At 58.0% G+C, this 114,844-nt stretch carries 107 protein-coding genes and 2 pseudogenes; 73 read left to right on the plus strand and 36 right to left on the minus strand.

Annotation, left to right across the window (positions count from 1 at the left end; translation table 11 throughout):
• The first annotated feature begins 242 nt into the window (after positions 1-242).
• Positions 243-563 (plus strand): 2Fe-2S iron-sulfur cluster-binding protein, encoded by a 321-nt coding sequence (locus Q8X51_RS25315; RefSeq protein WP_407694905.1) that lies wholly within the window; start codon positions 243-245, stop codon positions 561-563.
• 201 nt (positions 564-764) lie between these two features.
• Here the strand turns inward: Q8X51_RS25315 and Q8X51_RS25320 are convergent.
• The 7 genes and pseudogenes from Q8X51_RS25320 to Q8X51_RS25350 all read right to left on the minus strand — a co-directional run.
• Positions 765-1,087 (minus strand): annotated as a pseudogene (locus Q8X51_RS25320) (SDR family NAD(P)-dependent oxidoreductase); the annotation flags it as partial.
• Between the two features lie 67 nt (positions 1,088-1,154).
• Positions 1,155-1,607: a protein kinase gene (locus Q8X51_RS25325; protein ID WP_407694982.1), complete on the minus strand. Its 453-nt coding sequence runs from the start codon at positions 1,605-1,607 to the stop codon at positions 1,155-1,157.
• A gap of 497 nt (positions 1,608-2,104) precedes the next feature.
• Positions 2,105-2,956 carry a 3-hydroxybutyryl-CoA dehydrogenase gene (locus Q8X51_RS25330; RefSeq protein WP_407694323.1) on the minus strand — a complete coding sequence of 284 codons (852 nt, stop codon included), beginning with the start codon at positions 2,954-2,956 and terminating at the stop codon, positions 2,105-2,107.
• 10 nt (positions 2,957-2,966) lie between these two features.
• The gene (locus Q8X51_RS25335) at positions 2,967-4,148 is read right to left on the minus strand and encodes an acetyl-CoA C-acyltransferase family protein (RefSeq protein WP_407694322.1); all 1,182 of its coding nucleotides are present in this window, start codon (positions 4,146-4,148) and stop codon (positions 2,967-2,969) included.
• A 73-nt stretch (positions 4,149-4,221) separates the two neighbouring features.
• Positions 4,222-5,418: an acetyl-CoA C-acetyltransferase gene (locus tag Q8X51_RS25340; protein ID WP_407694321.1), complete on the minus strand. Its 1,197-nt coding sequence runs from the start codon at positions 5,416-5,418 to the stop codon at positions 4,222-4,224.
• Positions 5,419-5,446: 28 nt separating this feature from the next.
• Positions 5,447-6,697, minus strand: coding sequence for an acetyl-CoA hydrolase/transferase family protein (locus Q8X51_RS25345; protein ID WP_407694320.1), 1,251 nt, complete (start codon positions 6,695-6,697; stop codon positions 5,447-5,449).
• 125 nt (positions 6,698-6,822) lie between these two features.
• Positions 6,823-8,019, minus strand: a complete 1,197-nt coding sequence (locus Q8X51_RS25350) for an amidohydrolase family protein (protein ID WP_053136371.1) — start codon at positions 8,017-8,019, stop codon at positions 6,823-6,825.
• Positions 8,020-8,042: 23 nt separating this feature from the next.
• Here Q8X51_RS25350 and Q8X51_RS25355 point away from each other — a divergent pair, with 23 nt between their 5' ends.
• A complete protein-coding gene (locus Q8X51_RS25355) occupies positions 8,043-8,939 on the plus strand; it encodes a hypothetical protein (RefSeq protein WP_407694319.1) in 897 nt (298 codons plus the stop codon).
• A gap of 33 nt (positions 8,940-8,972) precedes the next feature.
• A complete protein-coding gene (locus Q8X51_RS25360; protein ID WP_407694318.1) occupies positions 8,973-9,911 on the plus strand; it encodes a LysR substrate-binding domain-containing protein in 939 nt (312 codons plus the stop codon).
• Positions 9,912-9,969: 58 nt separating this feature from the next.
• Here Q8X51_RS25360 and Q8X51_RS25365 read toward each other — a convergent pair whose 3' ends face one another.
• From Q8X51_RS25365 to Q8X51_RS25390, 6 genes are read right to left on the minus strand one after another with little or no spacing between them, the layout of a single operon-like run.
• A complete protein-coding gene (locus Q8X51_RS25365) occupies positions 9,970-10,704 on the minus strand; it encodes an enoyl-CoA hydratase-related protein (protein ID WP_407694317.1) in 735 nt (244 codons plus the stop codon).
• Positions 10,701-11,711 carry an NAD(P)H-dependent flavin oxidoreductase gene (locus Q8X51_RS25370; protein WP_407694316.1) on the minus strand — a complete coding sequence of 337 codons (1,011 nt, stop codon included), beginning with the start codon at positions 11,709-11,711 and terminating at the stop codon, positions 10,701-10,703. The genes Q8X51_RS25365 and Q8X51_RS25370 overlap by 4 nt, the downstream gene beginning before the upstream one ends.
• A gap of 26 nt (positions 11,712-11,737) precedes the next feature.
• A complete protein-coding gene (locus Q8X51_RS25375) occupies positions 11,738-12,181 on the minus strand; it encodes a PaaI family thioesterase (RefSeq protein WP_407694315.1) in 444 nt (147 codons plus the stop codon).
• 10 nt (positions 12,182-12,191) lie between these two features.
• Positions 12,192-12,983 carry an enoyl-CoA hydratase gene (locus Q8X51_RS25380; RefSeq protein WP_407694314.1) on the minus strand — a complete coding sequence of 264 codons (792 nt, stop codon included), beginning with the start codon at positions 12,981-12,983 and terminating at the stop codon, positions 12,192-12,194.
• Positions 12,984-13,029: 46 nt separating this feature from the next.
• Positions 13,030-14,679: an electron transfer flavoprotein-ubiquinone oxidoreductase gene (locus Q8X51_RS25385; protein WP_407694329.1), complete on the minus strand. Its 1,650-nt coding sequence runs from the start codon at positions 14,677-14,679 to the stop codon at positions 13,030-13,032.
• 10 nt (positions 14,680-14,689) lie between these two features.
• The gene (locus Q8X51_RS25390; protein ID WP_407694313.1) at positions 14,690-16,378 is read right to left on the minus strand and encodes an MFS transporter; all 1,689 of its coding nucleotides are present in this window, start codon (positions 16,376-16,378) and stop codon (positions 14,690-14,692) included.
• Positions 16,379-16,557: 179 nt separating this feature from the next.
• Between Q8X51_RS25390 and Q8X51_RS25395 the strand changes: the two genes are divergently transcribed.
• Positions 16,558-17,355: a crotonase/enoyl-CoA hydratase family protein gene (locus Q8X51_RS25395; protein WP_407694312.1), complete on the plus strand. Its 798-nt coding sequence runs from the start codon at positions 16,558-16,560 to the stop codon at positions 17,353-17,355.
• Between the two features lie 17 nt (positions 17,356-17,372).
• On the plus strand, positions 17,373-18,608 hold the full coding sequence (locus tag Q8X51_RS25400; protein ID WP_407694311.1) for a CaiB/BaiF CoA transferase family protein: 1,236 nt from the start codon (positions 17,373-17,375) through the stop codon (positions 18,606-18,608).
• A gap of 36 nt (positions 18,609-18,644) precedes the next feature.
• Here the strand turns inward: Q8X51_RS25400 and Q8X51_RS25405 are convergent, their stop codons facing one another.
• The 3 genes from Q8X51_RS25405 to Q8X51_RS25415 form a co-directional block, all read right to left on the minus strand.
• On the minus strand, positions 18,645-19,406 hold the full coding sequence (locus Q8X51_RS25405) for a DUF2889 domain-containing protein (protein ID WP_407694310.1): 762 nt from the start codon (positions 19,404-19,406) through the stop codon (positions 18,645-18,647).
• Between the two features lie 24 nt (positions 19,407-19,430).
• Positions 19,431-21,131, minus strand: a complete 1,701-nt coding sequence (locus Q8X51_RS25410; RefSeq protein WP_407694983.1) for a HAMP domain-containing methyl-accepting chemotaxis protein — start codon at positions 21,129-21,131, stop codon at positions 19,431-19,433.
• An 82-nt stretch (positions 21,132-21,213) separates the two neighbouring features.
• Positions 21,214-22,164 carry an SDR family NAD(P)-dependent oxidoreductase gene (locus Q8X51_RS25415; protein ID WP_407694309.1) on the minus strand — a complete coding sequence of 317 codons (951 nt, stop codon included), beginning with the start codon at positions 22,162-22,164 and terminating at the stop codon, positions 21,214-21,216.
• 391 nt (positions 22,165-22,555) lie between these two features.
• On the opposite strand from Q8X51_RS25415, the gene Q8X51_RS25420 reads away from it, so the two are divergent.
• The 6 genes from Q8X51_RS25420 (at position 22,556) to Q8X51_RS25445 (ending at position 30,607) form a co-directional block, all read left to right on the plus strand.
• Complete coding sequence (locus tag Q8X51_RS25420) at positions 22,556-24,349, plus strand: DUF1302 domain-containing protein (RefSeq protein ID WP_407694308.1); 1,794 nt, start codon at positions 22,556-22,558, stop codon at positions 24,347-24,349.
• A gap of 36 nt (positions 24,350-24,385) precedes the next feature.
• Positions 24,386-25,759, plus strand: coding sequence for a DUF1329 domain-containing protein (locus Q8X51_RS25425; RefSeq protein WP_407694307.1), 1,374 nt, complete (start codon positions 24,386-24,388; stop codon positions 25,757-25,759).
• Between the two features lie 90 nt (positions 25,760-25,849).
• Entirely contained in the window at positions 25,850-26,911 is a 1,062-nt protein-coding gene (locus Q8X51_RS25430; RefSeq protein WP_407694306.1) for a WD40/YVTN/BNR-like repeat-containing protein, read from the plus strand.
• Between the two features lie 74 nt (positions 26,912-26,985).
• A complete protein-coding gene (locus tag Q8X51_RS25435; RefSeq protein WP_407694305.1) occupies positions 26,986-29,469 on the plus strand; it encodes an efflux RND transporter permease subunit in 2,484 nt (827 codons plus the stop codon).
• 69 nt (positions 29,470-29,538) lie between these two features.
• Positions 29,539-30,195, plus strand: coding sequence for a hypothetical protein (locus Q8X51_RS25440; protein WP_407694304.1), 657 nt, complete (start codon positions 29,539-29,541; stop codon positions 30,193-30,195).
• Positions 30,176-30,607, plus strand: a complete 432-nt coding sequence (locus tag Q8X51_RS25445) for a hypothetical protein (protein ID WP_407694303.1) — start codon at positions 30,176-30,178, stop codon at positions 30,605-30,607. The genes Q8X51_RS25440 and Q8X51_RS25445 overlap by 20 nt, the downstream gene beginning before the upstream one ends.
• Positions 30,608-30,651: 44 nt before the next feature.
• On the opposite strand, the gene Q8X51_RS25450 is transcribed toward Q8X51_RS25445, so the two are convergent.
• The 7 genes from Q8X51_RS25450 to Q8X51_RS25480 form a co-directional block, all read right to left on the minus strand.
• On the minus strand, positions 30,652-31,497 hold the full coding sequence (locus Q8X51_RS25450) for an oxidoreductase (protein WP_407694302.1): 846 nt from the start codon (positions 31,495-31,497) through the stop codon (positions 30,652-30,654).
• 160 nt (positions 31,498-31,657) lie between these two features.
• The gene (locus Q8X51_RS25455) at positions 31,658-32,617 is read right to left on the minus strand and encodes a spirocyclase AveC family protein (protein WP_407694301.1); all 960 of its coding nucleotides are present in this window, start codon (positions 32,615-32,617) and stop codon (positions 31,658-31,660) included.
• Positions 32,618-32,682: 65 nt separating this feature from the next.
• The gene (locus Q8X51_RS25460; protein WP_407694300.1) at positions 32,683-33,459 is read right to left on the minus strand and encodes an enoyl-CoA hydratase-related protein; all 777 of its coding nucleotides are present in this window, start codon (positions 33,457-33,459) and stop codon (positions 32,683-32,685) included.
• Between the two features lie 28 nt (positions 33,460-33,487).
• Complete coding sequence (locus tag Q8X51_RS25465; protein WP_407694299.1) at positions 33,488-34,252, minus strand: glucose 1-dehydrogenase; 765 nt, start codon at positions 34,250-34,252, stop codon at positions 33,488-33,490.
• A gap of 50 nt (positions 34,253-34,302) precedes the next feature.
• Positions 34,303-35,583, minus strand: a complete 1,281-nt coding sequence (locus Q8X51_RS25470) for a CaiB/BaiF CoA transferase family protein (protein ID WP_407694298.1) — start codon at positions 35,581-35,583, stop codon at positions 34,303-34,305.
• A 2-nt stretch (positions 35,584-35,585) separates the two neighbouring features.
• Entirely contained in the window at positions 35,586-36,065 is a 480-nt protein-coding gene (locus Q8X51_RS25475; protein WP_053136292.1) for a MaoC family dehydratase, read from the minus strand.
• Positions 36,066-36,125: 60 nt separating this feature from the next.
• Entirely contained in the window at positions 36,126-37,298 is a 1,173-nt protein-coding gene (locus tag Q8X51_RS25480; RefSeq protein ID WP_407694297.1) for an acyl-CoA dehydrogenase family protein, read from the minus strand.
• A gap of 433 nt (positions 37,299-37,731) precedes the next feature.
• On the opposite strand from Q8X51_RS25480, the gene Q8X51_RS25485 reads away from it, so the two are divergent.
• From Q8X51_RS25485 to Q8X51_RS25690, 42 genes are all read left to right on the plus strand, one after another.
• Complete coding sequence (locus tag Q8X51_RS25485) at positions 37,732-38,100, plus strand: Zn-ribbon domain-containing OB-fold protein (RefSeq protein WP_407694296.1); 369 nt, start codon at positions 37,732-37,734, stop codon at positions 38,098-38,100.
• Positions 38,101-38,167: 67 nt separating this feature from the next.
• A complete protein-coding gene (locus tag Q8X51_RS25490) occupies positions 38,168-39,319 on the plus strand; it encodes a thiolase (protein ID WP_407694295.1) in 1,152 nt (383 codons plus the stop codon).
• Positions 39,316-40,113, plus strand: a complete 798-nt coding sequence (locus Q8X51_RS25495) for an enoyl-CoA hydratase/isomerase family protein (protein ID WP_407694294.1) — start codon at positions 39,316-39,318, stop codon at positions 40,111-40,113. The genes Q8X51_RS25490 and Q8X51_RS25495 overlap by 4 nt, the downstream gene beginning before the upstream one ends.
• Positions 40,114-40,125: 12 nt before the next feature.
• On the plus strand, positions 40,126-40,926 hold the full coding sequence (locus Q8X51_RS25500) for an enoyl-CoA hydratase/isomerase family protein (protein WP_407694293.1): 801 nt from the start codon (positions 40,126-40,128) through the stop codon (positions 40,924-40,926).
• A gap of 10 nt (positions 40,927-40,936) precedes the next feature.
• On the plus strand, positions 40,937-41,728 hold the full coding sequence (locus tag Q8X51_RS25505; RefSeq protein WP_407694292.1) for an enoyl-CoA hydratase/isomerase family protein: 792 nt from the start codon (positions 40,937-40,939) through the stop codon (positions 41,726-41,728).
• A 4-nt stretch (positions 41,729-41,732) separates the two neighbouring features.
• Positions 41,733-42,584 (plus strand): SDR family oxidoreductase, encoded by an 852-nt coding sequence (locus Q8X51_RS25510; RefSeq protein WP_407694291.1) that lies wholly within the window; start codon positions 41,733-41,735, stop codon positions 42,582-42,584.
• 2 nt (positions 42,585-42,586) lie between these two features.
• Complete coding sequence (locus Q8X51_RS25515; RefSeq protein ID WP_407694290.1) at positions 42,587-43,732, plus strand: CaiB/BaiF CoA transferase family protein; 1,146 nt, start codon at positions 42,587-42,589, stop codon at positions 43,730-43,732.
• Positions 43,733-43,746: 14 nt separating this feature from the next.
• Positions 43,747-44,943, plus strand: a complete 1,197-nt coding sequence (locus Q8X51_RS25520) for an acyl-CoA dehydrogenase family protein (protein WP_407694289.1) — start codon at positions 43,747-43,749, stop codon at positions 44,941-44,943.
• Positions 44,944-44,945: 2 nt separating this feature from the next.
• Positions 44,946-46,100 (plus strand): acyl-CoA dehydrogenase family protein, encoded by a 1,155-nt coding sequence (locus Q8X51_RS25525; RefSeq protein WP_407694288.1) that lies wholly within the window; start codon positions 44,946-44,948, stop codon positions 46,098-46,100.
• Positions 46,101-46,120: 20 nt separating this feature from the next.
• On the plus strand, positions 46,121-47,284 hold the full coding sequence (locus Q8X51_RS25530) for an acyl-CoA dehydrogenase family protein (RefSeq protein WP_145338573.1): 1,164 nt from the start codon (positions 46,121-46,123) through the stop codon (positions 47,282-47,284).
• Between the two features lie 11 nt (positions 47,285-47,295).
• Positions 47,296-48,120: an enoyl-CoA hydratase gene (locus Q8X51_RS25535; protein ID WP_407694287.1), complete on the plus strand. Its 825-nt coding sequence runs from the start codon at positions 47,296-47,298 to the stop codon at positions 48,118-48,120.
• Between the two features lie 92 nt (positions 48,121-48,212).
• Complete coding sequence (locus tag Q8X51_RS25540; RefSeq protein ID WP_407694286.1) at positions 48,213-49,130, plus strand: SDR family oxidoreductase; 918 nt, start codon at positions 48,213-48,215, stop codon at positions 49,128-49,130.
• 48 nt (positions 49,131-49,178) lie between these two features.
• Complete coding sequence (locus tag Q8X51_RS25545; RefSeq protein ID WP_407694285.1) at positions 49,179-50,048, plus strand: MaoC/PaaZ C-terminal domain-containing protein; 870 nt, start codon at positions 49,179-49,181, stop codon at positions 50,046-50,048.
• Positions 50,049-50,057: 9 nt separating this feature from the next.
• Positions 50,058-51,254: an acyl-CoA dehydrogenase family protein gene (locus tag Q8X51_RS25550; protein ID WP_407694284.1), complete on the plus strand. Its 1,197-nt coding sequence runs from the start codon at positions 50,058-50,060 to the stop codon at positions 51,252-51,254.
• A gap of 79 nt (positions 51,255-51,333) precedes the next feature.
• Positions 51,334-52,464, plus strand: coding sequence for an acyl-CoA dehydrogenase family protein (locus Q8X51_RS25555; protein ID WP_407694283.1), 1,131 nt, complete (start codon positions 51,334-51,336; stop codon positions 52,462-52,464).
• Position 52,465: 1 nt separating this feature from the next.
• Positions 52,466-53,332, plus strand: coding sequence for an alpha/beta fold hydrolase (locus Q8X51_RS25560; RefSeq protein ID WP_407694282.1), 867 nt, complete (start codon positions 52,466-52,468; stop codon positions 53,330-53,332).
• 500 nt (positions 53,333-53,832) lie between these two features.
• The gene (locus Q8X51_RS25565) at positions 53,833-54,843 is read left to right on the plus strand and encodes an alpha/beta hydrolase (protein ID WP_407694281.1); all 1,011 of its coding nucleotides are present in this window, start codon (positions 53,833-53,835) and stop codon (positions 54,841-54,843) included.
• A gap of 82 nt (positions 54,844-54,925) precedes the next feature.
• A complete protein-coding gene (locus tag Q8X51_RS25570) occupies positions 54,926-55,675 on the plus strand; it encodes an electron transfer flavoprotein subunit beta/FixA family protein (RefSeq protein WP_407694280.1) in 750 nt (249 codons plus the stop codon).
• 1 nt (position 55,676) lies between these two features.
• On the plus strand, positions 55,677-56,606 hold the full coding sequence (locus Q8X51_RS25575) for an electron transfer flavoprotein subunit alpha/FixB family protein (protein WP_407694279.1): 930 nt from the start codon (positions 55,677-55,679) through the stop codon (positions 56,604-56,606).
• Between the two features lie 120 nt (positions 56,607-56,726).
• The gene (locus tag Q8X51_RS25580) at positions 56,727-58,268 is read left to right on the plus strand and encodes a class I adenylate-forming enzyme family protein (RefSeq protein WP_407694278.1); all 1,542 of its coding nucleotides are present in this window, start codon (positions 56,727-56,729) and stop codon (positions 58,266-58,268) included.
• A gap of 189 nt (positions 58,269-58,457) precedes the next feature.
• Positions 58,458-59,819 (plus strand): aromatic ring-hydroxylating oxygenase subunit alpha, encoded by a 1,362-nt coding sequence (locus Q8X51_RS25585; protein WP_407694277.1) that lies wholly within the window; start codon positions 58,458-58,460, stop codon positions 59,817-59,819.
• Positions 59,816-61,522, plus strand: coding sequence for an FAD-binding protein (locus tag Q8X51_RS25590; protein WP_407694276.1), 1,707 nt, complete (start codon positions 59,816-59,818; stop codon positions 61,520-61,522). The genes Q8X51_RS25585 and Q8X51_RS25590 overlap by 4 nt, the downstream gene beginning before the upstream one ends.
• A 44-nt stretch (positions 61,523-61,566) precedes the next feature.
• Complete coding sequence (locus Q8X51_RS25595) at positions 61,567-62,550, plus strand: thiamine pyrophosphate-dependent dehydrogenase E1 component subunit alpha (protein ID WP_407694275.1); 984 nt, start codon at positions 61,567-61,569, stop codon at positions 62,548-62,550.
• The gene (locus tag Q8X51_RS25600) at positions 62,547-63,542 is read left to right on the plus strand and encodes an alpha-ketoacid dehydrogenase subunit beta (protein ID WP_183702066.1); all 996 of its coding nucleotides are present in this window, start codon (positions 62,547-62,549) and stop codon (positions 63,540-63,542) included. The genes Q8X51_RS25595 and Q8X51_RS25600 overlap by 4 nt, the downstream gene beginning before the upstream one ends.
• A 22-nt stretch (positions 63,543-63,564) precedes the next feature.
• Positions 63,565-63,795, plus strand: coding sequence for a biotin/lipoyl-containing protein (locus tag Q8X51_RS25605; protein ID WP_407694274.1), 231 nt, complete (start codon positions 63,565-63,567; stop codon positions 63,793-63,795).
• A 29-nt stretch (positions 63,796-63,824) separates the two neighbouring features.
• Positions 63,825-64,607 carry a 2-oxo acid dehydrogenase subunit E2 gene (locus Q8X51_RS25610; protein WP_407694273.1) on the plus strand — a complete coding sequence of 261 codons (783 nt, stop codon included), beginning with the start codon at positions 63,825-63,827 and terminating at the stop codon, positions 64,605-64,607.
• A 110-nt stretch (positions 64,608-64,717) separates the two neighbouring features.
• Positions 64,718-66,253 (plus strand): class I adenylate-forming enzyme family protein, encoded by a 1,536-nt coding sequence (locus tag Q8X51_RS25615; RefSeq protein ID WP_407694272.1) that lies wholly within the window; start codon positions 64,718-64,720, stop codon positions 66,251-66,253.
• A gap of 23 nt (positions 66,254-66,276) precedes the next feature.
• A complete protein-coding gene (locus Q8X51_RS25620; protein ID WP_407694271.1) occupies positions 66,277-67,167 on the plus strand; it encodes a crotonase/enoyl-CoA hydratase family protein in 891 nt (296 codons plus the stop codon).
• 16 nt (positions 67,168-67,183) lie between these two features.
• A complete protein-coding gene (locus tag Q8X51_RS25625) occupies positions 67,184-67,963 on the plus strand; it encodes an enoyl-CoA hydratase/isomerase family protein (RefSeq protein ID WP_407694270.1) in 780 nt (259 codons plus the stop codon).
• Between the two features lie 40 nt (positions 67,964-68,003).
• Positions 68,004-69,221 (plus strand): acyl-CoA dehydrogenase family protein, encoded by a 1,218-nt coding sequence (locus tag Q8X51_RS25630; protein WP_407694269.1) that lies wholly within the window; start codon positions 68,004-68,006, stop codon positions 69,219-69,221.
• A 9-nt stretch (positions 69,222-69,230) separates the two neighbouring features.
• Entirely contained in the window at positions 69,231-70,352 is a 1,122-nt protein-coding gene (locus Q8X51_RS25635) for an acyl-CoA dehydrogenase family protein (protein WP_407694268.1), read from the plus strand.
• A gap of 67 nt (positions 70,353-70,419) precedes the next feature.
• Positions 70,420-70,965 (plus strand): nuclear transport factor 2 family protein, encoded by a 546-nt coding sequence (locus tag Q8X51_RS25640; protein WP_407694267.1) that lies wholly within the window; start codon positions 70,420-70,422, stop codon positions 70,963-70,965.
• Positions 70,966-70,998: 33 nt separating this feature from the next.
• On the plus strand, positions 70,999-72,009 hold the full coding sequence (locus Q8X51_RS25645) for a zinc-dependent alcohol dehydrogenase family protein (RefSeq protein WP_407694266.1): 1,011 nt from the start codon (positions 70,999-71,001) through the stop codon (positions 72,007-72,009).
• A gap of 267 nt (positions 72,010-72,276) precedes the next feature.
• Positions 72,277-72,636 carry a hypothetical protein gene (locus tag Q8X51_RS25650; protein WP_407694265.1) on the plus strand — a complete coding sequence of 120 codons (360 nt, stop codon included), beginning with the start codon at positions 72,277-72,279 and terminating at the stop codon, positions 72,634-72,636.
• Positions 72,637-72,652: 16 nt separating this feature from the next.
• A complete protein-coding gene (locus Q8X51_RS25655) occupies positions 72,653-73,249 on the plus strand; it encodes an SDR family oxidoreductase (protein ID WP_407694263.1) in 597 nt (198 codons plus the stop codon).
• Positions 73,250-73,256: 7 nt separating this feature from the next.
• The gene (locus tag Q8X51_RS25660) at positions 73,257-73,835 is read left to right on the plus strand and encodes a nuclear transport factor 2 family protein (RefSeq protein ID WP_407694262.1); all 579 of its coding nucleotides are present in this window, start codon (positions 73,257-73,259) and stop codon (positions 73,833-73,835) included.
• Between the two features lie 20 nt (positions 73,836-73,855).
• Positions 73,856-75,028, plus strand: coding sequence for an NADH:flavin oxidoreductase (locus Q8X51_RS25665; protein ID WP_407694261.1), 1,173 nt, complete (start codon positions 73,856-73,858; stop codon positions 75,026-75,028).
• Positions 75,029-75,083: 55 nt separating this feature from the next.
• Positions 75,084-75,707, plus strand: a complete 624-nt coding sequence (gene folE, locus Q8X51_RS25670; RefSeq protein ID WP_053136170.1) for a GTP cyclohydrolase I FolE — start codon at positions 75,084-75,086, stop codon at positions 75,705-75,707.
• Positions 75,708-75,722: 15 nt separating this feature from the next.
• Complete coding sequence (locus Q8X51_RS25675; RefSeq protein ID WP_407694260.1) at positions 75,723-76,475, plus strand: pteridine reductase; 753 nt, start codon at positions 75,723-75,725, stop codon at positions 76,473-76,475.
• 126 nt (positions 76,476-76,601) lie between these two features.
• A complete protein-coding gene (locus Q8X51_RS25680) occupies positions 76,602-77,618 on the plus strand; it encodes a phytanoyl-CoA dioxygenase family protein (protein ID WP_407694259.1) in 1,017 nt (338 codons plus the stop codon).
• 10 nt (positions 77,619-77,628) lie between these two features.
• Positions 77,629-78,453: an SDR family NAD(P)-dependent oxidoreductase gene (locus Q8X51_RS25685; RefSeq protein ID WP_407694257.1), complete on the plus strand. Its 825-nt coding sequence runs from the start codon at positions 77,629-77,631 to the stop codon at positions 78,451-78,453.
• A 28-nt stretch (positions 78,454-78,481) separates the two neighbouring features.
• The gene (locus Q8X51_RS25690; RefSeq protein WP_407694256.1) at positions 78,482-78,901 is read left to right on the plus strand and encodes a carboxymuconolactone decarboxylase family protein; all 420 of its coding nucleotides are present in this window, start codon (positions 78,482-78,484) and stop codon (positions 78,899-78,901) included.
• Between the two features lie 60 nt (positions 78,902-78,961).
• On the opposite strand, the gene Q8X51_RS25695 is transcribed toward Q8X51_RS25690, so the two are convergent.
• From Q8X51_RS25695 to Q8X51_RS25705, 3 genes are all read right to left on the minus strand, one after another.
• Positions 78,962-79,282, minus strand: coding sequence for a 2Fe-2S iron-sulfur cluster-binding protein (locus Q8X51_RS25695; protein WP_407694255.1), 321 nt, complete (start codon positions 79,280-79,282; stop codon positions 78,962-78,964).
• 25 nt (positions 79,283-79,307) lie between these two features.
• On the minus strand, positions 79,308-80,564 hold the full coding sequence (locus tag Q8X51_RS25700; protein WP_407694254.1) for an NAD(P)/FAD-dependent oxidoreductase: 1,257 nt from the start codon (positions 80,562-80,564) through the stop codon (positions 79,308-79,310).
• 160 nt (positions 80,565-80,724) lie between these two features.
• Complete coding sequence (locus Q8X51_RS25705; RefSeq protein ID WP_407694253.1) at positions 80,725-81,648, minus strand: LysR family transcriptional regulator; 924 nt, start codon at positions 81,646-81,648, stop codon at positions 80,725-80,727.
• A gap of 641 nt (positions 81,649-82,289) precedes the next feature.
• Here Q8X51_RS25705 and Q8X51_RS25710 point away from each other — a divergent pair.
• The 6 genes from Q8X51_RS25710 to Q8X51_RS25735 all read left to right on the plus strand — a co-directional run bounded on the left by Q8X51_RS25710 (position 82,290) and on the right by Q8X51_RS25735 (position 88,837).
• Positions 82,290-83,537, plus strand: coding sequence for a cytochrome P450 (locus tag Q8X51_RS25710; protein WP_407694252.1), 1,248 nt, complete (start codon positions 82,290-82,292; stop codon positions 83,535-83,537).
• A gap of 73 nt (positions 83,538-83,610) precedes the next feature.
• Entirely contained in the window at positions 83,611-85,212 is a 1,602-nt protein-coding gene (locus Q8X51_RS25715; protein WP_407694251.1) for a GMC family oxidoreductase, read from the plus strand.
• Positions 85,209-85,970: an enoyl-CoA hydratase/isomerase family protein gene (locus Q8X51_RS25720; protein WP_407694250.1), complete on the plus strand. Its 762-nt coding sequence runs from the start codon at positions 85,209-85,211 to the stop codon at positions 85,968-85,970. Before Q8X51_RS25715 ends, Q8X51_RS25720 begins: the two co-directional genes overlap by 4 nt.
• A gap of 21 nt (positions 85,971-85,991) precedes the next feature.
• Complete coding sequence (locus Q8X51_RS25725; protein WP_407694249.1) at positions 85,992-87,149, plus strand: serine hydrolase domain-containing protein; 1,158 nt, start codon at positions 85,992-85,994, stop codon at positions 87,147-87,149.
• Entirely contained in the window at positions 87,150-88,004 is an 855-nt protein-coding gene (locus tag Q8X51_RS25730; protein WP_407694248.1) for an FAS1-like dehydratase domain-containing protein, read from the plus strand.
• A gap of 41 nt (positions 88,005-88,045) precedes the next feature.
• Positions 88,046-88,837, plus strand: coding sequence for an HpcH/HpaI aldolase/citrate lyase family protein (locus tag Q8X51_RS25735; protein ID WP_407694247.1), 792 nt, complete (start codon positions 88,046-88,048; stop codon positions 88,835-88,837).
• Between the two features lie 55 nt (positions 88,838-88,892).
• On the opposite strand, the gene Q8X51_RS25740 is transcribed toward Q8X51_RS25735, so the two are convergent.
• On the minus strand, positions 88,893-89,642 hold the full coding sequence (locus Q8X51_RS25740; protein WP_407694246.1) for an IclR family transcriptional regulator: 750 nt from the start codon (positions 89,640-89,642) through the stop codon (positions 88,893-88,895).
• Between the two features lie 391 nt (positions 89,643-90,033).
• Here Q8X51_RS25740 and Q8X51_RS25745 point away from each other — a divergent pair, with 391 nt between their 5' ends.
• The 5 genes from Q8X51_RS25745 to Q8X51_RS25765 all read left to right on the plus strand — a co-directional run bounded on the left by Q8X51_RS25745 (position 90,034) and on the right by Q8X51_RS25765 (position 94,011).
• Positions 90,034-90,948, plus strand: coding sequence for an SDR family NAD(P)-dependent oxidoreductase (locus tag Q8X51_RS25745; RefSeq protein ID WP_407694245.1), 915 nt, complete (start codon positions 90,034-90,036; stop codon positions 90,946-90,948).
• A gap of 105 nt (positions 90,949-91,053) precedes the next feature.
• Positions 91,054-92,253, plus strand: coding sequence for a cytochrome P450 (locus Q8X51_RS25750; RefSeq protein ID WP_407694244.1), 1,200 nt, complete (start codon positions 91,054-91,056; stop codon positions 92,251-92,253).
• A gap of 9 nt (positions 92,254-92,262) precedes the next feature.
• On the plus strand, positions 92,263-92,427 hold the full coding sequence (locus tag Q8X51_RS25755; RefSeq protein ID WP_053136117.1) for a rubredoxin: 165 nt from the start codon (positions 92,263-92,265) through the stop codon (positions 92,425-92,427).
• Positions 92,428-92,490: 63 nt separating this feature from the next.
• Positions 92,491-93,288, plus strand: a complete 798-nt coding sequence (locus Q8X51_RS25760; RefSeq protein ID WP_407694243.1) for an enoyl-CoA hydratase/isomerase family protein — start codon at positions 92,491-92,493, stop codon at positions 93,286-93,288.
• Between the two features lie 30 nt (positions 93,289-93,318).
• Positions 93,319-94,011, plus strand: coding sequence for an SDR family NAD(P)-dependent oxidoreductase (locus tag Q8X51_RS25765; RefSeq protein ID WP_053136112.1), 693 nt, complete (start codon positions 93,319-93,321; stop codon positions 94,009-94,011).
• 202 nt (positions 94,012-94,213) lie between these two features.
• Here the strand turns inward: Q8X51_RS25765 and Q8X51_RS25770 are convergent, their stop codons facing one another.
• The 7 genes and pseudogenes from Q8X51_RS25770 to Q8X51_RS25800 all read right to left on the minus strand — a co-directional run bounded on the left by Q8X51_RS25770 (position 94,214) and on the right by Q8X51_RS25800 (position 100,188).
• On the minus strand, positions 94,214-94,771 hold the full coding sequence (locus Q8X51_RS25770) for an NAD(P)H-dependent flavin oxidoreductase (protein ID WP_407694327.1): 558 nt from the start codon (positions 94,769-94,771) through the stop codon (positions 94,214-94,216).
• Positions 94,711-95,016 (minus strand): hypothetical protein, encoded by a 306-nt coding sequence (locus Q8X51_RS25775; protein ID WP_407694242.1) that lies wholly within the window; start codon positions 95,014-95,016, stop codon positions 94,711-94,713. The genes Q8X51_RS25770 and Q8X51_RS25775 overlap by 61 nt, the downstream gene beginning before the upstream one ends.
• A 12-nt stretch (positions 95,017-95,028) precedes the next feature.
• Positions 95,029-95,079 (minus strand): annotated as a pseudogene (locus Q8X51_RS25780) (hypothetical protein); the annotation flags it as partial.
• A gap of 272 nt (positions 95,080-95,351) precedes the next feature.
• On the minus strand, positions 95,352-96,146 hold the full coding sequence (locus Q8X51_RS25785; protein WP_407694241.1) for a hypothetical protein: 795 nt from the start codon (positions 96,144-96,146) through the stop codon (positions 95,352-95,354).
• A gap of 92 nt (positions 96,147-96,238) precedes the next feature.
• A complete protein-coding gene (locus tag Q8X51_RS25790) occupies positions 96,239-97,186 on the minus strand; it encodes a toll/interleukin-1 receptor domain-containing protein (protein WP_407694240.1) in 948 nt (315 codons plus the stop codon).
• Positions 97,187-97,851: 665 nt separating this feature from the next.
• The gene (locus Q8X51_RS25795; protein WP_407694239.1) at positions 97,852-99,120 is read right to left on the minus strand and encodes a tyrosine-type recombinase/integrase; all 1,269 of its coding nucleotides are present in this window, start codon (positions 99,118-99,120) and stop codon (positions 97,852-97,854) included.
• A gap of 153 nt (positions 99,121-99,273) precedes the next feature.
• A complete protein-coding gene (locus tag Q8X51_RS25800) occupies positions 99,274-100,188 on the minus strand; it encodes a LysR substrate-binding domain-containing protein (protein WP_137211909.1) in 915 nt (304 codons plus the stop codon).
• A 268-nt stretch (positions 100,189-100,456) separates the two neighbouring features.
• Here Q8X51_RS25800 and Q8X51_RS25805 point away from each other — a divergent pair, with 268 nt between their 5' ends.
• The 4 genes from Q8X51_RS25805 (at position 100,457) to pgm (ending at position 106,746) form a co-directional block, all read left to right on the plus strand.
• Entirely contained in the window at positions 100,457-101,479 is a 1,023-nt protein-coding gene (locus Q8X51_RS25805) for a zinc-dependent alcohol dehydrogenase family protein (protein WP_027605764.1), read from the plus strand.
• A gap of 704 nt (positions 101,480-102,183) precedes the next feature.
• Positions 102,184-103,602, plus strand: a complete 1,419-nt coding sequence (locus tag Q8X51_RS25810) for a hypothetical protein (RefSeq protein ID WP_407694238.1) — start codon at positions 102,184-102,186, stop codon at positions 103,600-103,602.
• Positions 103,599-105,005: an aminotransferase-like domain-containing protein gene (locus Q8X51_RS25815; protein WP_065927599.1), complete on the plus strand. Its 1,407-nt coding sequence runs from the start codon at positions 103,599-103,601 to the stop codon at positions 105,003-105,005. Before Q8X51_RS25810 ends, Q8X51_RS25815 begins: the two co-directional genes overlap by 4 nt.
• Positions 105,006-105,102: 97 nt before the next feature.
• Positions 105,103-106,746, plus strand: coding sequence for a phosphoglucomutase (alpha-D-glucose-1,6-bisphosphate-dependent) (pgm, locus tag Q8X51_RS25820; RefSeq protein ID WP_065927598.1), 1,644 nt, complete (start codon positions 105,103-105,105; stop codon positions 106,744-106,746).
• A gap of 230 nt (positions 106,747-106,976) precedes the next feature.
• Here the strand turns inward: pgm and Q8X51_RS25825 are convergent, their stop codons facing one another.
• Complete coding sequence (locus Q8X51_RS25825; protein ID WP_065946728.1) at positions 106,977-107,672, minus strand: pirin family protein; 696 nt, start codon at positions 107,670-107,672, stop codon at positions 106,977-106,979.
• A gap of 219 nt (positions 107,673-107,891) precedes the next feature.
• Here Q8X51_RS25825 and Q8X51_RS25830 point away from each other — a divergent pair, with 219 nt between their 5' ends.
• Positions 107,892-110,339, plus strand: coding sequence for a UvrD-helicase domain-containing protein (locus Q8X51_RS25830; protein ID WP_407694237.1), 2,448 nt, complete (start codon positions 107,892-107,894; stop codon positions 110,337-110,339).
• Between the two features lie 81 nt (positions 110,340-110,420).
• On the opposite strand, the gene Q8X51_RS25835 is transcribed toward Q8X51_RS25830, so the two are convergent.
• Positions 110,421-110,693, minus strand: a complete 273-nt coding sequence (locus Q8X51_RS25835; RefSeq protein ID WP_027605770.1) for a DUF1652 domain-containing protein — start codon at positions 110,691-110,693, stop codon at positions 110,421-110,423.
• A gap of 257 nt (positions 110,694-110,950) precedes the next feature.
• Between Q8X51_RS25835 and Q8X51_RS25840 the strand changes: the two genes are divergently transcribed.
• Genes Q8X51_RS25840 through Q8X51_RS25855 form a run of 4 tightly spaced genes read left to right on the plus strand, consistent with a single transcriptional unit; the run spans position 110,951 to position 114,724 of the window.
• Positions 110,951-111,760 carry a helix-turn-helix transcriptional regulator gene (locus Q8X51_RS25840; protein ID WP_065927595.1) on the plus strand — a complete coding sequence of 270 codons (810 nt, stop codon included), beginning with the start codon at positions 110,951-110,953 and terminating at the stop codon, positions 111,758-111,760.
• A 48-nt stretch (positions 111,761-111,808) separates the two neighbouring features.
• Complete coding sequence (locus tag Q8X51_RS25845) at positions 111,809-113,215, plus strand: NAD(P)/FAD-dependent oxidoreductase (protein WP_137211912.1); 1,407 nt, start codon at positions 111,809-111,811, stop codon at positions 113,213-113,215.
• A gap of 27 nt (positions 113,216-113,242) precedes the next feature.
• The gene (locus tag Q8X51_RS25850) at positions 113,243-113,584 is read left to right on the plus strand and encodes a cupin domain-containing protein (RefSeq protein ID WP_065927593.1); all 342 of its coding nucleotides are present in this window, start codon (positions 113,243-113,245) and stop codon (positions 113,582-113,584) included.
• Positions 113,585-113,644: 60 nt separating this feature from the next.
• On the plus strand, positions 113,645-114,724 hold the full coding sequence (locus Q8X51_RS25855; protein WP_065927592.1) for a polyamine ABC transporter substrate-binding protein: 1,080 nt from the start codon (positions 113,645-113,647) through the stop codon (positions 114,722-114,724).
• Positions 114,725-114,844 lie beyond the last annotated feature (120 nt).

The raw sequence follows: 114,844 nt of genomic DNA on the forward strand, positions 1-114,844 counted from the left end.
ACGACTTTGCCACCGGAGTCTACTATCACTCCTCCATTTCTGCCGGGGCCAAGGGGGTGAAGGTGTTCGACGAACTGAAACCGCTGACGTTCTTTACGCCTGAGTCTCTTGCGCGACAGTCTCAGCGCTGAAGGGCTGTAGGTGGTCAACTAGGCGCAACTGGTCGAAGGCAAGTATTGCCAGATAAGTCGAAATGGCAAGCCGCACATCTTTGATTTGAAATACAACGAGAGTACATCTCCATGCCCAAGATTAGCTTTATCGAACATAACGGCACAGTTCACACTGTCGATGCTCAAGTTGGGCAATCCTTAATGCAGGCTGCAATCGACAATCTGATACCGGGTATCCTGGGCGATTGCGGGGGATATGCAAACTGCGCGACCTGCCATTGCTACGTCGCGACACCCTGGGACGAACAATTATTAGGTCCGGACGCCACAGAAGAAGGGATGTTGGCGTGCGCAATTGACCCCAAGCCGAACAGCCGGCTGAGCTGTCAGATAATCATGACCGAAGAATTAGGGGGACTCACTGTCGAGTTGCCTGCTTCGCAGCTGTAAATTCTGCATGAAAGGCCAGTTGCATTTTGGAGGTAAGATTCAATCAGCCTTTCATTCTTTATAAGTTGCATGCAGAGATGCAAGCATTGTGCGCATGTTGGAAACTGCACGCTGGCGCTGTATCCCAACTGACGCTGCTGCGAAAGGCGTTGGTTGAGAATTCGTAACCAAGCGTTGTCCCGGAGCAATTCGAACACCTCAGCCCATATGCGCCTGATAACCGCGGATGGATGAGATGTTGATGATATGACTGCTACGCTGAGGACACATGTGCGGTGGCGCGGCTTGAATGACGTTCAGTAGGCTGAGCGCATTAATAGCAAAGAGGTACTCTGTTTCCCATGCGCTAGTTTCTTCTACCGCACCCAACAAGCCCCCCACACAACATTAATTCGACAGAAGCGCTTGATACCTTCCGCAACAGCTCGGTACGCCTCCTCTTCGCTGTTAACGTCCGACAGAACGGCCAGCAAGTTGGGGTGTTCACTCAGGCGAGCAATGATGTCTCGCGGTTTACGCGCGGATTGAGTCGCACAAGGCGGGAGGAGTCGTTACATTGTAATCAAGCCTATTACAATGCAATTGACCTGATCAGTTATTTTTTTTGAGACTTCGATTGGCCACGGCAAATTTTTCATCCAGCGTACGCTTGCTCAGGCCGGGCACATCTTTGTGACGGGCGACAATGGCGTCAACGATGGCTGCTTGATTCGTGAATACCGAAAGAGGTTTTCCGGCGGGCGAATGGTCCAAGAGAAAGCTGACCAATGCGCCAATGATGTTGTGATAGGTCACTTCGCTACCCTCGCTGGGTTGACCATTCGTTTTGGCCAAGGCTTTGAGATCATCTCTTTCAAGTCCAATCGACTGGAGCTCTCCCAAGATTTCTTGAAGGTGTTGCTGTTGCGCTTTCAACGCCCTCGATAGCTCGTCTCGATCTGCTTTCAATGAAAGAAAAGTTCCGAGACTGACCTTTGCAGGAGCTGCATCCTCACCGGACTCGAATAAAAAGCTGGGCTTATGGTCGGGGTAATGAATCTCCATCCAGCGGCGTAAGTCCGAATGGCGGATGGTTAGCTGAAAGGGCTCTACATAGCTTCCGAAAGGAACCGAAACCCCGAGGCAGCCATACGGCAGCTCACCATTGCGTATGGCGTCTAAAATCCTTTCGATAGCGATATGGAGATTGGGCTATTGGGGAAATAGAACTGCAAGGTTCTCGGGACGAGACCAATCCGCCTGGACTATTTGGGCTTCGTAACGAGTAAGATTGCACCAGCGTAATGCTGCATCTATAGAGCGATAGAAGGTTTTGCTATGCGGATTGAACACATAAACAGTCATAACGTGATGGACCTCCATTCCTAATGGATGGGCCTCTCACCGATTATCTGTAAATTTAAACTGGCTAATCACGCTAGTTGTTCCCCCGGTCGAAAAATTCTGTGAGGTCATTCCATTTCCAGTTAAACGAGTTTTTTATCCGATTTTAAAGTTCATCTTTCCGAAAATCCTGGCTCTTCATTGAAGGATATTTGTATTCATTGATAGATGTAGAAACCACGACCACTTTTACGACCTAAATAACCTGCGGCAACCATTTCCTTGAGTAACTGCGGCGGGCGATATTTAGGGTCGTCGAAGCCTTGGTGGAAACTTTCCATGATTGCCAGCATGGTATCCAGACCTATCAAATCAGCAAGAGCCAGTGGACCGATAGGATGGTTACAGCCCAATTGCATACCCGTATCTATGTCCTTGGCGCATGCCAACCCTTCCTGCAAGACGAAGATCGCTTCATTAATCATTGGGCACAGGACTCGGTTGACGACGAAGCCTGGACTGTTGCGCACCGTCACCGCACTCTTGCCAATTTGTTCAGCAAGTTTGATCGCCAGGGCATGGGTTACATCCGAGGTTTGTATACCGCGTATGACTTCAACCAATGCCATCAGGGGAACTGGATTAAAAAAGTGCAGGCCTATAAAGCGGCTCGGCTGGGTAATGACTGCCGCCAATTCGGTAATCGACAGCGAAGATGTGTTGGTTGCGATAATGCAGTGATCACTCACGACGCTATCAATCTGTTTGAGAATGCGCTTCTTCAGTTCTAGATTCTCGGTGGCGGCCTCAATCACCAGATCGGCAGCGCTTAATACAGCATAGTCTGTGCCTGGTGATATCCGGGCGAGGGCATCCTGTTTGTCTTTGGGACTAATGCTTTCCTTGCGAACCTGACGCTCCAGGTTTGCAGTGAGAGTCGCCACGCCTTTTTCCAGCGCCTCGTCGCTGACATCAAGCAGAGCGACATTGATGCCTGCCAGCGCACAGATTTGCGCGATTGCGTTACCCATCGTGCCTGCGCCAATCACTGCGATATGTTGAATGCTCACGAATATTTCCTCATACACGCTCAAAAATAGCAGCGATACCTTGGCCGCCGCCGATACACATGGTGACTAAGGCATAACGACCGCCAATACGATGCAGCTCATGAATGGCTTTGGTGGCAATGATCGCTCCGGTTGCCCCTACCGGATGGCCAAGGGAAATCCCTGAGCCATTCGGGTTGACCTTCGCCGGGTCCAATTGCAGTTCCTGATTAACCGCGCATGCTTGGGCGGCGAACGCGATGTTGGCTTCGATAACGTCTAGATCTGCAATCGTCAGGCCGGCACGTTTCAATGCCAGACGTGTAGCCGGAATGGGGCCTAATCCCATCAGCTCTGGTTCTACTCCCGCGTGGGCGTAGGTAACCAGACGGGCGAGAGGACGCAGATTATTAGCCCGTACCGCTGCGCCGGTGGCCATTACCAGTGCTGCGGCGCCATCGTTAAGTCCTGAGGCGTTACCAGCAGTGACCGAACCGTCCTTCTTGAACGCCGGCTTCATCTGCGCCAGTTGTTCTGTAGAGGTGAGCCTAGGGTATTCGTCGACGTCGAACACTTGAGTGCCTTTTCGAGTACGTATTTCAACGGCAGCGATTTGTTCGATGAACCTACCTTCCTCGATCGCGCGAAACGCACGCGTCTGATCTTCCATGGCCAACGCATCTTGCATTTCGCGACTGATGTTATTGCGCGCCGCGATGTTCTCGGCAGTGCTGCCCATGTGGATGCCATGAAAGGGGTCATGCAGGATGCCGAGCATGTAGTCGACAGCCTGGATGTTGCCCATTCGTGCGCCCCAGCGAGCGGCGGGCAAGATGTAGGGGCCTCGGCTCATGGACTCGACCCCGGCGCCGATGGCGATTTGGGCGTCACCCAGTAAGAGTGTGTGTGCCGCCGAGATGATGGCTTGCAGTCCTGAACCGCATAGACGGTTAACGTTAAACGCGGGTGTTTCTTTCGGGATGCCGGCCTTCATCGCGGCAACTCTGGAAATGTAAGCGTCCTGTGGTTCGGTGGGAATAACATTGCCCATCACCACATGTTCGACCTGCGCCGGATCGACGCCGCTTCGTTGCAAGGCTGCCTTAACGGCGGTGGTGGCTAAATCCGCCATCGGCACGTCTTTGAGTGATCCGCCAAAAGAACCAATGGCGGTCCGTGTAGCGCTGACGATAAATACTTCAGTGGAACTCATGCTTGATCCTTGTTCTTATGGCAACTGCTCATGGGGTCATGGCGCGGTGATGCAGTGGCATCACTCAGCAAAGTCAGGTGCGTTCAAAAATCGCCGCCAGTCCCTGACCTCCGCCGATGCACATGGTCTCCAGCCCATACCGACCTTTGCGACGCTCCAGTTCATGGAGCAGAGTGCTGAGCATGCGCACACCGGTTGCACCGATGGGATGGCCCAGTGAAATGCCCGAGCCGTTGACGTTAAGTCGATCCGGATCATTCCAACCCCACCCCTTGAGCACCGAGAGTGCCTGGCAGGCGAACGCTTCGTTGAGCTCAATCAGATCCATTTGGTCCAGGGTCAGTCCTGTCCTGGCCATCAGCTTTTGCACGGCAGGCACCGGACCGATGCCCATCATCGCAGGATGACAACCGCTGGCTGCCCAGCCCGCTAGAAAGCCCATCGGCTTGAGACCTAACTCTTCAAGCTTGTCTTCCGCCACGATCAAGCACGCCGCGGCCGCATCGTTTTGCTGGCTTGAATTGCCTGCGGTAACTGTTCCGTCCTTGATCAGCGGGCGTAATTTGCCCAGCGAAATCAGGCTCGAGTCAGCACGAAAACCTTCATCTCGGTCGAACAAAATCGGCTCGCCTTTGCGTTGCGGCACGCTGATAGGCACGACCTCGTCATTGAAACGACCATCGGCCCATGCCTGGGCTGCGCGCTGATGACTGCGCAAGGCAAAAGCATCTGATTCTTCCCGGCTGATATGGTATTCCCGAGCAAGGTTCTCGGCCGTTTCGATCATTCCCGAAATCTGGCCAAAGCGTTCCTCTGGTTGCGAGCGTTCACGTCCACGCTCAAGCCGATCATGCATCGTTACACTGCCAGCGCGTGAGCCCCAGCGCATATCGGTCGAGTAATATTCAATGTTGCTCATGCTTTCTACGCCGCCGGCCAGTACGACATCGGCGGCCCCCGTCTGAACCATCATGGCGGCAGTAATGACCGCTTGCAGGCCACCTCCGCAGCGACGATCAAGTTGCATGCCGGGAACTTCGATGGGCAGTCCGGCCTGCAACCCAATCCAACGTCCAATGCATGGCGTTTCACTGTTGGCGTAGGACTGAGCAAAAACGATGTCCTCGATACGGGCTGGATCCAGACCTGTCCGCTCCAGGATCGCCTTGACGACATGAGCGCCCAGTACTTCGACGGACACTGGCCGTAGAGTGCCGCCAAAGGTTCCAACAGGGGTGCGTAAGGGCGCAACGATCGCGGCACGTCTCATCACTTATTTCTCCAGGTAAGGCCGGCCTTCAGAGGCCGGCGGCTTGTTCCAGTTGTTCGCGGAAATCGGGGTGGGCAATGTCCAGCATCTTTAATCGACGCTGGCTGATACTCAGGCCGCGCAGATCAGCTACGCCGTATTCGGTGACGATCAGGCCCGCGTCGCTGCGCGGGGTGCTGACAGGACCGTTGATGCGCGAGACGATGCGGCTGTGGCTCCCGGAAACGGAGGGCAAGGCAATAATGGGTAAACCACCCCGGGACCGCCGTGCACCACGGAGGAAATCCAGTGCGCCGCCGACAGCGCCAATATAGGTACCACCGGCTGTTTCAGCGTTGATCTGGCCGCTCAGGTCGACCTCAATGGCCGAATTCAGCGCCACGAAACGCTCCAGGCTGCTCAGCACCTGCAGGTCGTGCGTGTAAGCCGTCGAGCGCATCTGGATGGCTGCATTGCAATGGGCGAAACGGTTCAGGCGGTGACTGCCCATGAGCACGCCAGCGATTGTGGCGCCACGATCGAGGGTTTTGTGTGCGTTGTTGATCACACCTTTTTCCATCAGGTCGACGACGCCATCACCGATTGCACCGGAATGCACCCCCAGATTGCGATGGTTTCCGAGTGCGCTAAGGATCGCTTCGGGAATGACTCCTAGACCGAACTGCAAAGTGGAACCGTCCTCGATCAAGCCAGCGACCCGATTGGCAATTGCCTGGTCGACCTGACCGGGCTTCGACGCAGAGCTTTCAAGCGGCGACCGCGAAGTCTCCACCATGCAATCAATGTCTTCTTCGTACAGATAGCGCTCACCGAAGGTCCAGGGCGCCTGCTGATTAACCTCAGCGATGATTACGCGAGCGTGCTCAAGTGCTGGCAGCAGGTATTCATGGGCCAGACTCAGGCTGTAACGGCCGTGCTGATCGGGAGGCGCAAGTTGAAGCAACAGCACATCAATCTTTAACGAACCGTCCCGGATCATTTCGGGAAACTGCGAGTAATGACAGGGCAGGATATCCAGCACACCGGCCTTGGCCAGTGCGCGATTCGCTCCTCCGCCACAGTAGGAAAGAAAGCTGACGTGATCGGCATGTTCCGGCCGACAGGTGTCGCTGTTGCTGATGCCGAGCATGACTCGGAACTGGCCTATTGCAGCCCGTTGCGCCATCAATGCTTGCGTCAGGGGAAGAGGCTCGGCATTCGCCTGACCCCAAAGGACGGTATCGCCGGGCAGGATCCAACGGGATAGGTCGATGCGTTCGACGGAGGTATGCAGAGTCATGACGTCATTCGTTATTATGAACTGCGTTCAGAATAGCATAGTGCTGAGGACAAGCCGCAAGTGCTTTTTCAACGCCAACAAAAAAGCCCTCACACAGTGAGGGCTTTTTTGCACGGCAGCGAATTTCAGCTCATGGCGATGAAGTTCTTGCCGTTTTCATACATGATTTTGCGTTGTTCTTCGACGCTGCAGTTGGTCAATGCCTCACCAATGAAGTCGGCCGGGGTCGGTACACCCTCGGCGTGGGGATAGTCGGAGCCGGTGATGATCCAATCGGCGCTGCCCGTTTGATCGATCAGGCTGCGAATGTTGTCTTCCGGGTAGGCGACTACACCCACGTGGCGTTTGAAGATTGCGCTTGGGCGCTCTTTCAACTGCCCTGCTGGCCATAGACCCATCTTCGCCATGCCGCGGACCTTGTCCATTTTCACCAGCATGTTTGGGACCCACTCGGCACCGTTCTCGGCCGAAAGCAGCTTGATGTTCGGGAAACGTTCGAAGAAGTTCCAGAAGATGAAGTTCGAGATGGTCTCGATCACCGGGCGTTCACTGTAGCCGTGCATCCAGACGAACGCCGACTGGCGCATCCGCGATTGCTGCATCAACTCGCCCCAGACCGCCATGTGGTGTTTGAGGTAGATGGCTTCCGAGACGTGATAGACAACACGTACATGCGCTTCATTGAGAATTGACCAGAAGCGGTCGTAGTAAGGATCGGCAGGAGAGCGACCGATTTCGTTCGGGCCCATTGGCATCAGCACCAGACGGGCGCCGTTCTTGACCACGAACTCGGCTTCTTTAATGGCCGAATCGATGTCGGCCAGGGAAATGAGCGGAGCTGAGTAGATCCGATCGGAGTGATTGAATTTCCACTCGTCGAGCATCCAGCGGTTATAGGCATGCAATACCCCGGCCGCAGGCTTGGGGTCGTCGAGGTAGCTGACCGCTGCGACCATGTTGCCGCAGTACATGAAGCAGCCTTCTACGCCAAACTCGTCCATTTTTTTCAGGCGGTCTGCGGCGTTGTACATATCTGGCGTCATGTCGACGCGCATTTCAACTTCACCATGACCGTCTTTCATTGCGCGCAACCATTCATGCAGCTTGCCAGGTGGCGGTACCTTGCCGTCGGCGGTGAAGTAACCGGCGCTGACCTCCACCTTCTTCTGACCTACATAAAGCGCGTACTCGCCGTCGGCGCCGACACGCCACTGAAAGCTCCAATCCTTTTCCAATTCCTTGGGCAGGTAACGACTCCAGGAGTCGGGTTGCTCGTAGATATGCGTATCGCCGTCGAAAATCGCGCCTGTGTACGTGGTCATCACTAATCTCCGGTTGCTTTTTTATGAACGGTGTTCACGCCTGTGTGCGTTGGGTCATTCTTATAGAAAGGTCCGGTATGTGCAAACGCAATATCGTATTTCGCACTATTGATATCATATCGATATTGATTCCACAGAAAATTTTCGCCTCAAGGGCCCATGCCTCACCCGATGTACACATAAACCAGACTGACGATATCTGGTTTCTGTTGGAGTGGCTGACACAATCTCAGGGATGCCCTGTAGCGCTGAAGACCGTGCGTGTGTTTATATTTGTGTACGGTGTTCATTTTATTGCCTTTTGGCCGCTTCCGTATCTGCTCACTGCATTCCATGAGGTTTACATGGCACATCTGCCCGCTTTTCCAACTGTCGCGAAGGTGATGGTCACGCTTTTCATTGAAGGAACTCCTGAGTTTATCGACGATTTTCTGGTGATCTGCGTCCCTTCGCCGACACTCCGTCCCCAGGAAGTGGCAACGGCCGAACTGTATTTCGACACCTTGCTCGCCAAGCCTGGTTCTTTGGCGTACGCCAGTCGTGACGTTTCAAACCACCGACAGGCATGGCAGAGCGGCGAAACCCGCTCCCAAAGTAGCCGCGTAAAAGCACTGATAAAGGACACGAGTGCTCCGACCAGCAAGCGCCGCCAGTTGGAAGTAGATTTCAGAATGGAAGCTGAACTGCAGCCTGCCACGGTAAAGGCGGCTGAGTTGTTCCTGATTCGCTTGCTCAAACATCATTTTCCCAATAGCAGCATTGCAGCCAGTTGGCGGGCCGACCTTAGCGATGGGGCGATCTGGTATGGGGACACGCAATTCGCCTATAACTTGCTCCAGCCGGGAGTTGCCGGTCTGCACCCTGATGTTCACGCCGGTCTGGTCGAGCACTTTTCAGCCCCGCGTTGGAGCGCAATCTGATTTCCACCCAGCCCCTATGAGCAGGTATCGATGATGGAACTGCGGCAGCTCAGACACTTCATCGTGGTGGCCGAAGAGCTGCATTTCGGTCGAGCGGCCACGCGGCTTGGAATGGCGCAACCCCCTCTTAGCCAATCCATTCAGCGGTTGGAGGAGTCACTGGACGCGCGCTTGCTGGACCGTACCAGCCGACAAGTCAGTCTGACGCCTGCTGGCAAAGTCCTGCAGCGAGAGGCCATGACTATCATTGCTCAGGTTGATTTTACCGAGCAGGCAGTGCGCCGCCAGGCGCGGGGAGAATTGAGCCGAATGCGAATCGCGTTCTCACCCATGAGCGCGATGCGGATCTTGCCGGCGGCGGTCAAGGTGTTCAACGAGCGCTGGCCCAATATCGAAGTCCACCTTGATGAACAGCTCAGCACCCAACAGATCGAGGGGTTGCGTAACGGTAGCCTGGACATCGGCATTCTCAACCGCAACGTGGTCAATACCGACGGCCTTGACGTCAGAGTCATTGAGTATTCCCGAGTCATTGCGGCGGTACCCGCCAGATGGAAGCTGGGTGACGAGAATGGAACCTTGCGGCTGGCAGAACTCGCCGGTCATTCGTTTGTGCTGTCGCCGCAGCATCTGACGCCTCACTTTCATACGGCACTCGAGTCCGCGTGTCGTAACGCCGGGTTTTCGCCCAAGCGCATTCAACAAGTTGCGCAGCCGTACAGCATGTTCAATCTGGTCGCCAATGAGCTGGGGATCGGTTTCGTGCAGGACACTGCGCGACACCTGCCGATAGAAGGTGTGCGATTCGTCACGGTGCGAGACCTGCCTGATTCGATGCATGGTGAAGCAGCGGTCGCCTGGGTGCCTCGTGCATTGACCCCGGCGCTGCGGGCGATGATCAGCCTGATCGAGCGAATTGCCGAGCGTGAGCGTGCAGTACCCGACGAAGGGTCAGCCGATCATTCAGTGTGAGTGGATGACCCCCGCGCGATGCAATGCGGATTGATCACCTCGGCGCCATGGTCGGCCATCATCCCTGTCGGGAGCTTTTCCATGTCATGCCACCCTTGAGCTTGCTGGTCGCCAGTGCCTTCTTTTCAAGCAGTTGGGCATTGGCCAGCGAGCTGCGCGCGCCATCATCCAGTACACGTTTGACCGTGCCCACCAGATGAGCGTCGTGGCTTGCGATGCATTCTGCAAGGTCCTGCACGTAAGCGAGCAAGGTCTCTGGTGCATGCAATTCGTTGACAAGCCCGATGCGCAGCGCCGTGTCGGCATCGATCGGCTGGCCGGTCAGGCTCAGCTGTTTGCCCCACCGCACGCCAACAGCGAAAGGCAGGCGTGATGTCGCACCGCTTCCCGACAACGCGCCGATTTTGGTATGGGTGTCGGCAAACCGAGCCAGTGTGGAGGCAATGATGAAATCGCAGCCCAAGGCCAGTTCCAGCCCACCGGTCATGGCCGCTCCGTTTACGGCGGCGATAATCGGCTTGCTCAGGTTGGGCACCAAGTCGAGCAGTGCCGCGACTTCATGGCGGGGTGCATCGGGTGCTGAAAAGTCCTTGAGGTCGAGCCCTGCGCAAAATGCCGGGTCACTCCCGGTCAAGGTGGCCACGCGCAACTCGGGATCATTCTCGAAAGCCGTCAGTGCCAGGGTCAGCGCCCGGGCCAGTTCCAGATTGAGCGCATTGCGTGCGGCCGGTCGGTTAAGGGTCAGTGCCAGCACACCTTTACTTCGGGATTGGATCAGAACGTCAGTCGTCATACTGAGTTCCTGCCGACCAGTGCCAATGCGTTGAGACGCTGCATGGCTTGCATTGCGTCGTCGAGCATTTCATCGAAGATGAGTTCGACCGGTTTGATGGCATCGGCAAAAATCACAGCGGGTCCATAGTCCAGCATGCCTTTACTGCTGTCCCCCGAAGCGTAGGCCTGGGTGGCAAGAGCGCCGATCACATGCGGACGGTATTGTTCGAAGTCGGTTACCTGGGCTTCATCCAGCTCGATCACGGCCCGAGCACTGTCGTTGTGCAATACCCGGTGGTGGTCGCGGATGGCTTTCTTGACCACTACGCTTTCGCTGCCATCCCCCCTCACTACCAGCTGTTTGTAGTGCTCATGAATGTTCAACTCTTCAGCCACCAACATGCGCGAGCCCATGATCACTGCATCGGCCCCCATGGCAAGGGTTGCCGCGACTTGCTTGCCGCTGCCGATACCGCCGCCGATGACCACCGGCAGATCAATGACGGCGGGGCCATGTGCGCCCTGGACCATGCTGCTGATGCCGAATATACCGGGGTGTCCCCCGCAGTCATTGCCGACAATGATCACGGCATCGACGCCAAAACGGGCGGCCGTATGAGCGTATTTCACGGCGGGCACTTTGTGCAAAACCTTGATCCCGGCTTCTTTAAGGCGCGCCACGATGGGCTCCGGGCTGGCCCCAGCCGTCTCCACGCACATCACTTCTTCGTCGATAAGAATCTGCAATTGACGGTCCAGGCGCTCGGCACCGCCGGCCTGGCGGGAAATATAGAGGTTTACGCCAAAAGGCATTCCACCGGTCAATGCTTTGCAGGTACGCAGTTGATCACAAAATTCGTCGGGGTCCGGAAAACCGGCGGCGACGATAAAGCCCATGCCGCCAGCCTTGACGACGGCGGCCACGTAGCGCGAGTCAGACACTTTGGGTCCCATGCCTCCGCACAGAATGGGGTGGCGGATGCCGAGCATTTCGGTAATCCGCGTTTTGAAAAGAGCTTCACGCATTGAGAGTCTCCGGGTTATCTCCAGGTTCAGATATCGCCGTTGAGCGGCTTGTTCGTGTACTTGAATATGCCGCTGGCGGTGGCAATCAGTTGGCCCTCACGGTCATATACATCACCTTCGCAAAATGCCAGAGAGCGAGTCCCGTGGCGCAAGCGGCCGCTGGCGCGCAAGGTTGCGCCAACCGCACCACCAGGGCGGATGAAGTTGCATTTCATCTCCACGGTGACACTGGAGCGATCGAGTTCATCGCCATGCCGGGCGGCGCTGGCCATCGCCATGTCGAGCAACGTCATGATCAAGCCCCCATGAGCCTGCATGCCGCCGTTCATGTGCTTTCTATCGAGATTAACCACCATGGTTGCGCCTTTATCCTGGCGTTCGACCATAACGTTCAAGTGATCGAGAAACGGTACTTCCATGCGGTATTCGGAATAGGGCATCAGCGTTGCGCTATTTTCTTTTATGGTCATGACCCCGCCCTCAGCGATGTTTGAACACGGCAGCGCGTTTTTCGCTGAAGGCTGCTATCCCTTCTTTCTGATCCTCAGTACCGAAAGTGACGTAGGACATGCGGCGTTCGTACATCACGCCTTCTGTCAGGGAGCCTTCGAATGCTCGGTTGACGCACTCCTTGGCAATCATCGAGACCGGCAGAGAGAAGCTGGCAATTTTCTTCGCCAGCAGCAGGGCTTGATCCAGCAGCTCGGCGACAGGTAGCACCTGACTGACCAATCCACAGTGTTCGGCCTCTTCAGCGAGCATGGGACGCCCGCTGAGGATCATTTCCATGGCCTTGGATTTGCCAATGGCACGGGTCAACCGCTGTGTACCGCCGGCACCGGGAATCGTGGCGAGGGTGATTTCCGGTAGGGCGAAGCGTGCGTTGTCGGCAGCGAGGATGATGTCGCACATCATCGCCAGCTCACAGCCGCCACCCAGTGCCAAACCGGCGACTGCCGCCACAACCGGTTTACGACAGCGCGTCGCGCGCTCCCAATTGGCCGTGATGAACTGGCGCTTGAACACGTCCATCATGTCCCACTCGCGCATCATCTTGATGTCTGCCCCGGCGGCGAACGCTTTGTCACTGCCGGTGATGACAATGGCGCCGATAGCGTCATCACCTTCGAAAGCATCGAGTGCCAGCGTCAGTTCATCCATCAACTGATCGTTGAGGGCGTTGTAGGCTTCGGGTCGGTTCAAGCGGATCAGGCCGACGCGGTGATGCACCTCAAGGATCAGCGTGTGCGGGGTCAAGTGTTGATAGCTCATGTCTGGCTCCAGGTTGCTGGACGTAGTAAGGACGGTCTTCGGCGGTTTACATATTGGGATAGTTGGGACCACCGGCCCCTTCAGGCACCCACCAGGTGATGTTCTGCGACGGGTCTTTGATGTCACAGGTCTTGCAGTGCACGCAGTTCTGGGCGTTAATCTGGAAGCGCTTCTCGCCGTCTTCCTTGGTGATCACTTCATACACGCCAGCCGGGCAGTAACGCTGCGCCGGTTCATCGTAGAGCGGCAGGTTGGTGCCGATCGGGATGCTTGGGTCCTTGAGCTTCAAGTGGCATGGTTGTTCTTCTTCATGGTTGGTACTGGAGAGGAACACCGAACTCAGCTTGTCGAAGCTCAGCTTGCCGTCGGGTTTGGGGTAGTTGATCTTTGTGCTGCCTTTTGCCAGCTTGAGGCAGGCGTAGTCCGGCTTGGTGTCGTGCAGGGTGAACGGCATCTTGCCGCCGAGGATGTTCTGGTCGAGCCAGTTGAAGCCGGCGCCGAGGATCGGGCCGAACTTGTGCATCGCCGGGCCGAAGTTGCGGCTGGCGAACAGTTCTTCGTACAGCCAGCTGGCTTTGAAGCTGTCGACGTAGTTGGTCAGCTCATCGCCGCCTTCGGACTCGGCAAACAGGCGCTCGGCCACGGCATCGGCAGCGAGCATGCCGGACTTCATGGCGGTGTGGCTGCCTTTGATCTTGGCCACGTTCATGGTGCCCAGGTCGCAGCCGATGAGCGCACCACCCTTGAACACCATTTTTGGCAGCGAGTTAATGCCGCCCTTGGCCAGGGCGCGTGCGCCGTAGCTGATGCGCTTGCCGCCTTCGAGGTACTGGGCCAGCACAGGATGGTGCTTGAGGCGCTGGAACTCATCGAACGGCGACAGGAAGGTGTTGCTGTAGGATAGGTCGACGATCAGGCCGACGACCACCTGGTTGTTTTCCAGGTGATAAAGGAACGAGCCACCGGTGTTCTCGTTGCGCATGATGTCCAGCGGCCAACCGGCGGTGTGCACCACCAGGCCTGGCTGATGCTTGGCTTGGTCGATTTCCCAGATTTCTTTCAAGCCGATGCCGTAGTGCTGGGCGTCGGCGTCGCTGTCCAGGTTGAAGCGCTGGATCAGTTGCTTGCCAATGTGGCCACGGCAACCTTCGGCGAACAGCGTGTACTTGCCACGCAGTTCCATGCCGGGGGTGTAGACGCCTTCTTTTGGCTGGCCTTCGCGGTCGACGCCGAGGTCGCCGGTGATGATCCCGCGGACCACACCGTTTTCATCGAACAGTGCTTCCTGGGCAGCGAAGCCTGGGTAGACTTCCACGCCCAGGTTCTCGGCCTGCTGGGCCAGCCAGCGGCACAGGTTGCCCAGGGAGATGATGTAGTTGCCTTCGTTGTGCATGGTCTTGGGCACAAAGAAGTCAGGCACCTTGGTGGAAGCGTCCGGGCTGCGCAGTACATAGATGTCATCGCGCACCACGGGGGTGTTGAGCGGGGCACCGAGTGCTTTCCAGTCCGGGAACAGTTCGTTCAGGGCGCGTGGTTCAAACACGGCACCGGAGAGGATGTGTGCGCCGACTTCGGAGCCTTTTTCAACCACGCAGACGCTGATTTCCTTACCTGCTTCGGCGGCCTTCTGCTTCAGTCGGCAGGCAGCAGACAGGCCCGCCGGGCCAGCGCCGACGATGACCACGTCGAATTCCATGTATTCACGATCAGACACAACTCTTTCCTCCAGGGGGCGGTGTACCGGCGGCTACGATGGCCTCGGTTGTTTTTCGGATGGCGGTATCTGCCGCGGCGTCGGGATAGGGCGCGACGATATACAGCGACATCACCGCGCTTGAACCGGGCTTGAAGAACTGACGCAGTGCTTGTTCCTGCTCTCGGTCGGCCAGCGTCGAGCGTCCCCGCTGGCGTTGATGTTCACCCCAGGAGGCAATGATGAAGCGCTCGCTGAAATGCTCCGGGTCGGCGATATCACGGTACAGCAGCCAATGGCTGGCCCCGTCACGACGGCGAACCTTGCCTAACTGATAAATGCTTTGGGTGAACACGAGACTGTTTTCGTCCGGGATGTGATAGTCGACCTGCACCGCTACCGGGCCATCATCGGGTCCTAGGTGGCCCACGATCGTTGGTTCTGCCCAGTGTTGCGACAACGTGACGTCGTCATCGCGGCCCATGCGAACGGGCAACCTACGGGTCAGCAGCAGGCTCAGGCCAATCAGACCAGCTGCCAGCGTCAAGGTCTGGGCGACGCTCAGATGACTGGCAATGCTGCCCCAAAACACCCCTCCCAGCGCCATGGAACCCTGAAAGGTCAGCATGAAAATGGCCAATGCCCGCGCCCTGACCCAGGCAGGAAGGCTGGTTTGATAGGCTGCGCTGATGGTTGAGTTGAAACTGATCCAACTCGCGCCACCCATGATCAGCGCAGGGCAGATCACCCAGAGCGAAGTCGCCCAAGCGGCCATTAATATGGCGCCGGCAAATGTAAGGTTCGACACCATCACCAACTGCTGCAGGTTGCTGACGCGATTGCGAAAGCGTTGTAGCAATAAACCGCCCGCCACCGCACCCGCGCCCAGGCTGCCTAGCAACAGCCCATAGACGCTGGAACCTCCCGTCTCGATATTTTTTGCCACCAGTGGCAGTAGCGCCCATAAACCACTAGCGCAGCCGATAAAGGCGAAGGTGCGAATGATGTGGCCATGCAAGGGTTTGGCGTGTCGGACGTAGCGCAGTCCTCCGCGCATCGCAGGAAACAGTCGCTCTGTTGTCAGCGGTGGGGCAACGTTGGGGTGGTACGCGAAGATGAAGAGCGACAGCACAATCAGGAACAAAACGATGTTGATGGTGAAGACCATTTTGGCACCCGCTGCTGCGATGACCAGCCCAGCGAGGGCCGGTCCGACAGCGCGAGCGGCGTTATAGGCAATGCCGTTGAGGTTGATGGCCGCCTGCAAGGCTACGCGAGGTACAGCGTCCGAGGTGGAGGCCTGCCAGGCGGGGATGCTTGCGGCACTGCCACTGCCCAGCAAAAAGGTCAGGAGCAAGAGGCTCCATGGGGTAATGGCATCGAGCTGCAATAGAAGGCATAACAGGCCCGTGGCGATCAACATCCACGTATGGGTCAACAGCAACAACTTGCGTTTTTCGACCAGGTCGGCCATGACCCCTGCAGGCAACCCGAACATAAAGGCAGGCAACGTAATTGCGGTCTGAATCAGCGCGACCATCAGCGGTGAGTCACTGATGGACGTCATCAACCAGGCCGCCGCGACGTTCTGCATCCATACACCGATATTGGCAGAGAGTGTGGCAATCCAAACTGCGCGAAACAGCGGATAGTGCAGTGGCGACAAGGAGACGGCAGAGGTTTCAGGTTCACGCTGCGGCATGTGTCCACCCGGTGTCAGAACGGTCGTTGAACAGGACTGATGCTATTGTCAATATTGTGAACAGTGTTTATCATTCTGAACACAGCATTGATAGCTGTCAATGCGCTTGCATGGGTTTATGGCGGGTTGAGCAGGGTACCGATGTCACGCTGCAAGGCAGTCAACTAGGGGGCAGGTGCATGACCGACACACGCGATCCAGACGGGCAAGTCACCGCCCGGCAACAGGGTAATATTCTGCTGATCGGCATCGATCGGCCAGAAAAGCGCAACGGCTTCACACCCAAAATGTTCGAAGAACTGGCAAGGGCGTTTACCCGACTGGAAGAGTCACCGGAATTGTTTTGCGGATTGTTGTACGCCGAAGGTGATCACTTCACCGCCGGTTTGGACATGCCAAAGATCGCGCCGCTGCGAAAGGAAGGCAAAGCGTTGTTCCCGGCCAGTGAGGCAGACCCTTTCAACCTGCGTGAACCGTTACGCAAAAAGCCGGTGGTGATCGCTCTCAAAGGTATTTGTTTTACGGTCGCGGTCGAGTTGATGCTGGCCAGCGATATTGCGGTCGCTGCGAGCAACTGCAGGTTCTCTCAGTTGGAGGTCAAGCGCGGGATCATGGCCGGCTGCGGCGCGACGATCAGGATGGTCGAGCGCACAGGCTGGGGCAATGCGATGAAGGTGCTCCTGACCGGCGACGAGTTCAGTGCCCAGGATGCCTATCGCATGAACTTCGTGCAGGATGTGGTTGAGCCCGGCGAAGAGTTTGCCAAGGCTCTCGAGTACGCGGAAAAAATCGCCGCTCAAGCGCCGCTGGCGGTTCAGGCAACACGTGAGAATGCGCGTGTTTCCCTCGGGCAAGGGTGGCTGACGGCGTACTCGAAGATTCAATCGACGCAGAAGTTTCTCTACAACACTGAAGACGCCAAAGAGGGCGTACAGTCGTTTGTCGAAAAACGGACTGCGCGTTTTATCGGACGTTAAGGAAAGGACATAACAAAATGGCTAAAGGCCCGCTTTCTCGTATCCGCGTGCTGGATATGAGCCGAATTCTCGCCGGCCCCTGGGCAGCACAGATGCTTGCCGACCTCGGTGCCGAAGTGATCAAGATCGAACGCCCAGGCAAGGGCGATGATTCACGCCAGTTTGGCCCACCCTTCCTCAAGGATGCCGAGGGTAACAACACGCGTGAGTCGTCGTTTTACATCAGCACCAACCGCAACAAGAAATCCCTCAGCTGTGACATCGCGAAGCCGGAGGGGCAGGCGTTGATCCGCGCACTGGTCGCCAAGTGCGACGTGTTGTTGGAAAACTATAAGGTCGGTGATCTGAAGCGCTACGGGCTTGATTATGAAAGCCTGAAACAGGTCAACCCGAACCTTATTTATTGTTCATTGACCGGCTTTGGCCAGACCGGACCCTACGCGCCTCGTCCGGGTTACGACTCGATCTTCCAGGCCATGGGGGGATTGATGAGCATCACCGGTCTACCGGACGATGTTCCGGGCGGTGGCCCGATGAAAACCGGGCCCAGCCTGGCCGACATACTGGCGGGTCAATACGCGGCTTATGCGATTCAGGCTGCCCTCTATGCTCGGGACCTGAACGGCGAGCCGGGGCAGCATATCGACGTCGCCTTGCTGGACTCGTTGATCGCCGCGACCTCGCATTACGCCAGTCAGTACCTGGTCTCCGGCGACGTACCGGTGCGGCGGGGGACCGAGGGCAATGGCGGCATGCCGTCGCGCATGTTCCATTGTGCAGACGGCGACATCATGGTGGTCGCCGGTAATAACGAGCAATACGCACGCCTGTGCGACGTGCTCGGTCATCCGGAGTTGACCACCGACGAACGTTTCTCGGAAATCGCCTTGCGCGTCGTCAATCGTCGCGCGTTGGGAGACGTGTTTGAACCTCTGGTGGCCACGTGGCAATTAAACGATTTGCTGAGCGCGCTGGATAAGGCTGGGGTGCCTGCGGGGCCCATCAATACCCTGGACAAGGTGTTCGCCGACCCTCATGTTCAGTCGCGCACTATGTGTGTCGAGGCCAAACATGCCTTGTCAGCCAGTGGCACGGTGAAGCTGGTGGCCAACCCGGTGAAGTTCTCCGGGACGCCGATCACCGAGTACACGGCGCCACCGATCCAGGGAGAACACACGGACGAAATTCTCAAGGGATTATTGGGGTTGGATGACTTTGCGGTCCAGGACTTGCGCAAAAAGCGCATTGTCTGAGCGGCAGTAGGAAGAAGAGGGCGCCAACGGGCGCCTTCACTCGAACATCAGCAGGTCCTGCGGGCGCTCACTGAAGTCGCGCACAGTGCCCAGTACGGGCAGGGCGCGGTCAATGACGTTGGCTTGAAACGCATGGCAAGCACCCAGCAGTGCTTTAATAGGTCGGGTCCGAGCAGCGCGCATCGCCTCCACATCCAGTTGGCGGGCGCGTGCGACCATCACTGCGATTTGCAGCACATAGGCCGCTTCCAGCCGGTCACCGCAATAGTCCTGCGCAGCCCAGTGTGAAAAGCCATTGCGCAAGGGTTTTCCCGCCTGTTCGGAAGGCCCCAGCAAGGCGTCGAGATCAGTCTCCCAGGCCAGGATTTCTCGGCCGTTGAGTTGCACATTGACCCGGGTCACCCCCTCGCGCACGTCCGGTACTTCAATATCGTAAAGGCGAGTGTCCTCGCACCGACCAGCGTGTGCCATCGCCAACCACAGCAAATCATGTAAATGCGTGCAATGCAGGCGAGGCGCCGTGTCTTTGCGAAACTGCATACGATCCGGAGTCAGAGGATGACCCACCAACGCTTGCAACAAGGTTGGTGCTTCCAGGCAAGCCGTGGTCGGAATGCGCAGACTCTGGGCTGTAATATGGGTCAAGTACTGCTCGTCATGCTCCAATGCCAGGCGAAAACCGTGATAGTCGTCTTCCAGTTCGGCGACTACGGTGTGGCCATTGCGTTGAAGCAATATCCGTCGTCGATAGCAGCCCTGACCGTAAAGGGCGTTCAGTGGAATCAAGTCATCTTGCATAACGTTTCCTGTGGTACATCCGATTCAGACCCGGAACTGGCCGGCTGTGGCCTGTAGCGAGCGAGCGAGGGTATTGAGTTGGCTGGAGATTTCCGACGTCTGACTCGCTGATTGGCTGTTTTCTTCGCTCATTCGCGCCACCAATTCGACCCGGCGTGCGATGTCTTGTGTGGCGGTGTTCTGTTGATCGATGGCGCTGGCTATCAAGTCGATGGCGTCGCCGACCTGGCTGGCGCTGACACGAATCGTTTGCATGCGATCGGCCACCTGGTCCGACAGCTGCCTGCCGGCAACCACGCGATCAGTGACGCTGAGCATTCGGGTCATGGCCTCGCGCGCGGACGCTTGGATCGTTGTCACCACCTGCGCGATTTCATCCGATGACACTGAGGTACGCCCAGCGAGCTTGCGAACTTCGTCTGCCACCACGGCGAAACCCCGTCCTTGCTCGCCGGCGCGTGCAGCTTCAATCGCGGCATTAAGAGCCAACAGATTCGTTTGTTCTGCGACGTCACGGATGACCTGCATGACCAGGGATATTTTGTCTGATTGCTGCTCCAGATCAGCAATGGTGACGCCGGTATCACTGACCGTCGAGGCGATTAAATCCATTTCCAGTGTATTGCGCGTGATGATGGCGCTGCCCTGGCTTGCTGTTTCGCCAGCTTGCTGCGCGCGCAGCAATGCGTCCTGGGTACTTTCACTGACCTGACCAATGCTGACCGACATCTGCTCGACCGCGGCAGCGATCAGGGTCGCAGCCTCACTCTGACTGGTGGAGGAGGCTGACACGTGGCGCGATGCGTTATACGCGCTGTCGGCCACTTGGGAGAGTTGGTCGGCGTTGTTCAATACTTCGCGTAACGACAGTTGGAGCTTATCGAGCAATTGGTTAAAGGCGCTGGCGGTCTGGCTGGTCTCATCGCGTCCGCGAACCTGAGCGCGCAAGGTGAAATCATTGCTTTGGGCGACTTCGACGATGGTGCTGCGCATAGTCGTGAGGGCGCCGACAATGTTGCGGGCGACCAGAGAGGTGATCAAGCCCAGTCCGAGCACGGCAGCGCCAGACATGGCCAGGATCCATTGCAGTGCGTGTTGTCGGGCATGTTCGCTGTCGAGTTTTGCCTGGTTGGCATAACCTTTATTGAGCTGGATCAGTTTATCCAGCGCCACGGCCAGGTTGTTGACGGCGCTTTGGGCTACCTGATCCAGACCAGTTACCTCGCTCATGTTCTGCCGTAATTCGCCCCAGGATATGGCTGTCCGTAACTGTTCGAGCAGCCGACGGATTGAGTCATTGCTGTCTTTGAAATTTGTCCATTCGCTCTGAACTGTTTTCCATGCCTCGATTTCTTCCGGGTTTTTAGGCAGTTTTGCGTAGCTGTCATAGGCTTGAGCGGCCATGAGTTCTGCCGACTCTTTGTCCTGTGCCACGCTGCTGTAGAAGGCGTGAGCCTCTTCAATGATCAAGGTTTTATCGTCGATGGTATCGAACTGGTCCAGATTCCAGCCAATCATTTCCCGGGTCGAGTTAACGGTGCCCAGTTGCCCTAGGCGCAGGGTCAGCAGATGACTCACCGCAGGATCTGTTTCGTTGCTGATGTGGTCTAGCGCGGCGCTTAACTGACGTATGCCATTCCAGCCGCTTAGACCGACCAGCACCAGCATCAACGTTGCAAACCCGGCCATGAAAGCCAGTTTCGATCTGATCGAGAAGTTGCCCATGGGCGCGTGCCTTTATTATTGTTAGGTGCGGGCTTTTCAGCGATGCGACCGCCTCCATGAGGCGGTTGCTGTCGGTAGCGCTTTACTTGCGGAAATTACGATTGATGATGTCGAATTCGTCGGACAACGAGCCAGGAATGCTATAGCTGCGGGTATCGGTAATTTGCTCGAAGTTGGCAGCCACCTCTTCGACGCTGGCCGGTTCAAGTCGAGGTCCGTTCCAGCCATCGGCGATACCGATGAAGGCGCGGGCGTAGCGGCCAACTGAAGCCGAATAAATGGCGTGAGTACTCTGGCAGGTTTCGCTCGCAAGGTAGGCGACCAGTGGGGTGACAAATGCCGGCTCATAGGATTGCCCCAAATGTTCAGCGAAGGCAGCGTACTGAGCGCCGAAGGCTTCGAGCTGTTTTGGGTCCATGGCCTCGGCCATGCGGCTGTTGGCGGTTGGCAACAAAGCGTTGCACAGCACACCATGCTCCTTGCCCTCAAGCGACAAAACGTTCATCAAGCCGATAAGCCCTGCTTTTGCGGTGCCATAGGCAGCTTGCTGTGCATTGCCGAAAACACCTGCCGCCGAGGAGGCAAATACCACCCTGCCATAGCCCTGTTTTTTCATGATTTTGTAGGCGGGTTGGGTGACGTAGATCGCGCCTTTGAGATGCACATCAAGGATCGAGTCCAGGTCCTCTTCATTCAGGTCCTCAAACCGCGCATTGCGCAGATGACCCGCGTTATTGATAACGATGTCGACTTTGCCAAAGGCATTCAACGCAGTCTGAACGATGGCCTCGCCTCCCGCGCGGGTCGCAACTGAATCATAGTTGGCTACCGCCTTGCCGCCGGCAGAGCGGATTTCCTCAACCACCTGATCGGCCATCCGATGAGAGCCACCTTTGCCATCAAAACTACCACCCAAATCATTGATCACCACTGAAGCGCCACGTGCCGCGAGTTCCAGTGCGTAGGTCCGGCCAAGGCCGCCTCCTGAACCCGTGACGATGGCGACGCGTCCGCTGAAATCGACCTTGCTCATAAAACGACCCTCTGATTGTTATTGGTGTTGAAGGTTGTTGTTGAACGTTATTCATATATACGTCCTCCGTCAATGCCGAATCCTGGATCTGAGGTCTCGATAGGGTGGCTGGAGTCGATTTCGGTTGCGTGACGCCCATAGAGCGTCTCTGTATGTGAGGGGCGGGTAGGGATGGCCAGGCGAGCGAATCGCTACTGAGTTGGGATTGACAACTGACTGCTCACGCACAACTATCTGAACATCGTTCATGAAATATAGAGCGATAGGCATTCTTTCGCGAAACCCGGCGAGGGAGTAGATAAAAATAAAAAAAAATGGGAGCGGTTGCCGGTATCCGGCGCCTCCTATGGGCACCTAGCGGGTGTGGTATCAGAGATGGAGAACAATAATAATGAATCTTCGCTTCGCACAACCTCAGCATAGGCTTTACCGGCGTAGTCTACTTAAGGTGTCAGTGTTGGCATTGGCAGTGGCCGGTGTGATCAACGACGCCAACGCAATCAGTCTTGATTTTGGCAATCCGGACATTCAGAGCCGTCTGGACACCACGGTTCGCTACAACCTGGGTATCCGCGGCGAAGGCACGGATTCACGGTTGAAGCTGGGGCCCAATGGTACGGCTGATGCCAACAACAACGCGGTTGCATTGGGTAACAATCGCTTCAAGAAAGGTGATGTGATTCTGAATCGCCTCGACGTGCTGTCCGAATTCGATTTGATCATCAAAGGGAGCTACGGCCTGCGTGTCAGCGCGGCGGGCTGGTACGACTCAACCTACGGTGGTGGTGTGGATGACCCCACAACGAATGACTTTCTTTCCAATCAGTTCTTCAAAAACGGCAAGTATTCGGACTACACCCGTAACTACACGAGCGGGCCATATGCTGAAGTGCTTGACGCTTTTGTGTTCAATACCTTTGACCTTGGTCAAACCACAACATCGGTAAAGTTTGGCAGACACAACATCTATTGGGGGAACTCGCTCTTCCCGCAATCGAAGCAGTCGTCGATTGCCTATAGCCAAGCGGCGATGGACCTACAGAAAGCGGCACTCAGTCCTGGCCTGGAAGCCAAGGAGTTATTTCTGCCGCAGAATCAATTTACCGGTACTACGCAGCTCACGCCTGAGTTCTCGCTTGCGTGGCAGTACTCACTGGAATGGCGTCGCGATCGCTATCCAGAAGGCGGTACTTATTTTGAAGCCGCATCGCCGGCTTTCTATGGGGCCGATGGCCCGCTGATCGGCTCCACTCACAATAAACCGGGTAGCGGAGATCACGACTGGGGGGTTATGGCCAAATGGCAGCCCGACTTCCTGGATGGCGGCAACATGAGCCTGGTTTACCGCGAGTTCTACGAGAAAACCCCGAATCCGTTTGCGACCGCGCCTGACGGTACGTTGGATAGCTTTTACAACCCGAAAAAGAACCAGCTCCTTGGTTTTGCGATGGAGCAAAACGTCAAAGGCGTTAACTTCGGGATGGAAGCAACCTATCGACGCAATGCGCAGTTATTTACGCCGGTAACGGGACGGCTTGCTCAAGTTGCCCCAGGAGTGATCGCTGGGTTCGACTCCCAAAATGCTCCCCGCGGAAATGTCTATGGCCTGGTACTGAACGCGGTAAAGCTATTGCCTGAAACCATGTTTTGGGACGCGGGTGAAGTGTCCGCCGAACTGGCGTTCCAGCATTTGGATAAGGTCACCTACAACCCGGAATTTGGTATCAGTGCAGGCGGCGTGTTCACGCCTCTGGGTGGCAATAATTACCCGCTGAAAGGGTCCGATTCGCCACTGTGTGCCAATCGTAGCGGCCGTCCGGGTTCAGGCGATGAAACCTACGGGTGTGTGACCCGCAACTCGACGGTATTCTCCACCAATTTCACGCCACGCTGGTTGCAGGTATTCCCGGGCGTCGATATCAGCTCGCCGGTGTTTGCCAGCTATGGCCTTCAAGGCAACGCAGCCACTGGCGGTATGACCGGCGCGGAAGGGCAGATCACTTATTCGTTTGGCGTACAAGCGGATATTTACCAGACGCACGTTGTAAAGCTGGCATGGAACGATTCCTGGTCGCCTAATCACACGACCCATCCAGCGACCGGAGGAGAAGGCATGACCGGGGCCGGGAGTTGGTCGCAGAACGATCATGGTTGGCTGTCGTTGAGCTTGAAAACTGCTTTCTGAGTTTTTTCAACAGTGCGGAACGGACGGGTGAAAAACATGAACTATAAGAAATACCTTCTTTCCATCGCAGTCTCCTATGCCATGGCGGCCCAAGGCTTCGGTGCTCCTAGTGCCGACGAGATCAAGCAGATCGGCACCACCTTGACTGAGTTTGGCGCAACCATCGCGGGTAACAGTGATGGCAGCATTCCTGCTTATGATCCTGCCAAGGCATTGACCACGCCACCGGCCGGGTACAAACCGATCAACGCTGCCGGTGGGTTCCCTTACATCGACCCTTATGCCAATGAAAAGCCGTTATTTTCCATCACCGGCAAAAACATGGCGCAGTATGCCGATAAAATCGATGATGGTAACAAGGCGCTGTTGTCTCGGTACCCTGATTATCGAATCGATGTTTACCCCACACATCGAAGTGCACCACCACTGCCCAAGTTTGCTCATGACAATACCATCAACAACATCGCCAAGCCTCACACTGAGGGCGATAACACTGGCCTGGCTGATGCTCATGCACAGATCGCCTTTCCAATTCCAAAAACGGGTTATGAGGCCATGTGGAACTTCTCCACCCGCTTTTTTCGGCCCTACGAAGTGGGCAATTTTGCGACGTACCTGATCGATAGCGCGGGTGAAAAAACCCTGGTTACTGACTCTAACGTGCATTATGAACACGAGTACTGGGATGGTTCCAAAACCAGTTCTGAGTACAGTAACCGCTTGGTCAATGCCAACAATGCGCCCGCGTCCAAATCGGGCTCCAAGGATATGCGCTACTCGCCGCTACGACTGGATATCAAGGCTGACAGCGCCTGGTCCTATTCTCCAGGCCAGCGCCGGGTGAGACTCGCACCGGAGTTCAAGTACGACACCGTTTCTGCGCAGTACGGCGGCCTGATTACCTTTGACGAGATTACCGGTTTTGACGGAAAGATGGATCGTTTCGACTTCAAGCTGCTTGGCAAGAAGGAGATGTACGTTCCTTACAACACGTACCGCACGGCTTCGGCAAAGTTGGATGAACTGGTCAAGAAAGGGTTTGCCAACCCCGACAAAGTCCGCTGGGAACTGCATCGGGTTTGGGTCGTGGAAGCAACGCTCAAAGCGGGTCAGCGTCACGTCAACTCCAAGAAGGTGTTTTACCTCGACGAAGACAGCTGGAACATGGCGATGTACAACGCCTATGACGCCGCAGGTAAGTTGTACCGCTCGCAGAACTTCCTGTTGTTTGCCGCTTATGAGGGCACACCGATGCTTCGTAGCGAAGGGGTGTTGATGTACGACCATACCAAAGGTGCCTATGGTTTGGCATCACTCCCCTTTGAGGCTCGCACAGGTTGGTACACATCGGAACCTTTCTCCCCCAACTTACTGTCACCTGCCGCGATGGCCGGGGCCGGTATTCGCTGAGGGTATTCTGGGCGATCGTCAGATCCAGCCATAAACACAGGGCGGGGTGGTCAATGCTGCCCCCCTGTTTTGAACGTTTTGGAGGTGCTCTTGACGGGTTACCGCAAACTGCTCTTCGGAGTGTTTTTGGTAGGGCTGCTGCCTTTTGCAGCGCTGCAGGCACAACCCTATGAAGATCCATTGAATGCGCCCGCGCAGATCAATCGGCTCGCGAGTACGTCGCAATTGACGGCGGTGACGCTGGCCGGCCAACGCCTTGTGGCAGTCGGCGCAAGAGGCTTGGTGGTGTTATCCGACGATCAAGGTAAAAGTTGGCAACAAGCCAAAGTGCCGGCGAGTTCTGATCTGGTATCCGTGCAATTTGTCACTGACCAGCAGGGCTGGGCGGTGGGCCACGATGGCATCGTCTTGCACAGTGGGGATGGTGCGAGCTCCTGGGAGAAACAGCTCGACGGCAAAAGCCTGGAGAAATTGCTGGTCGGTCATTTTGAAAGCCTCTCCAGTCAGGGCGATGAAAAGGCTGCCCAGTACCTGGACTTGATCAAGCTGAACTTTGCCAACGGACCTGAACAGCCGATGCTGGGCGTCTGGTTCAGTGATCCGTTAAACGGGTTCGCCGTTGGCGCATTCGGCACTATCGTTGGGACTCGTGACGGCGGTAAAACGTGGGAATCCTGGGTGGAGAAAGTCGATAACCCGCAGATGTTCCATTACAACTCGATTACCGGGATAAATGGGCGTCTTTATATCGCCAGCGAGCAAGGCACGGTCTTTGTGCTAGACGCTGACCAGCAACGCTTCATCAAGCTTTCCACAGGTTACCCCGGCAGCTTTTTCGGGGTGCTGGGTAACGAGCACTATCTGATTGCCTACGGATTGCGCGGCAACGCTTACAAGTCCAGCGACCAGGGCAGCACATGGGAACGCATGGAAACTGGCGGCAGCGCAGGGCTCGTCGACGGTGCTATCGATGATAAGGGGCGCATTCTGCTGGCCAGTCAAGCCGGCGCAATCCTTGTCAGCAGCGATCAGGGCAAGAGCTTTGCCCCATTGCCAGATGTTCACCCTGCATTATTTGCTGGACTGGCGCTGCTCAAAGGGCAGGTCGCCATCGTTGGCTTGTCAGGTGTGCAAGTGGTCAGTAACCGGTGAAAGCCGGGGATTGATCAGGGCGGCTATCGTGCTATGGCCAGTCTTACTGAACAATAATAATCGAGAAGACATTTATGGCTATTCCTGCCGGCAATCAGGGTGATATGCAAGTCATCCGGGATCCCAAGGATTTTGATCGAAACAGCGGCATCTGGTTCGAACGGTTTATCTTCAACCATCGTCTGCCGATCCTGCTGATTTGTCTGCTGGCGACTGTATTCTGGGGTTGGCAGGCTTCGAAACTGCCGGTCAATGCCAGTTTCGAAAAAATGATCCCTCAGTCTCATCCCTACATTCAGAACTACTTTCAGAACAAGGATGCGCTGCGCGGGATGGGTAACTCCGTACGCGTGGTGGTGGAGAATACCCAAGGCAACATCTTTGACAAAGACTTCCTTGATACCGTGCAAAAAGCCAGCGACACCTTGTTCCTGATGCCGGGTGTAGATCGGTCGGCGTTGCGCAGCCTGTGGACATCGAGCTTGCGCTGGACCGAGGTGACGGAGGAGGGCTATCGCGGTGGCCCGGTCATGCCGGATCCTTTCGACTGGTCCGCTGCGGCTATGGATGCCTTGCGTGGCAACATCCTGCAGTCGGGGATTGTCGGCAACTATGTCGCGTCCGATTTCCGGTCGAGCCTGATCATTGTGCCGTTGATGGACAAGAATCAGGACACTAACCTGCCCCTGGACTACAACGACTTTTCACATCAATTGGAAAGCAAAGTCCGGGTGCTGGAAACCGACAAGATAAAAATTCACATCATTGGTTTTGCCAAACTGGTGGGAGACCTTATCGATGGGTTATGGCAGGTCAGCGAATTTTTTGCCTTTGCCGCCGCTATCGCTGCGCTGTTTGTCTTCCTCTACACGCGCTGCATTCGCAGCACCATATTACTGGTCTTTTACGCCACGCTGGGCGTGTGTTGGCTGTTGGGTATTCTCAGTGTCATCGGCTATGTGCTGGATCCGTATCTTATTCTGGTGCCCTTTCTGATCTTCGCCATTGGCTTGTCCCATGGTGCGCAGAAAATGAACGGGATCATGCAGGATATCGGGCGTGGTACTCACAAATATGTCGCCGCACGTTATACCTTTCGCCGTTTGTTCCGCGCTGGGTTGACCGCATTGCTGGCGAATGTGGTGGGCTTTGCTGTGTTGATCATCATCGACATTCCGGTGATCAAGGAGCTGGCTATCAGTATGTCGATTGGTGTCGGTATTCTGATCTTCACCATCCTGGTTCTGGTGCCGGTGTCGCTGTCTTATGTCGGGGTGAGCAAAAGCGCCGCCGAGCGCAGCATTCGCCAGGAACGTGGAGAAGGAACCAGTAGATTTTGGGAGTTCTTCGCCAGTTTCACCCAGCGTGGCCGGGCGATAAAAGCCGTATCGGTTTCGGTTTTACTGGCTATCGGCGGTTTTGCGGTCGGTACTCAACTCAAGATCGGCAATCTGGACGCCGGCGCTCCGGAGCTGCGTCCTGACTCGCGCTACAACAAAGACGTGCGTTATTTGACCCAGCACTACGCGCTGTCCAGCGATATGTTCGTGATCATGATGAAAACCTCGGAAGGTGGCTGTCAGCAGTATTCATCACTGGTCGAGGCCGACCTTATGAGCAACATGCTGCGTCAGGTCCCGGGTGTGCAGATGACGATGTCAGCCTCTGATTCGGTAAGAATGGTGTTTTCCGGTCAGAATGAAGGCAGCCCCAAATGGCTGAGCATTCCGCGCAATCCCAGCAACCTCAATAGCGCGATTGAGCAGGTTCAGGTGGATAAGCCCGAGCTGGTAGACCGGCGGTGTTCGGTAACCCCTATCGTGGCTTATCTTCAAGACCATAAGGCCGAGACGTTGGAGCGTGTGGTCAAAGCGTCGGAAGCCTTCGCCAAGCAACATGACACCGAAGATCGCCAATTCCAGTTGGCTGCAGGCAGCGCCGGGATTGAAGCGGTGACCAACATTGTGGTGGAACGCGCCAATGTGAAGATGTTGCTCGCACTGTATGCGACGGTGTCCTTGCTGTGTCTGATCGCCTTTCGTAACTGGAAAGCCGCCGTTATTGCCGTGGTTCCGCTGTTCATCAGCACCCTCTTGTGCGAGGCGATGATGGTGGGGTTGGGAATTGGCATGAAAGTCGCGACCTTGCCCGCGATTACGCTGGGCGTGGGGATTGGCGTGGATTACGCGTTATATCTGCTCAGTGTCCAGTTGCAACAACAGCGCGCTGGCCAAAGTCTGATCGAAGCCTATCGCCATGCCTTGCAGTTTACCGGACGTGTCGTGGCCTTGGTGGGCCTGACCCTCGCTGCGGGCGTGGTGACCTGGGTTTGGTCGCCGATCAAATTCCAGGCCGACATGGGCATCCTGCTGACCTTCCTGTTCATCGGGAACATGGTCGGAGCATTGATTCTGATACCTGCGATGTCCTATTTCCTGCTGCGAGGCCCGGCGGACTTTCGGTCCGACGATGTCAGCGCATCAGGCGCGGACGAGTTGGCTGCCGGTGAGGGCGAGTCAAAACCCATTTCCAAGGTGCCCAACGTCAGCGTTTATTGAGTTGCGGCTTTCATACGCGAGCGCGCTGGTGTTTTTTGTTTCAGGCGTTGCAACGATTGAGGTAGCGGCATGCGGCTTCCACTGACGCTCGAAGGCATCACCGCACAATGGTTGAGTGAGGCATTAGCGTTGAGTTGGCCCGGGGTAGAGGTGCGAGAGGCCAGGGTCGTTGATGTCCTGTTCGGCACCTCGACCAAGATTCGGGTTGAATTGCGCTATAACGCGGTGGGCGAGTTGGCCGGGTTGCCGCGGCGCATGATTGTTAAAGGTGGGTTCGAAGCCCATAGCGCGTCCATGGGGTTCATGTATGCCAAGGAAACGCGGACTTACCGTGAGGTACTGCCTCGGGTCGCCATGAACACGCCCCGGTGTTTCTTCGCCCAAAGCGACGAGGACCCCGCGAGTCACCAGTCCATCATATTGATGGAGGACCTGAATCTGGCCGGCGTACGATTTTGCAATGCGCTACAGCCACAACGTCCCGACCAGGTCAAAAGACGTCTGCAGGCGATGGCTCGCTATCATGCTCAATGGTGGGCTCACTCGGATTTCCATGCGGGGGCGCCGATGGCGTGGGTCGAACCACGAATGACCGGTGATACGCTGATGTATGCCGACCGTTACCTGCAGCCCGAGGTCTGGCGTGGCTACATTGAATCGCCTCGTGGCGCAGCAGTGTCGACGCGCTTGCATGATCTGGGAGTGGATGCGCCATGCCTTTGGTGAGCTGGCACGACTGCACCAGGCTCATCCGCCGACCCTCAGTCACGGCGATACTCACCTGGGTAATCTGTACGAAGATCCCCTGGGTACGCCGGGTTTTCTCGACATGCAAATCAACAGGGCGCCGTGGTTTGCTGATGTGACTTACCACCTGATCTGCGCGTTGGACATCGTCGATCGCCGCGAGTGGGAGCAACCGTTGCTGGCGCACTACCTGAAATGCCTGACCGAGGAAGGGGTCGATGCACCGGGTTTTGAAGAGGCGCTGGAGTGCTATCGCCGAGAGATTGCGTGGGGGTTGTTTGTGTTCCTGATCAACGAAACCCGCTTTCAAACCGAGTCGGTCAATACCGCCTATGCAGCGCGTTTTGGCGATGCTGCACTGACTCATGGCACGTTGGCGTTGTTGCGCTGACGTGCCGCTTGAGCTCATGACATAGTGACCCTTGCGTCGGCTGGTCAGGCAAAGGCGGTGGCGACAGAGGTGCTTTCCCAGCTGTCGATGTCGGCGCTGACCTGGCCTAGCTTTCTGCGGATCGCTGCGACCGCATCGGCGCCCAACACCAGCCGTAGCGGCGCCTTGGGTGCGTCAAGCATGTCCAGAATCGCCTGCATGCCTTTGACGGGGTCACCTGGCTCATGGCCGGCGTAGCCGGTGATGTGTTTTCGTGTCTGCCCGGCCGGTGTCGCGTCATAGGCCGCAATGGGGTTCGCCACAATCGCCAGTGAGCTGCTGGCGAAGTTGGTACGAAAGCCTCCCGGCTCGATCAGCGTGACCTGGATACCGAACGGCGCAAGCTCTCCCGCCAGCGACTCGCTCATGCCTTCAAGCGCGAACTTCGCTGAGCAATAGAGGCCGACGCCAGGCATGCCAATCATCCCCGCAAGCGAAGAGAAATTGATGATGCGCCCCTGTTTACGGGCGCGCATATGGGGCAGGACGGCTTGAATCAGGCGCAGCGGGCCGGTGAAATTGGTGTCCATCACCTGTTGCAGCTCTTGAGCCGTGGCCTCTTCGATGGCGCCGAACAGACCATAGCCGGCGTTGTTGACCAGGATGTCGATATGCCCCAGTGTCGCGATGGATTCGGCAATCACTGGGCCGATGCGCTCAGCGTCGGTGACATCGAGTTGGACGCCATGGGCACGGCCTGGCGCCAGGGCTTCGAATTCGCTGATCTGCGAATTGCGCCGCAGGGTTCCGACCACGGAATCGCCACGCGCCAGCGCGGCTTGAGCGAGTATTCGGCCGAAGCCACTGGAAACGCCGGTGATCAGCCAGTGAGTCGTTTGACGTGAAGCCATTGTGCTCTCCTTGTTGTTATTTTTGAGGAATCAGACATAAACACTATTGGGCCCTGGCTAGCTGCAGTCGTATGAGCCTCTGCGCATGAGGATGAAAAAAGCCGCCAGTCGTGGAACAGGCGGCTGTCAATCATCCGATAAGGGACGAGGACCTATGCTCTTATTTTGGGTGCTCGTTGCTCAGCCAACTTGGCATGTCTGTGGGCCATGGGTCGGCATACAACGCGTGCACCCCCATGGCTGAGGTGTAGGTAAGGTTCAACACGTTGCAAAAGGCGATATAGGCCAGGATGCGTAATAGGGTGCGTGTTCCTCGGGAAATACCCAATGTGTCAACGCCGCGTTCGATGGCGGTCCTGCCGTTGCCGTCGGCATGCAGCAGCAGGAACGCGCAGGCAATGAAGGTCGAAGGAAACAGCAGGAATTCGTAGACAGGAAACTGGTAAAAACGGCCGCCCCAGAATGACAGGCCTTGAAATGCGATCGGCCAGGCATCGAAGTGCAAGTAACGGGTCGCGACCACATCCAGAAGCCCCATCGACACCCAGACCCCAACGAATCCCGCCAGCGTCAGGCCGGCGTTACCCACTCCAGGCCAGCGCGCCATGGCCTTTTTCATGAAGGACAAGCCAATCAGCGCGGTGCCGGTAAACGCATAAAAATAGGATGGGCCGTCAATCAGCAGCGGCTCGGCGATCCTCGATCCGTTGACCGATTGCCAGCCTGGAATGAATTCGCACCAGCAACCATAATTCAGCGCATAGGCGTTGTAAGTAAACATAGGGCGCAAGAAGTTCAGGAAAGGATCGAGCCAGTAGGCGGACAGCCAGCCAATCATCATCAAGCGGGTGCTGTCGATTTCCCGGTCTCGGCGCAGTCCACTGAAGAACCAGGGTAGAACGAAGGCCAGTGTCACCAGGTTAAGGATCTCGTACACCGTCATCGCCATTCGGGAGTACTCGGGTATCGGATCGTCGCCACGCAAGGTCGGGCGAAAGTCAGCCGATGTGATCCAGGCGCCATACACATAGAGCTGGGTGGCCAGAAACACCGCACCCAACGCCGCCCAAAACAGAACCACCCTGGAGCGCCTTGCCCCTTGGCTCGATAACGTTGCCATTCTTGTTATTCCTGATCGTACTCAAGGAGAAGCCAGCCCGCTAAAGCCATGACTGCCGCCCAGGTCTATTTCACGTACTTGCGAAACTCCGGTTTGCGCTTCTCGCGAAAAGCGTTGCCGCCTTCTTTGGACTCTTCTGTTTCGTAGTACATGGCCAAAGCCTGCATGGCGAATGCGCCAATCCCACGGATGTTTTCGTTGTCCATGTTGAACGAGCGCTTGGCCAAGGCGATCGCGGTCGGGCTCATCATCAGGATTTCGTCGCACCATTTCTTCACTTCCGCGTCGAGCTGGTCGATTGGCACCACGGCGTTGACCAGGCCCCAGTCCAGCGCCTGCTTGGCAGAATAACGGCGGCACAGGTACCAGATTTCTCGAGCACGCTTGTCACCTGCCAGTCGGGCGAGCAGGGCGGTACCAAAGCCGGGGTCGACCGAGCCGACTTTAGGTCCCACTTGACCCAGTTGCGCGCTATCGGCCGCGATAGCCAGGTCACAGAGCGTCACCAGTACGTTACCGCCGCCGATGGCATAACCGTTGACGCGGGCAATGACCGGTTTAGGGATGTCCCGAATAATGCTTTGCAGCTCTTCGATGGGCAGGCCGACCACACCGCGCCCCGCATGACGACCACCGGATTGATCACTGCCGGTACAGAACGCCTTGTCACCGGCGCCGGTCAACACGACCACGCCAATGTCTTTGCTGTATCCAGCCTTGCTGAACGCCTGGATCAACTCCTCACAGGTGTTGGCGGTAAAGGCGTTGTACACCTGCGGACGGTTGATCGTGATGGTCGCGATGCCGTTATCTTCGGTGTAGAGAATGTCTTTGAATTCCATGGGCAGTTCCTGAATGAAATGAGTGGGCTTAGCCGACCATCGTCAAGCCACCAGACACACTGATGACCTGGCCGGTGATAAACGCGGCATCGTCGCTGGACAGAAACAGGACCATGCCTGCCACGTCGTCCGGCTGACCCATGCGACCGAATGGAACGGCCCTGACCAGACCGGCTTTGATTTTTTCGCCTTTTTCTCCTTGGGCCAGGTTGTCCAGCAAGGCGGTTTCGGTCGGGCCAGGGCACACGACATTGACCGGAATCTGTTGCCGCGACATTTCTCTGGCCATGGTTTTGCTGAATGCAATCAGGCCGCCTTTGCAGAACGAGTAGACCGCCTCCATCGACGAGCCGACCCGGCCTGCGTCCGAGGAAATATTCACCACGCGCCCGGTACCACGTGCGCTCATACGCTTGAGCACGGCGTGGTGCATGTTCAGTGGACCGTAAAGGTTGATCGCAACGACTTTGTCCCAAAACGGTTTTTCGGTTTGCAGGAAAAACGCCCCAATGTCCCAGCCGGCGTTATTGACCAGGACGTCAATGGGCCCGAGCTCGTCCTCAACCCTGGCAACGGCCGCGTTCACGGCCTCGTGATCGGTGATATCGACCTTGTAGCCGCACGCGCGCGCACCCGTGGCGTCGAGGTCACTGGTCAGTTTTTGCATGGCTTCGCTATTGAGATCGAACACGGCGATGGTCGAACCGGCTTCGGCGAAGCGGCGGCAGATGGCGGCGCCGATCCCGCCGGCACCGCCCGTGATCAATACGACCTTGTCTTTCAATCCTTTCATGCTCAATACCTTTTTCTAACCATCGATTCGCGGACTGGCCGCAAGGGCATTTATTGTTTTGGCGACTCGGCCGCAGCCAAGGGCATGGGCTGGGCGCCCGGGCTGCTCGCTGTGGCGGCTTTTCGGGCGTGGACTTGAGAGAGTCGGGTTGCGGTTTCAGCGCTGTAGCCAACCTCGGCGAGAATTTCCAGGCTGTGCTCGCCCAGATTCGGGGGGAGATACCGGACGTTGCCGGGAGACGCCGAGAACTGAACCGGGATTGAGGTCATCACCAGCTCGCCCTCGGTGGGGTGCTCCACATGCTGGAAGAACCCGGTTTCCTTGAGGTATTCGTCCTTCATCAAATCGTTCAGCTCGCGCACCTGACCATGGGGAACGTCCGCCTCAGCGAAGATAGTTTCCCAGTCGGCCGAGCTTTTGCTGGCAATGGCTGCACCCAGAATTCCATACAGCTCGTTGATATTGAGCATGCGTTCGCTCATGCGGCAGAAACGCGGGTCTTCCAATAGCTCGGGCCTGCCGATGGCCTTGAGCACCCGTCGCCATTGCTCGTCGTTGACCGCCAGCAGACAGATGTGCCCGTCCAGGGTGGCGTAGGGCTTGCGATGGGTTGAAAACATCCGTGTGTAGCCCAGCCCTTCACCATTGGATGAGCCCAAGGCGCCTTCCCACAGATGCTCGAACAGATTGAACTGCAGCATGGTTTCGAGCATGGGCACCAGCACCTGCTGACCTTCTCCGGTGCGCTCGCGGTGCAGCAATGCCATGCTGATTGAGGAGGCCAGGACGTAACCGCAGAACTTGTCGACGATGACTGTCGGGAAGTAGCGAGGTTGCCCATCGAGCCCCCGGTTGATCGCGGCCAGGCCGCTTTCGCCCTGAATGACATCGTCGAATGCCGGCATATCTTTGTACGGACCGTCGCCTCGATAACCCGGAGCGAAGGCATAGATAATCTTCGGGTTTCGCTCGCGGATCTTTTCATAGCAAATACCTAAGCGCTTGGCAGCGCTGGGACGCATGCTGTGCACCACCACATCGGCGGTTTCTACCAGCTTTAGCAGTGCTTCCATGCACTCGGCCTGCTTGAGGTCGAGCACCACGCTGCGCTTGTTGCGGTTCATGATCAGGTAAAACACCGCCATGTCCGGGTTTTTGCCTGGCCCGTTCTGACGGTTCTGGTCTCCGGAGGGCGGTTCGATCTTGATAATGTCAGCGCCCATATCGCCGAGGATCTGGGTCGCCACCGGGCCGAGGACATTGATCGACAAATCAATGACCCGCAGACCGGCGAGGGGGCCGGTCGGTTTCTCCAATTCCTGCTGGGCCATGGTCAATTACCCTTATAGTCTTTGCCTTTGACCAGGCGCAGCGGGGTGTAGACCTGCACCAGCGTGCCATCTTGCTTGATGATGCGATTACGCGTGCGTACCAGACCGAGCCCGGGGCGATTGGCGCTTTCGCGGCACTCGATGACCTCACATTCGACATGAATGGTATCGCCGACGAACACCGGCGCCTTGATGTCCAGTTCCATGTTCAGGAAGGCAAAACCAACCCCCTGCATGGTGGCTTGAGTCAGCAGCCCCTCCGCAAAGGTAAAGACCAGTGCGCCGGGTGCAACGCGGCCTTTGATCGCAGATTGTTCCTTGAGAAATTCAATGTTGGTGAACAACACTTCGAGCATGCCCGTCACGGAAACGAAGTTGACGACATCGGTTTCGGTCACAGTGCGCCCGACGGTCTGGAATTTCCTCCCGACAGGCAGATCTTCCCAATGGATGCCCAGGCCTACGGTCTCAATCTGCTCCATGGTTTTGTCCTTTCTCGTTTTTGTTGGTGAGTGCGAGTGATAGGTCACCGCGCGCTGAAGTCATGAGGCGTCGCGCCGGGTCACTCGGCCCAATACGCTGTCGGCGATAATGTTTCGCTGGATCTGGTTAGTGCCCTCAATGATCTGGATCACCTTGGCGTCACGGAAATAGCGGTTGATTGGGTACTCATTGGAAATGCCGGCGGCACCGAACAACTGCACGGCATCGGTCGCGACTTTCATAGCGACGTCCGAGGCGAACATTTTTGCCATGGCCGCCATTGGCGCGAGAGTCCTCCCGCTGATACCGGCGTCGACCATTGAGGCGGTGCGGTACACCAGTTGGCGGGCGGCTTCGGTCTGGGTCACCATGTCGGCAACCATCCAGCGAATGCCCTGGAAATCGCTGATTTTCTGTTTGAACGCCACCCTGTTCTGGATGTAGTCGATGGCGTGATCGGTGGCGCCCTGGGCCAGGCCCACAGCCCTCGCGGCAATCAAGGGGCGGCTGGTATTCAGCGCTTCCATAGCGACTTTGAATCCTTCGCCGCCTTCGGGGCCGAGGCGGTTGTCATCGGTGATGAATGCATCGTCGAAAAACAGCGGGCAGGCCGGAATGCCGCGTGCACCCATCTTGTGTTCGGGGGCGCCAATGGTCAGGCCTGGTGTTGTACGGTCGACAATGAACAGGTTGATCCCCCGCGCGGTGCCGTCTTCGGCCACGGTTTTGGCCGCCACGAGGATGAAATCGGCGATGTGTGAGTTGGTGCACCAGATTTTTGCACCATTGAGCACATAACCGCCTTCGGTTCTGCGCGCGGTGGTCTTGATTCCGGAAACGTCAGAACCACTCTGCGGCTCGGTTAATGACAGCGCGCCGCGTAAATCACCCGACGCCAAGCCCGGCAACAATCGCTGCTTCTGTTCTTCAGTGCCGCCGCCCAGGATCGCGCCGAACGGCGTCCACTGAACCACCAACAGATAGCCGGTGTTATAGCAAACCCGACCCAGCTCTTCGACGGCGATACACGCAGACAACAAGCTGTTGGTGCCGCCGTATTGCTCAGGGAACGGCAGGGCAAACAAGCCAAGCTCTTTGAGAAGGGCGAACATATCGTGAGGATATTCACCGGTGCGATCGATAGCGTCGGCACGTGGGGCGACCTTGTCCCTCGCTACCCGGCGGACCAGATCCTGAATTTCACGCTGATCATCGGTCAGTTCGTACGTCACGGTTATGCTTACTCCCCAAACACACTGTTTACGGCGACGGCTCGAACCCATCAGGGGGTTCGGCCAATGCAACGCTGTCAGAAGCCAGCATCCATGTTTCTAAATGTCGTTCGCAAAAGTAAACGTCGTTCAGGTTTTGTGTCAAGCGCATTTGAGCTGAATGAAAGTAATGGACGCTCGCAAAGGGCCAGGAGCCCTGTCTATCCGTGATTTAGGGGGTGGCTGACGCGCTTTGGAGGATTTAAAAAATGTGCTGGGGAGATATTTGAGGGTTGATTAGGCAAAAAATATGAAAATACCGTTCGGTATTATGTATGTCTTGTGAGTGTGCAATAGATGCAGCATGCTTGACGTTGCAGAGTAACGGCGTTTACTATTCGGAATAGCGTTCATAAAAACAACTATTGTCTGCGAACATACTAAGGTAAAACCCATGGATGCCTTGCTCCCTGAGTCTGATTACCAGCGCCATCTCTCCGAGGGGCGATTCATGCTGCAACGCAGTCGGCAGAGCGGTGCTTTCGTCTTCTATCCGCGTGTTGCTGAACCGGGATCCGGGCGCACTGACCTTGAATGGGTCCCGGCCAGCGGCCGTGGCGTGGTGTATTCCACCACCGTCGTTCGTCAGCGCCCCCCGACCCCTCATTACAACGTCGCCCTGATCGACCTCGCTGAAGGCGTGCGCATGATGAGCCGCGTCGAAGGGATCGAGCCTGAGGCCGTGCAGATCGGGCAAAACGTTCAAGCCCGTATCGTGCGTGACGCCAGTGATGTGGCGGTGCTGATTTTCGAACCGGTTTGACGGGCATCGCTTCAAAGAGCCAGTGTCTTTCTATTTACCTGCAGCCATAACAACAAGGCAGGACCCTATGGATTACAACTTGCGTGGGCGTACGGCAATTGTTGCCGCTGCCACTTACGGTATCGGTGAAGCGCCCGGCCTTTCTTCCATGGACCTTGCCGCCAGTGCGAGCGTCAAGGCACTGGCCCAGGTGGGATTAACCCCGGCTGACGTCGATGGACTGTTTGTGTGTGTGCCGGATGACATGTTGTCTGGACTGACTTTTGCCGAATACCTGGGTATTCACCCGACGTTTACCGACAACAACCGTACCGGCGGTTCTGCGTTCCAGATTTATGCTCATACAGCGGCGATGGCCCTGGCGACCGGGCAGATTGACGTAGCGTTGATCGCCTATGGCAGTAACCAGAAAAGCGCCTCCGGAAAACTGATTCAGTCCTCGCGACCCTCGCCATGGGAAACGCCTTACCGTCCAATGAATCCCGTGTCGTCTTATGCCCTGGCAGCCGCTCGCCATATGCACCAGTACGGCACCACCCGCGAGCATTTAGCTGAGGTGGCGGTGGCGGCCCGCAAATGGGCGCAGCTCAACCCTGAGGCCTACATGCGTGATGACCTGAGCATTGATGATGTGCTCGGCGCCCGGATGGTGTCCGACCCACTGAGCGTGCGCGATTGCTGCCTGGTGACCGATGGTGCTGCCGCCGTGGTCATGGTGCGGGCCGATCGTGCACGGGATTTGGCCAGCAAACCGGCCTACCTGTTGGGCGCGGGTTCGGCCACCAGCCACCGCGAAATCGCTTCCATGGCCGACCTCACCGTGACGGCGGCGCGCGAGTCTGGACAGCGCGCCTACACCATGGCCGGCGTAGGGCCTGCTGATGTCGACGTGGTGATGTTGTACGACGCGTTCACCATCAACCCGATCCTGTTTCTCGAAGACCTGGGTTTTTGTCCGAAGGGCGAGGGCGGCAACTTTGTCGCCAATGGAGGCATTGCCCCCGGTGGCCATCTGGCAGTCAACACCAATGGCGGCGGTCTTTCCTGTGTGCACCCCGGGATGTACGGGCTGTTCACCATGGTCGAAGCCACGCAGCAACTGATGGGGCTGTGCGATGCGAGGCAAGTCCCGCAGGCGAAACTGGCGATTGCCCATGGTAACGGCGGCGTTCTGTCCAGCCAGGCGACCCTCATTCTTGGTACGGCGGACACACTATGAGCAGTTCTGAACACGTGGCTTCGGATGACATCGTTTACATCGAGCATCAAGGCGCGGTGGCTATCGTTACCCTCAACTACCCCAAGCGTCGCAACGCATTCTCGTTGAGGATGCGCCAAGCCCTGCTTAAACGTCTGAATCAGCTGATGCACCGCGATCCGTGCCGGGCCATTGTTCTAACAGGTGCCGCCGGTACTTTCTGCGCGGGTGGCGATATTTCCGAGATGCAGGCGCGCACCGTTCTGGAATACCGCGAACGTAACCAGTTGCCTCTGGACATTTTCAAGCTAATGGTCGAAGGCCCCAAAGCCATAGTCGCTGCCGTCGAAGGCGTTGCCATGGGTGCTGGGGTATCACTGGCAGCGGCCAGCGACTATGTGGTCTGCGCATCCAATGCCCGCTTCGCCTGCGCATTCCTCAAGGTGGGGCTGATGCCGGATACGGGTTTGTTCTGGTCACTGAGCCAGCGTGTGGGCGCCGGCAAGGCCCGGGAATTAATGCTGACCACCCAGGAGTTCAATGGAAAAGAGGCTGCCCGCATCGGCTTTGCCAATCAACAGGTCGAGCCGGGGACGGCGTTGGCCGCCGCGCTGAAGGTTGCCCATGAGTATGCGCTGATGCCGCCGCTGGCCATTGCGCACCTGAAGACTGCACTAGCCAACGGTATCGATTCACTGGATGAAGCGATCGAAACCGAAGTCAATCTGCAACCGCTTTTGCGTCGCAGCCAGGACCACGTCGAGGCGACCAAAGCCTTCATGGAAAAACGCCCTGCTGTTTTCGTCGGCAACTAAGGAGCAGCAGACATGAATGCTTTCAACCTGAAACATGCGGACGAGCGTATCCAGGTCACTCGCGAGGGTGAAATCGCGATCGTGACCATTGCTAACCCGCAGCGACGCAATGCGCTGGGCCGGCAGATGCGCTTGACCCTGCGCGACACCCTCCATCACCTGTTGGTGGCCGATCCGGATTCGCGGGCCATCGTACTGACGGGCGCCGACGGCCAGTTCAGTGCGGGTGCCGATATTTCCGAAATGGTCCAGCGCACGGTGTTGCAAAGCCGGGAAATACTCGATGAATCCTGTCAGGTCGTGCGCGACATGCTGGGTGGCCCGAAACCGGTGATTTGTGCAGTAGAGGGCATTGCGTTCGGCGCTGGCCTGTCGCTGGCCGTGGCAACCGACTACATCGTGGCGTCTTCTTCGGCACGTTTCTGCGCGGCATTCCTGCGCATCGGGTTGATTCCCGACACCGGCATTCTTTGGACGCTGCCGAAAAAAATCGGTATGAGCAAAGCACGTGAACTGCTGTCCCTGGCGCGCGAAATCGATGGCGTCGAAGCGGCGCGTATTGGCTTGGTCAATCAGCTGGTTGAGCCTGGGCAAGCCTTGGCGGCAGCCGTTGCGTATGCCAAGGAGCTGGCCAAACAACCGCCTTTGGGCATGGCGTTGCTCAAGGCCGCACTGACCTTCGGTGCCGATGATATGGATGCCGCATTGCGTGCCGAAATCGACTTTCAGCCATTGCTGCGCCAATCCCAAGACCATCTGGAGGCCGCCAACGCCTTTATCGAGAAACGCGCGCCTGTCTTCACCGGCCAGTAGGGAGATACCGATGAGCGAACACAACGACATCGTCCAGGTGCACCGCGAAGGCGCGGTGGCTGTGGTCACGATGAACTGCCCGGAACGCAGGAATGCGTTCTCGATGAAGATGCGTCTGGCGCTACTGGAAACCTTCCATACTCTGTTTAACGAAGACAGCGAGAGTCGGGCCATCGTGCTGACCGGCGCTGGTGGTCATTTCTGTACCGGGGGGGACCTGTCGGAGATGACCTCTGTAGAACCGTCGCTGCTCGCCATGCGTGAACGGATCGCCATCGGCACGCGCCTGTTTCGCATGATCTTCACGGGAAGCAAACCTGTGGTTGCCGCCGTCGAAGGCAATTGCATGGGCGCCGGGGTCTCGCTGGCGGCAGCCTGCGATTTGGCCATCGGCAGCTCTGCTTCGAAGCTTTCCTGCGCCTTCGTCAAGGTCGGCTTGCTTCCTGATACCGGTTTGCTGTGGACCCTGCCGCAAAAAGTGGGCGGTGGTAAGGCGCGGGAATTGATGCTCAGTGGCGCCGCCTTTGATGGCGTTGAGGCTGGGCGTATCGACCTGTTCAATCAAGTCGCCGAGCCCGGTGAGGCCTTGGCCCTGGCGTTGTCGCGCGCCTCGCAGCTGGCACAACTTCCGCCCGTGAGCCTCGCGTTGCTCAAGGCCAGCCTGGTCAATGGCAGTAACACCATCAGCGCCGCCTGGCGTCGGGAAGTCGATCTTAACCCCTTGACCCGCCAGACCCAGGATCACCTGGAGGCCGTTGCGGCCTTTATGGAAAAACGCCCACCGACCTTTAGCGGGAACTGATGCTATGTATGCAAGTGATTTGTTGGCCGGAAAGAAAATCCTGATCACCGGTGGCGGCACAGGGTTGGGTAAAAGCATCGGTAGACGTTACCTGGAACTGGGTGCCGAACTGGTGATCGCCGGGCGTCGCCTGGAGGTCCTGAACGCGACACTGGCCGAGTTCCGCGAGGCCATGCCGGGAGTTCGCGTCAGCGCAGTGCAGGTCGATGTACGCGACGCCGAATCGGTCGAAACGATGATGGAAACTATCTGGCGGGACGGCCCTCTGGACGTGTTGTTGTGCAACGCAGCGGCTAATTTCATCGCGCGCACCGAAACCCTTTCGTCTCGGGCGGTCGATGCAGTGCTGGATATCGTGCTGCATGGCAGCTTCTATTGCGCTATCGCCGCAGGTAAACGCTGGATCGCTGAAGGCCGCCGGGGCAATGTCATCAGTACGGTGTCAACGCCGACCATGACTGGTTCGGCATTCACAGCCCCCAGCGCGGCGGCCAAGGCCGGAGTGCTGGCGATGACCCGCAGTCTGGCGGTGGAGTGGGGCCCTAAAGGCATTCGCTTGAACTGCGTGGCGCCTGGGTTGTTTCCGACGCCGGGCGCCTGGGAACAGCTCTATCCGCAAGGCTCTCAAGTGGAACCGCAAGACCTGAGTGTGCCGCTGCGGCGTTTTGGTGAGCATCAGGAATTGGCTGATCTGTACAGCTACCTTGCCTGTGATGGCTCTGGGTACATTACCGGTGAAATGATCGTGATTGATGGCGGACGCTGGATGCAGGGCGTTGGCGGCCCGACTGCCCGTGCCATGCAGGACTGGTCCGAAGATCAGTGGGACGCCATGCGCAACAAGGGGCGCAAATAACCATGGCCGGCCCGCTAACCGGCTTCAAGGTGGTCGAACTGGCCGGCATCGGTCCTGGGCCAATGTGCGCGATGCTATTGGCCGACCTGGGCGCGACCGTGATTCGGGTCGATCGCAAGGAACCGGTCAAGCTGGGGATCGAGCGCCCATTGCAATACAACACGTTATTGCGCAACCGCTATGCGATTGCCCTGGATCTCAAGGATCCAATGGGCGTAGAGACCGTGCTTAAGCTGGTCGAACAAGCCGATGCGCTGATCGAAGGTTTCCGCCCCGGTGTCACCGAGCGTCTGGGGCTGGGGCCCGATGACTGCCTGGCGCGTAATCCTCAACTGATTTACGGGCGTATGACGGGCTGGGGCCAGACAGGCCCGATGGCAACGTATGCCGGTCATGACCTCAACTACCTGGCACTGACAGGGGTGCTCGATGCCATTGGTCGTGAGGGTCAACCCCCCACCATTCCCCTTAATCTATTGGGGGATTATGCGGGCGGTTCGCTGTACCTGGCCCTGGGTATTTTGGCGGGTGTCCTGGAAGCTCGGCAGTCCGGCAAAGGCCAGGTGGTCGATGCGGCCATCGTCGATGGTGCGGCGCACTTGGCAACCACCTTTTTCGGCATGCTCGCCGCCGGTATATGGAAAGAAGGGCGGGGCACCAACATCACCGACAGCGGTTCACCGTTCTATGACTGCTATGCCTGCAAGGACGGAAAATTCATCAGCGTCGGACCGATCGAAAGCAAGTTTTACGATCAGCTGCTGAGCCTGATGGATATTGATCCCGTCAGCTTGGGGGCACAGATGGACCGTAGCGCCTGGCCTAAAGCCAAACAGATTATCGCCGAGCGCTTCCTCAGCCGCAGCCGTGACGAGTGGGTCAGCCTGCTGGAGGCCAGCGACGCCTGTGCGGCCGGCGTACTGAGCTTTACCGAAGCGACCGAGCATCCACATCTTAAAGCGCGCGGAACGTTCGTGAAGGTCGATGGCGTAGTGCAGCCAGCCCCTGCACCGCGTTTTTCTCGCAGCGAGCCTTCGACCCCGACGGCGCCAAAACCGGTTACCCCTGAGAACACCAATGCCGCGCTCGCCGCGTGGTTCAGTGCTGGCGAAATTGCCGCATTGCGTGGCGAAGGCATCATCGACTGAGAAGGAATGTCTCCATGGATCTACGCTTTACGGCTGAGGAAGTCGCCTTTCGCGATGAAGTGCGAGCGTTCCTTAAAAGTGCGCTGCCGGTGGCAGTTCGGTGCAAGGTGGAGTCTGGCCAGCGCATCTCCAAAGAGGAGATGGTCGACTGGGTGCGGATTCTGAACGCCAAGGGTTGGGCAGCCCCTGCCTGGTCCCCGCAATGGGGGGGGCAGGGCTGGACCGCAACCCAGCAATACATCTTCAAGGAAGAGTTGCACATGGCACCGGCGCCAGAACCGATCTCGTTCAATATGAACATGATCGGTCCGGTGTTGATTGCCTTTGGTACCGAGGCGCAGAAACGCGAATTCTTGCCGCGTGTCGCCAACATGGACTACTGGTTCTGCCAGGGCTTTTCGGAGCCGGGCGCAGGGTCGGACCTTGCCTCCTTGCGCACCAGCGCGGTACGTGACGGTGACGAGTACGTGATCAACGGCCAGAAAATGTGGACTTCGACCGCGCACCATGCCGACTGGTGTTTCATGCTGGTACGTACCGATGCCACGGCGAAAAAACAACAGGGCATCACGTTTTTGCTGATGGACATGCGCACGCCGGGTATCACGGTCCGTCCGATCATCACCCTGGACGGGCATCACGAAACCAACGAAATGTTCCTCGACAACGTGCGCGTGCCGGTCGCCAATGTCATTGGAGAAGTGAACAAGGGGTGGGATGTCGCCAAATTCCTGCTGGGCAGTGAGCGCGGAGGGATTGCTCGGGTGGGCCTGTCGAAGTTTCGCGTAAGGCGCGCCAAGCAACTGGCCCGCAGCGTGAGCATCGGTGATGGTTGCCTGGCGGACGAGCCGCGCTTTCGCGAGCGCGTAGCGTCCATTGAAGTGGAACTCAAAGCGCTTGAAATGACCCAGATGCGCGTTATCGCGGACAGCGAAAAATATGGTCACGTCCCGGATCCGCGCAGCTCGATCCTCAAAATGAAAGGCTCCGAACTGCAACAGGCGGCCACTGAGTTGTTGATGGAGGTCGCCGGCTACAACGCACTGGAGTTCGATCTGTCGTTTGTCACTGGCGAAAATACGGCGTCCGGCGAGCATGACTGGGCCCTGACCATCGCGCCGAATTACTACTGGGTTCGCCACGTCTCCATTGTTGGTGGCTCCAATGAAGTTCAGCACAACATTCTCGCCAAGACGTTGCTGGGGCTTTAAGCATGAATTTCGATCTTAACGAAGAACAACGCATGCTCAAGGACGCCGTCGAGCGTCTGGTAGCCGATCAATACGGCTTTGATCAGAGGGGGCGCTACCTGGTGCAGCCAGACGGCTGGAGCCGGCGGTTGTGGGCGCAGTTTGCCGAACTGGGGCTGCTCGGGTTGCCGTTTTCGGAAGAGGACGGCGGCTTCGACGGTGGATCGGTGGAGACCATGATTGTGATGGAGGCCATGGGGCGCTCCCTGCTGCTTGAGCCTTACCTGGCGACGGTGGTGCTGGCGGGTGGGTTGCTACGCGCATCGGCCAGCCCCGCACAACGTGCAGATTTGCTGCCGGGGTTGATCGCTGGAGAACTGCTGCTGGCCTTTGCCCACAGTGAAGACCAGTCCCGCTATGACCTGGCTGACGTGGCGACCACCGCCCGGCAAGACGGTGATGACTGGATTCTTGACGGCGCCAAACGCTTCGTGCTGCATGGCGACTGCGCCGACAAGCTGCTGGTCTCGGCCCGTGTCAGCGGTGGCCGACGTGAGCGCGACGGCATCGCTTTATTTGTGGTCGATGCGCAGGCCGAAGGCGTTTCACGTCGTGGCTACCGGATGCAGGACCAACTGCGCGCCGCCGACATCCGTTTGTCCCAGGTCAGGGTCGGCCCGGCGGCCCTGTTGGGTGAAGCCGGCAAGGCCCTTAAATCAATCGAGCAGGCGGTCGATGCCGCCATTGCGGCCCTGTGCGCTGAAGCCGTGGGTGCTATGGAACAAGCGCAGACGATGACTGTGGAGTACCTCAAAGTGCGCAAACAGTTCGGGGTGGCCATCGGTTCCTTCCAGAGTCTGCAGCACAAGGCGGTAGACATGCTGGTGATGACCGAGCAGGCACGCAGCATGACGCTTTACGCCAGCATGATGAGCAATGACCCGGACCCTCTGGAACGCCGCCGGGCGATCTGCGCCGCTAAAGTGCAAATCGGTCGTTCGGCACGTTTCGTCTCGCAAACAGCAGTGCAGTTGCATGGCGGCATCGGTGTCACCGAAGAGTGTCAGGTCGGCCACTACATGCGTCGCCTGTCGATGCTCGAATTCATGTTCGGTGATACAGACCATCACTTGGCGCAGTTGGCCCGCGATGGCGGCCTGATCGCAGAGAACGCCTGATTTTTCCGGAGAAGAACACGATGAAACACGCCAACAACGATCCGTACCGTGACCTGCGCGACTCCTTGCGCGACCTGTGTGCCGAATACCCGAACGAGTACTGGCGCAAGATCGACCATGAACGGTCTTATCCGGAAGCCTTTGTCGATGCGCTGACCCATGCCGGCTGGATGGCCGCGCTGATCCCCGAGCAGTACGGTGGCTCGGGTCTGGGACTCACCGAAGCGTCGGTGATCATGGAAGAGATCAATCGTAATGGCGGCAACTCCGGCTTCTGTCACGGCCAGATGTACAACATGAATACCCTGCTGCGTAACGGCTCTGAAGCACAAAAGCAGCTGTACTTGCCGAAAATCGCCAGTGGTGAATTGCGCTTGCAGTCCATGGCGGTCACCGAGCCGTCAACGGGTACCGACACCACCAAAATGAAAACCATGGCCGTCAAAAAAGACGGTCGCTACGTGGTCAACGGGCAGAAGGTCTGGATCTCCCGGGTACAGCATTCGGACCTGATGATTCTGCTGGCGCGTACCACGCCGCTGGCTGATGTGAAGAAAAAGTCCGAGGGCTTGTCGTGCTTTCTGGTCGACCTGCACAGCGCCATCGGCAACGGACTGACCGTGCAGCCGATTCCGAACATGGTCAACCACGAGACCAACGAGCTGTTTTTCGACAACCTGGAGATTCCGGAAGAAAACCTGATTGGCGAAGAAGGCATGGGGTTCAAGTACATCCTCGATGGCCTGAATGCGGAGCGCGCATTGATTGCTGCCGAGTGCATCGGTGACGGCTACTGGTTTGTTGACCGCGCCACTCAGTATGCCAATGACCGCATCGTGTTCGACCGACCGATCGGCAAGAACCAGGGCATCCAGTTCCCCATCGCCGAAGCCTACATGGACATTCGCGCCGCCGACCTGATGCGCTACCAGGCCTGCTCATTGTTTGATAGTCATCAACCGTGCGGCGCCGAAGCGAACATGGCCAAGCACCTGGCGGCGACCTCGTCCTGGAAAGCCGCCAATGCCTGTCTGCAAACCCATGGCGGCTTTGGTTTCGCGTGTGAATATGACGTCGAGCGCAAATTCAGAGAGACGCGTCTGTATCAGGTTGCGCCCATCTCCACCAACTTGATCCTTTCCTACGTGGCCGAGCACATCCTCGGTCTGCCACGTTCTTTCTGACGGAGTCACCCATGAGCGTTGAAGCCCCTCGCTATGAAACGATTCTGTATGAGGTCAAGGATCGCATTGCGACCATTACTCTCAACCGACCCGATCAGATCAACACCTGGAATGACGCGGTCGCTACCGACGTCTATGAGGCGATGCAAAAGGCCGGTGCGGATAAAGGCGTGCGGGTCATCGTGTTCACCGGCGCTGGCAAGGCCTTCTGTGCCGGCGGTGACATCAACAGCTTTGGCGGCGACCCGAACCGCTTGATGACCAAGCTCCCGCGCCCGTTCGACATGCGCCAGCGTCCGGATTGGCAAACGCGCTGTTCCTACTACCCGGCGATTCCGAAGCCGGTGATCGCCATGCTCAATGGCGCTACGGTCGGGATCGGGCTGATTCACGCGCTGTTCTGCGACATCCGGTTTGTGGCCGAAGACGCCACCATCACCACCGCCTTCGCGCGTCGCGGGCTGACGGCGGAATATGGCATGGCGTGGATTCTTGAGCGCCACGTCGGCCATGCCCATGCCCTCGACCTGTTGTTGTCGGGCCGCAAGATCAAAGGGCGTGAGGCCGAGCGCATGGGGCTGGTAAACCGGGCGATCCCGGCAGATCGGTTGGTCGAAGAGACCTACGCCTATGCCCGGGACCTGGCTGAGAACTGTTCTCCTCGTTCAATGCGAGTGATGAAGCAGCAACTCTGGGAGGTGCCATTCCAGACCTGTCATGAAGCGGTGATGAGCGCCGGGTTGGACATGCCGATTGCCAATCAGGGCCCCGACTACAAAGAAGGCATCGCCAGTTTCATGGAAAAACGCAAACCCGAATTCCCGGATGACCTGTAAGCACCACCCGTGGGCTACAGGCCAGACGAAAGCTATCGATAGCGTGGCGGGAACTGCTCCCGGCGCTCAAATAATGACAAGAGGACGCAGATATGAGTGCAATGCTGGAAGGTAAGGTTGTAGTCGTCAGTGGCGCCGGCAACGGCATCGGTCGTGCCATCGCCCTGGAAATGGCGGCTGAAGGTGCCCGTGTGGTGGTGAATGACCTCGGTTCTTCCGTACACGGCGAGGGTGAGGATGCAGGCCCTGCGCAGCGAGTGGTCAACGAGATCAAGGCGCTGGGGGGCGATGCCGTGGCCAGTACCGATAGCGTTGCGGGATGGGATTCCGCGCACCGTATCGTGCAGACCGCCATGGACACCTTTGGGCGCATTGATGTGGTGGTTAACAACGCGGGCATTCTGCGTGACCGTATGTTCCACAAGATGGACGAACAAGAATGGCTGGCGGTGCTTAACGTTCACCTCAACGGTTCGTTTTTCCTGGCGCGTGCTGCTGCGCCGCACTTTCGCCAGCAAAACGGCGGCTCTTACATTCACATGACCTCCAACACCGGCCTGGTGGGTAACGTCGGGCAGGTCAATTATGCCGCCGCCAAGCTGGGTATCGTGGGTATGTCCAAGGCGATAGCGCTGGACATGGCGGCTTTTGGCGTACGTTCCAACTGCATCTCGCCGGCCGCCTGGAGCCGCATGATCGGCGCGGTCCCCACCGACACCCCGGAGAAAAAGCTGCAAGCCGAACGCATGGAAAAAATGATGCACCCCTCCAAGCAGGCGCCCTTGGCGGTGTTCCTGGCGAGTGATGCGGCCAAGGATGTTTCGGGCCAGATTTTCTATGTGCGCTCCAACGAAATCATGCTGGTCAGCCAGCCACGGGTGGTTCGTTCAGTACACCGCGACGCCGGCTGGACCGCGCAATCGGTCGCCGAACACGCTATTCCGGCGTTGCGCGCGAGTTTCCTGCCGTTGCAACAGACGCATGAAGTCTACAGCTGGGACCCGATCTGAACCGTCGGTCAACCCATCACCGCGCCTGGAAATCCTGAGGACCCGAACATGTTGAACTACGACAAAGTCAAACACTGGCCCATAGAAGACGTCACCCAGACCTGGACTGAGCGCGACAGCATCCTCTACGCACTGGGTCTGGGAGTGGGGGGCGACCCTATGGATGCCAACCAGTTGAGGTTCACCTACGAAAAAGACCTGCAAGCTGTGCCGACCCTGGCGGCAGCGATTGCCTGGCCAAAATCGTGGATGCGCAATCCCGAGACCGGTATCGACTACCTCAAACTGGTTCACGGTGAGCAAGACACCCGCTTGTTCAAACCCATGCCAACCAGTGGCACGGTGACCAGCCGTACCCGGGTCAGCCGGATCTGCGACAAGGGCGTTGGCAAGGGCGCGATTGTAGAGCTGTTGCGCGACATCATCGACACCGCCAGCGGCGAGCGGATTGCCGAAACCCGACAGATCTCGTTTTTACGTGGCGACGGTGGCTTCAGTGAAGTTTCAGGCGTGACCGACACCCCTCCTGCGGGGTTGCCGGCAGTGCCTGAACGGGCACCCGACGCAGAGTTCGAATTGACCTCTCCGGCCCAGGCGGCCCTGATTTATCGTTTGTCGGGGGATTCCAATCCGCTGCACGCGGACCCGGAGATAGCGGCCAAAGCCGGTTTCAGCAAGCCGATCCTGCACGGTCTGGCAACTTACGGCATGGCGGCGTTCGCAGCGATCAGTTGTCTCGCGGGTGGCGATGCCAGTCGACTCAAGCGTGTCGCCGCGCGGTTTACCGCACCGGTCTATCCCGGCGAGACCCTGCGCTTTCAGTTCTGGAAAGGTGATAACGGTCAATGGCACTTGCTCGCGCGGATCGATGCGCGCGATGTAATCGTGCTGAATAACGGCCTGATCATACTGAGTTGAGATAAGCCTATGAACCTAAGTGAAAGCGCGGAAGACAAAGCCTTCCGCCAGCAGGTGCGTGAATTCGTTGCCACCCAACTTCCGACTGACATTCGCGACCGGGTGCTCAACTTCAAGCACCTGGTGCGTGAAGACTACGTTCGTTGGCAGCGCATTCTCGCCGCCCAAGGCTGGGGCGCGCCAGCGTGGCCGCAGTCCTTCGGTGGTGCCGGCTGGAACTCAGCCCAGCGCAATATATTCGACGAAGAATGTTTCTATGCCGGCGCACCCAGACAAATGCCGTTCGGGCTATCGATGGTCGCGCCGGTGCTGCAGAAGTTTGGCACCACGGCTCAGCAGGATCGCTTTCTGCCGCGCATTCTCAGCATGGAGGACTGGTGGTGTCAGGGCTATTCGGAACCCGGAGCGGGTTCTGACCTGTCGTCACTGAGCTGCCGGGCCGAACGCGAGGGGGACTTTTATCACGTCACCGGTCAAAAAATCTGGACCTCGTTTGCCCAATGGGCCAATTGGATTTTTTGTCTGGTGCGTACCGATGCGTCGGGACGCCAGCAGGAAGGTATCTCGTTTCTATTGATCGAAATGAACACTCCCGGCATCCAGGTGCGCCCGATCAAGACCCTGGACGGTGGCCACGACGTTAACGAAGTGTTCTTCGATAACGTCAAGGTCCCGGTCGAGAATCTGGTGGGCGAAGAACACCGCGGCTGGAACATCGCCAAGTATTTGCTGGGTCATGAACGCACCAACATTGCCGGACTGGGTAACTGCAAGCGCTTCATGCGGCGCTTGAAGGAAATTGCCGCCAGCGTCAGCAAACACGGAAAACCACTGATCGAAGATGTGCGCTTTCGCGACAAGGTCGTGCGTATCGAAATGGAGTTGCTGGCCCATGAGTGGTCTCTACTGCGCCTGATCGACCAGGAGCAGAAGCAGCAAAGCAAGGGCATCGAAGCGTCACTGCTGAAGGTGCGTGGGTCGGAAATCCAGCAGACCCTGACCGAGCTCATCATGGAATGTGCCGGCCCTTACGCCGTGCCATTCACCAGCGAGGCGGTGGAGGCCGATGCGCAGGTCGACACGGCCAATGGCGAGTTGCTCAACGCCTTGGCGGCGCACTACCTCGATTGGCGCAAGATTTCGATCTATGGCGGCTCCAACGAGGTGCAGAAGAATATTATCGCCAAGTTGACGCTTGGTCTCTGACTGTCGACGGACCGGCCCATTCACTTGAACGACGCTGGGGCGACAAGCCTGCAGATGGGTTGGCCATGAGGGTACTGCCATGGATTTTTCGCTGAACGAAGAACAAAGAATGCTGACCGACCTGGTCAACCGCTTCATTGAGCGGGAGTACGCATTTGAAAACCGCCGCAATCTGGCGCAGACCGCACAAGGTTGGTCGACGGAACACTGGGCCGCCCTGGCCGACACCGGGTTGTTGGCGTTGAACGTTGCCGAGGTTTATGGCGGGCTGGGGGCCGGGCCGGCAGAAACCATGATGGTCATGGAGGCGTTTGGCCGGGGTCTGTTGCTTGAGCCGTATCTGCCCACCGCTGTGGTCGGTGCAGCGCTGATCGGTAAATCGGCCACTGACGCACTCAAGAACGATTTGCTCGGCGAATTGGCGGCCGGCTCGTTGCGCGTAGCGCTTGCGGCACTGGAGCCACAGGCTCGTTTCGATTTGAGTGATGTCTTGACCGACGCCAAGCGTTCGAATAATGGATATGTGCTCAACGGGCAAAAAGCCGTGGTGGCACATGGTGATTCGGCCGATTGGCTCATCGTTTCTGCGCGCACCTCTGGCCAGCAGCGCGACCGGCAGGGTGTCAGTCTGTTCCTGGTCCCCGCCACAGCGGCTGGTGTTGAAATCAGGGGCTTTTCCGGGCTCGATGGTCAACGTGTCGCCGAGATCAGACTCAGCGATGTCCACGTCAATGCTGAAGCCGTGCTCGGCCGGGTTGATCTGGGGTTCGACGACCTGGATTGGGCGGTTGATCGTGGTCTCTTTGCCCTGTGTGCCGAGGCCGTGGGCTGCATGGCCCGACTCACCGAACTGACCGTCGACTACCTGCAGACCCGCAAGCAGTTTGGCAAGGCGATTGGCAGCTTTCAGTCACTTCAGCACCGACTTGCCGACATGCTGGGCTATGTCGAACAGTCCCGCTCAATCACCCTGTATGCGGCATCCTGTCTCGACGGGCCGGCCTTGGAACGGCGCAAGGCGGTGTCGGCCGCCAAAGCGTTGATCGGGCGGGCAGGGCGCCTCATCGGACAACAGGCGGTGCAATTGCACGGCGGGATGGGCATGACTGATGAACTGGCGGTGGGTTGGTATTTCAAGCGTCTGACCTGCATCGACATGACCTGGGGAGACGCCGATCACCATGTCGAACGCTACAGTGAACTGCTGTGATATGACGACCTTCAATGAGCAAGCACCGGCCTGGTTCGACCAGGCTATCGGGTGTCCCGCACGCTCTCATTTCGCTACAAGCGATGGCGTCGCGGTGCATTACCTGGCCTGGAACGAAGAGGAACGGCACAAACCGGCGTTGCTGTTTGCCCATGGCTACCGTGGACATGCGCACTGGTGGGACTTTATCGCGCCGTTTTTTCGTGAAAACTATCGGGTGTTTGCCCTGGACTTCAGCGGCATGGGCGACAGCGCCTGGCGGACACACTACAGCGCTGAAGTGTTCCTCGAAGACTTGCGAGCGGTGATCGAACACGCCGACATGGGCACCGCTACCCTGGTGGGCCACAGCTACGGCGGTACCCGCGTACTTCGGGCGTGTTCGGTCTGCCCTGAGCTGATTCATCGCGCCGTGGTGGTCGACAGCTATGTCGCGTTTATCGACACCGACACGCCACCTGTGCAGCGTCAATACGGCGGCAATGTCTATCCGGATGCCTCCACCGCGATGCAGCGTTTTCGTCTGATGCCTGAGCAGCCGGCCCATCAATGGGCGCGTGAATACATCGCACGGTATTCGTTGCGTGAGACCGAACAGGGGTGGGCCTGGAAGTTCGATCCCGACCTGCCGTTCGCACTATTTGAACGCGACGGTGAGTCTGTCTTGCAACAGATCAAGGTGCCGCTGGATTTCGTCTGTGGTGAGCTCAGCCAGGTGGTCGGCAGCGCCCGTGCGGAACGTATTGGCGCAGTCCTGGCGACACTGCCCAATGCCAGAGGACCGGTAGTCATGCCGCAGGGGCATCACCATTTGATGATGGATCAGCCATTGGGCTTGATCAGTACTTTACGGGCGTTGTTGTCCTGAGGTGAGTCCCGGGGGCTGGATACCGCTGGGCAGTCGAATACTCGCGCGCAGCAACGGTTGCGCGCGAGCGCTGATGAGCTCAGATGACAGCCGACGCCTCAACGCAGTGAGGCAAAGCTCACGGGTGGTGTGACGCACTGAAGGGGATTCATCTTGCAATTATTGATTGCCGCCTGAGGATTCGCGATGCGAATTTCATTGGTCGCGGCTGCAAACACTATGATCGAAAGAAACAAAAAAGACGTGCTTATTATTGTTTTCATGTCTTTACCTGCCTGTTAGCAGTGTATTGGAAAGTCCAGCACCTGTTCCAACCGCAACCTGCGCTGGTGTCGATAAGGCCTCGAACGCAATCATCCTCCCACACTATTCAGTTATTGTGAACGGTGTTTACAAATATAAATCACATGCCGTAAGTTCCTCATAGGGGAGTGCCGACGTATGGCGCGAATCTACATGCTCCCCATCCTTGATACTCACAACAAAAACGAGAGTGATCTATGAGTGCTTCTACTATCAGCGCACGCCTGGATATGCACGTCGATGTCAGTGCAGTGATTCCCCTGCCAGGCCCGCATCGGGTGGCGATGACGGTGTATTTACCGGATGTCGACCGCTTGACCCAGCCGCCGGTCGCTATCTTCGCCTCGCCGGGTGGCGGCTACACGCGTCACTATTACGACATGTCATTTGCCGGCCACGCAGGCTACAGCGAAGCCGAATATCACTGCGGGCAGGGGGTGATTTTCATTGCCTACGATCATCTGGGCGTTGGCGACAGCTCCACGGAGCACCTCGGTGCCTATACCGTGGAGCACCTGGCTGCGGCGAATGACAGCGCGGTGCGTCAAGTGATCGAGCTATTGCGCAACGGCACGTTGACCCAGGGCTACGCAGCGTTGCCAATGCTGCGTAAGGTGGGAATCGGTCAATCGATGGGCGGTTGCATCACGCTGGTCATGCAAGGGCGGCACGCGACCTTTGATGCGGTGGCGGCGTTGGGCTACAGCGCAGTGCATACGGTATTGCCACAGCGTAATCCCGAGGACATGAAGCGTGTTATCACTACCCATAATCACGGGCGAGAGGCCACTCCAGCCGATCTGTCTGTACAGCAAGCAAGCATGCAAAGCGTGGATTTTGTTTACCCCTTCCACTGGGAAGACGTTCCTAAGGACATCCTCGATGCCGATATGGGCAGTGGCTTCCCCAACCGACTCAACGTCCCTCTGTTTGGCAGTCGGACCATTCCGCCCTGCGCCTTGGCGATGATGTCTGAAGGATTTATTCGTGAAGAGGCGAAACTGATCACGGTCCCTGTGCTGATGGCCATGGGTAAGCGGGATGTCAGCCAGCATCCGCAACTGGAACCCAGTGCGTTCGCCAAGGCCTGCGACGTTTCGGTCTTTGTCGTGCCCTCGATGGCTCATATGCATAACTTCGCCTCGACCCGACTCACCCTGTGGGCCAGGATCCAGCGCTGGGCCATGATGGTCACCGCTGACGTTTGAGCTGAACGTTTTCAGGATTGACAGATAACCTGAACGGAGTTCAGTATGCTGAACATCATTCAGGTTGTCAGGCAGGTCCGATATGAAAGTGCTGGTCGCCGTCAAGAGGGTTATCGATTACAACGCCAAGCCGCGGGTCAAGCCTGATGGTTCGGGTATTGATCTGAGTAACGTAAAAATGTCGATGAACCCTTTCGATGAAATCGCCGTGGAAGAAGCGGTAGCGCTCAAGGAGGCCGGTATCGTCAGCGAAGTGGTGCTGGTCTCCATCGGCACCCAGGCTTGTCAGGATGTGCTGCGGACCGGGCTGGCCCTCGGGGCGGACCGGGCGATTCTGGTGCAAACCGACCTTCAGGTGCAACCGCTGGGCGTAGCCAAGGCGCTGAAGGCGATATGTGAACGTGAGCAGCCAAGCTTGTTGATTCTTGGCAAGCAGGCCATCGACGATGACGCCTGCCAGACCGGTCAAGCGGTCGCCGCGCTGTTGGGCTGGCCACAAGCGACATTTGCTTCAAACGTCGAACTGTCGGCAGACACCGTCGTGGTTACCCGCGAGGTGGATGGCGGTTTGGAGACCCGGGCGTTGTCCCTGCCTGCGGTCATCACCACAGACCTTCGCCTCAACACCCCGCGTTATGCCTCACTGCCCAACATCATGAAAGCCAAGAAAAAAAACCTCGAAATGCTGAGTGCGACAGAGCTTTCAGTGGATCTTGAGCCCCGTCTCAAAACACTCAGCGTGCGTGAGCCGATGGCGCGTGAAGGCGGGGTGCTGGTCGCTGACGTGAAGGCGTTGATTGATAAACTTCGTTTGGAAGCAAAGGTGATTTGATATGGCTGTCCTGGTAATTGCGGAACACGACAACCGTTCGCTCAAGAGCGCGACGTTCAATACAGTGACAGCGGCCTTGCAGATGGGCAGCGACGTGCACGTGCTGGTCGCCGGGCACGAATGTTCAGGCGCCGCCCAAGAAGCTGCGAGCATCACCGGTGTGAGTCGCGTGTTGCAGGCCGATGGTATCGAACACGCTTATGCACAGGCGGAAAACCTGGCGGCTCAGGTGCTTGAGCGGGCGCGTGAATACAGCCACATCGTCACGTCGGCCAGTGCGGTAGGCAAGAGCTTTATGCCGCGTGTCGCAGCTCTGCTCGACAGCTCCCAGGTGTCGGATGTGATCGCGGTCGTGGCGAGCGATACCTTCGTTCAACCGATTTATGCCGGCAACGCCCTGGCGACTGTCCAGACCTGCGATCCCATCACCGTGGTGACCATTCGCACCACGGGTTTTGATCCCGCCGTGACGGGTGGGCAGGCCGTTATCGAAGCGATTCCGGTGGTGGCGGACTTTGCGTTGTCGCGCTTTATCAGCCAGCAGCTAACCCGCTCGGATCGCCCGGAACTGACGGCTGCTTCCATTGTGGTCTCCGGTGGTCGCGGCATGGGTAGCGCGGACAACTTCAAACTCCTGGAAAACCTGGCCGACACCTTGGGGGGCGCGGTCGGTGCCTCGCGCGCGGCTGTGGACGCCGGCTTCATGCCCAACGACTATCAGGTTGGACAGACCGGGAAGATTGTCGCGCCTGAACTCTATATTGCTGTGGGTATTTCAGGCGCCATTCAGCATCTGGCGGGCATGAAGGATTCCAATTTTATCGTTGCGATCAACAAAGACCCTGACGCCCCTATTTTTCAGGTCGCGGATTACGGGCTCGTGGCGGACTTGTTCGAGGCGGTACCCGAAATGGCCGAAGCACTCGGCTAGTTTCAACCGCCTGCGTCGGGAAAGCTGCTGCGGTGTGTTGCCAAACTCCGATGGTATAGCGGACTCTTGACTCATAACTATAAAAGGCAGGAAACGGATGTTCAGGTTGGGGGAGCTATTTTGAAAACGCTTGCAGAGCTGCTGGAGCGCAACGCTCTTCTGTTTCCAGAGCAGGAAGCCGTGGTCTATCAGGATCGTCGCATCACCTATAGCCAGTTGCTGGAGCGCGGTTTGCGTCTGGCTTCAAGCCTGCATCGCATGGGCATGCGGCATCAGGATCGCGTGGCGGTCCTGGCGATGAACTGTAACGAGTATTTTGATGTGTTTGCCGCGTGCCAAATGACCGGGTTTATCTGTGCCACGGTCAACTTTCGACTGGCTGCCCCGGAGTTGCAGTACATCCTGAGCGACAGCGCACCGTCGGTGTTGATCTTTGAAGCGCAGTACGCTGAATTGGTTAATGCGTTGCGCCCCGACTTGCCTGCCATCGAGCACTACCTTTGCATCGGCGAATGCCCGACCTGGGCACAACCTTATGAGCAGAGTCTGGCAGCGGGGGATCCGGCGGGGCCAGGGCTTCGCGCGCTGCCCGAGGATATCGTCCATCTGATATACACCAGCGGAACCACGGGGCGGCCCAAAGGTGCGGCACGCTCACAACGGGGCGATCTTGCGCTGGCTCAGAACCAGTCCGCAACCATGGATATTCGCACCAACGGCCGTATGTTGGTGATGATGCCAATGTTTCACGCCGGTGGTATTTCGATGATGCTGTCGGAGTTCTGGCACGCCGGCTGCGTGGTCTTGCATCGCAAGTTCGAGCCGGAAGAAGTGTTGCGTACTATCGAGCGCGAGCGGATCGAAACCGTCCATATGGCGCCCACCATCGTTCAGCAAGTTCTCGATTTGCCGAACATCGGTGATTTCGATCTGTCGAGTCTGGAAACCATCCTCTACGCCGCAGCCCCCATGCCGGTGGCTGTTCTCAAGCGTGGCGTCGAGCTGCTCGGGCAAATATTCGTCAACTCCTGGGGCATGACCGAAACCAGTGGGACCGTGTTGCCGCGCCACCTGCACAAGCTCGAAGGCAGTGCCGAAGAGGTGCGTCGCCTGGGCTCGATCGGTCAGGCCATGACCTATTGCGACATCCGCGTGGTGGATGAGCAGGACCAGGACTGCCCCTGCGGTACGCCGGGTGAAATTTGGATCCGTTCGCCTTCCAACATGGCGTATTACTGGAACAACAGCGTAGCCACCATCGAGACGTTACGTGATGGTTGGCTGCGCACCGGCGATATGGCCTGGATGGATGAAGCTGGCTTTCTGTTCCTGGTCGATCGCAAGAAAGACATGATTATTTCCGGTGGCGAGAACATCTACTGCCAGGAGGTTGAGCAGGCCCTCATGCATCATGCGGGCGTGGTCGATGTTGCGGTCATTGGCGTCCCTCATGAGAAATGGGGAGAGGCGGTGAAGGCGGTGGCTGTACGTAACCCTGGCATATCAGTTACCGAAGCCGAACTGATCGAGTTCTGTACCACGCTTATCGCCCGTTACAAGAAACCTGCGAGTGTCGACTGGGTCGACGAGCTGCCTAGGCTGCCGAGTGGAAAGGTAAACAAGATAGCGCTGCGTGAGCGCTATCGCACGGCTTCCAGCTAAACGTACGCAGCCAGGCGATTGCGCAAATGATTAGCTGGAGAAGTACATTGACACCTATTTGCTTGCCGTTTATATTTTTGAACATTGTTCACAAAACGCTCTTCTGCGCCATTCGATGTGCTTCAAATAGATAGTCCTGTACCGAAAACAATAAAAGGCAGTGCGCTGCCAGATACCGGAGGATTTCTGATGACTGTTCATGAAGAGGCTCCTCAGCCGATTCGAGAAGACTTCGTCCCGCGTGACGGGTACATCTCTCCCCAGTTCCTGCAACTTGAAAACGAGCGCATGTGGCCGAAAGTCTGGCAAGTCGCCTGCCGGCTTGAGGAAATCCCGAACGTCGGCGATTACGTGACCTTTGATGTGGTCGGTGACTCAATCATCATCACTCGCTTGACCGGCGACAAAATCAAGGCCTACTACAACGTGTGCCAGCACCGGGGTCGGCGTTTGACCACGGGCTGCGGCCATGTCACCAAGTTCCACTGCAACTACCACGGCTGGCAATGGAACCTGGACGGCAGCGTGCTGCGCATTCTTGACGAGAGCGATTGGGCCGGCTGCCCCAGCATGAGCAAGGAAGACCTTGCGCTCAAGGAGGTGCTGGTCGACACCTGGGGCGGCTTCGTGTTCATCAATATGGACCCGCAAGCCGAGCCGTTGGCCCAGTACCTGGCGCCGGTGCCGGAAATTACCGATTGCTACGAATTCGAGAAAATGCGCTACCGCTGGTACAAGTCGGTGAAGCTGCCGTGCAACTGGAAAGTTGCCCAGGAAGCGTTCAGCGAGGGCTACCACGTGGCGGCCACTCACCCGCAGATCCTTGATACCCAAGGTGACGACGTGACCCGCAGCTTCGCCTTCGGCAAGCACGGCATGTTCGGCTATTCGACTGCAGTGCGCATGCCGGGTACACCTTCCTCGCGTACGGGCAAGCCGATTCCAGAAGACATTCGCCCGGGCATGGTCAAGTTCTACCAACTGATGGAAGATCAGTTGAAGGCCATCTTCACTGACCGTGACAACGAAGCCACCAAGCGCCTGATGACGGAGCTTGAGCCGACTCAGGATCAGTTCCTGGTGCTTTCCAAAGCCATGGAGTTTCAGCGGGAAGCGGCCATTGCCGATGGCGCCGGTTGGCCGGACATTTCCTTCGAGCAAATGGGGCGCGCCGGCACGGACTGGCACGTATTTCCGAACCTGGTGTTCCTGCTGTACCCGGATGGAGCATTGTTCTACCGCTCCCGCCCGGACGGCGATAACCCGGACTCGTGCATCTTTGATATCTGGTCGCTCAAACGTTATGCGCCGGGCAAGGAGCCAAAACTCAACCGTGAGTTTTATCACGGTGTGGATGACTGGAAAGTCGATACGGCGGAAAACTTTGGCGTGATCCTCAGCCAGGATTTCATGAACATGGGGCAAGTGCAGCAAGGCATGAAGTCCCGTGGTTTTGTCGGTTCTCGAACCAACCCGCTGCAGGAAACAGCGATCTCCAACTTCCATCGTGAGCTGTCCGAGTACATCAATGGCAAGGGGACCACTCGATGAGCGATTGGCAGGAGAGTTATGACCTGGTGATCATCGGCAGTGGCGGCGGTTCGATGTGCGCTGCACTCATGGCGCAGCAACTGGGCAAAAAAGCCCTGATCATCGAGAAGCAAGACAAGGTCGGCGGTTCGACCGGGTATTCCGGGGGCGTGTGGTGGGTGCCCAACAATGCCGTGATGAAACGGCATGGCGTACAGGACTCCTATGAACGCGCTCGGCAATACATGGACAGCACTGTCACCTATGACGGTCCGTCGACATCGCCGATCCGTCGTGAGGCGTTCCTCAAGACCGGTCCGATCATGGTCGATTTTCTTGAGCGCAAAGGCATGGCGTTCGAGTACGCCGATGGATGGTCAGACTATTACGACGAGCGTCCAGGTGGCGAACCTCGCGGTCGCTCGTTGATCGCCAAGCTATTCAATATCAATGAACTGGGAGCATGGACCCAGAAGCTTTCGCGCTACCGCGGAGCCGGTATTCCAGCCACTACCAACGAATACCCGACGTTGTTTCTGATGAAGCGCACCTGGGCCGGTAAGCGCATGGCGATGAAACTGGGCCTGCGTATCCTCAAGCAGAAGTTGCTGAAACAGGAGTTGCTCGGCGGCGGGGCTGCGATTCAAGGGCGCATGTTACAAATCGCCTTGCGGAACAAATTGCCGATCTGGACCGAAACCCCGGTCACTGATCTTGTCGTCGAAGACGGTCGTGTGGCCGGGGTGCTGGCGCAGCGCGAGGGCAAACCCGTTCGCATTCAAGCGCGTGAGGGTGTGCTGATCAATGTTGGTGGCTTCTCGCGTAATGAAGCCATGCGCAAGCAGTATCAGCCACAGCCGTCGTCGGCCGATTGGACCAACGCCAACCTGGGCGATACCGGCGAGATTATTCAGGCCGCGATGAAACTGGGGGCCGCCGTGGATTGCATGGACGAATCCTGGTGGGTCGTGACGTCCCTGGGCCCGAACGAAAGTTTCCCGGAAGGCGCGCTGACGCCGGAAGGCAAGCCATTGCCCTTCATGCATCACCTGGATTTGTCGCTGCCGTACTCGATCATGGTCGATCAGGACGGCCAGCGTTTCTGTGACGAAGCGGGTGCCTATATGGAAATCGGCCAGCGCATGTACAAACGTCAGGCCGAGACCGGCAAGGCTGTGCCAGCGTGGGTCGTCATGGATAGTCGTCAGCGCAAGTTCTACCCCTGGGGCACCGCGATGCCTGGGCAGATTCCCCAGCAGTGGCTGGACAGCGGCTACATGATCAAGGCCGACAGCCTCGACGAACTGGCGCGCAAATGCAGTATTGATCGCAAGGGTTTGGCTGCGACGGTGACGCGCTTCAACGGTTTCTGCCAAAGCGGAGTCGATGAGGATTTCGGCCGAGGTTCCCGCGCCTTCGACCGCTGCCACGGCGACCCAACGGTCAAGCCGAATCCAAACATGGGCAGCATTGAAGAAGGGCCGTTTTACGCGGTGCGTATGTACCCGGGCGATGTGGGCACTGCCGGTGGTTTGGTCACTGATGAATATGCCCGTGTCCTCAAAGAGGACGGCAGCCCCCTCGAAGGACTCTATGCCACCGGTAACTCGACGGCAGGTGTCACCGGGCGGTGCTATCCAGGTGCGGGCACCAGCATTGCGGCCTCGTTCATTTTCGCCTACATCGCCGCGCAGCACTCGGCCGGTGTGGAAAAGATCTGGTAACCCCCTCGAATCCATTCGTGACGGTTTTAACGGAGATTCACCTCATGGCAGGCACACTTCCAGACAGCGGTACGCTGGTCGACATCTACCAACGCATGACCCGTATCAAACAGAACGATGAGCGTTTTCGTGCCGTGATCAAGTCCGGCAAGTTAGTCATGCCGTACTACTCGCCCCGGGGACAGGAAGTCATTCCGTCAGCGGTGTCGGCGAACCTGACTGATGACGATTACATCTGCACGATCTACCGTGGCGTACATGACATGATCGCCAAGGGCATCCCGCTCAAAGACCTGTGGGCGGAGTTCGGTGGCCGTGCCACCGGTACCTGCAAAGGCAAGGGCGGCCCGATGCACGTGACACACCCGGCCACAGGCGTGATGGTCACCACGGGTATCGTCGGCAGTTCCATGCCGATTGCCAACGGGCTGGCCCTGGCGGCGCAGATTCGCGGTGAGAAACGCGTGGCGATTGCCTACTTCGGTGATGGCGCCAGCAACATCGGCGCGTTCCACGAATCGTTGAACCTGGCGTCGGTCTGGAAGTTGCCGGTGGTGTTCGTGTGCCAAAACAACGGTTATGGCGAGCACACCAAATATGCCTACAGCACCTCGGTGGCGAACATTTCGATGCGGGCTGCCGGTTATGGCATGCCCGGTATCACGGTCGACGGCAATGACCCGATTGCCATGTACAACACCGCCAGAGACGCCATTGAGCGCGCTCGCAACGGTGGCGGGCCAACGCTGATCGAAGCCAAGACCTTCCGTTTTCATGGTCACGTGTTCGGCGATGTCGATGCGTACATGGACAAGGGTGAAAAGGACGCCTGGATCGCCAAAGACCCGGTGCCGCTGTTTCGCACATGGTTGATCGCGACCGGCAACGCCAGCGAAGACCAACTGGCCGCCCTTGAAGCCAGCATCGAGCGCGATATCGATGAGGCCGTCGAATTCACACTTTCCAGCCCATATCCGGATCTCGCCGAACTTGATCGCGATATCTACAAGGATCAGGTGAGCGCATGAACCAGAAAGTAGAGACCAAGCTCAATACGATCCAGGCCGTCAACCTGGCCCTGGATGACGCCATGGCCGCGGACGAGAATGTGATTATTCTCGGCGAAGACGTCGGCGATAAAGAGGAGGGCGGCATCGTGGGTGTCACCCGTGGTTTGTCGACCAAATATGGCGACTCTCGGGTTCGCTCTACGCCTATTTCCGAGCAGGCGATCATTGGTGCGGCGATTGGCGCGGCGATTGTCGGCATGCGGCCGGTGGCTGAAATCATGCTGATGAACTTCACCACCGTGGCCATGGACATGATCGTCAACCATGCGGCCAAACTGCGCTTCATGTCCGGTGGCCAGACCCATGTCCCGATGGTTATTCGAACCATGACCGGTGCCGGCTTTGGTACGGGCGGCCAACACGCTGATTATCTGGAAGCCTGGTTCGCTCATACCGCCGGGATCAAGGTAGTGGCTCCTTCCAGCCCTGCGGATGCGTACGGGCTGATGCTCTCGGCCATCGAGGACGATGATCCCGTGCTGTTCATTGAAAACATGCCGACGTACTGGACGCCCGGCGATGCCCCTGAACGCGGCAAAAAAATCCCGCTGGGCAAGGCCAATATTCTGCGCGAAGGCAAGGACGTGACGCTGATCACCTACAGCCGTCGCGTACTCGAAGCCAGCGCCGTGGTTCAAAAACTGGCCGAGGAAGGCATTTCGGTCGAGCTGATTGATTTGCGCACCATCGCGCCGATGGACACCGACACCATTCTGGCCTCGGTGGCCAAGACTGGCCGCGCGGTGATCGTACATGAGGCGGTAAAACCCTTCGGGGTCGGTGCCGAGATTGCCTCGCGCATCTACGAATCACTGTTTGCTCAACTCAAGGCGCCCGTGCAACGGGTGGGCTCGCATTTCTCGCCCGTGCCGTTCTCCAAACCGCTCGAAGACGCCTATGTCCCGGGTCTGGACCAAATCGAGGCGGCGATTCGCGCCACGCTGAAGTGATCAACTGAAGGAATACATTGCGATGACGACACAAGTACTTATGCCCAAGCTGGGTTTCTCGATGAACGAAGGGACCATCAGTGAGTGGCTGATTAACGACGGTGCAACGGTCACTGAAGGGCAAGCGCTGTATGCGCTTGAAAGCGACAAGTCAGTTCAGGAAATTGAGGCGCCGGCCAGCGGCACGCTGAAGATCCTGGCCCAAGAAGGCGAAGTCTACGAAGTCGGCGCCGTGCTGGCAGAGATCGTTTAAGCCGTTATAGGCACGCAAGGGGGAGTCTGATGAGCGCTGAAACCGTGGTAGATGTCCCGAAGCCCGCTGCCTTTGGCAGTGATTTACCGCTTTGGCCCCAGGTTGACTTCAGCGAGTTTGGTGAAGTCGAGAGCAAGCCGCTGTCGCGGGTGCAAAAGCTGACCGCGCAATACATGTCGCGTAACTGGGTCATGATTCCGCATGTGACCCACAACGACGAGGCGGACATCACGGGTCTGGAGTTGCAACGCAAGGCGCGTAATGCGGCCGGCGAAGCGACCAAACTGACCTTGCTACCCTACCTGATCAAGGCCGTTGTCGGCGCACTCAAGGCGTTTCCACAGTTCAATGCATCACTGGACGGCAGCGGTAAAAACCTGGTGCTGAAGAAGTATTTTCACATCGGCGTGGCGGTCGATACGCGCTTCGGATTATTGGTCCCGGTGCTGCGTGATTGCGACAAAAAAAGCCTCGCCCAGATTGCGGCCGAGCTGCAGAGCATCTCCACCCAGGCACGGGACAAGGGCCTGAGCATGGCGCAAATGTCGGGTGGCTGTTTCACCATCAGTTCACTGGGAAGCTTCGGGGGCACCTCATTCACCCCGATTGTCAACGCACCGGAAGTCGCCATCCTGGGCGTGACTCGCGCCGAGGATAAGCCTCGACGCGGCGCCAATGACGCCATCGATTGGCGGCTGACGTTGCCGCTTTCGTTGAGCTATGACCATCGAGTCATTAACGGTGCCGATGCTGCTCGCTTTACGGCAAAACTGGCTGAATTACTTGCTGACGTCGCTGCACTGGAGTCCTGAACACGGCGCGTTATCAATACCTGTACCGACCGGAAACCCTCGCCTAAAAGAGACCGTTTTCAGTTGCGGCCTTTCGAACCGTTCAACAACATAATAACGACGGGATTTCGATGAAAACACTGGGTGAGATGATCGAGCGGAATGCTCGGTATTTTCCTGATAAGGAAGCCTTCATTTCGGCTTCCCGCAGTATCACTAACCACCAGCTCGCGGAACGTGCCAAGCGCCTGTCCAGTCATCTGTATAACCAGGGACTGCGGCGACAGGACCGGGTGGCCATTCTGTCGATGAACAATGTTGAGTACTTTGAAACGTATCGTGCTTGCGAATGGGCGGGCTTCATTGCAGCGACGGTGAACTTTCGCCTGGCGCCACGGGAAATTCTCTACATTCTGCAGGATGCGTCACCCAAGGCGCTGGTGTTTGAAGCCCAATACGTCGAGGTGGTGGGAGAACTGAGGCGGGACTTGCCTGGTATCGAGCATTTCATTTGTATTGGGGATGGGCCTGACTGGGCGGAGTCCTTTGAAAGTGCGATGGATCAAGGTTTGGTGCAAGGCCCGCCCATCCGCGCCAACCCCGACGATTACGCCTATTTGATGTACACCAGCGGAACGACAGGTCGACCCAAAGGTGTGGTCCGCACCCATCATGCGATGTGCGTCACGGCAGTCAGCTGTGCCCTGATGACCGAATTCAAAGGTTCCACGCGGGTGCTGCAAACCACGCCGGCGTTCCATATCGGCGGTGTCGGATTCGTCAATGCGGCTGCATGGCTAGGTGGGACGACCATCGTCCACCAAGGGTTTGATCCGCGCGCCGTGGTGCTGGCCGTCCAGGAGGAGGGTGTGACCTTCACCTTCATGGTCGCGGCGATGTTGCAAGCGTTGCTGGATCTACCGGGTGTGGCAGATTACAACCTGCGTTCGCTTGAACATGTGGTCACGGCCGCTGCGCCGATTCCTGTACCGCTGCTCAAACGGGCTATGGAACTTCTCGGGCCAATCTTCTCTATCCAGTACGGCATGACTGAAAGCAATGCCTGTGTCATGCAACGCCATGAAGTGGTCGCCGAGGGCACACCTGAACAACTTCACCGACTGGAGTCGGTTGGCCATGCGTGTCCAGGTATCGAGCTGAGAATCGTCGACGAGCAGAATCAGGATTGCCCTGTGGGCACGCCTGGCGAAGTGCTGCTGCGCTCCGACACACAACTGAGCAGCTACTGGAACAATTCGGTCGCGACTGTCGAGGCCTTGCGCAACGGCTGGTATCACACCGGCGACATGGGTTACCAGGACGCGCAAGGCTATGTGTTCCTGGTTGATCGCAAGAAAGACATGATCATTTCGGGTGGGGAAAATATTTACAGCCGCGAAGTTGAAGTCGCGCTGGAACTGCACCCGCTGGTGGTCGAGTCCGCCGTCATTGGCGTGGCCGATCCGCGCTGGGGTGAGTCGGTAAAAGCCATCGTGGTCTTGAGTCCCGGCGCAGGCCTCGGCGAACAAGAGTTGATTGCACATTGCAAGGCGGTGCTCGCCAGTTACAAGTGCCCAAAAACCGTGGAGTTCATTGATGAGCTGCCGCGCATGGCCACGGGCAAGATCAATAAAGTCGTCCTGCGTGAGCGTCAACGCAGCGTCTAAACGCATTGAGCGGAGAACTACACATGGCTAAGTGGCTGCAATCGAGTGAATGCGTGACCTTTGAAGTGGCTGATCGCGTTGCCCGGATCACGCTCAACCGCCCGGAAAAACGCAACGCCATTAACAACGTGCTGTTACGTGAATTGAAACAGGCGCTGCTTGAAGCGGATGACCTCAAATCGGTCAACGTCATTGTGCTCCAGGGCGCGGGCAAGGACTTCTGCGCGGGTTATGACCTGGTCACCACCTATGGCGACCTTGCTGACGTCAACCCGACGGACTATCGCGGCACGCAGAAAAACTTCGATGACGATTGCTGGTCGATGGAGCGGCAGAACGAAACCATCAACCTGTTCGCCGATATCCACAAACCGATCATCGCTCGCGTGCATGGCAATTGTCTGGCCGGTGGGACTGACCTGGCGCTTGCCTGTGACATGGTGTTGGCTGCCGACACTGCCAGGATTGGTTTTCCGGCTACCCGGGCCAATGGGTCGCCACCGGCGCATATGTGGTTCTACCACCTGGGGCCGCAATGGGCCAAACGCATGCTGCTGACGGGGGACTCACTGTGGGGGCGTGATGCCGCCAAGCTGGGCCTGGTGCTGGATGCTGTGCCGCCCGAGCAGCTTGACGAGGTGGTCGATGAGTTGGCACGGCGTTTATCGTTCGTCGACGCCGATCTTCTGTCGGCCAACAAACGCATCGTCAACCTGGCGCTTGAGTTGTCAGGCTCGAAAACCTTGCAACGGCTGGCCGTGGAGAACGACTCCCGGGCCCATCAATGTCAAGGCCCCCGCCGCACCCAGTTCAAGGAAGACATGCAGAACCTGGGCTTGAAAGATGCCCTTAAACGCCGCGACGAACCGTTCGGTGACGGAATGATCAAGCTCTACGCCCGTGGCGAAGAGTGAATTGGAGAGCGCATTAATGGATGTTGAACTGACAGTCAACGGTTCGGTGGCAACCCTTATCCTGAATCGTCCGGACAGCCTGAACGCACTGACGCCACAGATGCTGGAGTTGATTATCGAGCACCTGGACCGCGTGGAAAGCGACCCGCAAATCCGCGCCTTGATTTTGACCGGGGCCGGTCGCGCATTCTGCGCGGGGGCTGACGTCAAGGGGTCGGGCTCGGCCCCGGTGCGCATGAGCGTCAGCCATGCTCGGCGCTCGTTGGTGCCTTATCAGCAAGTGGCACTGAAACTCTACAACCTGAATAAACCCGTGGTCTCGGCGGTTCGTGGCGCGACGGTGGGCATCGCCTGGTCGTTCGCGATGTGCGCCGATCAACTGGTTGCCTCCGAAACCACCAAGTTCATTCCGGCGTTTCTGGCCCGGGCCACTGTCCCCGAGGGTGGCATGCTGCATCTGTTGGCACGTCATTGCGGTGAGTTTCGGGCCAAGGAAATCATGTATCTGAACCGCACACTCAGCGGACGTGAGGCCTTTGAGATCGGTCTGGCGAGCAAGGTTGTGACGGACGATCAATTGATGGTGACCGCACAAGCACTTGCCCAGGAACTGGCCGAGGCGCCGACCTTTTCCATCGGATTGACCAAGCAACTGTTTCGCGCGACGTTCGGCAATTTCGAAGCGTACCTGGCGCTTGAATTGAATGCCGTGGCGTTGGCGGTCAATTCCGCCGACGCCTCAGAAGGCCGTCAGGCCTTTCGCGACAAACGCAAACCCGAATTCCAAGGGCAGTAGGCCCGACGTCCTCGACGTTTCACCTGACAGAGGTCAGACCATGCATTTCGAATTCAGCCCCGAAGATGAAGCATTTCGCCAGGAAGTCCGGCAGTTCTTCAAGGAAAACGTGAGTCCCGAAGTCGCGCGCTACGGTTTTGAAGGCTGCCACCCGCCGCCCCGTGAGGTGTTGCGTCAGTGGCAAAAAATCCTGCATGCCCGTGGTTGGGGGGCTCCGCACTGGCCTGAGGCGTTTGGCGGTACCGATTGGTCGCCGCTGCGCAAGCACATCTTTCTTGAAGAACTGGTGAATGCCGACGGCCTGGACTACGGCTGGCAAGGCACGCACATGATGGCGCCGGTGGTGATCGCTTTTGGTAATACCTGGCAGCAAGAGACATTTCTGCCGCCCATGTTGGCGGGTGAGACGTTCTGGTGTCAGGGCTTCTCCGAACCCAACGCCGGTTCCGACCTGGCCAGCCTACGCACACGTGCCGAGCTGGACGAGGCGGGCATGCATTACATTGTCAATGGCCAGAAGATCTGGACCAGTGACGCGAAGATGGCGGATTGGGGCTTTTTCCTGGTGCGCACCGACGCGACGGTCAAGCCCCAGCGTGGTATTTCGTTTCTGCTGATCGATATGAAAAGCCCAGGTATCACCGTGCGGCCAATCATCTCCATCGATGGTGGCGACGGGCTCGCCGAAGTGTTTCTGGAGAATGTGCGGGTACCCAAGGAGCACTTGGTCGGCGAGCCTGGGATGGGCTGGACCTATGCCAAATACCTGCTGGAAAAAGAACGCACATCCAGTGCCTTCATCTACTTCAACAAGCGTGAATTGGAGAAGGCCAAAGCCATCGCCCGTCTCGAAAAAATTGACGGTGTTGCGTTGATTGATACACCGGCCTTCAGTCGCCGGCTCGCGGCGATCGAGGTGGATATGCTCGGGTTGGAGTGGTCTGTGTTGCGTATTCTGACCAAGGAGACCTTGCGCGACAACATCGATGCGGTTGTTTCGACCCTGAAGGTCCGGGGCTCGGAATTGCAGCAGCAGGTCACCGAGCTGCAGGTCGACGCACTGGGGCCTCGGGCACTGCGATTCTACGACCATGGACCCAATCGCAAAGCCCATGAACCGAGCGCCGCCGACGAGCTCTGGCCAGCCTATGTACCAGGACGCAGCAATATGTACTTTTTCCAGCGCGCCTCGACCATTTATGGCGGAGCCCGCGAAGTACAGAAAAACATTATCGCCAAGCTGGCCTTCGGCCTCTGAGGACGTACCATGGATTTCAATCTATCTGAAGAGCAGACGATGCTGCGCGATGGCGTAGAGCGTTATATCAAAGACGCTTACGGGTTTGAGGAGCGCCGTCACCATGCTGTGAGCGCCGAAGGTTTCAGCCGCGAACATTGGCAGCAATTTGCCGACCTTGGCTGGCTCGCCTTGAACCTGCCAGAGGACGTGGGCGGCCTGGACTGTTCATTCGCTGAAACCGCTATCGTTCTGGAGGCCTTTGGACGTGGCATGGTGCTTGAGCCTTATATCAACAGCGCGGTGTTGTGCGCACGAATAATCGACCAATCCGGTAACGACCACCATCGACATGACTTGCTCCCGGCGCTGATCGAAGGGCGTCTGTTGTTGAGCCTGGCCGACAGTGAAAACGGCTCTCGGTTTGCGGTCGGTTGCTGCGCCGAGACGTTTGCGGTGAAAACCGCCCAGGGTTATACCCTCAGCGGTCTCAAAACCCTGGTTATGGCTGCGGCTTCGGCGGACAAACTGCTGGTGACCGCCAGCCTGGACGACTTCAGCGATCCGGCGGTGTTTGTGGTTGACCGCAATGCGCCGGGCGTCAGCCTCGATAGTTACACGTTGATCGATGGTACTCGGGCAGCCGACGTGCGGTTTGACGCTGTTCAGTTACCGGCGTCTGCCTTATTGCTGGAGCCATCGGCCAGTCAGAAGGTGCTGGAGGAGGCTCATGATCGAGGGGCACTGGCGGTGGTCGCACAGATCCTTGGGGTGATGCACGGTGTCATGGACTTGACGGCTGAATACATCAAGACCCGAGTGCAGTTCGGCCAGCCCATTGGCAAGTTTCAGGCTCTGCAACACCGGATGTCCGAAATGTTTGTCGAGTCCACGCACACCCGTTCGATACTGTTCCGGGGTATGGCGTACCTGGAAAAATCGCCGCAAGAGCGCCGCAAGGCTATCTCCGCCGCCAAAGCCGCCGCGAGCAAATCCGGTCGGTTCGTCTGTGCCCAGGGCGTGCAGTTGCACGGTGGTATAGGCCTGACCGAGGAGTATCAGGTGGGCCATTACTTCCGCTTGATGACCCTGCTGGAAAAGCACTTCGGCGATATCGACTACCACCTGGCCCGCTTTGCCGCCAAAAGTTGACCGTTGTCACTCGGGTCTGTCCGTAGACCCGAGAGCCTCCCAATAATAAAAAAAGGTAGTCTTGCTCATGAACGTCACCGAAGAACTGCTGGCCAGTGTTCGGCTGTTGCTCGATCGCCAAGCCATTTCAGATTGCGTCACCCGCTATTGCCGGGCAGTAGACCGATTTGACCGCGACCTGCTGCGCACGGTTTATCACGAGGACGCCACTGACGATCATGGTGCATTTTGCGGGGGGCGCGAAGCCTTCATCGACTGGGCTTTCGCCTACCACAACGAATACCAGATTTCACACCATCACATCATCACTAACCATACGGCCGAGATCCAGGGTGATACCGCACACGCCGAAACCTACTGGCTGTTCTTCGGTGAAAATCGCACCAAGCCCGACACGGTCGCGGTGGGGCGCTACGTTGATCGTTTCGAAAAGCGTGACGGTCATTGGGCCATTGCGGCACGGGTGTGCGTCACGGAAAGCATCAACGGACTGACGCCCGCCGAGATACCAGAGGTGTTTCGACAGCTGCAGATGGGTAACGCCACCAGTGCCCGGTCGAAAGACGACGTGTCCTGGATGCGCCCGCTGAACGTACGCCGCCAACCCGTCTGATTCTGTTCGTCCATCAAGCTTCTGGAGGCAACCATGCGTTCCTATGTCATTTCGCACTATGGCGGAGTCGATGGCTTACGCCTTCGTGAAACCGACGCGGCGCCAGCGCCGGCAACGGGTCAGGTGCTGGTGCGGCTGCGGGCCGCTTCGCTGAATTTTCGTGACCTGATAATCCTCGCCGGGGGATACCAACAGCTGTGCAAACCCGATCTCGTGCCTTGCTCTGATGGCGCGGGAGAAGTGGTCGCGGTAGGTGAGGGGGTGCAGCGGGTGTGTGTCGGTGATCATGTTGCCCTGACGTTTCATCCACACTGGATTGCCGGTGAGAGGCCTCTGGGTCGGGCTATTCTAGGGCGTGGGGGCTCTGTGGACGGCACCTTGTCTGAATATGCCTGTGTGTCCGAAGAGGAGCTGGTCAAGGTGCCTGCGCATCTATCCTTTGAGGAAGCCGCGACCTTGCCGTGTGCCGCACTCACCGCCTGGTCGGCGCTCTGCGCGCAAGGTGTGCTGCTCCCCGGACAGCGCGTGTTGGTACAGGGCAGTGGCGGCGTTTCGGTGTTCGCGCTGCAACTGGCCATGCTATTTGGGGCTGAGGTCGTCGCGTTGTCATCCAGCGCCGAGAGGCTTGAACATTTACGGTTATTGGGCGCCGATCACCTGATCGATTATCGCGTCCATGAGGATTGGCATCGGCAGGTCCTGGACTGCACCGAAGGGGAGGGAGTGGACGTTACGGTGGAAGTCGGTGGTGGCGAAACCATCGAGCGCTCGGTGCAATCGACGCGTATTGGCGGGCGTATCAGTGTGGTCGGGTTGTTATCCGGGAGCCCCGTACTCAGTGAGGGATTCTTCTACCGAGGATTGGGCGTCAATACCATCGGCGTCGGAAGTCGCGAGCAGTTCGAGCAGATGAATCGCGCCATTGCCTTACACCGACTCAAGCCGGTTATCGACCGGGTGTTCAGTTTTGAACAAGTCCCTGAAGCGTTTACCCATCTGAAACAACGCAAGCACGTTGGAAAGGTGGTGGTTCGTATCGATTGATTGTCAAGAGCAGCGTCGCAAACATTGCGACGCCCGCTCTTCCTCTCCGTGCGGCAGGAACATGTCCCCCCGTGGTTATTGTTATGCGCCGACACTGTCTGTTCTCACCAGAGCCCCAACGCACGTTCATGCTTGACAGGACAATCGTCCATCGGCTTGACATGAAATGTGAACACTGTTTACATAAGTGAATGAATGGCGTTTTCAGCAACAGCCGCAATTCTTACAACTCGGCTCCGAAAAATATACAAAACCGGGAGTGTGTGCATGACTGTCAACGCAATATCCGTGACGTTGCAATGCGCCAAGGATAAAAAAATTATTGTCATCGCCATGGGTTTCGGTGCCGCAGACAGCCTGGTGCAGGGGCTTATCACGCAAGGCGCCAGCGTTAGCCTGGTCACCGATGCGGTGCACGCGAGCACCGTGAATGCGTTGTGCGAGAGCGAGTTCAGCTCCCAATCGGGGCTGGCTTTGGCGCTTCGGCAGGCCGTTCAGCAATTGGGTGAGGTTGATGCCGTTGTTGTGGCCTTGACTCCGTCGGCCTCGCTGGTTCTCCGTCCCATCACTTCGATGTCTTCCGACGATTGGCAAAGCGGTTGCCGTCACAGTGGACTTGGGCGATGAAACGTCGATCCGCGCCATGATCGATTTTACCCTCAAGACCTTTGGCGCTTTGGACGTGTTGTTCAACAACGCGGCTGCAACCCATTTGTCCCAGTTCAAGGACTCACCCGTCGAGCAGATGGATACTCAGGTCTGGGATGACACCCTGCGCATCAACCTGCGCGGGTGCATGCTCGCCAGCCGCATGGCGATCGCGCCGATGCGTCAGGGGGGTGGTGGTTCGATCATTAACACCAGTTCCGGCTCCGCCCAGGCCGGCGCACTCGGGTACAGCGCCTACGCAGTGTTCAAGGCCGGGATCGAAACCTTGACTCGGTACATCGCGACCCAGCACGCCAAAGAAGGCATTCGTTGCAATGCCATCTCACCCGGTTTGATCGTGACGCCCGCCACCGAGCAGGGCTACGCCGGCCCTGCCGGCCAAATGATGCTTGAACATCACCTCACGCCACGCCTGGGTTCGGTGGAGGACATCGCCAGCGCAGCCCTGTATCTGGCCTCGAACGAAGCGGCATTCGTGACCGGCCAAGTGATCAACGTGGACGGCGGGCTTCTGGCGCATCAGCCCTATTACGCCGATGAGCGCCGCGCCATGGCCATTGCTCAGGAGTAACCATTCGATGAGTCAAGTTCAAACCCTTGAACAGCGCCTTGAAAGGGTTGAAGCGCAACTGGCTATTCAGCAACTTCCATCGCGTTATGCCCTGAGTGTCGACGGTCGTGACCTAGATGCACTGGTCGCGCTGTTTACCGACGATGTGGACTGTGGCCGCCGAGGCAGAGGGCGTGCGGCGCTCAAGGACTTTTACGCTTCGGAATCGATTCTCCAGGCGTTCTACCGCAGCGTGCACCAGATCTGCGGTCACACCATCGACTTGCAGGATGCCGACCATGCGACCGGCACCGTGTACTGCCGCGCCGAACATGAAGACGGTGAACACTGGGTGGTCATGGCCATCTGTTACTTCGACAGCTATGTGCGGCGTGACGGGGAATGGTTCTTTGAACGCCGTGACGAACGTCATTGGTACTCCACCGACTGGCAGCAACGTCCAGGGGTTCCGCAATGGCAGCACTGGCCGGGTAAATACTCCGAGCCGCGATTTGAACCGCGCTTGCCGAGCAGCTTCCCCCATTGGGACACCTTTTGGTCGCGCAGTTCCAGTGAACTGCGCCAACGCCTGACGAAGCAACCATGACTGCCTGCGAGGAGCACTCCATGTCCAACCTTGTCGCACCTTTATTTGAACCCTTGCAGCTCGGATCTCTGCGCTTGAACAACCGTATCGTGATGGCGCCCATGACCCGCAACTTCTCCCCTGGTGGCGTGCCAGGTGAAGACGTCGCGGGCTACTACAGTCGCAGGGCACTAGGCGAAACCGGTCTGATCATCACCGAAGGTGTCGGCGTTGATCATCCCTCGGCCTTGGGCGAGGCGGGCATCGGCGAAAGCGACCTGCCGCATCTTTACGGCGAAGCGGCGTTAGCCGGTTGGCGTCGGGTGGTCGAGCAGGTGCATGCCGTGGGTGGGCGTATTTTTCCGCAACTGTGGCACCAAGGGGTGATGCGTTTGCAGGGGACCGGCCCTAACCCGTCTATACCGTCCTCGCGTCCTTCCGGGATATGGGGACCACCTGCGGGGCTCACTTCATCGCCCGCCGACTACGTGGCGGCACAGTTGGTGCCGACCACGGCGATGAGCGAAGAAGACATCGCCGATGTCATTGCGGGCTATGCGCGCAGTGCCGCTCATGCCAAGGCGCTCGGTTTCGATGGGATCGCGATCCACGGCGCTCACGGTTATTTGATCGATACCTTTTTGTGGAGCGTGACCAACGCGCGCACCGATGCCTGGGGCGGTGACCGCAAAGCGCGCAGCCGCTTTGCCGTCGAGGTAGTGAAGGCCATTCGTATGGCGGTCGGTCCGGAGCTGCCGATCCTGTTCCGTTTTTCCCAATGGAAGCAGCAGGACTTCAAGGCTCGGCTGGCGGCGACACCCGAAGAGTTGCAGGACGTTCTGCTACCGATTGCCGAGGCCGGCGTCGACGTTTTCGATGCCAGCGTGCGCTATTTCAATCGCGCCGAGTTTCCGGACGTCACAGGCAGCGACGGTGAGTTGAATCTGGCGGGTTGGGCCAAAAAAGTCACCGGCTGCATGAGCATGACAGTCGGCGGTGTTGGGCTGGAAAACGGTATGTACGACAGCAACAAACAGGGTGGGGCTCACTCCACGAACAACCTGCAACTGCTTATGGCGCGTTATGAGCGGGGCGAGTTCGACCTGGTCGGTGTCGGTCGGTCCCTGTTGCAGGACCCCAATTGGGCAAGCAAGGCCCGCCAGGGCCAGGTGTTCGAACCCTTTAGCAATGAATCCCTGAGCGTATTGACCTGATCAAGCATTGGGTTTCCCCGAGATGCCTCCGTAAAGCATGAAGAAGAGTGGTGTGATGACGGTCAAAGAACAGTTTCAAATCCAGGCACGGCCCACCCGTGACGAAGCCGAAGAGGCAGTGCGTACCCTGATTCGTTGGGCCGGCGATGATCCCGATCGTGAGGGCCTGCTCGATACGCCACGACGGGTGGTCAAATCGTATGACGAATTCTTCGCAGGTTATCTTGAGGACCCACGAGAAATTCTGTCGCGCACCTTCGAAGAAGTCGAAGGCTACGACGAGATGATCGTGCTGACCGATATCCGTTTCGAAAGTCACTGCGAACACCACATGGTGCCGATCATTGGCAAGGTCCACGTGGCCTATCTGCCAGACAAGCGCGTGGTGGGGATTTCCAAGCTTGCGCGTTTGGTCGAGGTCTACGCCAAGCGTCTGCAGATTCAGGAAAAAATGACCGTGCAGATCGCCGATACACTCAGTGACGTGCTTCAACCGCTCGGCGTGGCCGTGGTCATCGAGGCCTCTCACCAGTGCATGACCACCCGTGGCGTGCACAAGGCGGGCGTCTCGATGGTCACCAGCCGGATGGTCGGCGCGTTCCGCGATCATGGCGAAACCCGCCGCGAACTGCTGGCGATCATCGGTCTTGCCGCTCACCCACGGTTTGCCAACAGCTGAGTAAGGAGATACGCAATGTCCAATTCGTCCCTCCACGGCAAGGCGATTCTGGTCACGGGCGGCGCGAAGCGCGTCGGTGCAGCCATTGTCAGAGCCCTGCACGATGCCGGCGCCTCGATCATTCTGCATTACCGCCGTAGCGCCGGGGACGCCCACGAGCTGGCCGAACGGCTGAACTGGGAGCGCCCGGGCTCTGTCACCTTATCGCAAGCCGACCTGCTGGACACACAGGCGCTCGCAGGATTGGTCCAGCGTGCGGTTGAAAGCTATGGCCGTCTTGACGGGCTGATCAACAACGCCTCCAGTTTCTACCCGACTCCTTTGGGCAGTATTGACGAACAGGCCTGGACCGACCTGATCGGCAGTAACTTCAAGGCACCGCTGTTTCTGTCCCAAGCGGCATGGCCACACCTGAAGGAAACCGGTGGCGCCATCATCAATATCGTCGACATCAATGCGGAGAGACCAATCGAAGGCTTTTCGACCTACTGCGCAGCCAAGGCCGGGCTACTGGGGCTGACCAAAGCGCTGGCCATCGAAATGGGGCCACACGTACGGGTCAATGGCGTTTCACCGGGCGCCATCGCATGGCCTTCGGATGGGTTATTCGACGCGGCAACGCGGCAGATGATGATCGATTCCACATTGCTCAAACGCACGGGTGAACCCCATGACATCGCTCGCACCGTGTTGTTTCTGCTGGCGGACGCACCTTATATCAGCGGCCAAATTCTTGCGGTGGATGGTGGTCGGTCAGCCCACCTTTGACATTATCCGTTGATCTGGCTGTGGTATCTCGAGTGATTAATCAATAAAACTGAAAGGTGTTTTGGTAGTAAGGCGGATTATCCGGCGTCGCCTTCTCGTTAGTATCAGTCCAGTGCTGGGGTGCTGATGCGGGTACCCATGCTCGACAACGACAACAAGAAAGGGCAGCAGTTGATGAATATTTCTTCGCCTATATCAAACCAACCGCCGATGCGAGAGTTGAATGTTTCCAACGACTTGCTCGATGACCGCCAGGCACTGAACGCAGCCTGGGAACGCGATGGCTATTGGTTCTTCCGTGATGTCCTTGACCAGGCATCGGTATCCCGTTTACGCGGCGTCTACATGGATTTACTGGATCAGTTAGGGGTTACTCAAAAGGACGATGCCGAGGCGCTCTACAGCGGCAAAAGTCTCGACGGATTCCCGTTCCGCATGGAGCCTTTGGTCGAACGTGAAATCTGGCGCCCTTTTGTCCAGGAACCGCCGATCCACGCGTTCTTCCAGCGCTTGCTGGACGACCAACCGTTCTGGATTCCAACCGTGGAGTACCGTGCCACGCCGCCCACCGCAGAGCGCAAACCCAGCCGTCTGGATTACTTGCATCAGGATGGTTTCTACAACATCGGTATTCCGTTCCTGATTTGCTGGATTCCGTTGTCAGTGATCAGCGATGAGGTGGGTGGCCTGATCCTGGCCGAGGGCATGCACAAAGGGCCGTATTTGCACGATGTGAACACGCCTCCGTTGTTTCCTATCCCCAATGGCTCTGTCCCTGATCACGCCTGGCGGCGAACCACCTACCGACCCGGCGATGTGCTGCTGATGCATATCAACACCCCGCACAGCGGGCTGGCCAACTACTCGGACCGTTTTCGTTTGTCGATGGACATTCGCATCATGGGCGCCTCGGGGCACACCCCGATCATCGGCACCTTGACCGCGTTATCCAGCAGTTCGGTCAGCCTGGTCGGCGACGATGGGCGCACGGGGACATTCGTCGTCGATACGCAAACCTATTGCCGGGGTATCGACGGCAAGAAGGTCCCGCTGGATGAAATTCCCCAGCGCATGAAGGCCGGTGATTCTGCGATTGTTGCCTTCAGCGACGGCCGCGCCACCCTTATTCGTCCGCCGCACTGAGAAGTCTTCGATGCCATTACCCACTGTTTTTAATACACGGCTGGCCGGCAAAGTCGCCATCGTTACCGGCGCGGGCTCCCAGGGCAAAGGCGTGGGCACCGGAAAGGCCATCGCTTACCAGTTTGCACGGGAAGGGGCCAGGGTCTGCCTGGTAGATCAACACCCCGAGCGCGCGCAAGAAACTCTGGCGATGATTGTCGAGGCGGGCGGCGATGCGTTTGTTTGCGCCGGTGATGTTAAGTCCGATGAGGACTGCCAGCGCTTCGTCAGCGACACGGTCGCGCGGTACGGGGCGCTGCACATTTTGGTCAATAATGTGGGCATCGCCACCGGCCCGCAGCGTTTTGAACAGCATCCCCTTGAACTGTGGCAGCGGGTGTTGGAGGTTAACCTCAAAAGTGCTTTTTTGATGAGTCGGCACGCCTTGCCTCACCTCTTGGCAAAGCCCGGTTCGGCTGTGCTCAACATCGCCTCGACTGCCGGTTTGCAAGGCCACGGCTCGGTCGCCTATGGACCATCCAAAGCGGCGATGGTGCAAATGACCCGTGAGCTGGCGGTGATGTATGGCCGCCAGGGGCTACGCGCCAACACCGTCGCGCCCGGGCACATCTTTACGCCGTTGGTGGACGGTCTGCTTAACGACAGCATGCGTACGCTGCGCCGTGGCATCGCGCCCCTGAACATGGAGGGTGACGCCTGGGATGTAGCCGCTGCGTGCCTGTTTTTGGCCTGCGACGAAGCACGGTTCATCACTGGGATCTGCCTGCCTGTGGATGGCGGTGTGACGCAGGTTGCACCGCTGACTGCCTATGGTCAGGTTCAATCTGAAATCTGACCCCTTCTTCACGACGAGAACAATAACAATGAACGAGAACTGGCAAGCAGGGCATGAGTTGATGGTCGGGATGATGGGGCCTGAGTTCGCCAAAGCGATAGAGGCGGGGGCCACCTCGGGTGGTTTTGCCGCCGATGTTGCGCGCATGGCCATCGAGCATGCGTTTGGCAGCGTGTGGTCACGTCCAGGGTTGGAACTCAAATACCGAAGCGCTGTGGTCATTGGCGCGCTGATTGCTCAACACCAACCGGCCGAATTGAAAAACCACCTGCGCTTCGGCCTGAACAATGGTCTGACGGTGTTGGAGCTGCAGGAAATCATCATTCAGACACTGCCGTATGTGGGCTTTCCGGCTATTTCCAGTGCGTTGACGGTGGCGATTGAAGTGTTGCGCGAGCGCGGGTTGGACGGTGGGGTGAAAAAGGCCGACGAAAGCGGCTTGTTGTAGCTCCACAATCGCCCGTCGCACTGTGCGGTGCGACGGGCTGCTGGGGCGCGCCAGAAGCACTCAGGTCTGCGAAGCGGGCAGGCGGATAATCAAGCCATCGAGTTCGGGAGTCATGTTGATCTGGCAAGTCAGTCGGCTTCTGTCGTCCACGTCCATAGCGCAACTGAGCATGTCGACTTCATAAGAGGCGGCTTCTGGCATGTGCGCGGCCCATTCAGGTTCGACATAGCCATGGCAGGTTGCGCAACTGCAACTCCCGCCACAGTCTCCGAGAATCCCTGAAATCTGAGTATTTACGGCAATCTGCATCACCGACTGACCCACTTCGGCCTGCACGGTTTGTTCCGTGCCATCGTGCTGGATAAACGTAAGTTTCGGCATCGTTGTTATTCTCAGGCCAGGGAAATCACTGGGTCGGTAACAGGCTTTTCAGCGGGATGCTGTCATCTGCCAGCTGTTCAGGGTCCAATCGCAGGCGGTCGGCGATGATACGTTTGGCGAGCATGAATTCAGGCGGACGATTGACCGTATCGGCCGCCAGCACCAGCCCGTCCCTGAGGTAAAAGGCGCTGAACGAATCGCTGTCCAGCGAACCGCGCACCACCAACTGATCGTAGCCTTGGGACAAACCGACCATTTTCAGCTTCAGGTCGTATTGATCAGACCAGAACCAGGGGATGACGTTATAGGGCTTTTGCTTGCCGCAGATCGCCGCCGCTGCGGTACGGGCCTGCTCCAGAGCGTTGGGGACCGACTCCAGGCGCAAGCGCCGCCCCAGCGATGCATTGGGATGATTGGTGCAGTCGCCGGCTGCGTAGATATCTGGATCACTGGTTTGTGCATGCTCATTGACCAGAATGCCATTGTCGACGGCGAGGCCTGCCTCCTGCGCCAGCTCGGTATTGGGGATCAGGCCGATACCGACCACCACCAGGTCCGCCGGTACTCGAGTGCCATCGGCGCAGAGCACTGCTGATACCGCGTCGCCCGAACTGTCCATCTCTACGTCACTGACCTGCACGCCCGTGCGAATCTCCACGCCGGCTTCGCGGTGTTTGCGCTCATAGAAGGCTGAAAGTTCCGGCGCGGTGACCCTGGCCAGTACACGAGGAAAGGCTTCCAGCACGGTGACGTGGAGGCCCACCTTGACCGCCACGGCTGCCACTTCCAGACCGACGTAGCCACCCCCCACGATGACCAGGCGCATGTTGGGTTCAAACTGACGACGCATGGCATCGACGTCACCCATGGTGCGTAAGTAATGAAAATTGCCCGACTGCTCGGCGAGGCTCGATTTCGGTACCGACAGCGGGCGAGGGCGGCCACCGGTGGTCAGTACGAGCTTGTCGTAGCCAATCAAATCACCATTCGCCAATTCGACGGTTTTATGCTGTCGATTGATGCACAAGACCCGCATGTTATTGATGATCTCGACGTTGGCTTTGATGTAGGTCGCAGCGGATTTGATCAAGAGGCTTTCTGCCGTGGCCGCACCGGACAAGTAGGTCTTGGAAAGAGGCGGGCGGTGATAGGGCAAATGGGGTTCGTCACCGATCAAGACTATCCGGCCACTCCAACCATTGTCACGCAAGCTGGTGGCTAACTCCCCGGCGGCGTGCCCGGCACCAACGATCACTGCGGTGCGATGGGTGTTTTCAGTCATTGTTCACCTGACCTGTTATGAGGGCCTTGAGCACAGCCGTCATGATTGTCGTTATTGGATTTATTATGAACATTGTTTCATATAGTGAACGATTTGTGTGATGGCTGTCAAACCGCCTCATGCTAAAGATGGCCGGCTTAACCGGGTCTGGGCACCATTCTCAATGGTTACGGGCGGGCGCTATGATTTCCCGCCCCGGGGGATAATGCTCAATAAGAAAATCGACAAATGCATGGACCTTGCGCGATTCCCTGCGGCCTCGCGGATAGAGAACTTCCAGCGTGGGCGCCATCGAAACCCAGTCTGGCAACACCTGTTGCAAGTGCCCCGACGCCAATAGACTTTTCAAATGAAAAGCCATTCCCTGAACAATGCCGAGGCCATTCAAGGCGGCTTCGATTCGCGTGTTGCCCTGGCTGATCGACAACCCTCCCTGGGCTTGTATCTCGATCGGCTGTCCCCCCTGCTGGAAGGACCATGGAAGTAGACGGCCGGTACGCTCTATCAGATAGTTGATGCACTCATGTCCATGCAGGTCGTCAGGCGTCAGCGGAACTCCCCGTTGGGCCAGGTAATTCGGTGAGGCAACAGTCAGCAGGGCTGAATGGCCGAGCGGTCTGGCGATCATTCCGGAGTCCCGGAGCAGGCCCAGCCGTATCATCACGTCGTACTGGTTTTCCACGGTTTCGAGGATCTGCTCCGAGTCGGAAAAATCCAGGTGTATAGCTGGATAACACCGTCGAAACGCCGGGAGCAGGGGCATGATCAGGTGCTGGGCGATGGTACTGGGGATGTCCAGTCGCAGCCGCCCACGTGCCGTGCCGCCTTTGCCCGCCAGCTCGGCTTCGACACCGCTGATTTGATCGAGAATTTGTTGGCAGTGCACATGATAGGTCACGCCTTCACCGGTCAGGCTCAGGCTCCTTGTGGTTCGATTCAGCAGCCTGACGCCGAGGTCTGATTCCAGGTTGCTCAGGTGAGTCGACACCATCGACGGAGACAGCCCCAGGCTCGCCGCAGCTGCACTCAGGGTGCCGCGGTCGACCACGGCAAGAAAGACTTCCATACAGCGCAACTTGTCCATGGGCCTGCCGGTTCTTCAAGATAATTGAAAGATTAATACGGTTTATGCAGGTTTATCTAGCGGATAAAGACTCCATAGATTAATTCGGTTGAACAGCGTTCAGCTGAGTTCCTTTTGGGTCAGCGAACGCGAGGGCGAAGCCATCCGTGCTAGCCCTGCAGCCGCTGTGCCGTAGGGCGCGCGAGTCAATAACAATAATTCAGCCAAGGATGCCCCTCTTGAGTAACGACACAAACTGTGTTTCGCCTGGGCGACAAGACCGCCGTTGTGACCGACGCGGATTCAAGCATTGGCCAAAGCATTGCCGAGTTTTTTGCCCGCGTGGGGGCGCAGGTCATTGTTGCCGACTTTAACCTTGAGGCCGCGTGCGCTGTCGCCCAACGTATCGAAGCTGATGGGGGAGGGCGGCTGTGTTGAAAGTGGATGTTTGTGTGATGAAGTGCGCCACTTTGGCGCGGATCAACTTTATTCGAGGAGCTGCTTGCCGCCTTGGAACTCCGTGATTATAGTGAACGAGGTTCGCATATATGAACAATGTTCGTGTATGTTGGAGATGCGCCTTCTGAAGCGGCTTCAGGTCGCCTTCGATGATGTTGTGGCCAGCGCATACCGATACCCGACGCGATGCGGAGATAATAATAATGGGTGCAAAACTGAATATTGAAGACTTCGACGATCCTTCCTTTGACCCGTTCCTGGAAGACGCGTTGATGTTTGGCGATCACCTTGATCCCTACGCCAAAATTGCCGAAATGCGTCGCCAGGGTTCGTTGCACAAAGGCGAATATCGGACGTTGATGGGCTTGTACGCAGACATCACCAAGCCAGCGGATGCGCAGTATTACAGCGTCTTCGGCTATGACGAGGTGGCTCAGGTATTGGGCGACCCGGCCACCTACGGCAATCATGCCTACGACTACAACATCGGCATCAGCTTCGGCCAGAGCATCTCGACCATGGATGCTCCGGAGCATCCACGGTTTCGCCGGATTTTCCAGAAAGCCTTTTTGCCGCAAACAGTCGCCGCCTGGGGTGAAACGCTAGTCGACCCGGTGTTAAGGGACTTGATGAGCACGTTCGAAGGCCGAGGCGAAGCGGACCTGGTGCAGGAGTTCACCCTGCACTATCCCTTCCACATCATCTATCGCCAATTGGCGTTGCCGCCTGAAGACGCGAAGATTTTCCATAAGCTGGCGATTGCCCAGACCGTGGTGTCGGTGGACATCGAACACGGCACGGAAGCGTCGCGCAAGCTGGGCGACTACTTTATCAAGCTGGTGGCCGAACGCCGCGCCAATCCGGGCGATGACTTGGTCAGTTCTCTGGCATTGGCAGAAGTCGATGGCGAATATCTTCCGGAAAATGTGCTGATTTCGTTCTTGCGCCAACTGGTCAATGCTGCGGGCGATACCACCTATCGCGGCACCAGTGTGTTGCTGACGGGGCTGTTGACCAATCCAGAGCAACTGGAGGCTATTCGCAATGATCGCTCGCTGATTCCTCAGGCAATCGAAGAGGCATTGCGTTGGGATGGGCCGGTATTGATGCAGAGCCGTTACGCGCGTGCTGATGCGGTCTTGGGAGGGGTCAATATCCCGGCGGGTACCTTTATCGATGTGGTGGCGGGATCGGCCAACCGTGATGAGAGTAAATTCCCCGACCCGGATGCCTTCAATATTTTCCGCAAGCCTCAGCACCGGCATTTTGCGTTTTCCTTTGGTCCTCATGTCTGTATCGGTCAACACCTGGCCCGAGTTGAAATGACTCGTGCCTTGACGGCGATTCTCGAGGGCTTGCCAAACCTGCGCCTTGATCCGGACAAGCCGGCTCCCCAAGTGCGTGGAACGATGATGCGGGTGCCGCATTCGATTCACGTGAAGTTTGGTTGACAGCCTCCACGCACAGGCTCCAGCTCCGCCATGGTCAATGCGGCCATGACGGGCTTTTGATGAGTTAAGCCCAATGAAAGATTTCGATTACATCATCGTCGGTGCGGGTTCGGCCGGCTGCGTATTGGCTAACCGCCTCTCTGAGCATGCGCGCAATAACGTCCTGCTGATCGAAGCAGGGCCTGAAGACCGTAACCCGCTGATCCACATGCCCAAAGGGTTCGGCAAGTTACTGTCGGACCCGAAACACGCCTGGTTTCTTCCGGTGACGACAGACCCAGGTACTGGTCGCACCACCGAGATTTGGGCTCGCGGCAAGATGCTGGGCGGCTCCAGCGCCATCAACGGCATGGTCTACATGCGCGGCCACCCACAGGATTACGATGACTGGGAAGCCAACGGCGCCACCGGCTGGGGTTGGAATACCATGGCCAAGGCGTTCCGCAGTATCGAGAACCACGCGCTGGGGGAAAGTGAGCTGCGCGGCGGTAAAGGCCCCTTGAAGCTGTCCACCTACAGCGACCGTAATGCGCTGGGAAATGCCGTGGTCAATGCCTGCAAGGGCCTGGGGTTGAAGCTGCGCGACGATATCAACGGACTCGATCACGAAGGCGTGGCCTACCTGACCTACACCATCAGCGGCGGTGTCCGGCAGAGTGCGGCAAAAGCGTTTCTTGGCCCGGTCCGTCAGCGAACGAACCTCACCGTCGTCACTGATACCCAAGTGCGGCGGGTGCTATTCGAAGGCACGCGCGCTATAGGTGTCGAGTGCATAAAGGGCGACACGTTGGTGTCTTATACTGCGCGTTGTGAGGTCATACTCAGTGCGGGAGCTCTGGAAACTCCACGTCTCTTGCAACTGTCCGGCGTCGGCGACAGGGCACACCTGACAACGCTCGGAATCCCCGTGGTTGCGCATAATCCTAACGTTGGCCGCAACATGCGTGAACACCTGCTGTATTTCCTGCAGGTGCGGCTGCGCCATTGGCGTGACAGCCAAAACCGCGAGTTCAGCGGTGTAAGGTTGATCAAAAATGCCTTGCGTTACTTTCTGACGAAAGCCGGCCTCATGGCACTGGGCTCTTATCAAATCGGTGGCTTCTTCAAAAGCCGTCCCGGGCTTGATCGCCCCGACGCGCAATTGATGATGGCCCCTTATTCGCTGGACTTTTCGTCGCCATCCTATGGGTTTGAAACCTTTCCGGGTATGCAGTTATTTACCTATCCGTTGCGTCCGCGCAGTCTGGGGAGCGTACAGATCACCTCGGCGGACCCGGCTCAGCCTGCACAGATCATCACCAATTACCTGAGCGATCCTTACGACCGTGAGGTATCGGTGGCCGCGTTTCGGTTCATGCGCAAAGTCGTCAACAGTGCGTCGATGAATCATATGGTCCTGGAAGAAACGCATCCGGGACCGAAAGTGCAGACCGACGAGGAAATTCTTGCTGAGTTTCGACAGCGTGGGCAGTCGGGGTTTCATGCCTGTTCGACCTGCGCCATGGGCTCGCATGACGATGCCGTCCTGGATCCGCGACTGCGGGTCAGAGGCGTTGAGGGATTGCGCGTGATGGATTTGTCGGTAATCCCCACGATGGTTTCAGGCAACACCAACGGGCCAGTGATGGCTATAGCATGGCATGCAGCCGATTTGGTTCTGGAGGACGCGTCATGAGTCGATTCGAGGATTACGCACAGCGCTTCGCAAACATTCACTTGGCGCGCAGGGACGGCATTGTGCAGTTGTCGGTGCATAGCGACGGCGGCTCGCTGAAATGGGGGGCGTTGGAGGGCAGCATCCACACCCAATTGGGTGATTGCTTTCGTGAGATTGCCCGCGACCCTGAAGTCCGCGTGTTGATTATTACCGGTACCGGTGAAGCGTTTTGCGCAGCGATGAACATGGCCGAAATGCCCAGTGAACCCATGTCGCAAGGTTGGCACCGCTTGCAGCGTGAAGGAAAGGATTTGCTGATGAACCTGCTGGACATTGAAGTCCCGGTCATTGGTGCCATCAATGGTCCGGCGCACATCCATGCCGAAATCCCGGTGCTGTCGGACATCGTACTGGCCAGCGAAACCACGGAGCTGGCCGATCTGGCGCACTTCGTCCACGGCGTCGTCCCCGGCGATGGCGTACAGGTGGTCTGGCCGATGCTGCTGGGGGCCAATCGAGGGCGTTACTTCCTTCTGACCGGTCAGCGCCTGGGTGCCGCTCAAGCGCTGGCATTGGGCGTCGTCGCCGAAGTCTTGCCCGCGGACAAGCTGCTGGCGCGGGCCTGGGAACTGGCTGGGCAACTGGCGAGCAAGCCCCTGCATACCCTGCGCTATACCCGTGTCGCCTTCACTCAACCGATCAAGCGTCGGCTTTTGGAGGAGTTGGGCTACGGCCTGGCAATGGAAGGTCTGGCCACGATCGCCATGACTCAATAACGGTCACAAGAGGGTTTTTCAATGACTCACGTTTTAGATGCCCACGCTCAAGCTATCGTGCAAAAAGCGCTGGACCTGGCCACCACCCAAGGCGGTGAAGTCGGTGTTCAGGTGGCTGCTTACCTCAATGGCAAGCTGGTGATCGACGCCTGGAGTGGTTACACGGACGAAGCGCGAACACAAGCGGTCGATGGCGATACGCTGTTTAATGTCTACTCGGTGACCAAGGCCGTTGCGGCCACCGCCCTGCATATTCTCGCCGACCGAGGCCAGATCGATTACGACTCGCCGGTCAGCCGGTACTGGCCCGAATACGCTGCCAATGGCAAAGCATTGACCACCGTTCGTGATGTGCTGACGCATCGCGCTTGTGTCCCGCAAATGCCCGAGGGTGTGACCCCGGAGCTGATGTGCGACTGGGACTGGATGACGCAGGCCATCGCAGACCTGGAGCCGTTGGCGACGCCTGGCACCAAGACCCTGTACCTGTCGATGACCTTCGGCTGGATCATCGGCGAACTGGTCCGCAGGGTTGATAGCAAACAGCGCTCCTTTGGCCGTTTTGTGCGCGAGGAAATCGCTGAGCCGCTGGGCATTACCGACCTGTGGATCGGCATCACCGATGAGGTTGAGCCGCGTGTCGCCAGGCAAACCAATGCCATGGTGTCGGTGCCTGCGGAGTACCTGCCACCGCTGTTCAGCGCCTCGATGCCCGACGCCGTTGCGCTGGTTCCCGAAGTCTTCGAGCGGGCCGACGTGCGGCGGGCAGAGGTCGCGGGGGTAGGGGGCATATTCAACGCCCGCTCCGAGGCGCGGTTCTGGGCGTTTCTCGCCAACGGTGGCGAACTCGACGGGGTACGCCTGCTTTCCAGGACGCTGGTCGCGACCCTGAACACGCCGCGAGCCAACAGTGAAGAGCCTGACCCGGTGATGTTCGGCTTTCCGATTCCGATCACCATCGGTGGTTTCTGGTTCGGCGGCAACTACCCTCCCGTGACCTGCGTGCAGAACCCCCGCGCGATCTGCCATCCGGGCCAAGGCAACTCGATTGGCTGGGCAGACCCGGATGTCAATCTGGCGGTTGCGATCTGCCATAACAAGCTGTTCAACCCGACCAGTCCGGAAGAAGACCCGTTGCTGCCCATTGCCCAGGCAGTACGTGAGGCATTGGGTATTTGAATGAGCATTGACATCGAACATTTGAAATCCTGGATCGGTCGGCAAGAACATCAGAGCGACCAGCTCACGCGGGTGCCCATGACGGCGTTGGCCGCGACGCTGGAGCATGAGCCGGTCTGTGTTGGGCTGGAGCATGCGCTGCCGGAGCTATGGCACTGGTTGTACTTTTTGCCGCTTGCACAACAGTCGGCTATAGGCGATGACGGTCATCCGCGACGTGGCGGATTTCTGCCGCCCATCGAACTGCCTCGCAGAATGTGGGCCGGTGGGCGGCTGGAGTTTCTGCGCAGTCCATTGGTGGGCAGTTCGGTCGAGCGGACTTCGACGATTCTTAATGTCACCCACAAGAGCGGTCGTAGCGGTGAGCTGGTATTCGTCACGTTGGAGCACCAACTCGCAGATTCAGGCGGCGTGCTGATCCGCGAAGAGCAAGATCTGGTTTACCGTGATCATCCGCAGCCAGGGGCGCCCTTACAGGCTATCGAACCGACGCTGCGCAAGCCGTTGTGGACCCGGGAGATCACCCCGGACCCCGTGCTGCTGTTTCGGTATTCGGCACTGACGTTCAACGGCCACCGTATTCATTACGACCGACCTTACGCACAAGCCGTAGAGGGTTATCCGGGGTTGGTGGTACACGGCCCGCTGATTGCAACCTTGCTGATGGATTTATTCCATCGGCAGATGCCGGGTGTCAGGCTCAAACACTTCAGTTTCCGCGCCATGCGGCCGTTGTTCGATACTGCACCGATCACCCTGTGTGCCTTACCCGCTGACAACGGGGCAAGGCTGCTGCTGTGGGCTCAAGGGCCCGATGGGGAAATTGGCATGGAAGCGACTGCCACGCTGGCTTGACCCCGCGCCGTAATTCAGTGACTTAGCGTCAAGGAGAACCCATGCGTTCCTATTTGTTTGTTCCCGGTAATCGACCCGAGCGTTTTGCCAAAGCACAGGCATCGGGCGCCGACGTCGTGATCATTGATCTGGAGGACGCGGTGGCCGATGCCGATAAACCTCAGGCACGTGAGCATGTGCGCACAGCCGTGGAGCGGGGCGCTCGTGTCTGCCTGCGGATTAACGCCTACGGTTCGCCCTGGTTCACTGAAGATCTGGCACTGTTGGCTTCAATGAACGTCGAGAGTGTGATGCTGCCGAAGGCCGAGACCCTGGAGCCATTCCTGGCCCTGCGCAGGGTGACTCAGGCGCCGATTATTGCGTTGGTGGAAACCGCACTGGGTATCCATCAAGTGCTGGTTGTGGCGCAAGCCCCTGGGGTCCAGCGCATCGCTTTTGGTTCAGTGGATTATCAATTGGACGTGGGCTGTGATGGCAGTGATGACGCCTTGTTGTACGCGCGCTCGCAAATTGTCGTCGCCTCGCGGGTGGCACGTATTGAAGGGCCGATCGATGGAGTCTGTGTCAGCATTGATAATCAGGACGCCATAAGGCATGAGGCCGCACACGGCAAGGCGCTCGGCTTCGCCGGCAAGATGTGTATCCATCCGCGCCAGGTGCCTCTGGTCAATCAGGTGTTCAGCCCGTCCGAGCGCGAGATGGCCTGGGCCAGGGAGGTCGTCCAGGCCTTCGCGCGCTCGAATGACGGCGCGGTGCAAGTGCGGGGGGAAATGATCGACCTACCGGTACTGCTCAAAGCGCGAAAAATCATCGCTCAAGGCGAGTTCGTCTAGGTTGTAGTGCAGCACCCAATTCGGATGGAATCGAATCAGGTGTTTCAGTGCGTGCTCATGGGTGACCGAGCAGACCGGATGCGGCTGTGCCTACCGAGATCAGCAGCTCACGCAGCTCATTGAGTTTGTGCTGCATGCGTTCGGCCGGTGCCGCGATCACCAACGCTGCAGCGACTGTACCGTCGGTGTTGTGGACCGGTACTGCAATCCCGGCGGCGCCTTCGCTGAGCTCGCTGATGCTGATGGAGACACCGGTTTCACGAATCTCTTTCAGCTGCTTTTTCAACGTGCTGCGATCTGTGATGGTGCGCCAAGTCATGGCCTTCAGCTTGGCGGACTTGAGGTAGGTCTCCTGGCTACGCTCATCCTGATAAGCCAACAACAGACGACCAGGGGCTGTGCAGTGGAGGGGACGTGGAGCACCCAGCGGCGAAACGTAACGCACCGGGTTCTGTGAGTCGATACCGTCGATGTGGGTAACCATCTGTGACTCCATATCGATCACGGACAGGTACACGCTTTCGCCAGACTTGACGGCCAACTCTTCGAGATAGGGGCGCATCAGCTTGGGGAAGTTGCGGGTGGCCAGGATGTCTCCCGCTAGCCGGTATATAAACGGACCAAGCCGGTAACGATTGCTGCCATGGCTGAGATAGCCTTCAGCGACCAGCGGACGCAGCAGCGTTAACAGACTGCTTTTCGGGGATTCCAGAGTCACGCTCAATTCGGCCAGAGAAAGGCCGTCGACGGCCTTGGCCAGGGTTTCGAACAGGCCCAGGATCCGCGTTACAGAGCGTGGGCCCATGGATACTTGAGATTCAGCACTATCCACGTGTATTACCTTTTCCATGATTGATCAAAATCGTTGTACTGATGTCTAGGCCATCGCATGCAACGGTACTGCTTGAAGTAGTTGTGCATCATACCAAATACCGTTTAACAATTCCCTTTGATCTTGAACGCCCTGTAAATGCTGCGCTGTAGCCAAAATTTTATGAGCCTATGGCTTATTTATAGAAGGAATTTGCTCAGGGCGCAGTTTTTTTGGCGCTTTCTGAACGGCTTATTTGTTTGCATATATGAATGGCGTTCAGTATTCTGCTGCGAGTGATCACCTCAAATTGCGGCTATCTGCTCGCTGCTGTGAGCCTGTCCGGGATTATAGGTGATGCGTATTCACGATCGAGGGATCAGGCATGACGGATATGGTTAAGGGCAAGGTGGTGGTCGTCACGGGCTCCGGTGGCGGGATTGGGCGAGACATTGCGCTGCTCATGGCGAAATACGGTGCCAAGGTGGTGGTCAACGATGTGGGGGCCTCTGTCAGTGGTGAGGGGCTGGATGTCGGGCCCGCGCAGAAAGTTGTGGATGAGATCAGGGCCGCCGGCGGCGATGCCGTGGCCAATACCGACAGTGTCTCCGACCCGGCGGCGGCGGCCAGGCTGATCGAGCAGGCGGTACAAACCTATGGGCGGATTGACGTCGTGGTCAACAACGCCGGCATCCTGCGTGACCGTTTTTTTCACAAAATGACAGCCGAAGAGTTTGACGCGGTACTCAAGGTCCATCTCTACGGCACCTTCTACGTCAGCCGCGCTGCCGCCAACTATTTCAAGGAACAGGAGTCGGGGTGCTTCGTGCACATGACTTCCACCTCTGGCCTGATCGGTAACCTGGGTCAGGCCAACTACAACGCGGCGAAGCTGGGCATCATGGCGTTGTCCAAGTCCATCGCCCTGGACATGCAAAAATTCAATGTCCGGTCGAACTGTGTCGCGCCTTTCGCGTTCAGTCGCATGATTGGCGCCATACCCACCGATACGCCTGAGCAGCAGGCCCGCGTCGAAAAAATCAAACAAATGACGCCGGCAAAAATCGCCCCCATTTGCGTGTACCTGGCCAGTGACCAGGCAGCTGAGGTCAACGCCCAGGTGTTTGCGGTGCGTAATAACGAGATATTTTTGATGAGCCAGCCGCGACCGATCCGATCGGTACAGCGCTCGGAAGGCTGGACACCTGAAACCCTGGCTGAGCACGGTATGCCTGCGCTGAAAGGCTCCTTCATTCCCATGGATCGCTCCGGCGACGTCTTTACCTGGGATCCTGTTTAAAGCTTGCAGTAGCAGTAATTGGAATCGAGTTCGTAGCTTGCGACGTTAATAAAAACAACAATAACAGCCGCTTTGTGACCCGAGGCGGCAGAGGAGGGAAGTAACGTGACTTACCCTGATAACTGGACAGTACCTGCACATGTCCCGCCCAATCTGGTGATTGATTTCGACTGCCTTCACCCGTCAGGCGCCGAGACGGATGTGCACCTCGCCTGGAAGGTGCTGCATGACGGCCCTGACATTGTCTGGTCGCCTTATAACGGCGGGCACTGGATTGCCACCCGCGCCGAGGACATTGAAGTCATCCAGAAAGATGGTGCTCGTTTCTCTCATCGCCTCATCAACATCCCGCCTACGCCGCAAATCACTCTGGTTCCGCTGGAATTGGACGTGCCGGAACATACGGCATATCGAGCGTTGATCACACTGTCTTTCCTGCCGCAGGCCATTGCGTCGATGGAAGACGATATCAGGGCACTGACCATCGAGTTGATCGAAGGTTTTCAGGCGAGCGGTCAGTGTGAGTTCGTCAACGACTTCGCCAAAATGTTGCCGATCCTGATTTTTTTGCGCCTGGTGGACCTGCCCAGCAGCGATCGCCTTGAGTTGCTGACGATGGCGGAGATGGCCGTGCGCGGCACGTTGGAAGAGCGCATCGAGTCGCAGGTTTTACTGCAACGTTACCTTGGAAAGTGGATTCAGGAGCGCATGCTCAACCCAGGCAAGGATGTCATCAGCCTGATTGTCAATGCGCAGATCGACGGTGCCCCTATCCGGCCCGAACGGATGTTTGGCATGCTGATTGTGGTGCTGTTCGGTGGCTTGGATACCGTTGCCTCAATGATGAGTTTTATCTGCCGCTTCCTGGCCGAACACCCAACCAAACGGCAACAACTGGTCGACGATCCCCAATTGATTAATACCGCGGTCGACGAATTGATTCGTCGTCACGGGGTCACCAATACCGCGCGGGTCGTGACCGGCGATTTCGACTTCAAAGGTGTGCCGCTCAAAGACGGCGATCAGATTCAGGTTCCGAATGCGCTCTTCGGTCTGGATGAACGCCGCTTTGCCGATCCCATGGATGTTGACTTGACCCGCAAGCCAGTGATCCACGCAGCCTTCGGCAATGGTCCGCACCGCTGCCCCGGGTCGTTTCTGGCCCGCACCGAAATCAAGGTATTCCTGCAGGAATGGCTCAAGCGCATTCCAGACTTTCGCGTGAAACCGGGTGAGCAACCGCGTACGGCATCAGGCGCGGTGAATGGAGTGCTTCATTTGCCGCTGGTCTGGGACGTTCACTAAGGAGTCGACATGAAACAGTGGCAATGCATTTTCTGCGGTTTTTTTTATGACGAAGCCTTAGGTCTGCCCGAAGAGGGCATTGCGCCCGGGACACGCTGGGCAGATATTCCCGAAGACTGGATGTGCCCTGAATGTGGTGCCGCCAAAGTTGATTTCACCATGGTCGAAGTCTGATTGTCCTGCACCTTACAGCGATAGACGTCCAGGGCGTCAACCTACTGCCAAAAGGATACCTGAATGGATTTTTCAAGTTATAAAGCGCTCAAGCTGGAACGCGATGAAAACGGTATTTTGACCATCACTTTCAACCGCCCCGACTCACTCAATGCCGTTGATGCGGGTATGGATGAGGAATTGGGCAGAGTGTTCACCGAAGCCGGCTACGACGACCAGACCCGCGTGGTGATCCTGACCGGTGCCGGACGTGCTTTCAGCGCGGGCGGCGACCTTGAAGAAATGCAACTGGTCATTGATGAGCCTCAGCGATTCATCGACGGCATGCGCCGTGGCAAGCAAGTGCTCTTTTCGATGCTTGATTGCCCTAAACCGATCATTGCCAAAATCAACGGTCATGCCATCGGCCTGGGCGCCACCCTGGCACTCTTCTGTGACCTGACCTACGCCACGTTAACCGCCAAAATCGGCGATCCTCATGTCAGCGTGGGTTTTGTCGCCGGTGATGGCGGCGCGGCCATCTGGCCGCAACTGATCGGTTATGCGAAGGCCAAGGAGTATCTGCTGACGGGCGAGGCATTGACCGGCGAAGAGGCTGCCCGTATCGGCTTGATTAACCATGCTGTCGCGGCCGAAGAGCTTGACGAAACCGTCCAGGCGATGGCGCTCAAGCTGGCCCAGGGCGCCTCGAAAGCCATTCAGTGGACCAAGCTTGCGGTCAACATCAGCCTCAAGCAGATCGTCAGCTCGGTGATCGATGCCTCATTCGCCTACGAGGCCTTGTCCAACCAGACCGAAGACCATCAGGAAGCAGTCAATGCGTTCCGGGAAAAACGTAAGCCGGTATTCAAGGGCCGCTGACACTCACTGTATTGAAAAAGGGCATCTGATATGAGTAAGACCGCGGTGATTACGGGCGGCTTCGGCAGCCTGGGTGTTGCAGTAGGCCGATCATTTGCACAGGCAGGCTGGCAGGTGGCGCTGGTAGATCGGGCGGCGCAGGCTCTGCCAGCGATCAACGCCGAGTTCAGTGGGCAGTTGTTGCTGGGCGATGTGGACCTGACGGATCTGGCCGCGGCAAACAGTGCCTTGGCCAAGGTCCAGGCGCATTTTGGAAGTGTGGATGCGCTGATTAACGTCGCGGGCGGGTTTCGCTGGGAAACCCTGGAGGACGGCGATCTGGCGACCTGGGATCTGCTGTACCAGATGAACCTGCGTACTGCCGCGACGGCCTGCAAAGCCTCACTCGCCCATCTGAAGGCAAGCGGGGCAGGGCGCATCGTCAACATTGCAGCCGGTGCTGCCAGCAAGGCAGCCTTGGGCATGGGGGCATATGCCGCGTCCAAGGCCGGGGTGGTGCGACTGACCGAGGCGGTGGCTGAAGAGCTGAAGGATCACGGGGTCACCGTCAACGCGATCTTGCCGTCGATTATCGATACGCCGCAGAACAGAACAGACATGGCAGATGCTGACTTCACACGATGGGTCCAGCCTTCACAGATCGCCCAGGTGATTCTGTTTTTGGCGTCTGACGCAGCGTCGGCAATCACTGGCGCGTCGATCGCGGTCAACGGCAGAGTCTGATTCTCCCCATCCAGAACGGGACAGCGCGGCATGCCAATGGTATGCCCGCGTTGCTGCGTACGACTGGTTTCCCCGCAGGACTCGGCACAATTGACCAGGATGTCGAGGCGACCAAAGCGCTTATCGATAGAATCGAAAAGCGCTACTACTGAGGTTGCCGATTCAATGTCAACAGCAGCGGGAATGGCCAACGCTGGGGGGCTCAATCCATCGCCAGCAATGACGGCAATCGATAGCCGATAATCTCGCGGGCTTGCTGGACGATACGTTCTATCAACTGCGCGCACGTGGGCAGGTCATCAATCAATCCGATGACCATGCCGATGGGCAGTGCCCCACCGTTAATGTCGTCGTTTTCCATGGCCGTCATCCAGCGCTTGGCGCCGGTTAGAACTTGCAGCTCGGCGAAAGTAGGGTAGCCCTGCTTCTCCAATGCCACGGATTGTTCACTGATGCTGTTACGCCAGACACGAATGCTGTCGCCCTGGCTGCGACCGACTAACAGGGTGTCGCGTTCGCTGGCCTCAAGAAAGCTCTGCTTGATGCCCGCTGGCACGGGGGATTCCTGGGTCATGAGCAAGCGGTTGCCCATCTTGATCCCTTCGGCGCCCAGTGCCAGTGCGGTGACCAGGCCTCGACCATCGTGGAAGCCACCGGCGGCCAACACCGGAATCTTCAACCGACGTACGGCAGTCGGTATCAGCACCAGGGCCGGTACATCCTCTTCGCCAGGATGAACTGCGCACTCGAAACCATCGATGCAGACCGCGTCCGCCCAAGACTTTCAGCTTTAAGCGCATGCCGAACGGTGACGCACTTGTGAATGACGGCCACGCCGGCCGACTTCAATTGATCGATGTAGCGGGCGGGATTATTGCCGTAGGTCTCGACGAACTTGACCTGGCTGTCGACGATTGCGCGCACATAACCGTCGTAGTCCAGATCAACCGCATGGGGTAAAAGGGTGAGGTTTATGCCAAATGGCTTGTCGGTCAGCGTACGCACCTTGTCGATCTGCTGACGCAGGGCATCGCCTGTAGGCGAGGTGTACGCGGACAGAAAACCAATGCCCCCCGCATTGCCGACGGCGCCACCAGTTCAGGCCGGGCTACCCAGCGCATGCCACCTTGAACGATGGGGTGTTTGATGCCGAACAGTTTTGTAATCCGATTTTGCAGCATAGGACGGTCGATGGAACACTTTTAGGGCATGGGCGAATACCAGAACATGCTGCATCCGACGCCAGAGTTAGTCAAAGTGTATATATGAACATCGTTGAGTAATATTCCGTATCACGTGAGAGAGCAACCTGGGCCGAAACACCCTGGTTGCTGTGTCAGTCAGTACTTCTTGAAATCAACGCCGATGCGATCACCCAAGTCAGGGAAGCGATTGACCGGTCGGTTGCCGTGGTCCGGTGCCGCTTCGCCCCACGCAAACCAGACGTCGGGCTCGCGGGTGTCCCCGACTCGGCGCCAGCGGCCGTCCACCTGCGGATTCTTCAGCGTGCCCAAGCCCACCAGGCGGCCTTTGGGGTCAGGGATAAACTCCCATTGCTCACCAAACGCGCTGTAGCGGATACCTTCTTGCCAGTAGCCGTTGGAACCGAAATCCACCTCACCGGTCACGTCGTAAGTAAAGCGGACCTCACCGCGTTCGTTGGTCAGGATTGCAAAGCCGAACTGGTCATTGCCCAGCGTGAAGTGCCCGGCATCGATACTGCCGTCCTTGTAGCGCGTGGCCCAGGTGTACCAGACAAGTTCAAGTTTTTCCTGAACCAAGGCGTCCTTGCTCTTGTAGATTTCGCCGCCTTCGTACATGTAAATCGGATCAAAACCGATCATGCCACGCACTTTCTTGCCCAGAATGGTGCCTTCCATTTCGAAGATATTGGCGACGTAATACATGCCTGCATCGGCGCCAGGGAGGTACCAGTGCATACCGGGCTTCACCAGCGTGCCACGGATCTCCATCACGCCTTCCTCTTGCCAGCTGCAGTCCTCAGGGCTCCAGGTGACATGAAAAGGGTTGCCGGCCAGTTCCGGATCGCTGCGCCAATGGACGTGGTCGGTTTCGAGGGTGCGTCGGCAGTTGTCGTTGGGTACCGAATCACGACCGGCAGCATGCATGTGCATGCCGTCGTCATGACCCGCAGTGGTGAGCAGGTAAAAGGCCTACTGAGCGTGAGTGTTTTGATGCAGTGCATACACTCCAATTTGTGTGCGAGTTACCGCTGCAGCGGTCCGATGAGTATTGACCAAAACAGTTCTGCACCGCCTTCCTGAGTCAGTTTTTGTGAGCGTGATACATGCATAGCCATACCCAGTGACTTAAGAAATAGTGATTGATCATCATGATCCACCGAAAGCATCTCGTTAAAGCCACCACGAGCAGATGCACTGCTGGAGAATTCAATACTTCGTCCGCTCATGCCGCCAAGTGCGACGGAACATTCGCTGGCTTTGTTGCCCTGGCGATAGATCGCGCCGGTGAAGGTATTGCCGTCGATGCGGCGAAACTGACAGCTGATCCCGTCATTGCGAGCTTCCAGCTCCTGCAGCGAACCTTCGAAAAAGCGTGAGATGAAGTCAAACGATTCCTGCAAGTACCTATCAGCATCCAATTCACTGAACGTCTTTTTAAGGGCGAGGTTGCTGGAGCGAGAGGGGGCAACTACCGACGCTGAGAAAGAGGGCGCAGTTGGAACGGCAAGCAGGACAGGCGAGGTCACTGACGGTGAAATGCGTGTCACCACAGCTCGGATCTGCCTGGCGACATCGGTGTAGGCCTCGTCGTAATTCGGCCACGTCGTGATGGCTTTGCCATCCTTGGGTGCAGCGAGCAGATTGCCCAGCGGGGTTGAATGCCAATCGCAGGGCCGGACGATCACCGGGATGATCTGTGCTTCTCCTGCGGCATTTCGCTCCAAGGCTCGTGCCATTTCGATGGAATAGCAGTAGCGAGAATCGAGAAAGCTTGAGCTGACGAGCAACAGGATGACGTCGGCCGCATTGATTTGTTGATCTATTTCATTTCCAAGATGCTGTCCAGCCAGAATTCGCCTGTCGTGCCATGATTCGATGAGCCTTTCATGGCGTAACGATGCCAGGTGTTTTTCTAACTGATCACGGTATTGCTCGTCATCGTGAGAATACGAAAAAAAGACCTTTGCCATTGTCACTCCTAACCTGCCCGTTGATGAATATGCGCTTCCGAATTGTCGTGTCGAAATAGATCATGTGACTTGTGACGACTCAAGGCATATTCGCACAAGGCTGCGCCGGGCGCTCATACGCTTAACGCATCAAGGTGGTGACTGGAAGGCTGAACAACGGCGGCGTATGCCAGTAGCTGTCTTGACGCCCGAAATTTCGGTTATGCCACTTGAGCTGAGCACTCTGCCGGCTTTCGACCCAAGCAGGAGCTGCTGTGCTGTACCCTGTGCGGGAAGCCCTGTCGGGGAGGTGGATGGAAGTAAGCGTCAGGTTGGTTTATATGTTCATGGCTTCTGACAGAGTTTGACGCGCCCAGCCTTGGTCATTGAGTATCCGGTCAGGCAGTTCATCCAAGACCTCAGAGCCTTGCGGGGGCGCCTGCCCCACCAATAAATCATCTGCCCATCGACGTTACCTGGTTCATCTCTGGTGATTGGCAGAAGGCGCGAATCCCTCAGCTTGGAATAAATTCCCTCTTGACCCTTGAAACACTTCAAAAACAAGTCCACGATTAAGTCCTTTCCTGCATCGGAAAGAAAATAAAACCTTTATATTTCAATGGGTAGGACGCTAGATGCGAGTCTCGTTTCCCGCTCCAATCTCCTGATTTGTATTCGCTGTATCGTCAATCTGTGGTTATTCGCGCCGCGTTTTGACGCAACTGATCTAGGTAGTTTGCCCATTGTTGGGCTGCCTCTCGGCGTTGCGCCAGCAATTGAGCCCTTGCATACACTGCCCCGAGCGCACCCGGCATTCGGTGAGATAAAGACAGTTCAAGCACGATAGGATCTATACCCAAATGCTCGTGGGCTATGGTCCGGTAGGTCGCGCGAAAGCCGTGAGCAGTGATGTTGTACTCCGGCCAAATACGCTGAAAGGACTTGAGCATGGAGGTCGGGTTTATGGGACGTCCCGGATAGACCGGCGAGACGAACACCCAGCCTTTGCCTTCTTCATCCACCACGCGGGTTTTATGTAGCTCGCGTAACAGAACCAAGGCTTGTTCAGGCAACGGCACGATGTGTTTGCTCTTGTCCAGATGCTTGGTCTTGCTCACCACATAACGCCAATCGGCGCCCACCAAGTCGACATCTTCCCAGCGCATCTGCACCAGTTCGCCTGGGCGGACCGGCAACATGACCAGCAGGCGCATTGCGGTGGCAACGCTGCCGTCGTTGCAGTCATCAAGGCGTAGAAGAAACCTGCCCAGGTCGGATGGCCTTTCGATCGCCGGGTTGCTGGTCACGATGTGGCGAATCTTCAACTCCTCAATGTTGCTGAGCGCCACGTTGCGCTCCACCCAGCCGCGACCTTCGGCAAAGCCCAGAACGGCACGTATGATGGTGCGCACGCGCCGGGCCATGGCCATGGTGCGCTGGCGGCGCAACTCAGTGATGATCGTAGTGATGTGCTCCAACTTGATCTCGCTGATCGGTTTTTTGCCAATGGCAGGCAAGATGTGGTTGTTCAGCGCTCCGGTAAAGCCCGAGATGGATTTTGTCACCAGTTCGGCAGACTTGAATGCCAACCATTGCTCGGCCACGTAAGCGAAGGTGCGCTCTTCATTGAGCAACTGTGCCTCGATTTTGGCGGTCTTGGCCTTGAGCGGAGCGGTGTGGTTAGCCACGTCGCGGCGTGCGCCGCGGGCAATGTCGCGCGCCTCCTTGAGGCTAATGTCGGGGTAAGCGCCGATGGAGAAGCGGTTTTCCTTCCCATGCAGCCGATACTTCAATCGCCAAACCTTGGAAGGGGATTTGCCGACCTTACTCGACGCCCTCACCTCCAAGTAGAGGCCAGGAACTTCGCCATCGGCGTGTTTGCCAGGTTCGGTCAGTGAGCGGATCAAGGCATCGCTGAGTTTTCGTTTGAAAACAACCGCATTATTTGGGGGCATCGGTGGGGGCATCCTTTTTAAGGAACCGAAATTTGCCCCCAATTATGCCCCCATGAGTCGTGGAATCCATTGGATTTAGACAGACGGCTATGGACTTAAACAACCAATAACTTGTTGTTATAAAACGGTTTTATGGAATTTAGTGGAATTCCATTACAGGCTATCGGGGTCCCCGAAAAACATCTGAATCCGCGACCTCAACCACCGCTCCCCCGGATCATTGTCCTGCGACCCACGCCACGCCATGTGCAATTCGAACGTGCGCACCGGCAATGGCGGTTCTTCTGCACGCAAGCCTCCCGCGGCCGTCAGTGCTTCGGCCGCGTAGTCCGGCACGATGGCAACAATGTCGGTGCCTGCCAGCAACGTCCCCAGGCCGTTGAACTGCGGTACTGCGAGCACCACATGGCGCTTGCGGTCGAGCTTTTCCAACTCTTCATCGATAAACCCGCTCAAGTCGCCGGCGAACGACACCAGGGCGTGGGGGCGGGCGCAGAAGTCGTCGAGGCTCAGGGCGCCCGGCACGCTGTCGGCGCGCAGCAGTTTCGGCAGGCTGCGGCGCAGTACTTTGCGCTTGGCGTTGGCCGGCAGGTCGGCGGTGTAGCTGACGCCGATGGAAATTTCGCCGGAGGCGAGCAGGCCGGGCATCAGGATGTAGTTGACGCGGCGCACTACCAGTACGATGCCGGGCGCTTCCGCGCGCAGGCGTTTGAGCAGTTGGGGCAGCAGGGCGAATTCGACATCGTCGGACAGGCCGATGCGGAACACCGCGGTGCTGGTGGCCGGGTCGAACTCGGCGGCGCGGCTGACGGCGGTGGAAATCGAGTCCAGGGCCGGGGAGAGCAGGGCGAAGATTTCCACGGCGCGGGCCGAGGGTTCCATGCTGCGCCCGGTGCGTACGAACAACGGGTCATCGAACAGCCCGCGCAAGCGCGATAACGCTGCGCTGATGGCCGGCTGGCCAAGGAACAATTTCTCGGCAGCGCGGGTCACACTGCGCTCATGCATCAAGGTTTCGAATACGATCAAGAGGTTAAGGTCGACACGACGCAGGTCGTTACGGTTCATCTTGTGTCCTGGAAGAGTCAGCTTTACTTGACGAGAGCGGCCATATAAGAGCCCTGAAGGTCCATTCAGACGCGTGACCGGTATGAATCTTACGGGGAAAGGCTGGTACTCTGCACCGGCTAATTGAGTTTTCCTACGATACTTGAGGTCTATTCCTCAGATGCGGAATCAATGACAGACATGTCGACTATTAACGGCGACCGGTGGTCTTAGCCGGAAAGCCCAGATAGAGTTCATGGCAATAGAGGTTACTTTGACGAGGTTTGCGATGTCCCGCACGATCCGTTTTCACAAGTTTGGTCCGGCCGAGGTGCTCAAGTGCGAAGAGCATGCAGCCGCGCAGCCCGCACCGGGCGAAGTGCAGGTCCGTGTCGAGGCGATTGGCATCAGCTGGTATGACATTTTGTGGCGCCAGAACCTGGCGTCTTCCCACGCACGCCTTCCATCCGGCCTTGGCCATGAGATGGCCGGGGTGGTCGTAGCCTTGGGCGAGGGCGTGGATGACTTGGCAGTGGGCGATAAAGTGGCCAGTTTTCCGGCCGAGAGCCCCAATGATTACCCGGTGTATGGCGAGCAGATCGTCCTGCCCCGTTCGGCCCTGACCCGCTATCCGGACGTCCTGAGCCCCATCGAAGCCAGCGTGCACTACACGCCGCTGCTGATCGCCTACTTTGCGTATGTGGACCTGGCACGGGTCAAGCCCGGGCAGTTTGCCCTGGTGACTGACGCCAGCCACTGCGCCGGCCCTTCGTTTGTGCAACTGGGCAAGGCCCTGGGTGTGCGGGTGATTGCTGCCACCAAGGACAGCGCAGAGCGCGAGTACCTGCTCTCTCTTGGCGCAGAAAAAGTCATCGTCACCGAAGAACAGGACCTGCTGATGCAAATCAACAAGTTCACCGACAACCGCGGCGTCGATGTGGTGTTCGATGGCTTGGGTGGCCCGCAGATGTCGTTGCTCGGTGATGTGCTGGCGCCACGTGGCAGCCTGGTGCTGTATGGCTTGCAGGGCGGTAACCAGACACCGTTCCCAGCGTGCGCGGCGTTCCAGAAGAACATTCAGTTCTTCGTGCACTGTATCGGCAACTTCACCGGCAAACCGGAGCTGGGCATCATCCAGGATCAGGTGGCGTTGCAGCGCGCGTTGCGTGACATCAACCAACTGACCGCCGATCGTGTGCTCGTTCCCCTGAAAACCACGGTGTTTCCGTTCAATCAGTTTGTCGAAGCCCACCGTTATATGGACGAATGCCCATGTCGCGAACGGGTTGCGTTGCAGGTTGCGGCTGTTTGAGCTGTAGGAGTATTCGTAAATGAGTGCTCCGACGCCTGAGTGAATGGGGCAAATGCGCCATTTGACAGGGCTTAACCCGCCCGCCCCAGAAGGTGCCGACCTGGCACTTTAGCCCGCAAATCCGGACCTTCCTCCCTGACGCCGCCCTGAATCCCAGCGCGGCGTTGTTGTGTGTGCGCCATTTACGCGACATCGGTTGCTCATCTGAGCTGGTTTCAGGCCAGCTTCTGTATCTATTAATCATTATTCCAGCACTGATAATTGCGCCTTCACTTTCATCTCAAGGACTGAGCAATGATTGAATCCATGACTCGGCTGCTGATAGTTGCTCGAACTATCGACGCGGCCCACAGGTGTACTCAGCAAGACAGGTACTTTCATAAAGCGTACCGGCCATGCAAATGGAAAAGTTGTTTGAGCCTATTGTCGGACACTTCTTTAAAAGGCTGGTTAAAAACGCGTAGGACCTTGTCGGAAGACTCCTAAGGCTAACCTTTTAGAAATTTTTACCAGTATTTTCATTAGGTTATGCGCTTGTACGGGTAAAAAATGCTTCCCGGCAATCCCTGTCGTTTTGTTGCGTGGTGCTAGTGTCTAATCATCGGCGCACAATGCGAGGCGCGATTTTCCTACACGCAAAATAGGTCAAGCAAACACTGTCAGCAGTTGCTTGAAACTGATATTTCAACTCGGGTAGTAGAACTATGAGCACTATTCACGAACAGGCTATGAATCATGTTTACCAGCAAGTTCTGCAACGACTGATCGGGCACTTCAATCGCGCGGGACGTACCGCTCTCCAGTTACTGGTCCAGCGAATCATTGTCGCGGCAGGCGGGATGGAACAGGTGGGGGACTTCAAGGTACTGGTGGCCCATGGTGGCGGTGAAGTCAGCAGCTATACCCTGGCGCTGCTCCGAGCGGCTCAACTGACCATTGCCGGTCGCGCGCCACGTACCTTTCAACTGAGGGTCGCGACGCTACGTCACGCGGGCATGACCGAGGGGCAGCTCGATACCCTGAATCGCGGCTACGGCCGGCTGTTTCTCCACGATGACCCGCGTGTCGAGTTGTTGATGGTGGAAAACCAGGAGGTACAACCCTTCAATCACCAGCGTCCGGCCTCAGCGATCGGGCGAAAGATCAGCCAGCGCAATATGTTGATGGTGGGCCATGTGAGTGCCGGGGACTGCCGCGCCACCCTGTGCAACGACACTTACCTGGCCGTCGGTGATTTTTACCAGCGTGTCACCACGTGCAATGGCGGCATCCATGCGCTGGTCAGTGGTGACTCCCCGCGTAGGCAGAGTCAGTTTCTTGCCTGGCTCAAGAAAACCGCCCAGGGCGCAGGCGTCCATGTTCCCAAGGGCCATCCGCTGTCGCTCAACGCGTTGTTCGCCCACATGGACGAGTGGAGCACCGGTTATTACCAGGATGTGTTCGGTGAGCATTACGTGGCCAGTGATAACCCCAGCACGGCGGGGCATCGTCACTTGGCCTACATCGGCATCGCCGACCTGCTGGAAGATGTCGACATCGCGTCGACCTCCCTGCTGACCGAGTTCATGGCCTACGCTCCCGATCCACTGGGCTTTCACTTCAGCCATCCGGCCTATTCCAATCCGTTGCTGATGGCTCATCTACGTGGGTTGCAGGCCGAATGCCTGCGTGCGCTGGATTATGAGGAAGGCGTCGAAGGTTTTGTCCAGCAGGCCGCCGGGTACATGCGCCGTCTGCGCATGCCCGACGACTTGCTCGTTCAGGCCGGGACCCGCGAAGGGCGCATGCTCTGGAGTACCTACGCCCAGGAGTTCTTCGGCTTGGATGAGACCCAGCTGACCTGCCTGCTGTTTTCACCCTTTGTTCATCACGGAGAGCGACTGGAAGGTTATCTGCGCCAATGTCACCCGGGCATGCTGGTGGCGTTGCCTGAGTTGCACAAAGTCCTCCAGGGCAACGGTTCCGCCGAAATGCTGCAGCAGTGGGTAACGGACACCAGCGGTTTGCCGATGCCCTTGTTGCAGCACCTGTACCGCAAACGGCCGCTGGCCAGAGAAAACGGCATGTGTCGCGCCGCTGCGGCCCAGGGCGCCGCGCAGGCCGTGCCATTGTTCGGGCGATGACGCTGCGCGGCGAGCGTCAGGCGGATTTCGCGTATCAGGCGGTCTATCGCTACATGATCAGCCTGATCAACGAGGTCAGTACCGACACCCGGGTAAAACTGCCGTCGTTACGGCAGTTGGCCGGACGCCTGAACGTGTCCATTTCGACCATCCAGTACGCCTATGCGCTGCTGGAGAAGGAGGGCAGGGTGTATTCGGTGGCCAAATCCGGCTATTACGCCTGGCCGATGTCGGCAAACCCGCTGGCGTGGGCCGGCGGGGGCCTGCTTGATCGCCTCTACGCGGCGGCCCGGCGCCCCGGCATGCTGGTACTCAGTGGTGACGAGCCGGCATTGCTGGGCTCCCTGGATGAAACACTGCTGCGGCTCGAGCGGGAACTGGTGCGCCAGTACCCGTCGCATTTGCAGCCCTGGTCCCAGCCCTGCGGTGTATGGGAATTACGCGCAGCCCTGGCCGCGCGCTATACCTCGTCGCCCACGCGCTGCTGGCATGCCGACGACGTGTACATCGGCGCCGACCTGCGCGGCGTGTTGGACATCCTGATCGAAGTGCTGGGCCTGCGGGGCACCACCGTGATTGTCGAGTCGCCCTGCGACTGGTTGATCCTGCGCCTGTTGCAGGACGCCGGGGTGCGCATCATCGAGTTGCCCTGGACGCTGGAGGGTCGCCTGGATCGAACTGTGCTGGGGAAGCTGTTGCGTGATGAGCCTGTGCATCTGGTGTTGCTCTCGTCTTCCGTCAGCCTGCCCAGCGGGGTGGCCATGTCAATCGACGAGCGTCTCGACGTGGCACACCTGCTGGAGCAGTCCGGTTGTTGGTTGCTTGAAAACGACACCTTTGGCGAGCTGGGTTTTGAAGCCCCCCACACCGCATTGCGTGAACGGGTGAACCCTGAGCGGCTGATCGTGTTTTCTTCGTTCGAGAAAGTGCTCGGCTCGGAAGCCCCCTACGGCTACCTGCTGTGCCGGCGCATGAGCAATGAGTTGCAGCGTCAGTTCCTGCTGCGCTCATTCCGTTTATCGTCGATCCGTCAGCGCGCGATTGCCCGTTTGTACCAAAGCGGGCGGATTGACCAGCACCTGCACACGCTGCGCCAACGCTTGAGCGAGCAGGCGGCGCACATGAGCCAGCGCCTGGAACAGCACTTGGGCGACCAGGTGACTTATCGGATGCCGGCCGCCGGTGCCGCGTTCTGGCTGGCCTCCACCCGGGCCGTAGACATGCGCCAGGCATTTCAGCGCCTGCTGGCACGGCAAGTGGTGATCGCCCCCGGGGAGCTGTTCAGTGTCAGTGGCTTGCACCAGCAGCACCTGCGCGTGAGTCACACCTTCCACGGGCAGCCCAATCTGGATATTGCCCTGGAAGCATTGAGCGACGCGTTGCGCCAGGCGCAGACTGGGTGAAATTTCTCTTAACGATGTAGGATCGATACCATCGCGCAGCAGTCCAACTCTCAGTAAACTGGCATTTTTTCCGAATCCTTCTATCCGAGGTTTATGCATGACAATCAGTCCTTTTGCGGGCAAGCCGGCGCCGGCCCAGTTGCTGGTGGATATCCCGCGACTGGTCACGGCCTATTACACCGGCCAGCCTGATGCAGCGATCTCTACCCAGCGCGTAGCCTTTGGTACCTCCGGGCACCGTGGCAGCTCGTTCGAACTGAGCTTCAACGAATGGCATGTGCTTGCCATCAGCCAGGCCATCTGCCTGTATCGCGAAGCCCAAGGCATCAACGGCCCGCTGTTCGTTGGCCTGGATACCCATGCACTGTCGACCCCGGCCGGTGCAAGCGCGCTGGAAGTGTTGGCCGCCAATGGTGTGCACGTGATGCTCGCCGAAGGCGATGAATACACGCCAACCCCGGCAATTTCCCACGCCATCATCTGCTACAACCGTGGCCGTACCAGCGGCCTGGCCGACGGCATCGTTATCACGCCGTCCCACAACCCGCCGCAAAGTGGTGGCTACAAGTACAACCCGCCCAACGGCGGCCCGGCCGATACCCACGTCACCAAGTGGATCGAAGCCAAGGCCAACGAGCTGCTGGCCAATAAACTGGCGGGGGTCAAGCGCATCACCCATGCCCAGGCGCTCAAGGCCGACACCACCCATCGCCATGACTACCTCAACAGCTACGTGGCCGACCTGATCAACGTGATCGACATGGACGCCATCCGCAGCGCCGGCCTGCGCCTGGGCGTGGACCCGCTGGGCGGAGCAGGGGTGCGCTACTGGTCGGCGATTGCCGAGCACTATCGACTGAACCTGGAGGTGGTGAACACTGAAGTCGACGCCACGTTCCGCTTCATGAGCGTCGACTGGGACGGCCAGATCCGCATGGACCCGTCCTCCAGCTACGCCATGCAAGGCCTGATCGGTCTCAAGGAACGCTTCGACGTGGCCTTCGCCTGCGACCCGGACCACGACCGTCATGGCATCGTGACCCCGTCCGGCGGCCTGTTGGCGCCGAACAACTACTTGGCGGTGTCCATCGACTACCTGTTCCAGAACCGTCCAGACTGGCGCGCCGATGCGGCCGTGGGCAAGACCGTGGTCAGCAGCGGCCTGATCGATCGCGTGGCCGCGCGCATCGGTCGTCGTCTCTATGAAGTGCCTGTGGGCTTCAAGTGGTTTGCCGATGGCCTGTTCGAGGGTTCATTGGGCTTTGGCGGCGAAGAAAGCGCCGGGGCGTCGTTCCTGCGCAAGGATGGCACGGTGTGGAGCACCGACAAGGACGGCCTGATCCCGGCCTTGCTGGCGGCGGAAATGACCTCGCGCAAAGGCCAGGACCCGAGCCAGATCTACCGTGGTCTCACCGATGCCTTGGGGGAGCCGTTCGCCATTCGTGTCGACGCCAAGGCCACCCCGGCGCAAAAAGCCTTGCTGGGCAAGCTGTCGCCGCAACAGGTGACTTCCACCGAGCTTGCAGGCGAAAGCATCCAGCAGATCCTCAGCCATGCGCCAGGCAATAACCAGGCGATCGGCGGGTTGAAGGTGATGACCGAAAACGGCTGGTTCGCCGCGCGGCCGTCGGGTACCGAGGACATCTACAAGATCTATGCCGAGAGCTTCATTGGCGAGGACCACCTCAAGCAGCTGGTGGAAGAGGCGCAGGTGCTGGTAGACGGCGCTATCTCGGAATAACCCCGCAAAACCAATATGGGAGGGGGCAAGCCTTAATGCCAGTCAGTTAAGGCTTTTTGTAGGAGCGAGCTTGCTCGCGAAAAACTCACAGGCGCCGCGTTCATTCAGGAAGCACGCGTTATCGTTGACGTTTTTCGCGAGCAAGCTCGCTCCTACAGGGGGCGATGTACGCTTAACTGACTGGCATTAGGGCAAGCCTCTCCCATAGTTTATTGGGCCAAAGCGTTGGATCAGGCCAGATCGACCAACACGATCTCACTGTCTTCAACCGCCGTCACCCGCAACACCTGCTCATCCTCAACCGCCACACCGTCTCGAGCGTGCGCACGCAAGCCGTTGACCTCAATCACGCCGGTCGCCGGTACCAGATAAGCCCGACGCCCAATGTCCAAGCGGTATTCCGCGCTTTCCCCGGCTTTCAGGTTCGCCGCTACCAGGCGTGCATCCGCGCGGATGCGCAGGCTCTCGCTGTCACCGGCCTTGCCACTGGCCAGGGTCACAAACCCTTCGCGATCACCTTTCGGAAACGGCTTGGCGCCCCAGGAGGGTGGCAGGCCGGCCTCGTTCGGGATGATCCAGATCTGGAAGATCTTGGTCGGCGTGGCTTCCAGGTTGTACTCGCTGTGGGCGATCCCCGTGCCTGCGCTCATCACCTGCACATCACCGGCCTCGGTGCGGCCCTTGTTGCCCAGGTTGTCGGCGTGGCTGATGGCGCCTTCACGCACATAGGTAATGATCTCCATGTCGCGATGGGCGTGCTGCGGGAAGCCGGTGCCGGGGGCGATGATGTCGTCGTTCCAGACCCGCAGGTTGCCCCAATGCATACGCTCGGGGTCGTGGTATTCGGCAAATGAAAAGTGGTGATGGGCGTCAAGCCAGCCATGGTGGGCGCCGCCCAGGGCGTTGAAAGGTCGAAGTTCAAGCATGATCGTCTCCTGTTGATGGCGCCTATGATCCGTGAGCCCATGATCGAAAAAAAGCGTAAAAAATGCCTGATTCCTATCGGTGAATTAGATTGATTGCTGGCGTTTTGACTTTCACTTCATCGCCTAACTGCATGACGGTAAAGCAATTGGCTGGAACTGAGCGCCGATTCCGGCGACCATGGTGCCCTTGTCAAAACCCAGCTCATCGCAGGAGTCCGCGTGCCGCAACACAAGCCTGATCTGCCCCCCGAACTGCGCCCATTGGCGGAAATGCCGCTGCTCAAACGCCTTGCCGCACGCCTGTTTGGCCATGGCCTGACGCGTTTGCGCGCACAGCATCGGTTTTCCTGGTTGCACGGGCAGGCCGATGGTTTTCGCAGTGGTCACGAGGCCGGCGTGGAGTATGGCTATCGCGAGGGCAAGGCCGATGGCATCGAGGAAGGCCGACAAGTCCTGTTGATCCGCGACTTCCGTCCCGATGAGCACCGCGCGCCCGGCGTCGATGACAGCCTGTTCGACGATTGGCGGCTACCCTTGACCGCCGACGTGAAGAAACGCATCAAGGCTGATGTGGCCCGGTTGCTGCCGGCCCATGCCCAGCCGAGCGCGGCGCAATGGAAGATGATCTTCAGCGATACGCCGTCAACCTCGGTGATCGCCGGTGCCGGCGCGGGTAAATCCACCTCGCTGGTGCTGCGTATTTTGCTGCTCACCCATTACCTGGGGTTCGAATTGAGCTCGATGACCGTGGTGACCTTCACCCGCGAGTCGCGCAAAGACTTCATCAACAAGCTCATGGACATTCTCACCCTGTGGGGCCAACCCATTGATATGAAAGAAGCCCAGGCGGTGGTACGCACCTTTCACTCGCGCATCCTGCCGATGGTCCGCAGCCTGCCGGGTTTTGAGCGCCTGCAGGCGTTTGAAAACCTCAGTGCCGGTTTCGAAGACGCTGACAGCAACCCGTTCGACCTGCGCATCAGCGACGCCCAGCGCCAGCAGATGAATGCCTGCTACCACCAGTTGCAGGGGCGACATGCACGGTTTCGTGAACTGATTGCACCGCTGGCACGCCACGGCCTGCAACTGCGCGAACTGGAGCGCGATCATCCGGATGTACAAAAGCGCATAGCGGTGACCGAACTGGCGGCCAAGCGCGATGAAGAACTCTGCGATGTGATCGAGGACCTGTGGTTTCGTGCCGGCGCCTGGCCGATCAAGGGGATTGAGCCCAGTCGCCAGCGCTTCGAAATCAATGGCGCGCAGTTCCATTGCCACGGCTATATCCCGGCGCTGGATGCGTGGGTAGTGCTGGGCTTTGACGCCAGGGAAAACCCCCAGGTCAGCCGGCCGAATTCGAAGCTGTCGGTCCGTGCAGAGTGGGCGGTAAAGCGCACCTTGTTTCAAGCTTTCTGTCGTAAGCCATTGATATGGCTTGATAGTTATGATGCATCAAAGCGTCTTTTAAGTAGTCTCGCCGGGGATGCCAGCGCGGGTCCCGGCTTTGATTACAAGGTCAAGGGTGAGCTGGCGTCGGCGCCGCTGCTGGACAGTTTCGTGATGGCCGCCGGCTTTATCGAGAACCTGGGGCTGGACGTGCCGACCGCCGTCGGCCAGATGAGCTTCGCCAAGGACGACCCGGACCGGTTCTTCTTTGAAGCCCTGAGCATTTTCTGGAAGGCCCTGGAAGACCACCTTCTCGACCAATCACCGCCGATCATGACCTATAACCGCATGTTCTCGCTGTTCGGCGAGAACACCCCGGAAAATCTCAAGCTCCTCAGCGATCCGCTGCTGCGGCCAATGTCGCACCTGATGATCGACGAATTCCAGGACGTATCGCCCCAGATCGTTTCGTGGATACGCGCGAGCCTGCGGGAAATCCGCAGTCGTGGGCCGGCGATGCATGTGGGCCGTGGTGCGCAACGTTCGTCCTTGCTGTGCGTGGGCGATGACTGGCAGTCGATCTACGGCTGGCGCGGCAGTTCGCCCAAGTACTTCATGGAATTCAACCAGCAATTCCCGGCGCCGAGCACTACCCGCGTCATGCTCGGCGAGAACTACCGCAGCCATCAGCACATCATCGACGCCGCCGAACATATCGTGCGCGCCGCACCGGCCATCCCGGGGAAAAAGGCCAAGGCCAGCGGCACGCCAAAAGCCTTGGTGCCGGTCACGGTATTGGAGCGGGACGATGCGGCGTTGGGGCGGCAACTGCTGGAGCATTATCAACGGGGCGATTCGATATTAATGCTGTATCGAAAAAGTAGCGATAAGTTACTGATTCAAGAGCATATTCAGTCGATTGTTAATGTTGATTCTAGCTTGCCCGCAGCGACGCGCAGGTTGAAGCAGCTGACGTACCACAGCGCCAAGGGCCTGCAGGCGGATGCGGTGTTCCTGCTCGGTGATTGCCAGCATGTGACCAGCTCGCCCTACAAGAACCAGGTCTACCGCATGGCGGGCCTGGGCAAGGACGGGGACAGCGAACCCTACGACACTGCGCAAAAGGACGAAGTGCTGCGCCTGGCCTACGTCGGGATTACCCGGGCCGTGAGCCATTGCTACTGGTATGTGGAAAAAACCGAGGGCCAGGCGGTGAATGTGCCCAAAGCCTCGGAGCGGGTCGACGGCAGGAAAGCGTTTTTCGACGATCAGCGCCATTAGTAGGGGACAAATGCGATTCCAACGTGGGAGGAGGCTTGCCCCCTCCCACAGTTGAGCTTCTTTCTGCTGGCTGGACCGGAATCAGGCCCTCAGCGACAACGGCGGCACAAACGACTCCAACTCATCCTCCACCGCCTCGATAATCCGCTCCACATCGGCAGCATTCATCACGGTGGCGCAGGGGATGCCGGCGATGGCAATCAGCGTCTCGCCGCTGGCCCGGTCGAACAGGCGGGCGACCATACTGCCGGGCGCATCCATGCTGCCCTCGAAGCCCATCGGATGAAAATGCCAGCGCATCAGCTGGCAGGCGTTGGGGAATGTCACTTTGTTCATGTTGCCCACCTTGTTCATTGAGCGCTTCCTTTAGCTCGCGGCAGGGGGCCAGGACCGTCACTGGTCGTGGCGTCGTAGAAGCTAAAAATAGCATTCGTTCGCAAGTACAAGGTGACTTTTTCTGCCCCGTTCGGCGGTTGTCAGCCATTCGCTTGATGTGGGTCATCTCTTACTCACGATTGGGCACAATGCCACTAATGCGAAGTTCCACTTGGCCATTGTCGGCAGTGGCAAAATTCGGCAATCTCCGAGGTTTACCCGCCTCAGAGCCTTCCATGCCCGACATCGCGCCAGACGATGATTGCCATAACACCCACGCCACGCGTGAGCTGGTGTTGCGCCACCACCTGTGCTGGCGTCATCGCGACCTTGACGGCGTGATGTCCTACTACCACCCGGACATCCAGTACCACGACTTTTTCCAGAACCGTGTGGTCGGTTACGCCGAACTGCGTGAGTACCTGCAAGCCAGCATGCCCCGCGAAGCCGACGAAGCCATTGAACATACCGACCGCATCCGTGCCGATGGCGACACGGCATTCATCCAGTACCGAATCACCTTGCGCGGCGGTCAGGGGCTGGTGTCATTCCGTACCAGCGAGGCCATCACCGTCCGCGATGGGTTGATCTGGCGCGTCAACGAGTACGCGTCATTGGTGCATGAACAACCCTCCCAGGCCCAGCGCCCCAGCGTCAGCCGCCTGGGCCTGTCACCCCAGCAATTGGGGCATATGGCCAATGACTTGCAGCAGTACTTCGAGTGCAGGCAGCCTTATCTGGACCCGGAACTGGACCTGCAGCGTGTCGCCAAGGAGTGTGGCTACAGCCGCAATCAGATTTCCTACCTGCTCAACCAGGTGCTGGGGCAAAGCTTCTACCGCTACGTCAACCAGGCTCGGCTCCAGCACCTGCTGGCCGCACTGGATACCGCGCAACCACCGATCAAGGTCGACGACCTGGCCTTCGCCGCCGGTTTCAATTCGTTGTCGGCGTTCTACAGCGCCTTCCGCCAGCACACCGGCCAGTCGCCCAAGGCCTACGTCAAACAAATTTCCCTGCGTGCACGCGCGCAAGACAGCGAATAACCCGGAGTTCTAGGATCCCTCCATCGAAATGTGGTTGGGGAACTTGGCATGCCGGCATGGCGCACTATCAGTTTATGGATGGACCAACTGGACGACCCGCTGTCGGCGCGGCCGGCCCTTGAGCATGACCTGGACGTCGATGTGGCCATTATCGGTGCCGGCTACACCGGGCTGTGGACCGCCTACTACCTGAAACGCCAGGCGCCTGAGTTGAAGATCGCGATTATCGAGGCGCAAACCGCTGGCTTCGGCGCCTCGGGCCGTAACGGCGGCTGGCTGATGGGCAATCTGCTGGGCGAAGACCGCCTGCTGGCCGGCCTTGCGCCTGAACAGCGCCGCGCCTCCTTCGACCTGCTGCATGGCATTCCCGACGAAGTGGCCCAAGTGCTGGCCCGGGAAGGCATCGACTGCGACTACCGCAAGGGCGGCGCGCTGTACTGCGCCGCACGCTACCCCGAGCAGGAAGGCAGCCTGCGCGCTTACCTGGACAAGCTCTACGCCCAAGGCCTGACCGAAGCCGACTATCGCTGGCTGAGCCCTCGACAGTTGGCTGAACAGATCCGCATCGCCAAGCCCTATGGCGGTATCCATGCCCCCCATGTCGCCACGATCAACCCGGCCAAGCTAGTGCGCGGTCTTGCGCGGGTGTTGGAGAGCATGGGCGTGACGATCTATGAAAACACGCCGGTGACCCACTGGCAGTCCGGTACTGTGCGCACCGCCAAGGCCCGTGTGCGCGCTGCCTGGGTGGTGCCGGCTGTCGAGGGTTATGCGAATACCTTGCCGCCCCTCGGCCGATACCAGTTGCCGGTGCAAAGCCTGATCGTTGCCACCGAACCGCTGCCCGCCGGCACCTGGGATGAAATCGGCCTGAGCCATGGCCAGGCCTTTGGCGAAAGCAGCCGCCAGGTCACCTATGGCCAGCGTACGGTGGATAACCGCCTGGTGTTCGGCGCCCGCGGTGGTTACCAGTTCGCCGGCAAATTGCGCCACAACTTTGATTTGACTGACAGCGAAGTGGCACTGCGCCGCTACCTGTTCGGCGAACTCTTCCCACAGCTGAAAAAGGTGCGGATTACCCATTCCTGGGGTGGCAACCTCGGCATGTCGCGCCGTTTCCGCCCGCACATGCTCTGCGATCACAAGACCGGCATCGCCCTGGCCGGTGGTTACGGCGGGGAGGGCGTCGGTGCCACCAACCTGGGCGGCCGCACCTTGGCCGACCTGATCCTCAGTCGCGACACACCTCTGATCCACCAACCCTGGGTGATCCGTGAGCGTGGCCTGCACGCGCTCAAGGCCTGGGAGCCGGAGCCATGCCGCTGGCTTGGCTACAACGCGATCATTCGCAGTTTTGTCCATGAAGACCAGGTGCTGGCCAACCCCAACACAGCACCTTGGCGCCGCAAGCTGGCGATCGGCATAGCCGGGTTCATGGAAGGTTTCATGCATTGAGCCGTTTCACCTACACGAGAAAACCCCATGAGCATCACTCAATTCAAAGACGCGCTGCATGCCCAACTGCCGGACTCATCACCGGTGGCCGTGCCCCTGGGCGAGCCGATCGCCGTGGCCTCGACCTTGAGCGTTGAACGCAGCGACGGCGTCGAGACCGGTATCTGGGAATGCACCCCGGGCCGCTGGCGTCGGCAGATCACATCCCAGGAGTTCTGCCACTTTATCCAGGGTCGCTGCACCTTCACCCCTGACAACGGTGAAATCGTTCACATACAAGCCGGTGACGCACTGATGTTGCCGGCCAACAGCACCGGTATCTGGGACATCCAGGCAACCGTGCGCAAAACCTACGTACTGATTTTGTAACGCTTTGATCCTTGATCGCCTGCCATAAAAACAGCCCTAAAATCGCCAGGAAATCGAACCATGAAAGCCATTGCCCTGTTGCCCTTGATGTGGGTGGCCGCTATCAGCCAAGCCGCTGAGACGGTGAAGATCTACAACTGGTCCAGCTATATCGCGCCGGACACAACGAAGAATTTCCAGAAACAAACCGGCATCGGTTTCAGCTACGACGTGTATGACAGTAACGAAACCCTCGACGGCAAGCTGATGACGGGTAACTCCGGCTACGACGTGGTGTTTCCGTCCAACCACTTCATGGCACGGCAGATCCAGGGCGGCGCCCTGAAGAAGCTCGACAAGAGTCAGTTGCCCAACTGGAAAAACCTCAACCCCGTACTGCTCAAGGCCCTGGAAAACAACGACCCGGGTAATGCCCATGGCTTCCCGTACCTGTGGGGCAGTACCGGCATCGGCTATAACATCGACAAGGTCAAGGCGGTACTGGGGGAAAACGCACCGGTGGATTCCTGGGACCTGATCTTCAAGCCCGAGTACATGGAAAAGCTCAGCAAGTGCGGGGTAGCGATCCTCGACAACGGCCCGGAATTGCTGCCCATCGCCCTCAACTACCTGGGGCTGCCGTCCCACAGTAAAAAACCCGAAGACTACAAAAAGGCCGAGGCGCTGCTGATGAAAGTGCGCCCCTATGTGGCGTACTTCCACTCCTCGAAATACACCGGCGACCTGGCCAATGGCGACATCTGCGTGGCGGTCGGTTTCTCCGGCGACGTACTGCAAGCCGAAAGCCGCGCCAAGGAGGCCAAGAATGGGGTGAAGATCGGCTATCAGATTCCCAAGGAAGGCGCCGCCATCTGGTTCGACATGGTGGCCATGCCCGCCGATGCCCCCGATGAAAAGGCCGGCTACGCGTTCATGAACTACCTGCTGGAGCCCCAGGTGATGGCGGACATCACCAACTCCGTGCACTACGCCAACGGCAACCGTGCAGCGGATAGCCTGGTAGACCCTGAGATCAAGGCGGACACCAAGATCTACCCCAGCGACGAAATGATGGGCAAGTTATTCGCGCTGGAGGCGATGCCGCTGAACATCGACCGGATTCGCACGCGGGTGTGGAACACCATTCGAATGGGCCGCTGAAGAAGTCTGATGTGGGGGGAGGGCGAGCCCCCCATTAATCTGAGTCTTGCATAAACAATTTCAGGCGACCGCATTCTTGTGGTGAGCGGGCTTGTCCCGCGCTGGGGTGCGAAGCGCCCC

Source organism: Pseudomonas sp. Yb2C2 (assembly GCF_052112325.1).
Lineage (GTDB): Bacteria > Pseudomonadota > Gammaproteobacteria > Pseudomonadales > Pseudomonadaceae > Aquipseudomonas > Aquipseudomonas marginalis.

Bases quoted from the DNA above. Each gene is read 5' to 3' on its own strand.
- Q8X51_RS25315 (WP_407694905.1), top strand. From the start codon at position 243: ATGCCCAAGATTAGCTTTATCGAACATAACGGCACAGTTCACACTGTC.
- Q8X51_RS25325 (WP_407694982.1), bottom strand. From the start codon at position 1,607: ATGGAGATTCATTACCCCGACCATAAGCCCAGCTTTTTATTCGAGTCC.
- Q8X51_RS25335 (WP_407694322.1), bottom strand. From the start codon at position 4,148: ATGAGTTCCACTGAAGTATTTATCGTCAGCGCTACACGGACCGCCATT.
- Q8X51_RS25340 (WP_407694321.1), bottom strand. From the start codon at position 5,418: ATGAGACGTGCCGCGATCGTTGCGCCCTTACGCACCCCTGTTGGAACC.
- Q8X51_RS25345 (WP_407694320.1), bottom strand. From the start codon at position 6,697: ATGACTCTGCATACCTCCGTCGAACGCATCGACCTATCCCGTTGGATC.
- Q8X51_RS25350 (WP_053136371.1), bottom strand. From the start codon at position 8,019: ATGACCACGTACACAGGCGCGATTTTCGACGGCGATACGCATATCTAC.
- Q8X51_RS25355 (WP_407694319.1), top strand. From the start codon at position 8,043: ATGAACGGTGTTCACGCCTGTGTGCGTTGGGTCATTCTTATAGAAAGG.
- Q8X51_RS25360 (WP_407694318.1), top strand. From the start codon at position 8,973: ATGGAACTGCGGCAGCTCAGACACTTCATCGTGGTGGCCGAAGAGCTG.
- Q8X51_RS25365 (WP_407694317.1), bottom strand. From the start codon at position 10,704: ATGACGACTGACGTTCTGATCCAATCCCGAAGTAAAGGTGTGCTGGCA.
- Q8X51_RS25370 (WP_407694316.1), bottom strand. From the start codon at position 11,711: ATGCGTGAAGCTCTTTTCAAAACGCGGATTACCGAAATGCTCGGCATC.
- Q8X51_RS25375 (WP_407694315.1), bottom strand. From the start codon at position 12,181: ATGACCATAAAAGAAAATAGCGCAACGCTGATGCCCTATTCCGAATAC.
- Q8X51_RS25380 (WP_407694314.1), bottom strand. From the start codon at position 12,983: ATGAGCTATCAACACTTGACCCCGCACACGCTGATCCTTGAGGTGCAT.
- Q8X51_RS25385 (WP_407694329.1), bottom strand. From the start codon at position 14,679: ATGGAATTCGACGTGGTCATCGTCGGCGCTGGCCCGGCGGGCCTGTCT.
- Q8X51_RS25390 (WP_407694313.1), bottom strand. From the start codon at position 16,378: ATGCCGCAGCGTGAACCTGAAACCTCTGCCGTCTCCTTGTCGCCACTG.
- Q8X51_RS25395 (WP_407694312.1), top strand. From the start codon at position 16,558: ATGACCGACACACGCGATCCAGACGGGCAAGTCACCGCCCGGCAACAG.
- Q8X51_RS25400 (WP_407694311.1), top strand. From the start codon at position 17,373: ATGGCTAAAGGCCCGCTTTCTCGTATCCGCGTGCTGGATATGAGCCGA.
- Q8X51_RS25405 (WP_407694310.1), bottom strand. From the start codon at position 19,406: ATGCAAGATGACTTGATTCCACTGAACGCCCTTTACGGTCAGGGCTGC.
- Q8X51_RS25410 (WP_407694983.1), bottom strand. From the start codon at position 21,131: ATGGGCAACTTCTCGATCAGATCGAAACTGGCTTTCATGGCCGGGTTT.
- Q8X51_RS25415 (WP_407694309.1), bottom strand. From the start codon at position 22,164: ATGAGCAAGGTCGATTTCAGCGGACGCGTCGCCATCGTCACGGGTTCA.
- Q8X51_RS25420 (WP_407694308.1), top strand. From the start codon at position 22,556: ATGAATCTTCGCTTCGCACAACCTCAGCATAGGCTTTACCGGCGTAGT.
- Q8X51_RS25425 (WP_407694307.1), top strand. From the start codon at position 24,386: ATGAACTATAAGAAATACCTTCTTTCCATCGCAGTCTCCTATGCCATG.
- Q8X51_RS25435 (WP_407694305.1), top strand. From the start codon at position 26,986: ATGGCTATTCCTGCCGGCAATCAGGGTGATATGCAAGTCATCCGGGAT.
- Q8X51_RS25440 (WP_407694304.1), top strand. From the start codon at position 29,539: ATGCGGCTTCCACTGACGCTCGAAGGCATCACCGCACAATGGTTGAGT.
- Q8X51_RS25445 (WP_407694303.1), top strand. From the start codon at position 30,176: ATGCGCCATGCCTTTGGTGAGCTGGCACGACTGCACCAGGCTCATCCG.
- Q8X51_RS25450 (WP_407694302.1), bottom strand. From the start codon at position 31,497: ATGGCTTCACGTCAAACGACTCACTGGCTGATCACCGGCGTTTCCAGT.
- Q8X51_RS25455 (WP_407694301.1), bottom strand. From the start codon at position 32,617: ATGGCAACGTTATCGAGCCAAGGGGCAAGGCGCTCCAGGGTGGTTCTG.
- Q8X51_RS25460 (WP_407694300.1), bottom strand. From the start codon at position 33,459: ATGGAATTCAAAGACATTCTCTACACCGAAGATAACGGCATCGCGACC.
- Q8X51_RS25465 (WP_407694299.1), bottom strand. From the start codon at position 34,252: ATGAAAGGATTGAAAGACAAGGTCGTATTGATCACGGGCGGTGCCGGC.
- Q8X51_RS25470 (WP_407694298.1), bottom strand. From the start codon at position 35,583: ATGGCCCAGCAGGAATTGGAGAAACCGACCGGCCCCCTCGCCGGTCTG.
- Q8X51_RS25475 (WP_053136292.1), bottom strand. From the start codon at position 36,065: ATGGAGCAGATTGAGACCGTAGGCCTGGGCATCCATTGGGAAGATCTG.
- Q8X51_RS25485 (WP_407694296.1), top strand. From the start codon at position 37,732: ATGGATGCCTTGCTCCCTGAGTCTGATTACCAGCGCCATCTCTCCGAG.
- Q8X51_RS25490 (WP_407694295.1), top strand. From the start codon at position 38,168: ATGGATTACAACTTGCGTGGGCGTACGGCAATTGTTGCCGCTGCCACT.
- Q8X51_RS25495 (WP_407694294.1), top strand. From the start codon at position 39,316: ATGAGCAGTTCTGAACACGTGGCTTCGGATGACATCGTTTACATCGAG.
- Q8X51_RS25500 (WP_407694293.1), top strand. From the start codon at position 40,126: ATGAATGCTTTCAACCTGAAACATGCGGACGAGCGTATCCAGGTCACT.
- Q8X51_RS25505 (WP_407694292.1), top strand. From the start codon at position 40,937: ATGAGCGAACACAACGACATCGTCCAGGTGCACCGCGAAGGCGCGGTG.
- Q8X51_RS25510 (WP_407694291.1), top strand. From the start codon at position 41,733: ATGTATGCAAGTGATTTGTTGGCCGGAAAGAAAATCCTGATCACCGGT.
- Q8X51_RS25515 (WP_407694290.1), top strand. From the start codon at position 42,587: ATGGCCGGCCCGCTAACCGGCTTCAAGGTGGTCGAACTGGCCGGCATC.
- Q8X51_RS25520 (WP_407694289.1), top strand. From the start codon at position 43,747: ATGGATCTACGCTTTACGGCTGAGGAAGTCGCCTTTCGCGATGAAGTG.
- Q8X51_RS25525 (WP_407694288.1), top strand. From the start codon at position 44,946: ATGAATTTCGATCTTAACGAAGAACAACGCATGCTCAAGGACGCCGTC.
- Q8X51_RS25530 (WP_145338573.1), top strand. From the start codon at position 46,121: ATGAAACACGCCAACAACGATCCGTACCGTGACCTGCGCGACTCCTTG.
- Q8X51_RS25535 (WP_407694287.1), top strand. From the start codon at position 47,296: ATGAGCGTTGAAGCCCCTCGCTATGAAACGATTCTGTATGAGGTCAAG.
- Q8X51_RS25540 (WP_407694286.1), top strand. From the start codon at position 48,213: ATGAGTGCAATGCTGGAAGGTAAGGTTGTAGTCGTCAGTGGCGCCGGC.
- Q8X51_RS25545 (WP_407694285.1), top strand. From the start codon at position 49,179: ATGTTGAACTACGACAAAGTCAAACACTGGCCCATAGAAGACGTCACC.
- Q8X51_RS25550 (WP_407694284.1), top strand. From the start codon at position 50,058: ATGAACCTAAGTGAAAGCGCGGAAGACAAAGCCTTCCGCCAGCAGGTG.
- Q8X51_RS25555 (WP_407694283.1), top strand. From the start codon at position 51,334: ATGGATTTTTCGCTGAACGAAGAACAAAGAATGCTGACCGACCTGGTC.
- Q8X51_RS25560 (WP_407694282.1), top strand. From the start codon at position 52,466: ATGACGACCTTCAATGAGCAAGCACCGGCCTGGTTCGACCAGGCTATC.
- Q8X51_RS25565 (WP_407694281.1), top strand. From the start codon at position 53,833: ATGAGTGCTTCTACTATCAGCGCACGCCTGGATATGCACGTCGATGTC.
- Q8X51_RS25570 (WP_407694280.1), top strand. From the start codon at position 54,926: ATGAAAGTGCTGGTCGCCGTCAAGAGGGTTATCGATTACAACGCCAAG.
- Q8X51_RS25575 (WP_407694279.1), top strand. From the start codon at position 55,677: ATGGCTGTCCTGGTAATTGCGGAACACGACAACCGTTCGCTCAAGAGC.
- Q8X51_RS25585 (WP_407694277.1), top strand. From the start codon at position 58,458: ATGACTGTTCATGAAGAGGCTCCTCAGCCGATTCGAGAAGACTTCGTC.
- Q8X51_RS25590 (WP_407694276.1), top strand. From the start codon at position 59,816: ATGAGCGATTGGCAGGAGAGTTATGACCTGGTGATCATCGGCAGTGGC.
- Q8X51_RS25595 (WP_407694275.1), top strand. From the start codon at position 61,567: ATGGCAGGCACACTTCCAGACAGCGGTACGCTGGTCGACATCTACCAA.
- Q8X51_RS25600 (WP_183702066.1), top strand. From the start codon at position 62,547: ATGAACCAGAAAGTAGAGACCAAGCTCAATACGATCCAGGCCGTCAAC.
- Q8X51_RS25605 (WP_407694274.1), top strand. From the start codon at position 63,565: ATGACGACACAAGTACTTATGCCCAAGCTGGGTTTCTCGATGAACGAA.
- Q8X51_RS25610 (WP_407694273.1), top strand. From the start codon at position 63,825: ATGAGCGCTGAAACCGTGGTAGATGTCCCGAAGCCCGCTGCCTTTGGC.
- Q8X51_RS25615 (WP_407694272.1), top strand. From the start codon at position 64,718: ATGAAAACACTGGGTGAGATGATCGAGCGGAATGCTCGGTATTTTCCT.
- Q8X51_RS25620 (WP_407694271.1), top strand. From the start codon at position 66,277: ATGGCTAAGTGGCTGCAATCGAGTGAATGCGTGACCTTTGAAGTGGCT.
- Q8X51_RS25625 (WP_407694270.1), top strand. From the start codon at position 67,184: ATGGATGTTGAACTGACAGTCAACGGTTCGGTGGCAACCCTTATCCTG.
- Q8X51_RS25630 (WP_407694269.1), top strand. From the start codon at position 68,004: ATGCATTTCGAATTCAGCCCCGAAGATGAAGCATTTCGCCAGGAAGTC.
- Q8X51_RS25635 (WP_407694268.1), top strand. From the start codon at position 69,231: ATGGATTTCAATCTATCTGAAGAGCAGACGATGCTGCGCGATGGCGTA.
- Q8X51_RS25640 (WP_407694267.1), top strand. From the start codon at position 70,420: ATGAACGTCACCGAAGAACTGCTGGCCAGTGTTCGGCTGTTGCTCGAT.
- Q8X51_RS25645 (WP_407694266.1), top strand. From the start codon at position 70,999: ATGCGTTCCTATGTCATTTCGCACTATGGCGGAGTCGATGGCTTACGC.
- Q8X51_RS25650 (WP_407694265.1), top strand. From the start codon at position 72,277: ATGACTGTCAACGCAATATCCGTGACGTTGCAATGCGCCAAGGATAAA.
- Q8X51_RS25655 (WP_407694263.1), top strand. From the start codon at position 72,653: ATGATCGATTTTACCCTCAAGACCTTTGGCGCTTTGGACGTGTTGTTC.
- Q8X51_RS25660 (WP_407694262.1), top strand. From the start codon at position 73,257: ATGAGTCAAGTTCAAACCCTTGAACAGCGCCTTGAAAGGGTTGAAGCG.
- Q8X51_RS25665 (WP_407694261.1), top strand. From the start codon at position 73,856: ATGTCCAACCTTGTCGCACCTTTATTTGAACCCTTGCAGCTCGGATCT.
- folE (WP_053136170.1), top strand. From the start codon at position 75,084: ATGACGGTCAAAGAACAGTTTCAAATCCAGGCACGGCCCACCCGTGAC.
- Q8X51_RS25675 (WP_407694260.1), top strand. From the start codon at position 75,723: ATGTCCAATTCGTCCCTCCACGGCAAGGCGATTCTGGTCACGGGCGGC.
- Q8X51_RS25680 (WP_407694259.1), top strand. From the start codon at position 76,602: ATGCGGGTACCCATGCTCGACAACGACAACAAGAAAGGGCAGCAGTTG.
- Q8X51_RS25685 (WP_407694257.1), top strand. From the start codon at position 77,629: ATGCCATTACCCACTGTTTTTAATACACGGCTGGCCGGCAAAGTCGCC.
- Q8X51_RS25690 (WP_407694256.1), top strand. From the start codon at position 78,482: ATGAACGAGAACTGGCAAGCAGGGCATGAGTTGATGGTCGGGATGATG.
- Q8X51_RS25695 (WP_407694255.1), bottom strand. From the start codon at position 79,282: ATGCCGAAACTTACGTTTATCCAGCACGATGGCACGGAACAAACCGTG.
- Q8X51_RS25700 (WP_407694254.1), bottom strand. From the start codon at position 80,564: ATGACTGAAAACACCCATCGCACCGCAGTGATCGTTGGTGCCGGGCAC.
- Q8X51_RS25705 (WP_407694253.1), bottom strand. From the start codon at position 81,648: ATGGACAAGTTGCGCTGTATGGAAGTCTTTCTTGCCGTGGTCGACCGC.
- Q8X51_RS25710 (WP_407694252.1), top strand. From the start codon at position 82,290: ATGGGTGCAAAACTGAATATTGAAGACTTCGACGATCCTTCCTTTGAC.
- Q8X51_RS25715 (WP_407694251.1), top strand. From the start codon at position 83,611: ATGAAAGATTTCGATTACATCATCGTCGGTGCGGGTTCGGCCGGCTGC.
- Q8X51_RS25720 (WP_407694250.1), top strand. From the start codon at position 85,209: ATGAGTCGATTCGAGGATTACGCACAGCGCTTCGCAAACATTCACTTG.
- Q8X51_RS25725 (WP_407694249.1), top strand. From the start codon at position 85,992: ATGACTCACGTTTTAGATGCCCACGCTCAAGCTATCGTGCAAAAAGCG.
- Q8X51_RS25730 (WP_407694248.1), top strand. From the start codon at position 87,150: ATGAGCATTGACATCGAACATTTGAAATCCTGGATCGGTCGGCAAGAA.
- Q8X51_RS25735 (WP_407694247.1), top strand. From the start codon at position 88,046: ATGCGTTCCTATTTGTTTGTTCCCGGTAATCGACCCGAGCGTTTTGCC.
- Q8X51_RS25740 (WP_407694246.1), bottom strand. From the start codon at position 89,642: ATGGGCCCACGCTCTGTAACGCGGATCCTGGGCCTGTTCGAAACCCTG.
- Q8X51_RS25745 (WP_407694245.1), top strand. From the start codon at position 90,034: ATGACGGATATGGTTAAGGGCAAGGTGGTGGTCGTCACGGGCTCCGGT.
- Q8X51_RS25755 (WP_053136117.1), top strand. From the start codon at position 92,263: ATGAAACAGTGGCAATGCATTTTCTGCGGTTTTTTTTATGACGAAGCC.
- Q8X51_RS25760 (WP_407694243.1), top strand. From the start codon at position 92,491: ATGGATTTTTCAAGTTATAAAGCGCTCAAGCTGGAACGCGATGAAAAC.
- Q8X51_RS25765 (WP_053136112.1), top strand. From the start codon at position 93,319: ATGAGTAAGACCGCGGTGATTACGGGCGGCTTCGGCAGCCTGGGTGTT.
- Q8X51_RS25785 (WP_407694241.1), bottom strand. From the start codon at position 96,146: ATGCACATGCATGCTGCCGGTCGTGATTCGGTACCCAACGACAACTGC.
- Q8X51_RS25790 (WP_407694240.1), bottom strand. From the start codon at position 97,186: ATGGCAAAGGTCTTTTTTTCGTATTCTCACGATGACGAGCAATACCGT.
- Q8X51_RS25795 (WP_407694239.1), bottom strand. From the start codon at position 99,120: ATGCCCCCAAATAATGCGGTTGTTTTCAAACGAAAACTCAGCGATGCC.
- Q8X51_RS25800 (WP_137211909.1), bottom strand. From the start codon at position 100,188: ATGAACCGTAACGACCTGCGTCGTGTCGACCTTAACCTCTTGATCGTA.
- Q8X51_RS25805 (WP_027605764.1), top strand. From the start codon at position 100,457: ATGTCCCGCACGATCCGTTTTCACAAGTTTGGTCCGGCCGAGGTGCTC.
- Q8X51_RS25810 (WP_407694238.1), top strand. From the start codon at position 102,184: ATGAGCACTATTCACGAACAGGCTATGAATCATGTTTACCAGCAAGTT.
- Q8X51_RS25815 (WP_065927599.1), top strand. From the start codon at position 103,599: ATGACGCTGCGCGGCGAGCGTCAGGCGGATTTCGCGTATCAGGCGGTC.
- pgm (WP_065927598.1), top strand. From the start codon at position 105,103: ATGACAATCAGTCCTTTTGCGGGCAAGCCGGCGCCGGCCCAGTTGCTG.
- Q8X51_RS25825 (WP_065946728.1), bottom strand. From the start codon at position 107,672: ATGCTTGAACTTCGACCTTTCAACGCCCTGGGCGGCGCCCACCATGGC.
- Q8X51_RS25835 (WP_027605770.1), bottom strand. From the start codon at position 110,693: ATGAACAAGGTGGGCAACATGAACAAAGTGACATTCCCCAACGCCTGC.
- Q8X51_RS25840 (WP_065927595.1), top strand. From the start codon at position 110,951: ATGCCCGACATCGCGCCAGACGATGATTGCCATAACACCCACGCCACG.
- Q8X51_RS25845 (WP_137211912.1), top strand. From the start codon at position 111,809: ATGCCGGCATGGCGCACTATCAGTTTATGGATGGACCAACTGGACGAC.
- Q8X51_RS25850 (WP_065927593.1), top strand. From the start codon at position 113,243: ATGAGCATCACTCAATTCAAAGACGCGCTGCATGCCCAACTGCCGGAC.
- Q8X51_RS25855 (WP_065927592.1), top strand. From the start codon at position 113,645: ATGAAAGCCATTGCCCTGTTGCCCTTGATGTGGGTGGCCGCTATCAGC.